General features: G+C 34.2%; 76 protein-coding genes and 1 other annotated feature. Of the genes, 57 read left to right on the top strand and 19 right to left on the bottom strand.

Features of this window, described 5'->3' with window-relative positions; translation table 11 throughout:
- On the top strand, positions 1–640 hold a 640-nt coding region (locus CW357_RS08315), incomplete at its 5' end, for a DUF5011 domain-containing protein (RefSeq protein ID WP_124217783.1).
- A 71-nt stretch (positions 641–711) separates the two neighbouring features.
- Here the strand turns inward: CW357_RS08315 and CW357_RS08310 are convergent.
- On the bottom strand, positions 712–1,005 hold the full coding sequence (locus CW357_RS08310; protein ID WP_119416846.1) for a hypothetical protein: 294 nt from the start codon (positions 1,003–1,005) through the stop codon (positions 712–714).
- A gap of 177 nt (positions 1,006–1,182) precedes the next feature.
- Here CW357_RS08310 and CW357_RS08305 point away from each other — a divergent pair, with 177 nt between their 5' ends.
- From CW357_RS08305 to CW357_RS08270, 8 genes are all read left to right on the top strand, one after another.
- Positions 1,183–1,812: a Bax inhibitor-1/YccA family protein gene (locus CW357_RS08305; RefSeq protein WP_119416847.1), complete on the top strand. Its 630-nt coding sequence runs from the start codon at positions 1,183–1,185 to the stop codon at positions 1,810–1,812.
- Positions 1,813–1,932: 120 nt separating this feature from the next.
- Positions 1,933–2,613, top strand: a complete 681-nt coding sequence (locus CW357_RS08300; RefSeq protein ID WP_124217782.1) for a response regulator transcription factor — start codon at positions 1,933–1,935, stop codon at positions 2,611–2,613.
- Positions 2,603–3,883, top strand: coding sequence for a sensor histidine kinase (locus tag CW357_RS08295; RefSeq protein WP_164489572.1), 1,281 nt, complete (start codon positions 2,603–2,605; stop codon positions 3,881–3,883). Before CW357_RS08300 ends, CW357_RS08295 begins: the two co-directional genes overlap by 11 nt.
- A 206-nt stretch (positions 3,884–4,089) precedes the next feature.
- Positions 4,090–4,755 carry a copper amine oxidase N-terminal domain-containing protein gene (locus tag CW357_RS08290; protein ID WP_233548131.1) on the top strand — a complete coding sequence of 222 codons (666 nt, stop codon included), beginning with the start codon at positions 4,090–4,092 and terminating at the stop codon, positions 4,753–4,755.
- 28 nt (positions 4,756–4,783) lie between these two features.
- On the top strand, positions 4,784–5,071 hold the full coding sequence (locus CW357_RS08285) for a hypothetical protein (protein WP_199670767.1): 288 nt from the start codon (positions 4,784–4,786) through the stop codon (positions 5,069–5,071).
- An 11-nt stretch (positions 5,072–5,082) separates the two neighbouring features.
- The gene (locus tag CW357_RS08280; protein ID WP_124217780.1) at positions 5,083–5,988 is read left to right on the top strand and encodes an FAD:protein FMN transferase; all 906 of its coding nucleotides are present in this window, start codon (positions 5,083–5,085) and stop codon (positions 5,986–5,988) included.
- Positions 5,981–6,541, top strand: coding sequence for a ferric reductase-like transmembrane domain-containing protein (locus CW357_RS08275; protein ID WP_124217779.1), 561 nt, complete (start codon positions 5,981–5,983; stop codon positions 6,539–6,541). Before CW357_RS08280 ends, CW357_RS08275 begins: the two co-directional genes overlap by 8 nt.
- A 275-nt stretch (positions 6,542–6,816) precedes the next feature.
- Positions 6,817–7,314: a DUF2231 domain-containing protein gene (locus CW357_RS08270; protein WP_124217778.1), complete on the top strand. Its 498-nt coding sequence runs from the start codon at positions 6,817–6,819 to the stop codon at positions 7,312–7,314.
- Positions 7,315–7,450: 136 nt separating this feature from the next.
- Here CW357_RS08270 and CW357_RS08265 read toward each other — a convergent pair whose 3' ends face one another.
- Complete coding sequence (locus tag CW357_RS08265; protein WP_124217777.1) at positions 7,451–8,719, bottom strand: BaiN/RdsA family NAD(P)/FAD-dependent oxidoreductase; 1,269 nt, start codon at positions 8,717–8,719, stop codon at positions 7,451–7,453.
- 127 nt (positions 8,720–8,846) lie between these two features.
- Here CW357_RS08265 and CW357_RS08260 point away from each other — a divergent pair, with 127 nt between their 5' ends.
- Both CW357_RS08260 and CW357_RS08255 read left to right on the top strand, forming a co-directional pair.
- Complete coding sequence (locus CW357_RS08260) at positions 8,847–10,457, top strand: putative polysaccharide biosynthesis protein (protein WP_124217776.1); 1,611 nt, start codon at positions 8,847–8,849, stop codon at positions 10,455–10,457.
- Between the two features lie 9 nt (positions 10,458–10,466).
- Positions 10,467–11,171 carry a pseudouridine synthase gene (locus tag CW357_RS08255; RefSeq protein WP_119415053.1) on the top strand — a complete coding sequence of 235 codons (705 nt, stop codon included), beginning with the start codon at positions 10,467–10,469 and terminating at the stop codon, positions 11,169–11,171.
- Positions 11,172–11,672: 501 nt separating this feature from the next.
- On the opposite strand, the gene CW357_RS08250 is transcribed toward CW357_RS08255, so the two are convergent.
- A complete protein-coding gene (locus CW357_RS08250) occupies positions 11,673–11,894 on the bottom strand; it encodes a DeoR family transcriptional regulator (RefSeq protein WP_119415054.1) in 222 nt (73 codons plus the stop codon).
- Positions 11,895–12,219: 325 nt separating this feature from the next.
- Between CW357_RS08250 and pepV the strand changes: the two genes are divergently transcribed.
- The 5 genes from pepV to trmB all read left to right on the top strand — a co-directional run bounded on the left by pepV (position 12,220) and on the right by trmB (position 19,290).
- Positions 12,220–13,617: a dipeptidase PepV gene (gene pepV / locus CW357_RS08245; RefSeq protein WP_119415055.1), complete on the top strand. Its 1,398-nt coding sequence runs from the start codon at positions 12,220–12,222 to the stop codon at positions 13,615–13,617.
- A gap of 303 nt (positions 13,618–13,920) precedes the next feature.
- Positions 13,921–16,236, top strand: coding sequence for a right-handed parallel beta-helix repeat-containing protein (locus CW357_RS08240; RefSeq protein ID WP_119415056.1), 2,316 nt, complete (start codon positions 13,921–13,923; stop codon positions 16,234–16,236).
- 87 nt (positions 16,237–16,323) lie between these two features.
- Positions 16,324–17,169 carry a D-amino-acid transaminase gene (dat, locus tag CW357_RS08235; RefSeq protein ID WP_119415057.1) on the top strand — a complete coding sequence of 282 codons (846 nt, stop codon included), beginning with the start codon at positions 16,324–16,326 and terminating at the stop codon, positions 17,167–17,169.
- Positions 17,170–17,361: 192 nt separating this feature from the next.
- On the top strand, positions 17,362–18,405 hold the full coding sequence (locus CW357_RS08230) for an NERD domain-containing protein (RefSeq protein WP_119415058.1): 1,044 nt from the start codon (positions 17,362–17,364) through the stop codon (positions 18,403–18,405).
- 237 nt (positions 18,406–18,642) lie between these two features.
- A complete protein-coding gene (gene trmB / locus CW357_RS08225) occupies positions 18,643–19,290 on the top strand; it encodes a tRNA (guanosine(46)-N7)-methyltransferase TrmB (RefSeq protein ID WP_119415059.1) in 648 nt (215 codons plus the stop codon).
- An 84-nt stretch (positions 19,291–19,374) separates the two neighbouring features.
- On the opposite strand, the gene CW357_RS18230 is transcribed toward trmB, so the two are convergent.
- Positions 19,375–19,551 carry a hypothetical protein gene (locus CW357_RS18230; protein WP_158582320.1) on the bottom strand — a complete coding sequence of 59 codons (177 nt, stop codon included), beginning with the start codon at positions 19,549–19,551 and terminating at the stop codon, positions 19,375–19,377.
- 218 nt (positions 19,552–19,769) lie between these two features.
- Between CW357_RS18230 and CW357_RS08220 the strand changes: the two genes are divergently transcribed.
- Positions 19,770–20,633: a YtnP family quorum-quenching lactonase gene (locus CW357_RS08220; protein WP_119415060.1), complete on the top strand. Its 864-nt coding sequence runs from the start codon at positions 19,770–19,772 to the stop codon at positions 20,631–20,633.
- A 114-nt stretch (positions 20,634–20,747) separates the two neighbouring features.
- On the opposite strand, the gene CW357_RS08215 is transcribed toward CW357_RS08220, so the two are convergent.
- Positions 20,748–21,062 carry a hypothetical protein gene (locus CW357_RS08215; RefSeq protein WP_124217775.1) on the bottom strand — a complete coding sequence of 105 codons (315 nt, stop codon included), beginning with the start codon at positions 21,060–21,062 and terminating at the stop codon, positions 20,748–20,750.
- 190 nt (positions 21,063–21,252) lie between these two features.
- Between CW357_RS08215 and CW357_RS08210 the strand changes: the two genes are divergently transcribed.
- The 10 genes from CW357_RS08210 (at position 21,253) to CW357_RS08165 (ending at position 32,387) form a co-directional block, all read left to right on the top strand.
- Positions 21,253–22,311 carry a M42 family metallopeptidase gene (locus CW357_RS08210; RefSeq protein WP_369973754.1) on the top strand — a complete coding sequence of 353 codons (1,059 nt, stop codon included), beginning with the start codon at positions 21,253–21,255 and terminating at the stop codon, positions 22,309–22,311.
- A 120-nt stretch (positions 22,312–22,431) separates the two neighbouring features.
- A complete protein-coding gene (locus CW357_RS08205) occupies positions 22,432–22,959 on the top strand; it encodes a DUF84 family protein (protein ID WP_124217774.1) in 528 nt (175 codons plus the stop codon).
- An 80-nt stretch (positions 22,960–23,039) separates the two neighbouring features.
- Complete coding sequence (locus tag CW357_RS08200; RefSeq protein WP_119415064.1) at positions 23,040–23,561, top strand: hypothetical protein; 522 nt, start codon at positions 23,040–23,042, stop codon at positions 23,559–23,561.
- Positions 23,562–23,571: 10 nt separating this feature from the next.
- Positions 23,572–23,883 carry a thioredoxin family protein gene (locus CW357_RS08195; RefSeq protein ID WP_119415065.1) on the top strand — a complete coding sequence of 104 codons (312 nt, stop codon included), beginning with the start codon at positions 23,572–23,574 and terminating at the stop codon, positions 23,881–23,883.
- 27 nt (positions 23,884–23,910) lie between these two features.
- A complete protein-coding gene (locus CW357_RS08190; protein ID WP_124217773.1) occupies positions 23,911–24,726 on the top strand; it encodes a DUF1444 domain-containing protein in 816 nt (271 codons plus the stop codon).
- Positions 24,723–25,331 (top strand): YtpR family tRNA-binding protein, encoded by a 609-nt coding sequence (gene ytpR / locus CW357_RS08185; protein ID WP_119415067.1) that lies wholly within the window; start codon positions 24,723–24,725, stop codon positions 25,329–25,331. Before CW357_RS08190 ends, ytpR begins: the two co-directional genes overlap by 4 nt.
- Before the next feature lie 225 nt (positions 25,332–25,556).
- Entirely contained in the window at positions 25,557–29,402 is a 3,846-nt protein-coding gene (locus tag CW357_RS08180) for a DNA translocase FtsK (RefSeq protein ID WP_241155061.1), read from the top strand.
- A gap of 345 nt (positions 29,403–29,747) precedes the next feature.
- Positions 29,748–31,055, top strand: a complete 1,308-nt coding sequence (gene murC, locus CW357_RS08175) for a UDP-N-acetylmuramate--L-alanine ligase (RefSeq protein WP_124217772.1) — start codon at positions 29,748–29,750, stop codon at positions 31,053–31,055.
- 304 nt (positions 31,056–31,359) lie between these two features.
- Positions 31,360–31,824 carry a DUF948 domain-containing protein gene (locus tag CW357_RS08170; RefSeq protein WP_119415070.1) on the top strand — a complete coding sequence of 155 codons (465 nt, stop codon included), beginning with the start codon at positions 31,360–31,362 and terminating at the stop codon, positions 31,822–31,824.
- 17 nt (positions 31,825–31,841) lie between these two features.
- Positions 31,842–32,387, top strand: coding sequence for a YtxH domain-containing protein (locus tag CW357_RS08165; RefSeq protein WP_241155060.1), 546 nt, complete (start codon positions 31,842–31,844; stop codon positions 32,385–32,387).
- A 140-nt stretch (positions 32,388–32,527) separates the two neighbouring features.
- Here the strand turns inward: CW357_RS08165 and CW357_RS08160 are convergent, their stop codons facing one another.
- On the bottom strand, positions 32,528–34,717 hold the full coding sequence (locus tag CW357_RS08160) for a cell division protein FtsA (protein WP_119415072.1): 2,190 nt from the start codon (positions 34,715–34,717) through the stop codon (positions 32,528–32,530).
- A 177-nt stretch (positions 34,718–34,894) separates the two neighbouring features.
- On the opposite strand from CW357_RS08160, the gene CW357_RS08155 reads away from it, so the two are divergent.
- Positions 34,895–35,977: a bifunctional 3-deoxy-7-phosphoheptulonate synthase/chorismate mutase gene (locus tag CW357_RS08155; RefSeq protein WP_119415073.1), complete on the top strand. Its 1,083-nt coding sequence runs from the start codon at positions 34,895–34,897 to the stop codon at positions 35,975–35,977.
- 116 nt (positions 35,978–36,093) lie between these two features.
- Positions 36,094–37,092: a catabolite control protein A gene (gene ccpA, locus CW357_RS08150; protein ID WP_119415074.1), complete on the top strand. Its 999-nt coding sequence runs from the start codon at positions 36,094–36,096 to the stop codon at positions 37,090–37,092.
- Between the two features lie 116 nt (positions 37,093–37,208).
- On the opposite strand, the gene CW357_RS08145 is transcribed toward ccpA, so the two are convergent.
- From CW357_RS08145 to CW357_RS08130, 4 genes are all read right to left on the bottom strand, one after another.
- Positions 37,209–38,405 (bottom strand): acetoin utilization protein AcuC, encoded by a 1,197-nt coding sequence (locus CW357_RS08145; RefSeq protein WP_199670674.1) that lies wholly within the window; start codon positions 38,403–38,405, stop codon positions 37,209–37,211.
- Positions 38,372–39,022, bottom strand: coding sequence for an acetoin utilization AcuB family protein (locus CW357_RS08140; RefSeq protein ID WP_124217770.1), 651 nt, complete (start codon positions 39,020–39,022; stop codon positions 38,372–38,374). Before CW357_RS08140 ends, CW357_RS08145 begins: the two co-directional genes overlap by 34 nt.
- Positions 39,023–39,049: 27 nt before the next feature.
- Complete coding sequence (locus CW357_RS08135) at positions 39,050–39,682, bottom strand: GNAT family N-acetyltransferase (RefSeq protein ID WP_124217769.1); 633 nt, start codon at positions 39,680–39,682, stop codon at positions 39,050–39,052.
- A gap of 261 nt (positions 39,683–39,943) precedes the next feature.
- Positions 39,944–42,625 (bottom strand): transglycosylase domain-containing protein, encoded by a 2,682-nt coding sequence (locus tag CW357_RS08130; protein WP_124217768.1) that lies wholly within the window; start codon positions 42,623–42,625, stop codon positions 39,944–39,946.
- Positions 42,626–43,111: 486 nt separating this feature from the next.
- Positions 43,112–43,314: a binding site (T-box leader), on the top strand.
- 89 nt (positions 43,315–43,403) lie between these two features.
- Here CW357_RS08130 and tyrS point away from each other — a divergent pair.
- A complete protein-coding gene (gene tyrS / locus CW357_RS08125) occupies positions 43,404–44,672 on the top strand; it encodes a tyrosine--tRNA ligase (RefSeq protein WP_124217767.1) in 1,269 nt (422 codons plus the stop codon).
- A 199-nt stretch (positions 44,673–44,871) separates the two neighbouring features.
- Here tyrS and CW357_RS08120 read toward each other — a convergent pair whose 3' ends face one another.
- On the bottom strand, positions 44,872–45,120 hold the full coding sequence (locus tag CW357_RS08120) for a glutaredoxin family protein (RefSeq protein ID WP_119415078.1): 249 nt from the start codon (positions 45,118–45,120) through the stop codon (positions 44,872–44,874).
- A gap of 177 nt (positions 45,121–45,297) precedes the next feature.
- On the opposite strand from CW357_RS08120, the gene CW357_RS08115 reads away from it, so the two are divergent.
- Entirely contained in the window at positions 45,298–45,561 is a 264-nt protein-coding gene (locus CW357_RS08115; protein WP_119415079.1) for a metal-sensitive transcriptional regulator, read from the top strand.
- A gap of 145 nt (positions 45,562–45,706) precedes the next feature.
- Positions 45,707–46,003 carry a rhodanese-like domain-containing protein gene (locus tag CW357_RS08110; protein ID WP_119415080.1) on the top strand — a complete coding sequence of 99 codons (297 nt, stop codon included), beginning with the start codon at positions 45,707–45,709 and terminating at the stop codon, positions 46,001–46,003.
- A 176-nt stretch (positions 46,004–46,179) separates the two neighbouring features.
- Here the strand turns inward: CW357_RS08110 and CW357_RS08105 are convergent, their stop codons facing one another.
- A complete protein-coding gene (locus CW357_RS08105; RefSeq protein ID WP_369973753.1) occupies positions 46,180–46,533 on the bottom strand; it encodes a CotD family spore coat protein in 354 nt (117 codons plus the stop codon).
- 196 nt (positions 46,534–46,729) lie between these two features.
- The gene (gene rpsD, locus CW357_RS08100; RefSeq protein ID WP_119415081.1) at positions 46,730–47,332 is read right to left on the bottom strand and encodes a 30S ribosomal protein S4; all 603 of its coding nucleotides are present in this window, start codon (positions 47,330–47,332) and stop codon (positions 46,730–46,732) included.
- Between the two features lie 418 nt (positions 47,333–47,750).
- Between rpsD and CW357_RS08095 the strand changes: the two genes are divergently transcribed.
- Positions 47,751–49,760 (top strand): sensor domain-containing diguanylate cyclase, encoded by a 2,010-nt coding sequence (locus CW357_RS08095; RefSeq protein ID WP_124217766.1) that lies wholly within the window; start codon positions 47,751–47,753, stop codon positions 49,758–49,760.
- Positions 49,761–49,922: 162 nt separating this feature from the next.
- Here the strand turns inward: CW357_RS08095 and CW357_RS08090 are convergent, their stop codons facing one another.
- Together CW357_RS08090 and hisJ are read right to left on the bottom strand one after the other, a co-directional pair.
- A complete protein-coding gene (locus tag CW357_RS08090; RefSeq protein WP_119415083.1) occupies positions 49,923–50,396 on the bottom strand; it encodes a GAF domain-containing protein in 474 nt (157 codons plus the stop codon).
- A gap of 31 nt (positions 50,397–50,427) precedes the next feature.
- On the bottom strand, positions 50,428–51,228 hold the full coding sequence (gene hisJ / locus CW357_RS08085; RefSeq protein ID WP_119415084.1) for a histidinol-phosphatase HisJ: 801 nt from the start codon (positions 51,226–51,228) through the stop codon (positions 50,428–50,430).
- Between the two features lie 148 nt (positions 51,229–51,376).
- On the opposite strand from hisJ, the gene ezrA reads away from it, so the two are divergent.
- The 11 genes from ezrA (at position 51,377) to CW357_RS08030 (ending at position 62,439) form a co-directional block, all read left to right on the top strand.
- Entirely contained in the window at positions 51,377–53,068 is a 1,692-nt protein-coding gene (ezrA, locus tag CW357_RS08080) for a septation ring formation regulator EzrA (protein ID WP_124217765.1), read from the top strand.
- Between the two features lie 76 nt (positions 53,069–53,144).
- Entirely contained in the window at positions 53,145–54,281 is a 1,137-nt protein-coding gene (locus CW357_RS08075) for a cysteine desulfurase family protein (RefSeq protein WP_119415086.1), read from the top strand.
- 4 nt (positions 54,282–54,285) lie between these two features.
- Positions 54,286–55,488 carry a tRNA uracil 4-sulfurtransferase ThiI gene (gene thiI / locus CW357_RS08070; RefSeq protein ID WP_119415087.1) on the top strand — a complete coding sequence of 401 codons (1,203 nt, stop codon included), beginning with the start codon at positions 54,286–54,288 and terminating at the stop codon, positions 55,486–55,488.
- A gap of 79 nt (positions 55,489–55,567) precedes the next feature.
- Positions 55,568–55,771, top strand: a complete 204-nt coding sequence (locus CW357_RS08065) for an alpha/beta-type small acid-soluble spore protein (RefSeq protein WP_119415088.1) — start codon at positions 55,568–55,570, stop codon at positions 55,769–55,771.
- Between the two features lie 244 nt (positions 55,772–56,015).
- Complete coding sequence (locus CW357_RS08060) at positions 56,016–56,216, top strand: alpha/beta-type small acid-soluble spore protein (protein WP_119415089.1); 201 nt, start codon at positions 56,016–56,018, stop codon at positions 56,214–56,216.
- Between the two features lie 266 nt (positions 56,217–56,482).
- Positions 56,483–58,063 carry an acyl-CoA synthetase MbcS gene (gene mbcS / locus CW357_RS08055; protein WP_119415090.1) on the top strand — a complete coding sequence of 527 codons (1,581 nt, stop codon included), beginning with the start codon at positions 56,483–56,485 and terminating at the stop codon, positions 58,061–58,063.
- 213 nt (positions 58,064–58,276) lie between these two features.
- Positions 58,277–59,197, top strand: coding sequence for an EamA family transporter RarD (gene rarD, locus CW357_RS08050; protein WP_119415091.1), 921 nt, complete (start codon positions 58,277–58,279; stop codon positions 59,195–59,197).
- 44 nt (positions 59,198–59,241) lie between these two features.
- The gene (gene sppA, locus CW357_RS08045) at positions 59,242–60,252 is read left to right on the top strand and encodes a signal peptide peptidase SppA (RefSeq protein ID WP_119415092.1); all 1,011 of its coding nucleotides are present in this window, start codon (positions 59,242–59,244) and stop codon (positions 60,250–60,252) included.
- Between the two features lie 14 nt (positions 60,253–60,266).
- Positions 60,267–60,815: an RDD family protein gene (locus CW357_RS08040; protein ID WP_233548029.1), complete on the top strand. Its 549-nt coding sequence runs from the start codon at positions 60,267–60,269 to the stop codon at positions 60,813–60,815.
- A gap of 98 nt (positions 60,816–60,913) precedes the next feature.
- Positions 60,914–61,420: a thiol peroxidase gene (gene tpx, locus CW357_RS08035; RefSeq protein ID WP_119415093.1), complete on the top strand. Its 507-nt coding sequence runs from the start codon at positions 60,914–60,916 to the stop codon at positions 61,418–61,420.
- A gap of 77 nt (positions 61,421–61,497) precedes the next feature.
- On the top strand, positions 61,498–62,439 hold the full coding sequence (locus tag CW357_RS08030; protein WP_124217764.1) for a class I SAM-dependent methyltransferase: 942 nt from the start codon (positions 61,498–61,500) through the stop codon (positions 62,437–62,439).
- Positions 62,440–62,580: 141 nt separating this feature from the next.
- Here the strand turns inward: CW357_RS08030 and CW357_RS08025 are convergent, their stop codons facing one another.
- Positions 62,581–63,039 (bottom strand): universal stress protein, encoded by a 459-nt coding sequence (locus CW357_RS08025; RefSeq protein ID WP_119415095.1) that lies wholly within the window; start codon positions 63,037–63,039, stop codon positions 62,581–62,583.
- Between the two features lie 296 nt (positions 63,040–63,335).
- Here CW357_RS08025 and ald point away from each other — a divergent pair, with 296 nt between their 5' ends.
- Entirely contained in the window at positions 63,336–64,448 is a 1,113-nt protein-coding gene (gene ald / locus CW357_RS08020; protein WP_119415096.1) for an alanine dehydrogenase, read from the top strand.
- A gap of 119 nt (positions 64,449–64,567) precedes the next feature.
- Here the strand turns inward: ald and CW357_RS08015 are convergent, their stop codons facing one another.
- Complete coding sequence (locus tag CW357_RS08015; RefSeq protein ID WP_119415097.1) at positions 64,568–65,665, bottom strand: M24 family metallopeptidase; 1,098 nt, start codon at positions 65,663–65,665, stop codon at positions 64,568–64,570.
- 160 nt (positions 65,666–65,825) lie between these two features.
- Here CW357_RS08015 and CW357_RS08010 point away from each other — a divergent pair, with 160 nt between their 5' ends.
- Complete coding sequence (locus tag CW357_RS08010; protein ID WP_124217763.1) at positions 65,826–66,506, top strand: metal-dependent hydrolase; 681 nt, start codon at positions 65,826–65,828, stop codon at positions 66,504–66,506.
- Positions 66,507–66,612: 106 nt separating this feature from the next.
- A complete protein-coding gene (locus CW357_RS08005) occupies positions 66,613–67,923 on the top strand; it encodes a DRTGG domain-containing protein (RefSeq protein WP_119415099.1) in 1,311 nt (436 codons plus the stop codon).
- Positions 67,924–67,967: 44 nt separating this feature from the next.
- Here CW357_RS08005 and CW357_RS08000 read toward each other — a convergent pair whose 3' ends face one another.
- Complete coding sequence (locus tag CW357_RS08000) at positions 67,968–68,285, bottom strand: YtpI family protein (RefSeq protein ID WP_119415100.1); 318 nt, start codon at positions 68,283–68,285, stop codon at positions 67,968–67,970.
- A 116-nt stretch (positions 68,286–68,401) separates the two neighbouring features.
- On the opposite strand from CW357_RS08000, the gene CW357_RS07995 reads away from it, so the two are divergent.
- The 8 genes from CW357_RS07995 (at position 68,402) to CW357_RS07960 (ending at position 78,549) form a co-directional block, all read left to right on the top strand.
- The gene (locus tag CW357_RS07995; protein ID WP_124217762.1) at positions 68,402–69,343 is read left to right on the top strand and encodes a DHH family phosphoesterase; all 942 of its coding nucleotides are present in this window, start codon (positions 68,402–68,404) and stop codon (positions 69,341–69,343) included.
- 21 nt (positions 69,344–69,364) lie between these two features.
- The gene (dnaE, locus tag CW357_RS07990) at positions 69,365–72,454 is read left to right on the top strand and encodes a DNA polymerase III subunit alpha (protein WP_164489570.1); all 3,090 of its coding nucleotides are present in this window, start codon (positions 69,365–69,367) and stop codon (positions 72,452–72,454) included.
- 157 nt (positions 72,455–72,611) lie between these two features.
- A complete protein-coding gene (locus CW357_RS07985; RefSeq protein ID WP_119415103.1) occupies positions 72,612–73,259 on the top strand; it encodes a FadR/GntR family transcriptional regulator in 648 nt (215 codons plus the stop codon).
- Between the two features lie 2 nt (positions 73,260–73,261).
- Complete coding sequence (accD, locus tag CW357_RS07980) at positions 73,262–74,119, top strand: acetyl-CoA carboxylase, carboxyltransferase subunit beta (protein WP_124217760.1); 858 nt, start codon at positions 73,262–73,264, stop codon at positions 74,117–74,119.
- The gene (accA, locus tag CW357_RS07975; RefSeq protein WP_119415105.1) at positions 74,120–75,073 is read left to right on the top strand and encodes an acetyl-CoA carboxylase carboxyl transferase subunit alpha; all 954 of its coding nucleotides are present in this window, start codon (positions 74,120–74,122) and stop codon (positions 75,071–75,073) included.
- Positions 75,074–75,359: 286 nt separating this feature from the next.
- Positions 75,360–76,319, top strand: a complete 960-nt coding sequence (pfkA, locus tag CW357_RS07970) for a 6-phosphofructokinase (protein WP_119415106.1) — start codon at positions 75,360–75,362, stop codon at positions 76,317–76,319.
- A 19-nt stretch (positions 76,320–76,338) separates the two neighbouring features.
- On the top strand, positions 76,339–78,099 hold the full coding sequence (gene pyk, locus CW357_RS07965) for a pyruvate kinase (RefSeq protein ID WP_124217759.1): 1,761 nt from the start codon (positions 76,339–76,341) through the stop codon (positions 78,097–78,099).
- A gap of 60 nt (positions 78,100–78,159) precedes the next feature.
- Entirely contained in the window at positions 78,160–78,549 is a 390-nt protein-coding gene (locus CW357_RS07960; protein WP_124217758.1) for an FxsA family protein, read from the top strand.
- On the opposite strand, the gene CW357_RS07955 is transcribed toward CW357_RS07960, so the two are convergent.
- Positions 78,530–79,438 (bottom strand): AI-2E family transporter, encoded by a 909-nt coding sequence (locus tag CW357_RS07955; protein ID WP_158582322.1) that lies wholly within the window; start codon positions 79,436–79,438, stop codon positions 78,530–78,532. The genes CW357_RS07960 and CW357_RS07955 overlap by 20 nt on opposite strands.
- Before the next feature lie 312 nt (positions 79,439–79,750).
- On the opposite strand from CW357_RS07955, the gene citZ reads away from it, so the two are divergent.
- Both citZ and icd read left to right on the top strand, forming a co-directional pair.
- Positions 79,751–80,866: a citrate synthase gene (gene citZ / locus CW357_RS07950; protein ID WP_119415110.1), complete on the top strand. Its 1,116-nt coding sequence runs from the start codon at positions 79,751–79,753 to the stop codon at positions 80,864–80,866.
- 78 nt (positions 80,867–80,944) lie between these two features.
- Entirely contained in the window at positions 80,945–82,210 is a 1,266-nt protein-coding gene (gene icd, locus CW357_RS07945; protein WP_119415111.1) for an NADP-dependent isocitrate dehydrogenase, read from the top strand.
- Positions 82,211–82,407: the final 197 nt, after the last annotated feature.

The raw sequence follows: 82,407 nt of genomic DNA, 5'->3' as shown, positions 1-82,407 counted from the left end.
AAAAAAGCCTGTTCTATCGGGTGTTTCCAATAAAACAGTCTATTTAAAAAGTAAGTTTAATGCTAGAACAGGCGTAAGGGCAACTGATAATTATGATGGCAATATTACTAAGAAGATTACAGTCAAAGGAAAAGTGAATACTAAAAAAACGGGGAAATATACTTTGACATACTCAGTAAAGGATTCCTCAGGCAATAAAACAGTGAAAAAAAGAATAATAACTGTTAAGAAAAATAATTCCCTTGAAAGTAAATTTAGAAAATATTATGAGGCAGATGTTATACTCTATCTTCATAAGAACTTAGTGGATTCTAAATGGAGAGATAACTATGAAAACATGATTGGTCTGGTACCAGCAACAGATAAACATTTAAAGGTTATGACTTTAGTGGGATCTTCAGGTAATTTAAAAATAGAAAAAGTAGTTATTGCTTCAAATAACAAAAAGAAAACTTTTAAGTTAGAAAAGAATGGTCTAATATTAGAGGACTCTCAGTATGAGTTTTTTAAAAAGAATATATCAATAAAGCGTGAGGTAAAAGTAACTTTTACAACTTCTCAAAAAACGTTTGTAAAAAAGCTTTCCAAAAAAGAGGTACAAGCATTAGTCGACGCTATTAAATTATATGAAAAATGGTAGTAGGTAGGTTATATTAATTCAATTAAAAAGTCAATAACGAAAGAAAAAGGAGCTGTATTTAGCTCCTTTTTTTAAGGCCTTTTCAACAAACCAAATAAGATATCGATAAAATAGAGGATAGTGAGTATTACGTGTATTGTCCAGCCAAGGAAAGGTATCCAAGTTAACAAAGTAAGAAGGATAGCAAGTGTTGGCACAATTTTCGAATGTCCAGTAACAAATCGCATTACAAGAACAATTACATGTATAACGAGAGCAGTGGTTATAGCTGTATAGCCAGAAGCGATGATAATAGTGCCTCCTAGAACAGGAATCATTAGAATCAGCTCATAGAGAAATGCGATAATTGATGGAATAAAGAACATTTAGTTTCCCTCCAAAGTATTATTAAAATATTTACGAATAAGTAAGATGTTTGGTTTCAAATTGTTTGAGTAATTATACTTCATAACCATTTCAAAAACATTTAATGTCTTTTGAAACTTTCAAAGACTTAAATCGTATATAATATATATGAAATATTTGAGAAGAGGTTATGTTAAATGGAATCGCAATTTCCGAAGGTTCTTCGGTTCTTTACGCTGTTATGGGTAGTTACGGCAGTTGGGTTGTTTGTTGGAGTGTTTATACCACCTGCTTTCATCATGCCAATAAGTATTGCAACAGTTGTTTTACTATTAATCGTGATGTTTAGCCGAGCAGCTAGAAAAGCGAGTAAAGGTATTTCTATAGTGTTTGCATTGTTAACAGGGATCACTCTATATAGTTTATTAAACTTCTATATTGGTGCATTAGGTGGAAGTCTTGTCCTAGTTATTTTTGGTACTACAGCAGCAATCTTTATAGTCGCTGGCCTAATTGGTTATAATACAAAACGAAATTTTGGAAACTGGGGTAAATTTCTTTTCATCGTTTTGATCGGTGTAATTATTTTCTCCATTATTACCATTTTTATAGGTTTTAGTGACATTGTCATGGTCATAGCTAGTGGAATTGGTGTATTACTTTTCGTTGGTTACACGTTGTACGATATGAACCAAATCGCACATAATTATATTAGTGATGAAGAAGTGCCACTAGTCGCATTAAATCTTTATCTCGACTTCATCAATTTATTTACAGAGTTACTTAAACTAATTTACCATTTGAAAAATATATTGGATGAAGATTAAATTTGACAAAATAGTGAAAGCTGAAAGTATAGCTTTCACTATTTTTTTGCTTATATTCAGACCTATTTCAGTTAGATACATTAAACTAAAGATAATAATTTCGAAATAGTAGGTGAAATGATGAAAATTCTTGTTGCCGAAGATGATTTACGATTATTGAAAAATATAGCTTTTATGTTAAAGAAGGATCTTTATCAAGTAGATACTGCCAAAAATGGTGAAGAAGCATTAGATTTTGCTCTTGATGAAGATTATGATTTAATCATTTTAGATTGGATGATGCCTGAAAAGGATGGAATCGAAGTATGTAATGAACTACGGAAAAATGGTTATGGGGGTGGCATTTTGATGTTAACGGCTAGAGATGATTCACGAGATGTTATTTTAGGCCTTGATAATGGAGCAGATGACTACCTGATAAAACCTTTTAAAATGGAAGTACTGTTAGCTAGAATTCGTGCTATTTTACGTAGAAAAAATAAACCATTAGAACAAGTCATTCAAATCCAATCTTATTCGCTACACTTAGATGCCAGAACGCTCTATCGGGATAACCAAGAAATAGAATTGACCAAAAATGAATTTTTATTGTTAGAATATCTCTTTATCAATAAGGGGCGCATCTTAACGCGTGAACAAATTTATAATCACATTTGGGGTTATAATGAGGATGTTTCTAATAACGCATTAGATGCTTTAGTAAAATTGGTACGAAAGAAAATTGATGATAGCAATCATCCTTCAATTATTCAGACGGTTAGAGGGATTGGCTATAAGTTGAGAGATGCCCATGTTCAATAAAATTCAACGTAAGCTCACTATACAGTATGCATTCTTTTTCTTGTTATTTGTAGTATTATTAATGGCTGCACTTTATATTTCGATTTCTGCTATTATGCAACAACAACAAGTACAAGAACTAGAGCAATTCTTTGGTAAAGAACGCTACCATTTAGAAAAAGACGATGAAGATGAAGATGATGTTCATGATCATAATAAAGATGATCAAATAACAGATGGCATGAAGATAGAATACGATGCGAATCGATCTAATTTTTATTATGTATTTTCAAAAAATAACGAATTAGTGCATGGTGATGAATCTTTTTATGGACTTTATAAAGATGTTGCACAGTTAATGATGCATGCAAAAGACGAAGACCCCCAAACAGTTGAATGGAAAGATCAAGATTTACTCTTAATCAAATACGATTCACCACATTCCCATAATGGAAGTTATATGATTATTGGACAGTCCGTTACGAAACAGCATCATTTACTAGAACGAATGATGTATGCATTTATCGCATTAACATTAATAGGAACTTTATGTATTGCTTTTCTAAGTCATTATCTTGCAGGCAAGGCAATGGTACCGATTAAAAAGTCCTTTGAGCGACAACGGAAATTTGTATCTGATGCCTCGCATGAATTACGAACACCTTTAAGCGTTTTCTATAGCTCTTTAGAAGTGTTAGAAAATGATGATGAAAATGAATTTGGTGCTTTTGGACAAGAAGTGTTAACAGATTTAAAAAATGAAACTCAGCATATGGAGACGTTGCTAGAAGGTCTATTATTTTTGGCACGTTTTGATCAAAACAAGTTAAAGACCAAAAAAGAGGATATCGAATTATCTAAGTTAGTAAATAGTATAACGAAATCCTTTGAACGAACCTTACCAGATTCTATACAATTGAAAACACAAATAGCTGACGGTATAAAGTTTATAGGTGATGAAACAAGTATAAGGGAACTCCTATATATCTTGCTTGAAAATGCAACAAAATTTACAGAAAAAGGTTCTATTAGAGTATCACTTACAAGTATAAACAACTATATTAAACTAATCGTAGAGGATACAGGAATTGGCATTACACAGCGTGATTTACCGCATGTTTTTGATCGTTTTTATCAAGCAACCAAAAATCGGCAAAAAAAAGGGACTGGTTTAGGTTTATCAATCGCACAAGCCATTGTATCTCATCATCAAGGACATATTTCAGTGGAGAGTGAATTTGGTCAAGGAACTAAATTTATCGTTTCTCTTCCAATTCTTAAAAAGGACTAAATCTTGTTTTAAACAGGATTTAGTCTTTTTTTGTGTTCAGTGTTGTGAAGGTGAAGGATGAGGACGTACCCTTGGAGAGTATCTGCCTGCAAAAAATTCTGATAGAAGTTCACCATTTGTTAAAAACTTTTTCTTATGTTTCTTAAATTTCTTCAGATTCATTTCATAATTGGTAGATACACTATAAATGAAGGGAGAGGATAAAGGTGAAGAAAAGCATATGGATTTTAACACCTATTATGATTTTTAGTTTGTTAGGTGGACAATATATTGCACAGGCTGATGATGATGAAGGTTATGAGCACCACGAGAAATCTGGGGATTTCAATGAATATGAACATGATGATGATGAACACGATGAAGATAAGTATGATGATCATGATGAATATGAACACGATGATGACGACGAAGATAAATATTACGAAGAAAATAATCAGTATGCTGAAAACAATACAGTTACGCAAGGTCAATGGAATATTTGGACACGAACCGCAACTTTAAACACAGACAGTACATTGCCCTTTAAAGATGCAAAGACCGCAACTTTTAAAATAGATAATAATACATTTAAATTATATGTTGTTCCTAAAAAAGGAGAACTATTTGTCCCTGCTGGAGAGTTAACAACGAAATTAGGAGGAAAATCAAAGTATTATAAAAACTCAAAAATTATTAATACGAATGTGAATGGAAGTCAGCTTATTTTCCGAGCAAATACAAATGTAGTATATGAAAACCTTGTGAAAACGCCGATTCCTGCAAAATCATTTAAATACAAAGATGATATCTATGTTCCAGTAAGTGTGATTTTAAATTCTCTTGGTTATTCAATTGATTGGCAAGAGGATACACAGCAATTTATAGTACTTTAAGTGAAAAAAATAGAGAGGAATGTTGAAGATGAAAGATCCCAAAAAAGCAAAATGGTTAGTTGGTTCATCAGCAGTTCTTTTATCAGGTTTATTATTAACTCAAATGAATGGAACTGGAGCTTTAAATACAAATAATAATGCCACAACTAGTCAACAAACAGCAGTTAACCAATCAACTTCACCTAAAACAGAAAAAGAATTATTACAATTAGATTGGACTAATTTTCAAGTAACAAAAGAGCCATCAGAACAAAATTCAACACAGCCATCATATAGCGAAAATCAAGGAACAGACCGTATGACACAAAGATCATAGAGGTGAAAATCATGGAATCTCTAACACTTCACATGATGAATACGGAATTTTATATAGAAGTTCCCTCATCTTCTGATAGTTGGAAAGAGCACGTAACAAATTGGTTAAGCTATGTAGCAAATGAATGGTCACGGTTTATCCCAAATAACGAATTAGACCAGATCAATCAATTGCCTATTGGGAAAACGTTGAAAATAAACCCTTTGTTATATGATTGTTTGAAAAAGGCACATGAGTATTATAAAAAAACAGAAGGGCTGTTTTCTCCCTATTTAAAAAGACAAATTGAAAGCCAAGGATATGTTCAATCTTTTCCTTTTAAAGTGGGGAAACAGATCAAACAAAATTATGAATTTGAAAATCCAATCGATAAAAATCCAATCGACTTTTTGGACAATCATGAAATTTTGAAAATAGCCAATCAGCCAATCGATTTAGGAGGATTTGCGAAGGGATATGCAGTAGAACATATAAAAAAATGGCTGCAAGATCAAGGCTTCCCATATGGAATAGTGGATGGTGGAGGGGATATGACGCTATGGTCTAACGGAGAAAAAGAATGGACAATTGGCATAGCCGATCCCTTTAATGGAGAAAGCATTGGAAGAATAAAAATACAAAACGGTGCAATTGCGACTTCTAGTAGAGTTTATAGAAGCTGGATCTATCAAAATGAAAAGAAACATCATATTCTTAATGGTCAAACAGGAAAAGTAGCGAAAACAAATGTTCTACAAGCAACAGTTGTTACGGATAGCTTGTATCAATGTGAAGTGAGTACCAAGTTATGCTTTTTAATGGATGAACAGCAACTAAATCAATGGTTCGAACAGAGCAGATGGCGCGTAGCTCGTTTTATCGTCAATGAGGATGAAACGACTAAATGGATTAAAACAGGAGATGGAAAGAATGTTTAATACTTGGGAATGGATCCGAATTTGCGGTTTTCTTGCATATTTTTATTTTACCGTTTCGGTTATCTTTGGCTTACTTCGAAAAACGCCATCGATTAAAAAACAGAAAAACTTATTATTTCATTTACATTTAAACGCCGGGTGGATAGGGTTATTGGCATTAATGATACATGTCTTATTACTGTTAATCGACCAATACCAACCTTATCAAATAAAAGAGATTCTAGTACCTTTCAGTGCTCAGTATAAACCACTATTATCAGCACTTGGCTCAATCAGTTTATATGTATTTTTAGTTGTCATATTTACATCTGATATTTTAATTGGTGTGATGAATAGAAAGGTTTGGAAGTCTATTCACTTTTTAGTACTCCCTGCATGGGCGTTGTCCTTCTTACATGGTGTCTTTATTGGAACAGATAGTTCAAACCATTTCGTTCAAATTTTCTATATTGTAACAGGAAGCATTATTATAATAGCAGGTAGTTTCAGAGTTTACGGAGAATACACAAAAAAAGCAACTCAAACAGTAAGAACAAGAAGAAGTAGAGGGTAAATCCCAATTGGGTTTGCCCTTTTTTCTATTCATAAATCTCAGGAAATTGTCAATTTTAAATCCACTTAAATGACAGGAATAATAAATAGAAATCTGGGGAAAATAAAAAAACGTTTGAAAAGATGCTCTTTATCATGGGAACGCTAGTTTACATAAGAATGGTATAGAGTTGGAATACAGACCTCAAACTTTAGGAATTAAATAAAATTTCAGACTTTTTTCAGATTCAATATTTATGATGGAAACAGAAAGAACAAAAAGAGAGGAGTATAAACATGCCATTACATCCATTAGTTGTTCATTTTCCAATTGCTTTGTTAATTTTAGCAGGGGTAATCGAAATTGTGAATGTTTTTATGAAAAAAGAATTATTAAATAAATTCGGTACTCTATTACTTATTTTAGGGTTAATTTCAGGTTTTGTAGCACTTGCTACAGAAGATGGAGCAGAGCATTTTGCAGAAAGTAAATGGGGAGATGCTGTAAAAAGCCAGATAGAACCTCATGAAAATTTTGCTGACATTTCAATGATTATCTTTAGCGTATTAACGGTTATTAAAATTCTTTTCAGACACAATATTTTCAAATTCAGCTTTTTACAAAGTAAAGTACTTAGAGGTGGAATTACTTCTGTACTAATCGTACTTCTAAGTCTTGGCGGCATAGCAGCATTAGCAGTAACTGGCCACTTAGGCGGTAAAATTGTTTACGAAAATAATTCTAATACTTCTGTGGATTATTCAAATTCTTTAGATGAATATTCAGACGAATAATACCCTAACTGGTTTTTGGTGGCAAACTTGTCTATGAACATAATAGTACTAGAAAATGCACTAAATAAGAAAAAAGGTGAATCCAGTATTTAAAACATTTGAATTCACCTTTTTTATATTCTTTTAGCAGCGTTTTCTATATCTCTATTCCAACATATTTAGCTGCACTCATACCTGCAATTCTCCCTGTAACTAATGCAGAGGTGATATTATAGCCTCCAGTATAGCCGTGGATATCTAATATTTCACCACAAAAATAGAGCCCATTTTTCTTTTTGGAAGCCATTGTTTTAGGTTCAATTTCTTTCGTAGATACCCCACCTCCAGTGACAAAAGCTTTTTCTAATGGTTGTGTGCCATTGACAGTCATTTCAAAACCAACAAGATTTTTAGCAAGATGTCTAGCTTGCTCAGCTGAAAGGTCTGCGCCAGTTAATGATTCATCAATATTTGCTTTAGCCATTAAGAATAACAACCAACGTTCAGGGGTAAGTCCCTTCCAGACATTTTTTAAAGCTTTTTTCGGTTCAGCTTTTGCTAATTTAAATAATAGTTGGAATGCGGATTCTGCATTATATTCAGTTAAAGCTTGTATTTGAATAGTAACAGGATTTCCTCCGTTCTTTTTCATTTCTTTTACCACAAATTGACTACAACGCAAAATTGCAGGGCCACTCAATCCAAAGTGTGTAAAAAGCATGTCCATTTTATGGGAGATTATTGGTTTTCCTTTTTTATTTAAAACAGAAATTATTGCATCTCTCAATGCTAATCCTTGCAACTCTTTACTTCGAATAAACGTCTCATTGGAAAGCAAGGGAACTTCTGTTGGGAAAAGTTCTGTTACTAAATGACCCGCCTTTTCAGCCCATGGATAGCCATCACCTGTGGAACCCGTTTTTGGAACTGCTTTTCCACCAACAGCAACGACAACTGCACCAGCTTTAATCTCTTGTCCATCTCTTAAACGAACACCAAGAATTTTCTCATCATCCATTAATAATTTTGCGACAGGAGTATTTTGGCGGATTTCTACCTTTAAACGATCCAACTCTTTTAGCATAGCATCGACGACATCTTGTGCACGATTTGAGACAGGGAACATTCGACCGTGGTCTTCTTCTTTTAGCGCAACACCAAGATTTTCAAAAAAGGCAATTATATCTTCATTGTTATAAACAGTGAATGGACTGTATAAAAAACGTCCATTTCCTGGGATGTTTTTGACGATTTCATCAATTGGTAGGCGATTAGTAACATTACAACGTCCACCACCTGAAATGGCTAATTTACGTCCTAACTTATTACCTTTCTCTAGAAGAAGGACTTTCTTTTTTTCAGTACCGGCGGCAATAGCGGCCATTAGACCAGATGGGCCACCACCCACCACAATTACATCATACATTTGGGGAACTCACTTTCTCTTTTTTAAATTAATTATACACGAAGTAAAGAAAGTATTTGAGTAATTGTATGACGAGTTGTAAACTAAAATTTAGGTTTATTAGAATTGGATAGATTGGAAGGGTATTATGTCATCTTTAATGAAGGGCACTGCCATATTAACTATTGGCATGTTTTTATCAAAGGTACTTGGCCTCGTTTACATATTCCCGTTTTACGCCATTATTGGGCAAAAAAACGTGGCATTATATTCGTATGCCTATGTTCCATATACAATTATGCTATCGATAGCTATTTCTGGCGCACCGATTGCAGTATCAAAATTTGTAGCAAAATATAACAGTCTAGGTGATTATGCTTCCGGTAGAAAGCTTGTCAAATCAGGCTTGATGATTATGACGCTTACTGGTTTTGTAACATTTTTGGCTTTGTTTTTATTAGCAGATCCAATTGCGCATCTAGTCATTAAAGATGAAGAGCAAGTATTTTCTGTATCACAAATTGCAGGAGTTATTCGATGGATTAGCTTTGCGTTAATCGTAGTGCCATTTATGAGCTTGGTTCGTGGATTTTTCCAAGGTTATGATCATATGGAGCCTACAGCTATTTCCCAACTTGTAGAACAAATTATTCGTATTATTGTTCTTTTAGTAGGCGCATTCCTTGTAATGCGAGTTTTCCATGGAACTGCACAAACAGCTATTTCATTTGCTGTATTTTCAGCATTTATCGGAGCACTAGCAGGCTTAATTGCGCTTTGGTATTATTGGCGTAGGTTAAAGCCAGAGTTCGATCTAAAGTTGAAAAGCAGTGTATCATCAGGTCAATTATCATATACAAGTATTTATAAAGAAGTTATCACATATTCTATTCCTTATGTATTTGTGGGGATTGCGAACCCGCTTTTTCAATTAGTAGATATGTTAACATTTAATACCGCAATGTCTAATATTGGTTTAGCAAAAGTTTCGGATGAGTATTTGGGTATGTTAAACTTTACAACACAGAAAATTGTTATCATTCCGGTAATGCTTGCAACTGGTTTTTCGATGGCATTAGTACCGGCAATTACAAACTACTATACAAGAAAACAAAATGGTGCATTGATCAATGCAATGGACAAGACCTATCAAGTCTTATTATTTGTCACATTGCCTGCTGTAGTGGGTATTTCGTTGTTATCTACAGATATATATCATTTATTGTATTCAGAAAGTGCTATGGGTTCTAGCATATTAGCTTTCTATGCACCAGTAGCCATTCTCTTTGCTTTGTTCCAGGTTACTGCTGCATTATTACAAGGAATTGATTATCAAAAATGGATTGTCTTTAGTTTATTAACGGGAATTTTAGTTAAATTAGCGATTAACATTCCTTTAATCCAATCGTTTGAAACAAAAGGTGCTATTATGGCAACAGCGATTGGCTATTTAATCTCAATTTTGATCAATATCATTGTTTTGAAAAAAGCCTTAAATTATAAATCTAAAATGGTTATAAGACGTTCTATACTCATTATTGCATTAACGATTATTATGGCAGCATTTGTCATTGTGACACATAAAGTATTAGTATTGATGTTCGGCGTTGCGCATTCGAAATTACTTGCGCTTTTATATTTGGTTATATGTATTACTATCGCTGTAGTTGTTTATGGCTTTTTATCTTTACGAATTGGACTAGCGCAAAAACTACTTGGTGAAAAAATTACTAAAATTGGTCGTAAATTTGGACTTTAGGAGGTAGCAATGCGTTTAGATAAATTATTATCAAATATGGGTTATGGTTCACGTAAAGAAGTGAAGAAACTGCTAAAGATGAAGGCAGTATCTATTGATGGGGTGGTAGCAAAAGATGTATCACTCCACGTTGATCCAGACAAGCAAAGTGTCACAGTGCTTGGTGAGAGAGTCATCTATCAAGAATATATCTACTTAATGATGAATAAGCCAGCAGGTGTGATTTCTGCTACAGAAGATCTATATGATCAAACTGTAATTGATTTGCTTGATCCAGTTCATGCACATTTCAATCCTTTCCCAGTAGGAAGATTGGATAAGGATACAGAAGGATTCTTATTAATCACGAATGATGGAGTTTTAGCACATAACTTATTGTCTCCGAAAAAGCACGTTCCAAAAGTGTATTATGCAAGAGTGGACGGTAGAGTAGTAAATGAAGATATAGAACAGTTTCGCCAAGGCGTAATTTTAGATGATGGATATCATACGAAACCTGGTAAACTAACAATTATAAATTCTGGTGAGATTTCTGAAATTGAGTTGGAAATTTCAGAAGGGAAATTTCATCAGGTGAAGAGAATGTTCGAAGCAGTAGGTAAAAAGGTGATTTATCTAAAACGATTATCAATGGGGAATTTGTTGTTAGACGATAGATTGAAATTAGGAGAATACCGAGAGCTAACTGCTGAAGAAATTGAGAGTATTCGTTAACAGAACGAGCGCCCTCAGCATTTAAAATATATCCAGCTTCGGGCGCTAGCTGCTCGAGTCACTTCAGTCCCTCGGTCGAAAGCTGAAAAGATGCTTTCGATTCGGGCCTTCCAGTGCTTGTCGCAGCTAGACGAGCGCCCTCAGCATTTAAGATATCCAGCTTCGGGCGCTAGCTGCTCGAGACACTTCAGACCCTCATTCGAAAGCTGAGAAGATGCTTTCGATTCGGGCCTTCCAGTGCTTGTCGCGGGACCACAGGAAGTGGGTCAGATAGCCGTTGCCACAGGACGTGGCGAACTTAGGCTATCTTCCTTAATCGAGCGCCCTCAGCATTTAAAATAAAATAAAAATAAAAAGAATGACCGAGCGACGCAGCAAGGTCATTCTTTTTTTAAACGTTCATAATTTGCGTATTAACATGTTAGACGAATTTGCCACCAGCATATGGCGAGTTGACCGTCCATTCAACGAAAAGCGTGAGATCCAACTCGTTGAACCTTTCTAAGATGTCATTTTCACTTTCTTACGCGTCGTTGTCCATTTGCCACGACTTGGGCTTTCGACCAAATCGTTAAAGGCTAACACATTCAAATCTCTTTGAATGGTGCGAGGAGTGATGCCGAATTCATCGACTAAATCTTGCGTAGTCACAGTACCTTTACTATGAATGTACATATACACATCTTTTATCCGATTAAGCATCCGATCAGTGGTTGGTTTCATTGGTGAACCACTCCTTCATCTTATTTCTCAAGACTAGCGGACGAAAATAATTGTGAGGTATTCAGGCTCCTAATTTAGTTTGCCTTAGACATCCCCTTTTCAATTTTAATGGTCAGACTTTATTGTCTGACAATTTCATTATAGCGAATGTTACTTGACTTTTCCATACTTTTGATTAAGTTTTTATGTTTGTAACAAAGTACAAGTCTTTAAACTCGAATGAAATATCAAAAATTTACTTTAATATACGGATTTTTGATATTCCTATGTGGAAAGAATGAAAGGGTGTAAAATAGTAATTAGTTATTTAAAGGAGGAAATTTTAATGGATTGGTTAAAAAATGCCCAACAACGCCAAGATGAGTTAATTGGCAATTTACAAGAATTAGTACAAATAAACAGTGTGTTAGATGAAAGTACAGTTTCTGCTGATGCTCCATTTGGTAAAGGACCAAAAGAAGCATTGGACTGGATGCTTGAACAAGGTAAAAGCCAAGGGTTAAAAACAAAATTGATCGATAATATGGTTGGTTATATCGAAATGGGTGAAGGTGAAGAATTAGTCGGTATCCTTTGTCATGTCGATGTTGTTCCTGCTGGTAGTGATTGGATACATCCTCCATTTGGTGCTGTTGTAGAAGATGGTAAATTATTTGGTCGTGGGTCTATTGATGATAAAGGACCAACGATGGCAGCATGGTTAGCTATGAAAATGGTCAAAGACGCAGGCATTAAATTAGATCGTAGAGTTCGAATGATCGTTGGCTCAGATGAAGAAACTGGTTTCCGCTGTGTTAAGCGTTATATAGAAAAAGAAGAAATGCCAACATTAGGATTTGCGCCGGATGCTGATTTCCCAATTATTAATGCTGAAAAAGGAATTGCTGAAATTTCATTCCGCCAACAATCTAAATCACAAGAAAAAGAACAACTAGTATCATTCCATGCAGGTCACCGTATTAATATGGTACCAGATTTTGCTGAAGCCATTGTTCGAAATGTACCAGAAGAATTTGAATTGACGTTTAATGCTTATTTGAATTTTGCTGAATTAGAAGGAAACATTGAAGAAACTTCAGATGGGTTTAAATTATCGATAAAAGGTCGTTCCGCACATGCGATGGAACCAAATGCTGGTATTAATGCAGCTGTAAAATTAGCTCAATATTTGAACACCGTATTTACAACACCACAGTCAAAAGAATTTACTCAATTCTTAGTAACCGGTTTTGCAAATGAATCTCGTGGTCGTGCATTAGATCTTGCATTCAAAGATGAGATGTCAGGGGATACGACTTTAAATGCTGGGGTAGTTACTTTTGAAGAAGGTAAAGGCGGTCAAGTTGATGTAAGTATGCGCTATTCTGTATCTTATCCATATGAAGAAAAGATTACAGCTGCAAGCTCTACTGTAGCAAAACTTGGCTTTGCGCTTGATGTAGTTGATGATTCTAAACCACATTATGTAGATCCAAAAGAAGAACTAATTCAAAAACTTTCAAAAGTATATGAACGAAATACAGGAGAAAAAGCTGAACTGCTATCTATCGGTGGTGGTACTTATGCACGGGAATTAGAAACTGGCGTAGCATTCGGTATGTTATTCCCTGGAGAACCTGATTTAGCTCACCAAGCAGACGAATATGTAGTAATCGAAAATCTTGTTAAAGCAGCAGCGATTTATGCTGATGCTATTGTCGAATTAGGCACAAAAAATAACTAGTAGTCTTCCATATATGCCAAATAAATGGTAAAATATAATTACAGTCCTCATGTTTTCTTTAAATGAGGGCTGTTTTAATTTTTAGGATATGTTATGAGTTTAGAGTTCATCCAAGTATAGGGAATGGATAAATTCGTTTTTTAGTAAATTTGATAACAGCAGAATAACAATATTCTTATCGCAAATAATAAGGTTAAACAAGTACAAATAATTATTGATAGAAGGTGATTAGGATAGTTAAATGTCGCATCAATCGATCAAATAGTAAATCAAAACTTATTTTAAAGAAGGAGTGATTTTACCATGAAGAAAATGATTAAAATTAGTATATACATAGCATCTTTATGCATTCTGTTTAGTATTTTATATCTTAAAAATAACGATTTAATCGCATTAGCCAGCCAGAAAACTTACACAATTTCTCCAAGTACGACTCCTATAAATCAAAAGATGAAAAAATATAGAACATATTCATCCAAAACAAAAAATTATTATACACTGAGGTCCTATCTTGAAATGTTAGAAGTTAATGGAGGAGGAACCTTAATATTAAAAAAAGGTACATATAAAATAACAAATACATTATTTGTACCATCAAATGTCACTATACGATTAAATAATGGTGTGGTATTAGAAAAAAGTATGGAAACAGGCAATTCATTGAAACCTTCAAAATCCATGTTTCAGCTAGTAGCCCCTAGTATCCAAAAGAATGGAGATCTTCATGATGGGTATACGGGTTCCAAAAATATTACGATAACAAGTAATGGTAAGGCAACTATCGATTTGAAAGATGAAGAAAAGGTGAATGGTATTATTACAGGGCATAACCAAAACCTTACAATAAGCAATATCAAATTTCAAAATGCAAACGAAGGATATTTTATTCAGTTAGTGGCAACGAAGAATTCGAAAATCATTAATAATACTTTCACAAAGGGAAAATCTAAATCCAAGCCGTCAATTAGTATTGAAGCAGCTGACTTTTCTTATGGAACGTATAAAGTTGGATGGAGTATGTATGATGAAACTCCAAATTCACAAGTATTAATCGAAAAAAATAAATTTGATGGAGTTTATGAAGCAATAAGTTCCAACCAATTTACTGTAGATATTTTTCACTCTAAAGTGAAAATTTTAAATAATACAATTAAAAATACAACTGCTAGCGCAATCGTTATGAAAAATTGGAAGTTGCCTACTATTGAAAATAATAAGATTGATTCTGTAAATGGGGATTATGGGATTTTTGTGAAAGGTACTTATAAACCAATCATACAGCTCAATCAATTTACAAATATGCAAATTGCCGTATTTTTAGCTGCACAAAATGATTTAAATGAACCATCAAATAATAATACGGTCACATTAGGAACGAAAAAAGCTCTTGCATCAAATCAAGGAAGAGATTTAGAAGAATATAATATGCAGATTGAGAATAATTCGACGGAGCCAGTAGAAAAAATTGAAATAACGAATATGAATGATATTGGAAAAAGAGAATATAGAGTAACCCCTGAATCACCAACTCTTAACAAAGAATTTCTTTTGCGCGCTTCCTACACTCCAGAAACGAAACAATACTATGCACTACGTTCTTATATGGAGCAACTTGAAAAACAAGGTGGAGGGAAAATTATTTTCTCAAAGGGCTTATATACAATTTCAAATGTGCTATATGTTCCGTCAAATGTAACATTAGAATTTGAAGATGGCACGGAAATTAGAAAAGGTGATGAAACTGGTACAACAGTTATGAATCCTTCTAGCTCTATTTTCCAACTGATTCGTCCATCTTTATCTAAAAAAGAACGAGTTGTAAGCGGACATAATGGTGAAAAAAACATAAGCTTTATCGGAAAAGGAAAAGTTGTTTTTAATCTGAATTATAAGCTAAGTAGCTTTGCAATTATTATGGGCCATAACAAAAATGTTCATATTTCTAATATTGAATTTCGTAATATGAATGCTGGTCATTTTATCGAAATGGATGCCTCTGAAGATGTCACAATTGAAAATAACCAATTTATCGATTCTAAACCATCAGACCGAAATATTAAAGAAGCGATTAATATTGATACTCCTGATAAAACAACACTAGGTTGGAGTTCGAAATGGAGTAATTTTGATTGTACAGCGAATAATCGTGTGAACATCATTAATAACGTATTTAAAAATTTGGATCGCTCAATAGGAACTCACAAATATTCAGGAGGACATCTTCACACGAATGTAGTTATTAGAGGAAATACGATTGATACGATGAGAAATGATGCAATAAGAGTGATGAATTGGAAAACCCCAACTATTGAAAAGAATGATATTCGAAACGTCGCAGTTGGTAATCCTAAAAAAAGAGGGATTTTATCAAGTGGGGCGATTAATCCTAAAATACGTGATAACACTTTTACCAACGTTGGACGAGCAATTCAATTTATTGCTTGGAAAAATACAGGCCCAGGAGAACAATATGATGAGATTAAGGATGTATTATCAGATGAGGAAAAGGATTTATTGAAAACAAATCAAATCTTCAATACAACAGAAAGCTTTATCCGTATTTCTTCGGTTTATCTAGAATACAGCAAGCCAGAAAAGATAAGCTTGACTTCAAAATAGATAAAAAGATGTGGTGAATTTGTATCTCACCACATCTTTTCTTTGTGTATAATGAAAAGAAATAAAAAAATAAGGAGTGCAAAATGAATGGAAAAAATGTTATTAAATAATGATTTAATTGACAATGACCAGATGAAACTGTCTATTAATGATAGGGGATATCAATTTGGTGACGGGATATATGAAGTCATTAAAGTCTATAATGGGAATTTATTTACCCCAACAGAGCATATCGATAGGTTATACCGAAGTGCAGAAGAAATTCGTCTAGTAATCCCATATACAAAAGATGTTTTACATAAAATGCTTTACGATCTTGTAGAAGAAAATGAGTTAACCGATGGACATATTTATCTACAAATAACAAGGGGAGTTTCGCCAAGAAATCATGCTTTTCCTATTGAGCCTACTGAACCTGTTTTGATCGCTTATACGCAAACGGCAGAAAGACCTGTCAATAATCACCGTAATGGCGTTAGTGCCATTCTTGTTGAAGATATACGTTGGCTACGATGTGATATAAAAAGTTTAAATTTACTTGGCAATGTTCTTGCTAAGCAAAAGGCGCACGAGGCTAACTGTTATGAAGCCATTCAACATCGCGGAGAGATAGTTACAGAGGGATCTTCTTCTAATATTTACGGTATTAAGAACGGTGTATTATATACACATCCAACAAACCAATATATTTTAAATGGGATTACACGCCAGGTTGTGATGAAATGTTGCCAAGAATTAGGCATACAAGTTGTAGAGGAGCCTATGACAAAAGAAGAACTATTACAAATGGATGAGGTCTTCTTATCATCTACCACTTCTGAAATAACACCAATCATAAAAATAGATGATTCTATTATAAATTCAGGTAAACCTGGTGATTTTACACGGAAAATACAACAAGCATTTGAAGAAAAAGTACAACAAGTTATGTGAATTCGGTCCTTTGAACATCGAACATATCATATTTGAATGTTCGATGTTTAATTATTTTTATGATTTTATAATTAGAAACTAATTTATGGAATTGACTCAAGTGGTTCATATATCCCTTTTTTTCTACTGCTATCGTGGTAAAATAGATTTATATAACTTTCTGTTTATTTCAAACTTTGGGGAGAAAATGATATGGCACAATTAGTTAAACTACAAGATTATGTTTCACGCTATCAAAGTGATTTAAAAAGATACCCAACCCAATTTGTTAGATTAAAAAGAATGCAATGGGAACGTATGAAAAGCGAGTGGCAATCTGGTGAGGAAATCCCACAGTGGGAGCATGAAGAAATTGAAGAAAAACCACACAATCGTTTTATTCAACGAATATTATCTTTTAAAAGAAAAAAGAAATTAGATCCTTGGGAAGAAAGTAACGATATCGGTGATAAGGGAGATTTTCTTAATGACTTATCTGAAGAGTTACATACACAACCAGATGAAGATGTTATACCTGAAGAGGAAACTGCTTTTATGTTTCAACCTACAATCATCTATTATCCACAAACAATTGAAGAACTGAAAAAAATGTATATAGATCAACTATTTCAGTTTCAGCTTAAATGGGCAAGTTCAACACTTCGAGAAAAGTCGTATGTAGAACCAAAATATTATCGTGATTCATTACTAAGAGCATTTACACAACGTCTGCCAGATAGTTATTTTCTATTTTACTATCCAATTCTTCAAGTGAAAAAGGCACCTGTTGAATTAGGAATCATTTTACTAACACCAACTGATTGTTATTGTATCCAAGTACTTGAAGAAGAAGTGCAAGCGGTGTTTGTTGGAGACAGTAATAGATTTTGGAAGAAAAAAGTAGGGAAAATCGATAAAAAAGTTCTCAGTCCGCTTATTGGACTAAATCGCATGGAATCCGTTATAAAACAGATTTTCCGTAAGAACGAAATTGACTTACCTATCCGTAAAGTTGTACTTTCTAGAAATGGTTACATTGACTATCCTGGATCTAGTTTTGGTGTCGAATTTGTTGATAAAAGAAAATACACAGATTGGTTTAGTCATTTGAGTAAAAATCCATCACCGATGAAACTTATGCAGTTTAAAGCTGTTCAATTCTTACTAGATAAGGTGCAAACAACTTCTTACCACAGATTAGATTCAGATGATGAACCATTGCTTTCACCTGACCATACTGTTGAAAATCATTCATAACAGCCTCTATAGATTATTTGCAGATAACCAATTATATCTTAAAAATTATGGATGACAATGTCATTGCACATACTGATAGTGAATATGCTTGAAGCAGAATTTACATTTAATGAAATTATTCAAAGTAAAATTATCAGATTCCTGGAAACTAGCTAGAAAGTCTCCTTGACTAAGATATTATTTTCTTGAATAATTAAATGTTGAGTTGTATGAAAAATATAGAAATGAGGAAATACATTGAGAGTTCGACACAAACCATGGGCAGCAGATTTTATAAAAGAACATTCTGAAATTATCATTCCTGATCCAGAGCAATATAAAGGAAATTGGCAGAAGCTATTTGGAAATGATAATCCTTTGCATATTGAGGTAGGTTCAGGAAAAGGACAATTTATAACTGGTATGGCATTGCAAAATCCAGAGATCAATTATCTAGGCATAGAATTATTTGATAGTGTAATTGTGAAAGCTGCAGAAAAAGTGATAGCAGCTGGGACACCAAAAAATGTTCGATTACTTATGGTGAATGGTGCAGATTTACTAAAGTATTTTGCCAAAAATGATGTAGATCGTTTATATTTAAACTTTTCTGATCCTTGGCCAAAAACTCGACATGCTAAAAGACGATTAACACATAAGAACTTTTTAAAATTATATGAATCAGTGTTAATAGACAATGGAGAAGTACATTTCAAAACAGATAACCGCGGATTATTTGAATTCTCTCTAGTGAGCATGTCACACTATGGTATGAAACTTAACTATGTATCTCTTGATTTGCATCAAGAAATGCCAGAAGATAACGTGATGACAGAATATGAAGAAAAATTTTCTTCTAAAGGGCAACCAATCTATCGTTTAGAAGCTCAATTTCAAACAAAATAAGTTTCTGAATAACGACTATGATTGATAGCGTAAATACCATTAAGAGGTGTCTTAAATTGTACAAACATTTAAGACACCTCTTTTTTACTTCATATGTATTTGAGATTGAAGTATTATTTCTTTTTCTAATTGGTGTAATTGTATACACAGTTCTTTTTGCAAGGCTTTTGATGAAAAGTCTTCCGTATTGATTTTTTCGATTTTTGTCAATAATTCTAGGTAGTGCTCACATATCATTTCAAAATCAGTGTGAATTTCCATAAAGCATCCCCCTTTTTTCATGAAAAAGCTTTTGGTATTGAACCTTTATAACTATATTTTACAGAAATAATAGATATAATTATCTATTTTATTATATTATAGAAAATTTTGTCTAATTTTAAAGTAAATAGTACAAGTATTTTATAACATGTTACAATTATATGAAGCATCTCGCATTACTAGCGATGAGTGAAAATACACAAAGGGGGATTCATAGTATGGATACATTTCAATTCCATGATATGAAGTTAACTTGGTTAAATGGAGGAGTTACTTATTTAGATGGAGGGGCTATGTTTGGAGTTGTGCCAAAGCCGTTATGGTCACGGAAATATCCAGGAAATGAAAATAACCAAATCGAATTGCGAACAGACCCAATATTAATAGAATACCAGGGAAAAAATTTGTTAATCGATTCTGGGGTAGGAAATGGGAAATTTACAGAAAAGCAACTGCGTAATTATGGTGTAAAAGAACAATCAAAGATTGATATAAGTTTACAAGAACTAGGGTTATCAACGGATGATATTGATTATGTATTAATGACACATCTACATTTCGACCATGCATGTGGATTAACAAAATGGCAAGATAATAAGTTAATCCCTACATTTGCAAATGCTTCTATATTCGTTTCTCAAATAGAGTGGGATGAGATGCGTGAACCGAATATTCGTTCAGCCAACACATATTGGGCTGAAAATTGGAAGCCAATCGTTGATCAAGTTGTACCATTCGAGGGGCAATTAGAAGTTTTACCAGGTATTTTGATGGTTCATACAGGTGGACATAGTGATGGGCATTGTATTATCCGTTTAGCGCAAAAAGGTGAAACAATCATACACATGGCGGACATTATGCCAACTCACGCACATCAAAATCCTTTATGGGTAATGGCCTATGATGACTATCCTATGAATTCTGTCTTTGCAAAAGAAAAATTAGTAAAAGAAATCTTAGAAAACGGTTATTGGGTTAGTTTCTATCATGATGCTTACAAACGCTTGATCAAATGGGATGCTGCTGGAAAGAATATAATTGATGAACTACCACGAATAAGAGAATCGCATACAGCGAAATAGCTATACTAAAAGTAAGTTTTATATGAAAACAAAAAGTACAATTCAAATTTGTTTTGAATTGTACTTTTTTACTTTTGGGAAAGTCCCATTACATTATTTATAATAATTACTTTTTTATACTCTTACCAAATCAACAACAGAACCTGTTCTTGCATCTGCAGCAAATTCAAAATTGACAGCTTCTCCATCTTCAACTCGAGAGATTCCGCCTTTATATACTGGAATTTCAATACTTTCCTTGTGGAATAACTGAGGCTCCATGAAAATCCATGATCCATCTATTGGCCCCTGAGTTTTAAACGCATCTTTAATATCATCTAAAACTGAATTAGCATTTTTGTATGGACTTACTTTTTCACTGGCTTCTTTAATAACATATGCAGTAGCAATTCCTGTCGCAACTCCTAGCAAGAAATCCTGTAATTTCATTTGATACGCCTCCTTTTGTATATGCCATTAGTTTAACATAACTGTTCAATGTGTGAAAATTAGATGAATGAAAAGTCCTTATTTTTGTAAAAAACTTCGAATTTCGAAATAGAATGAGTAGAATTTTCTTTTTATTTTGTCTACAATAGAAATGAATGCTCTAAGGGAGGCTTTTATAGTGAAACAAGATATGCTTGAAATGTTTAAAACACTTACAGAATTACCAGGTGCTCCAGGAAATGAGCATGCAGTTCGAGCTTATATGCGCCAAGAATTATCAAAGTATGCTGATGAAATTGTCCAAGACAATTTAGGGGGAATCTTTGGACTTAAAAAAGGCGATGAAAATGGTCCGCGTATTTTAGTTGCAGGTCATATGGATGAAGTAGCATTTATGGTCACTCAAATTACAGATAAGGGTATGATTCGTTTCCAAACTCTTGGTGGTTGGTGGAACCAAGTAATGCTAGCACAAAGAGTGGAAGTATATACATCAAATGGTCCAATTCCAGGTGTAATCTCTTCTGTTCCCAAACATTTGCTAACACCAGAAATGCAGTCAAAACCAATGGAAATTAGTAATATGTTGATTGATATTGGTGCTGATGATAAGGAAGATGCAATTAAATTAGGTGTACGTCCAGGTCAATCAATCATCCCTGTATGTCCGTTTACGCCAATGGCAAATCCTAAGAAGATTATGGCAAAAGCATGGGATAACCGATATGGCTGTGGTTTAGCCATCGAATTATTAAAAGAACTAAAAGACGAAAAATTACCAAATACATTGTACTCAGGTGCAAATGTGATGGAAGAAGTTGGTTTAAGGGGAGCAAAGGTTTCTGCTAATCTGATTAAACCAGACTTATTCTTTGCATTAGATGCAAGTCCTGCAAATGATGTGTCAGGGGATAAGAACCAATTTGGTCAACTAGGTAAAGGGCCATTACTTCGAATTTATGACCGTACGATGGTTACTCATAAAGGAATGCGTGAATATGTATTAGATACTGCTGAATCTAATAATATCCCATATCAATTCTTCGTTTCACCTGGTGGTACAGATGCAGGTAGTGTCCACGTTTCAAATGAAGGTGTTCCAAGTACAGTAATCGGAATTTGTTCTCGCTATATCCATTCACATGCTTCTGTTATTCATACAGATGATATTGATGCAGCAAAAGAATTAATCGTAAAACTTGTAAAAAATGCAGACAACTCAACATTAGAAACAATACGCAATAGCTAATTAGTAGTAATTGCATTTAAAAAGCTTGGTAGCTGGATATAACTAACTATAATTTGTTATAGTAAAGGAGATTTCCGATTGGAAGTCTCCTTTAATTTTTTGAAGTTAGGAAGTGTCATGATGAAAGTTGGAATTGGTACAACAAACAAAGCCAAAGTTGGTGCGGTACTTTCCGTAATGACAAAATATTTTCATGATATATTGACATTTGAACATATTTCGGTAGATTCTGGCGTTTCGGCACAACCGATGTCAACTGAAGAGACTAGAAAAGGTTCTATAAATCGCTCGCAAAATGCATTGGCACAAACAGGTGCTAATCTTGCTTTCGGTTTAGAGGGCGGTGTCACAATGATTGACGATATCATGTATTTATGTAATTGGGGATCTTTAGCTTTAGAAAATGGAAAAGTCTTTACCGCTGCAGGTGCTCAAATCCCATTACCTAAAGAAATAGCAGATCAAATATTAGCAGGTCGAGAGTTAGGTCCTGTAATGGATGATTTTATTCATCAACTAGACACACGTCAAAATAGTGGCGCTATTGGTATTCTGACTGATGGAATGATCGATAGAAAAGAAATGTTTGAACATATATTACAACAATTGGTTGGCCAATATTTCTTTTATCAAAAATACTCGAAATAGCAAGAAATGCGCGATAGTTGCATAGGAAAATCTCCCATTTTACAATAAAGATAGTATAAGTACGAATGGAGGAATTACATATGTTCCGTCAATGTACCAAACTATTTGTATCAACGCTTTTTATATTGAATATTGCAGGATGTGGTAATTCAGTGGATTCCCAAATATCGCAAGGACTTTCAGATGCAGACACAATTTTCAATGCGAAACCCAAAAGTAGTACGGCATCAACTGAACATTTACAATTTTATCTACCACAAGGTTATAAAGTTAAAAATTCTTCCGATGAAACGAATGTAATTTTATCGAAAGGTAAAAGAACTTATTCTATTTTTTATAATCCAGATGAATCAAAGAAAAGCCAACACTTCTATAAAGCATTGCAATCGAGCGAAAAAGAAGAAATTGTTAAAGAAAAGACTTATGAAAAAAATGGCCGTTTTGGCTTTGCGACTGTTTTGAAAAAAGATAAAGAATCTTACGAAGTCATTGCAAGCACAGGTGGAGTTAAAGTTACAGGAAATGTAGAGACAGAGGATATGAATAATATAATTCCTGAATTAATGACTATTGCAAACTCCGTACAACTAAAAAAAAAGTGAGGTCTTAAAGATGGAAAAATTACAATCAGTCGAACAATATAATTCTTTAAAAGAACAAGGAAAACACGTTTTCGTATTTGAAGCTGGATGGTGTAAAGACTGTCGTTTTATCGAGCCATTTATGCCTGCAGTTGAAGAAAAATTCAGCGATTTTTCTTTCATCTCTGTTGACCGAGATGAATTTATCGATTTATGTGGAGAAGAAAATGTATTTGGTATTCCAAGTTTTATCGCTTATAACAATGGTAAAGAAACAGGTAGATTTGTTTCTAAAGACCGTAAAACTCAAGAAGAAATCGAAAAATTTATACAAGAACAATAAGTTATTGTTAATGAGGTGAGTAACCAGATGTCAGCACAGGAGTTAATGAATCTTTTAAAAGAGCGTCTAGGTGAAGCTCACTTTGAATGGAAGTTAGATTCAAAAACAAATAAGTTACGATTAGAAGATCTTGAATTAGGAAAAGGGATGGACCTTCTTTTAGGCGATATTCTAACAAAATATGACGAACGAAAAGAAAAAGCAATTGATGAGGTCGTTTATACGATTGAACAAACTTTTGCAGCGATGAAAAAGGAAAAGGAGCGAGGCTTTCACGATTTAACTAATATTTACCCAGTGATTCGTTCTGGATCTTTTCCTAAAAAAACAAAAGAAGGTCACGCATTTATCACAACAGAGCATACTGCTGAAACAAGAATTTACTATGCACTTGACCTTGGTAATACGTATCGCTTAATCGATGAAGATATGGTGAAAAAGCTTGATGTCCCTGTAGAACGAATAAAGGAATCTGCGCGCTTTCAAGTACGTAAATTACCAACTAAAGTTAAAAAGGACGAAGTTGCAGGTAATATCTTTTACTTTTTAAACGAAAATGATGGATATGATGCAAGTCGTATTTTAAATGATGCGTTCTTAAAAGAAATGCGTGGTAAAATTGAAGGAGATATGACCATTTCAGTACCTCATCAAGATGTACTGATTATCGGTGATATTCGCAATAATACAGGGTATGATGTTTTAGCTCAAATGACCATGCATTTCTTCACAATTGGAACAGTGCCTATTACATCATTGTCCTTTGTCTATGAAGAAGGTCACTTAGAGCCAATCTTCATCCTAGCGAAAAACAGAGTGAAAAAGGAGCAAGAAAAAAAATGATCGTATCGTACAACAAAGTGCATGTAGGTGACGTATTACTAGTCCAACTAGCTACAGAAGCAATTGTCAAAACTGAATTAGAAAGACATGGAGACCTAGTCTTACTAAAAGAAGGAGCAACAGGTGAAGTAAAAGGTTTTAACCTTTTTAATGCTAGTCATTATCTCACAATAGAAGAAGTAGGAAATGTGGAAGTGACAAAAGAACTTGTTGCTCAATTAGAAGACATTATTGCCAAAAGTGGTGCGAACGTAAGTCTTGATGTAGACTTAACACCAAAATTTGTAGTTGGTTTTGTGCAAGAAGTAGCAGAACATCCTAACGCTGACAAACTACATATCTGTAAAGTGGATGTTGGTGAAGATGAACTATTACAAATTGTATGTGGCGCTCCAAATGTTGCAGAAGGACAACATGTAGTCGTTGCCAAAGTAGGTGCTGTAATGCCATCTGGAATGGTCATTAAAGAATCTGCATTACGAGGTGTTGATTCATACGGTATGATGTGCTCTGCTCGTGAATTAGGTATTCCAAATGCACCACAAGTAAGAGGCATAATGATATTAGACGATGATACAGAAGTAGGTTCAGCATTTAAGTTTTAATCAAATGAACTAGTTTTGTTCATCGTTGAAATTGAATCGATTAAAAATAAATACTTACAGAAAAGTACCTTACTCAAAATATTGGGCAAGGTACTTTTTATTATTTCTTAAAAAGAAATCTATAAGAAATATAAGTATATATAATAGAATCATTTCAAACGTTGCAATAATGCGTTTTTTATTGATAAAATGAAGGCAATGATTTAGAAAAGAGTGGTGCAAAAAATGAGCTGGTTTAAAAAAATCGTCTCTCGCATTCTAGGTGACGAAGTGGAAGATACATCAACTGAGAATCATGCGAATAAAAACTACAATGATGAAGATCAATATAAAACTTTTGAACAATTTGAAAATGATTATGAAGTAAACAATATAGATGAAGAATATTTAGATGACACATACACACAACAACAAAATCAAAATGGTGAACCTAACTTCATCCGTAAAAGAGAATCGTTTAAATTCCCTTTAATTCCGGATGAAAATGATAAAAATAGTAGGACAAGCACATCTACTTTACATACTCAGCATCAACAATCACAAAATGTAGATGTGCCCGATTGGCTTCAATCGAAAGAATTGGTAAGACCTGTTTCTAAAAGAACAAATAAGCAAGTTAACACCCAAAACCCATTTCTAGCTAAACAAGGTAATAATCAACGGCCAGAAGCATATACACCATTTGCACGTGAACCACGAGGATTAAGAGGTGTTGTGGAAAAGACAAATAGGGAAAATTATAATCCATTTAATCCAAATTGGACTAAAAGCTTAAATCAAAAGAATCCAATTGAAAAACAATCAAATGATTTAAAAACAAAAACGATTAAAAGTGAGTCTGTAACGCCTTCATACGTACCAAAAAAGAAAAAATTTGTACCGACGGATGTCCCATCTCCAATATATGGGTTCCAAAAACGCCCACAACAAGGTCGAGACATTTACGATTTGTTAGATAAAAAAGAGAAAAAAGAACAGAACTCTTCAAATCTAGCAGCACAAAATGAAGTAGCAGCTACAATAGTAACAGAATCGACAGTTTCTTCAATTTCAAAAGATGCTGCAGAGCATTCATCCGATAATTCTGTCGTAAAAGCGAATCTAAGTGAAACTCCTGTAAAAAAAACTAACAGCAATGTATTCGAAAAGAAACAAGATGATATAGAACTTAAAGTACAGGAAGGACAGGTTCAAAATACTGTAAATGAACATATAGTTGTAGAAAAGGTTTTATCTCAAGAACCAATGCAAAGTCCTATAAGTGTACAAGATAAATCAGTAGTAGAAACAAATTCATTGGAAACCAAAAATGAAATTAGTTGCGATGAATCAGTAACTACTAATATAAAATCTGATGAAATAGAAATGATGATGGATGAGTTAGATACGCAAGGTTTAGTTGAACAAACAGAAACAAGCTCAGCTCAAGAACAAGAAGCTGAGAAAGAAGTAGATACAGAAATACCAGGAACAGATTCCACTATCTCTGTTGACGCAGATCAAATGGATACTATAGACAATATTTCTGAAGAATTAAAGCATAACGAATCCAATGATGTGCAAAATGTTCAAGAGCCGATTCAAACTGGAAGTCGCATACCATTTAATGTAGTGATGCTTAAATCTGATAAGAAAAAAATAGAAAAATTAAATAAACAGATCATACCATTACCAAGTAAAAAGTCTTGGGGCGATTTCAAAACAAATCCTATTCAAAGAAAAGAAGAAATCTCTATAGAAAAAAATTTACAAGAAGAAATTTCAGCAATTCTAGAAGAAAAAGTAATTGAAGAAGAAAAAGTAATTGAAGAAGAAAAAGTAATTGAAGATGAAGTAGTAATCGAAGATGAAAAAGTAATTGAAGAAGAAAAAGTAATTGAAGATGAAGTAGTAATCGAAGATGAAAAAGTAATTGAAGAAGAAAAAGTAATTGAAGATGAAGTAGTAATCGAAGATGAAAAAGTAATTGAAGAAGAAAAAGTAATTGAAGATGAAGTAGTAATCGAAGATGAAAAAGTAATTGAAGAAGAAAAAGTAATTGAAGATGAAGTAGTAATCGAAGATGAAAAAGTAATTGAAGAAGAAAAAGTAATTGAAGATGAAGTAGTAATCGAAGATGAAAAAGTAATTGAAGAAGAAAAAGTAATTGAAGATGAAGTAGTAATCGAAGATGAAAAAGTAATTGAAGAAGAAAAAGTAATTGAAGATGAAGTAGTAATCGAAGATGAAAAAGTAATTGAAGAAGAAAAAGTAATTGAAGATGAAGTAGTAATCGAAGATGAAAAAGTAATTGAAGAAGAAAAAGTAATTGAAGATGAAGTAGTAATCGAAGATGAAAAAGTAATTGAAGAAGAAAAAGTAATTGAAGATGAAGTAGTAATCGAAGATGAAAAAGTAATTGAAGAAGAAAAAGTAATCGAAGATGAAGTAGTAATCGAAGACGAAAAAGTAATTGAAGATGAAGAAGTAATTGAAAATGAAAAAGTAATTGAAGCTGAGAAAGTTATAGAAGATGAACCAGTTATAGCTACAGTTGATCATTCAATTACCTTAGATGATGCCCAACAAGAAGAAAAATCAGCAACGATTCCAGTTACTTTCGAACAACAAAGTAATACTATAGTAGAACAAGAGCCTCCACAAGTGAATGATCATCTTGAAAAAGCAATTTCGTATCTTGAACCACCAGAAGAACAAACTGAGGACTTTGAATGGATGGATGCTCAAGGTGCAAAATTAATCGAGGCTTTGTCATATTTCCAAATTGAAGGGGAAATCGTACAAATTGTTCAGGGACCTGCTGTAACACAGTTTGAAATTACTGTTGGTCATGGGGTAAAAGTAAGTAAAATACGTAATTTAGCGGACGATTTAAAACTTGCATTAGCAGCAAAAGACATAAGAATTCAAGCGCCTATTCCTGGGAAAAGTTCAATTGGTATTGAAATCCCAAATCGCACATCTCGCCCTGTCAGACTTTCAGAAGTTGTTACCCATGAATCTTTTGTAGATTCAAAATCTCCACTGGAAGCTGCATTAGGATTGGATTTAACAGGGGAGCCTGTTACTATCGATTTACGAAAAATGCCACATGGAATGATTGCAGGAGCTACTGGTTCAGGGAAATCTGTGTGTATAAACTCACTTTTAATCAGTTTGCTATTGAAAGCTAGTCCGCAAGATGTAAAATTGATGTTAATCGACCCTAAGATGGTAGAGCTTGCACCATTCAATCATATTCCACATCTTGTAAGTCCTGTTATTACAGATGTTAAGGCAGCAACTGCGGCTCTTAAATGGGCAGTTGAAGAGATGGACCGACGTTATCAACTATTTGCTCATTTAGGGGCGCGTGACATTACAAGATATAACAAGATGGTTGAAAAAGAACGGAAATTCTCGTTGAAGATGCCTTATCTTGTAATAGTGATTGATGAATTAGCGGATTTAATGATGATGTCTCCACAAGAAGTAGAAGAGTCTATTTGCCGCATTGCACAAAAAGCACGTGCATGCGGGATTCATCTAGTTTTGGCAACACAAAGACCATCAGTCGATGTTATTACGGGGTTGATCAAATCCAATATTCCAACGCGAATTGCGTTTTCTGTTTCATCACATGTGGACTCTCGTACTATCTTAGATAGCCAAGGTGCTGAAAGACTATTAGGTAGAGGAGATATGCTTTACTTAGGCAATGGCATGTCTGCACCAGTGCGTGTACAAGGTACATATGTCACAGATGAAGAGATTGAAGCAGTGACAAACTATGTTCGCACTCTTGGGGAACCAGATTACTTATTTGAACAAGAAGAATTATTAAAGAAAGTCGATTCTATTGAAGAACAAGATGAACTTTTCGAAGAAGCATGTCGCTATATTTGTAGCGAAGGTTCTGTATCAGCGTCTTCCTTGCAACGTAAATATCGTATTGGCTATAATCGAGCAGCAAGATTAGTGGATATGATGGAGGCACAAGGATTTATCTCAGAATCAAAAGGAACAAAACCAAGAGATGTTTTTTTAACCGAAAGTGATTTAGAAGAAATATTCGGTTCTTATGATGTATAAAATACACCTGTTTCAGCATATTTTTTCTACTTTAAGCTGAAAATAATAAGGAATTAGTGATTAGTTTAGAACTTCGTTAAATCGTGCTATAATGATAGATGTTTTAATTTAAGCAGATAAAAAATAACTTACTATGGAAGTTTAAAAGGTTAGAGTTTCAGCCTATTAATGGACGTATTGTCCAAAGATAAAGTCGAACGACAACTCAAAAACTTGAAGAACAAGAGGGTTTGCTTGAATGGTTGTGCAAATAACTTTACCATCAAGAAGCCACCGTTTTTTACGGCGAGCAGTTCATAGATTTGATTATTCAAGGGTAAGGAAACTTTCCCAGGAGGTTTCAACATGACAGTTTATCATTTTACAGGTATTAAGGGTTCAGGAATGAGTTCACTTGCTCAAATTTTGTTTGATTCAGGAGAACAAGTACAAGGATCAGATATTGAAACATACTTTTTCACTGAAGAACCACTTAGAAAACGTAACATAACAATTTTGCCATTTGATGCAAATAATATTACAGAAGGGATGACTGTTATTGCAGGTAATGCTTTTCCAGACAGCCATCCAGAAATTGTACGTGCCAAAGAATTAGGTGTTGAAGTTATTCGTTATCATAAGTTCTTAGGTAATTACTTAGAAAAGTTCACTTCGGTTGCTATAACAGGTGCACATGGTAAAACTTCTACTACAGGGTTAATGGCTCATGTATTAGAAGGTGCTAATCCAACATCTTATTTAATCGGTGATGGTACTGGAGGCGGGGCTAAAAACGCTCAAAATCTAGTAATGGAAGCTTGTGAATATCGACGTCATTTCCTTGCATATCATCCAGACTATGCGGTTATGACGAACATCGATTTTGACCATCCAGATTATTATAAAGATATTGAGGATGTATTTGATGCATTTCAAACTATGGCCCTTCAAGTGAAAAAGGCAATTGTAGCTTGCGGCGATGACGAGCACTTACAAAAGATTAAAGCAAATGTACCAGTTGTTTATTACGGTTTTGGTTCAGAAAATGATTTTGAAGCTCGTAATGTAGAAAAAACAACTACAGGGTCTTCTTTTGAAGTATATGTACGCAATGAGTTTTATAATAAATTCTTTATCCCTATGTTCGGTGATCATAATGTATTAAATACTTTGGCTGTTATATCACTTTGTCATTATGAAGGACTTCCAGCAGATTTGATTCAAGAACGCCTTCATACGTATCAAGGTGTTAAACGTCGTTTTACTGAAACAAACATCGGTAAACGTACATTAATCGATGATTACGCACATCATCCAACTGAAATAAGTGCAACGATTCAATCTGCTCGTCAAAAATATCCAAATCGTGAACTTGTGGCGATTTTCCAACCACATACTTTTACACGTACAAAAGCATTTCTACAAAACTTTGCAGATAGCTTAAGTAAAGCTGATAGTGTTTACTTATGTGATATTTTTGGTTCAGCACGTGAAAAATCTGGTGCTTTATCAATTCAAGATTTAGCTAATTTAATTGAAGGTAGCAAAGTGCTAACAATGGATGTTATTCCAGATTTACTAACACATGAAGATTCTGTATTCTTATTCATGGGTGCTGGAGATATCCATAAATTCCAAAATGCATTTGAAAATACTATTAAAGAAAATATTTAAATAACAACGTAAAGTAGAAGGCTGAAGGAACATTATTGTTTACTTCAGCTTTTTGCATAATGAAAAAGATGAAGAATGAAACTCGCTAAAAGTTTTATGTTAAATATATGCATATTTTCGATAATAAAACATACATATTACAATTCAAAAAATCTTATAAAAAACAAATTTGAAATAGTCGCCAATAGACTAACATTTCACTGGCAGGATATAGAAAATATTTGTAGAATATAAATTAGATAAGTGATGTTTAAATACACTTATTTTGTGGAAATATCCATATAGAGAGAATGGAGGTACAAAAATGATTGTTATTCTATACATTGCTGCATTGGTAGCCGCAATTGGCTTTTTAGTATTATGTATTGGTTTAGCTATGACATTGAGTTCATTGAAAAAGACAATGGATAATGTTGCCAATATAATGGCAGGCATTGAAGGGCAAATGGAAGGTATTACGAGAGAAACTACAAGTCTATTAGAAAAGACGAATATGCTTGCTGAAGACATTCAAGGAAAGTCTCAACAATTGAATTCAGTAGTAACTGCGGTTAAGGGCTTCGGTGAGTCTGTTAGTGGCTTAAGTGATTCTGTAAAGCATATAACTACATCCATTAATACAAATGTATCAAAAAATAGTGATCAAATCGCTCAAGTAATTCAATGGAGCAATGCCTTTATCGGAATCCGTGATAAGCTGAAAAAGCAAAAGGCAACAGAAACAGAAACAATTTATGAAGAAGTTCCAAAGAAACACAAACGTAAATAATAGGGGGGATTTAATTGGTGGAAAAGAAACCTAATTACAGTGAAGTAAGAAACGTTGGTTTAGAAGAAAGTGGACAAACGTATTTACCCCAAACTTATGAAAGACGTTCTGATTCTCTTTATACAAACGAAGATGGAGTAGTCAATCTCAAAGACTTTATCATAGGTGCATTTGTTGGAGGTATAGTTGGAGCAGCTACAGCATTATTTTTAGCGCCTAAAGCTGGAAAAGAATTACGCAGTGATGTGGCAATTCAAGCTAGCCAATTGAAAGAAAAAAGCGCTGGATTTACATCTACTGCAAAAGAAAAAACAGTAGAATTATCCAAAAAAGTACAAGAACAGTCTGGTCAGTTGGTTGGAAAAGTGAAAAATTTAAAATCTACTTCTACACCTCCATTTGATGATGGAACAGTTTCCTATGAAGGAGAAGAACCATTAGATATTATGGAAACGATGGAAAAGACTATTGCTGAATTTGAAGCTGAAAACAATGAACATACAGCTGTTACTGAAGCAATTGAAGAAGCTATATCAGAACCAGCAAAAAAAGAAACTAAATAAGATAAAAAAGTTAACGAAAAACAACTTTTTACAAAAAGCCACGAAAATTTTACGATCTGTAAATTTTTCGTGGCTTTGTTTTGGTTTAGTTCGTGGTCAAATAATTTTACAACGGACACTTTCAATGTAAAATAGGTCAATTAGTTATTCTCTTGTGATGTGAGAACCTCATTAGTATGAGTAGCAGTTGTAGGTATAAGATTAATCAAAAGTTGATCGCCCCCGAAAATTTCAGCATCAAACTGTGATGGCTCGCCATTTCTTAAGATTTCAAAGGTTCCTTTGAAATTAGTAGGTAATTGCCAATCAGAGTATCGGAATACATCTTGGTATGTAAAACGAGAAGATTCTAATTCGGAAAATTGAAGTTGATCCCCACTTTTAATTTCAGTTGTGCTATTCGCTATTTCTCCATTGACCAATATGCTAAAGGATGGTTTTTTTAACTCTAACTTTTCATCTTGAAAAGAAACTAAAATACGATTTTCTAAATTTATATTGAAGTGGTTAGCAATATCATAAATAGTTGGACGTTTTGCTGCCTGTATATTAATATGGTCGCCATTCTTTACTTGAAAGTATGGTTTTGCGGGTTGATTATTAACAAAAATTTGGTTATTAAATTCTGGAAACTGTACAGTTGTACGATCTTTTATAATAAAGAATGGTTGAGTCTCATTCAATAGATGTTCTTTACCTGTCCATGATAATATTTGTTGAACATTTTGGGCTTTGTCGATAGTTAATATGTCTCCATCTTTTAGAAGAGTAGTAATTTCTGCTGGTTGATCGTTTAATCTAATTTTAGGTTGAATTACAAACGGCTCCTCATTAATATAAACTGTCCAATCATCTTCACATTCAATCATGTCTTGTATGGTTGCTTTTGCTGGTTCCCCATCAGCACCTTCAATAAGTTCAATGACATCCCCATTTTGGATAGGATGTTTTGTAGATGCTTTTTCGCCATTTACAAGTATTTCTGTAGGGCTACCATGACCACCAGGTACAAAAATATCTTGTCCATTCACTGTTACGCCTATTGCTAGCCCAGGTTTCCCATATAAACGGTTGATGCTAACATTTGCAGCTAAAAGGGCATCAGCCACTGTCATCTCTTTAACTTCGAATAATCGAACAACTTGCTGATTCACTATTACTGACATGTATTTAATTGGAGAGTTTTTTGCCGCAATAGCAATTCCAATAGGTGTAACAAGTTCTGGTGATACTGGTACATGATCTTCATGAGTAAGTTTTTGAATAGCATCTATTCCTCGTACTGCTGCACGATTTTTAGGGATTTCGAGAAACTTACACAATTCATCAGTAATTTCAGGTGTTAAACTTCCACCACCGACAAGCAAGACGGCTTTCGGTGCTACTTGACTATTAAGTCGAAGAATCTCATTTCCTATTGATGATGCAAGGGATGCTACGGCTGGTCTTAGAACATCCATTATTTCTTCTTTTTGATAGATTTGTTCAAATCCTAAAATATCTGAGATGGAAATTTCATCATGTTTTGACATGTCACGTTTTACTTTTTCAGCAACTGGGAAGTCTAATAGGTAATGATCACTTAAAGCTTCTGTAATTTCATCTCCAGCTGTTGGTACCATCCCATATGCTACAACTGTCCCTTTATTTGTAATCGCAATATCAGAGGTACCAGCACCAATATCAACGAGTGCGACATTTAAACGACGCATAGTTGTTGGGATTAAAGCATTAATGGCTGCAATAGGTTCTAATGTCAAACCTTCCATTTCTAAACCTGCACGTTTTAAGGCAGCTAGCAGGGATTCTACGACGACTCTCGGAAGAAATGTAGCAATTACTTCAACTTCTGCTTCTTCACCTTGTTGATCCATTAAGCTACCGATTTCTTGATTGTCTAATCGATAGTATAAAACGGAATAGCCAACACAATAATAATGATTACTATGTCCCTTTTCATTATGCGCTAGTAATTGTTGTTGTGCCTTCTGAACAGCCGCCAATTCCAATCGATTAATATCATCCTCTGTTATTGCTGGACGATTTTTTATATCCAATGAAGCAGAGCCTTGTTCTGTTTTTAAAGCACGTCCAGCTGCAGCAACGCTTACTGAACGAAGTGGACCGTGTTTTTCTTCTAATTGTTCTTTTACATGTTGAATTACAGACGCAACATGTATAACATTATGTATTTGACCATCGACCATTGCGCGTTCTTTGTGTTCTTCTGCTATTAAATCAACTACGTGAAATTTTTCATCTTGTTCTTCTAAAATGATACCGACTACAGAACGAGTTCCTATATCTAATGCAAAGAGTTTTGAAGCCACATTTACCCAACCTTTCTAAGAAATTAGAAAACTTTTAGCTTTATCGCGTTGAAGCGCTAAAGAAAAAGCGTGACATTCTTGTTTGAATTGATTATAATGTTCCTAATATCATAAAATGTATCATAGTTTTCAGACTTCTGAAAGTACCTGATACGAAGGAAGAGAGGAGAAACGGCAATGAGTCATCAAAATTTAGATCAACTTCGCGATCGAGTTGATGCATTAAACCTTGAAATTTTACGTTTGATTAATGAACGTGCAGAAGTGGTAGAAGAAATCGGTAAAGTAAAAGAGAAACAAGGTGTTAACCGTTATGATCCTCTTCGTGAGAGACATATGTTGAATCTATTGAAAGAGCATCATCAAGGTCCATTAAGTCAGGGTACAGTTGAACACATTTTTAAAGAGATTTTCAAATCAGCATTAAAATTACAAGAAACAAATCAGAAAAAAGAATTATTAGTATCACGAAAACGTAAACCAGAAGATACAATTGTCAATGTTAATGGTGAACCTATAGGAAAGGGTAAACCTACATTTGTATTTGGACCATGTGCTGTTGAATCATATGAACAAACAGCAGCAGTAGCTGAATCTATTCAATCTAAAGGTCTAAAATTAATGCGTGGTGGAGCATATAAGCCTCGTACTTCACCATATGACTTCCAAGGTTTAGGAGTAGAAGGATTAAAGATTTTAAAAGAAGTTGGTCAAAAATTCGGTTTAGGCATTGTTACTGAAATTGTTACACCATCTCATTTAGAAGAAGCATTAGACTACATCGATGTCATTCAAATCGGTGCAAGAAATATGCAAAACTTCGAATTATTAAAAGCTGCGGGCTCTGTTAATAAGCCAGTATTATTAAAACGTGGTATAGCTGCAACAATCGACGAATTTATAAATGCAGCAGAATACATTATTTCAAAAGGTAATGATCAAATTATCCTTTGCGAACGTGGTATCCGTACTTATGAAAGAGCAACTCGAAATACATTAGATATTTCAGCTGTTCCAATTTTAAAACAAGAAACACATTTACCAGTCTTTGTCGATGTAACACACTCAACTGGTCGTCGTGATTTACTCCTACCATGTGCAAAAGCTGCAATCGCAATTGGGGCAGATGGCGTTATGGCGGAAGTTCACCCAGATCCAGCTGTTGCATTGTCTGATTCTCAACAACAAATGAGTATTCCACAATTTGACGATTTCTATGAAAAAATCCAAAGTTTTATGAAAAATTATCAAGTTCAATAATTACTATGTAAAGTAAGTGGCGAATCGTTACTAGATTCGTCACTTTTATTTTGTTGAAAATCGCTTCCAATTTATCGTATCATTGAAATAAGATATGAAAAGAGAGGTGTCATCAAGTGACCGTAACAATTTATGATGTTGCTAGAGAGGCAAATGTTTCAATGGCAACTGTGTCTCGTGTTGTAAATGGTAATCCAAATGTTAAACCGACCACAAGAAAAAAAGTACTCGATGTTATTGCAAAATTAGAATATAGACCAAATGCGGTTGCTCGTGGCTTGGCAAGTAAGAAGACTACTACAGTAGGCGTTATCATTCCAGATATTTCTAATATTTTTTATGCTGAATTAGCACGCGGAATTGAAGATATCGCTACAATGTATCGCTACAATATTATTCTTTCCAACTCTGACCAACGTGAAGAGAAAGAATTACAATTATTAGATAATATGTACGGCAAACAAGTTGATGGTATTGTCATGATGAGCGATCAAGTGAATGATGAATTATTAAAGAAAATGAGTCATTCGCCAGTTCCGATTGTATTAGCAGGTTCTATCGATGAAACTCATCAAACACCATCTGTTAATATTGATTATTTGCAAGCTGCTTATGAAGCAGTTAAACATTTTATCGATAATGGACATAAACGAATCGCATATGTTTCTGGTCCATTTACATCTACTATTAACAAAAAATACAAATTTGAAGGTTATAAAAAGGCCTTAGATGAAGCTGGTATTGAACTTGATGAAAATCTAGTAGTAGCTGCTGAGGATTCCTATGATAGTGGTCTGGAGGACTTCAAAACATTAAATAGTTTACAAAACCCACCAACTGCATTTTTTGCAGGAAGTGATGAATTAGCAATTGGAATTATCCATGGTGCATTAGATTCAGGGAAAAAAGTTCCGGATGATTATGAAGTGATCAGTTTTGAAAACTCAAAACTTGCGCGGATGGTTCGTCCACAACTTACAAGTGTTGTTCTACCGCTTTATGATATAGGTGCAGTATCAATGCGTTTACTAACAAAATATATGAATAAAGAACAAGTAGAAGAAGAAAACTTTATATTACCGCATCGTATTGAGGATCGAAGTTCTACAAAATAACTGAAAAACTGTTTCGTTTTCCATCTTAGAATGGGAAAGAAACAGTTTTTTTTATGTGAACGCTAGTATTCTCATTATAGTTTTATAATATAATCAATGTATTATTTGGGCGATATCTATATAAGTTCACTATTCTTTGAACGAATAGGAAGTAATGCTTTTTCTAATATTTGTTGGTTCTTTTCAGTTATTTCTGTTTTACGTGGAATGGGATCATATAGGTTCTCAGGATCCGTCCAAGTTGGTATTAACGTTACTGGTGATTCTTTTTGCCATTTATCAAGCCAAGCTTTTGGGAGATTTCCGGTGGGTAAAGCCTGATCGGTCATTTCCATCCAGATGAATGACCATGCGCGTGGAACCACTCTCCATATATCATATCCACCACCGCCAACAGCAACCCACTTACCGTCACAATATTTGTGAGCAAGTTCATGTGCAAGTTTTGGAATCTCCTTATAGATATTCATAGTCCCATATAAGTGTGTTAAAGGATCTAAGTAGTGCGCATCTGCCCCATTTTGAGAAAGAATAACATCAGGCTTAAAATGATCTGTGATTTCCCGAAGTGCTGTTGTATATACTTCTAAGAAGGATTCATCTTCCGTGAAGGCATCTATAGGGAAGTTAAAGGATGTCCCATATCCTTTTCCACTGCCTCTTTCAGTGATTGTCCCGGTCCCTGGAAATAGATAGCGACCAGTTTCATGAATAGATACAGTACAAACATTTGGTTCATCGTAAAAACTCCATTGAACCCCATCACCGTGATGTGCATCTGTATCAATATATAAGACACGTGCATTGTATTTTTTTTGCATGTATTTGATAGCAACCGTACTATCATTATATATACAAAATCCTGAAGCTCGTCCTTTAAAACCGTGATGGAGCCCACCTCCAAGATTTAATGCATGTTCTGATAGTCCTTGCATGACATAATCGCATGCAGTAAGTGTGGCTCCTACAATTTTTGCACTTGCTTCATGCATATTCGGAAAAATGGGCGTATCTTCTGTTCCAATTCCAAAAGGTTCTCCTTGTTTTTCGGTAAGTTTTCCATGACCAGCCATTTTAACAGCATTTATATACCGAATATCATGTCCTAGAAGAAGCTCTTCTTCTGTAGTATTACGCGGTTTAACAATATTTGATGGATTAAGCGCATTTATACTAGTCAGAAGGTCAATCGTTAGTTCCAAACGTTTTTGATTAAATGGGTGTGTATCTGAAAATTTATAGTCTAGTTGTTCTGGTGAATATATAAAAACAGCTTTATTTATAGACGATTGATACCCGGCATATTTGGCCATAACACATCAAATCCTTCCTTGCGTAAATCATCGATTATTGGAAGTGGATTCATGACTTTTACTCGAATTGAGAGAATCCTTTTTTCTTCATGTTGAGAGTCAGGATAGACGAGTACACTCAAAATGCTTGCATGATGTTTTGTAAAAACTTTTGTAACATCATGTAGTGTACCGGCTTGATCATTAACGCGAATTTCAATTTGAGAGCTGGGCCTAGTGGCGCCGGTTATTTCGATATATGTGTACAATAAGTCATTAGTAGTTACAATACCTACTAATTTTCCTCCGCTTACAACGGGTAGGCATCCTATTCGATTTTCATAAAAAATTAATGCTGTTTCTTCTACAAAATCAAGTGGATGACAAACTATAGGATTTGTAATCATCAATTTTTCTAAATTTTGTTCGTATATATTTTCTACAGTTTTTTTTACTAGGGGAGAGGGAAGTGCATTTTTTAAATCTCTTTCAGTTAATAACCCAACTAAATTATTTTCGTCATTAACAATTGGTAAATGGCGAATTTTATTTGCTCTCATAATTCTTACGGCATCTTTAATCGTATTATCTGATTTCAATGTAAAAATCTTTGTTTTCATTATTTCCTCGATTAACATTAGATCCACCCCTTCATTGAAGATCAATCAATTCATATAACGATTCATAATACGTAATTGGTCGAATTTTTTGATAGACTTTTGATCAACACGTTTCCCAATCCTAACCATTAAGCAATTAGCGGGATGGGAGGAAATCTCAGGATCATCTGTTGCCGCGACTTCCAATCCTCCTGCCTGCATCATTTTTTCCATAACTTTTCGGTATTGCCAGACATTCAATCCAGTTCTTTTTAAGTCCCAATGCCAATAATATTCTGTTGTAATGACAATATAATCCTCCATAGCATCATCCATCATTGCTACTTGTAAAATGCTTTTTCCTACACCTGTTCCACGAAATTCGGGGGCAACCTCTATAGCACCTAATTCTAATAGATTCTCCATATTGCCTTCTGACCAACGTTCGAGAGGATCAGGATAAAGAAAAGTTGCATATGCAATGATTGTGTCATTTAATCTTGCAATAATCATTCGTCCCTCTGGAAGCTTCGAAATTTCTATAATGGCAGCAAATTGTTGCTCAGGTATTCTAAAAGCGGTCAAACCTTCATGGAATTTGAGTCTTTGAAGCTCGTTGGTTGGTACTGGGCCTTCCACTAAAATCGTTCCGTTGGGGATTTCAATTTTTTTTGAATTATATTTTCGCAGATGCTCCATATATCCACATCCTTATTTTACTGTTTTAATTCATTATACATGAGTGAAGTAGAAAAAAACTTCATAAATGAGAAAATTTTGTGTACTTATACTATTTCAATAATCTTGTGAATGAGTAGAGTACCTATTCATTTTTTATCGAGTTATATCCATTAGTTGATTTATTATTGCTAAAATTTATAAACAAAAAAGGACATTACATATTAGTCATTTAAATATGTAATGTCCTTTATATTATTCTTGATTACTTACATTCTATAATTATTGACCGTCTTCTTCATTTTTAGGATTTTCGCTATTGTTACCGCCATTGGATCCTGTGCCACCTGAGTTATTTGAATTCCCCGACCCGTTTGAATTACCGTCTCCATTTGAATTATTTGATCCGTTTGAGTTATTATTACCGGAATTATTATTAGAATTGCCAGCATTATTATTAGATTGGTTTGAGTTATTTGAGTTATTCGAATTTCCAGGTCTATTTGAATTGCTACTATTGTTAGAGTTAGTTGAGTTAGTTCTATCTTTCTCTTTTTGTTTTTCTTTCTCTTTCTCTTTTTCTTTCTTCTCTTTTTCTTCTTTTTCTTTTGCACCAAATAGTTTTGAATAGTCTCCACCAAATGGACTTAACATTTTTTGTTTAAAGGCATTCGATAAAACGCCTCCAGAAAATGCTGTTTCAGCACCAGGTAGCATTACATTCGCGTTGAATAAATCTGTTCTTGCATTTCCTGAGCATGCATTTGTAAGAACATTACCTGTTATGCCACAGAACGTTTGGCTAACAACGCCAGCAGGTTGTGTGAATGTTTTACCATTAGCAGTAGCTAATTTTGGATTTGTATCGTAAACTGCATTCATCAATCTTGCCCATAGAAGGTTTATGCGTGTACTTGGTTGACCGTATACACCGTTAGCTTGATATAAAGTTTTAGGTTGGTCATACCCCATCCAAACACCTAAAGAAATATCAGGGTTATAACCGACTAACCATACGTCTTTATATTCTTGAGATGTACCGGTTTTTGCGGCGAAATCTGCTCGGAATTTTAAATTGCTATTCGCGGTTGTACCTGTACCTTGTTTTAATACATCACGTAGCATATCTGTTGTGATATAAGATGTTTGTTTACTATAAACAGTTTTAGATTTCACTTTATGTTTATAGACTGTCTTACCGTTGCTATCTACAATTTTAGAAATCATATAAGCATCAACAAATTTGCCTCCATTTGCAAATGTTGCATATGCATTTGTGTTTTCTTCAATTGTGACACCATTTCTTAAAGCACCGATAGAAGTTGCATAGTTTGTGTAATCACTATCATCTAAACTTGTAAAGCCATTTCTTCTTAATAATCCAGCGGGTCTGTGGTTAATGATTTGTGCATACAACCGAATAGCTGGTAAGTTTTGAGAATCTTTTAAAGCCTCGCGAGCTGATATTAAGCCACGTTCATCTGTTTCAGTATAGTTAGAAGGTGACCATCCATTTATGCTGAATTTAACGTCTGCTACAGGGCTACCCGCACCGATGACACCATATTGAATGGCAGGTGCATAGACAAGTAAAGGTTTCATAGTAGAGCCGTTTGAGCGTTTTGCTTGTGTAGCGTGATTCGTAGCTTCTAATTTATGGTCTCTACCACCGACAAAACTTAAAATTTTACCTGTCTTATTTTCGATGACGATACTACCGACTTGAACTGGATCAGGAACATTCGTTACTTTACCCGTTTCAGAATCTGTTACTTGTTTAGTGAAAGTTGCACCATAATATGGGAAATTATCTTTTACCTTTTGCATCGTATCATACATTTTTTTATCAATAGTTGAGTATATCTTATATCCTTTTGAACGTAATTCACGATCTGCAAGGATTTTATATTTTTCTTTCAGTTTAGCTTCATGGGATAAACGATCAACATCAATGCCATCTTTTTTAGCTAGAATCTTAGCCATAATCTCTTTTGCACGATTTTCAATTTCATATGTTACATATGGATATTTTTCTTCAGGACGAACTTCTGGTTTACGGAAATCCTTTTTAATGTTGTATTTTAAAGCTTTCTTATATTGTTTTTCCGTAATATAACCTGTTTCATGCATACGATATAAAACCGTCTTCATTCTGTTAATGCCAAGTTTTAAATTATCTGCGTCTTTCAGTTTTCCGCTTTGTGTAAAAGGTGTATAGGCATAAGGAGATTGTGGAATCCCCGCGATATAAGAAGATTGTGCAAGATTTAGGTCTTTCGCACTTTTATTAAAAAGTCCTTCAGCAGCTGTCTCAACACCAGCAATATTACGCCCACTTGCATTTCTACCATAAGGAATAACGTTTAAATAGGCTTCCAAAATCTCGTCTTTGGTCATAAAGTGTTCTAAACGCATAGCTAAGAGTAATTCTTTTGCTTTTCGTTCATAAGAAACTTCATTGGTCAAAACTTGGTTTTTTATTAATTGTTGTGTCAATGTGGAACCACCAGTTTGAGTATTGGAGTTACTCACATCTTGCAAAATCCCACGTACGACTGCTTTAGGTACAATTCCGTTATGTTGATAAAAGTACTCATCTTCAGTGGCTAATACTGCATTGATGACATTAGGTGATACTTTTTTTAATGTTGTCTCCTGTCTTTCTAAGTCTGTCCTCATTTTCCCTAGATACTTATTACTAGCGAAATAGAGGGTACTCGTTTCTTCGTAGTTAAAAATTGTGTTACGCATTTCAGTCTTGGGACGTAATGGTTCGTCTTTTACAAGCGAAGCGAAGTAACCAGCACCGATTGAACCAACAAAAACAAATCCCATTGAAACAAATAGTATAAAGATTAAAACTAAATTCCAAACGACACTCGAAGTAATGCGGAAATATTTCATCCATGTGGTTTTTGATAATTCATCAATTTTTTGATTTATATTGGCTATCCATTCTTTCATCTTTTTGATCACTCGACCAATGTCAAAACTCTAAATCTCTATATAAATATATAAATATATAAAGATTGATGATGCATTTTTGACAGAAGCCTACCTCCTTTAAATGTTTTCAATGAAATAACCATTGTTGCATCCATCAATGATTTTTCTATACAGTTATTATTGTTTTAGAAGAATGCTAATTCTATGATGTTTTGTCATATGATTAATAGCTAAGCCATTAATCATCATGAAGCTAATTGAATGTAAAATAGAAATATAGCAATATTGATATATTTGTTATATGTTCAGATTTTACATATCCTGTTGCAATTATTCCTTTCTACAACAGCGTTATTTAAGCACTTTTTTCTGAAGATAACTATACTTTCAAAATTTTTTTGAATAACCTTCTAAAATATTGTCTATTATACCATAATACGAAATGACAATAATAATACTTATTGACAACTACTTAAAATGAAGTACAATAGTCATTAATATAGTTTTCTTGCGTTGAACGATGCGCAGTAGTGATCCTATTCCCTGTATAGAGAGCTAGCGGTTGGTGAAAGCTAGTCAAAGTATGGACGCGAATTACACATCTGGAGCGAGAACGTAGCCGCTGCGATAAAGCGATTGAAGCGGAAGAAAAGTATTTTCTTCAAGCTGGGTGGTACCGCGTTAAATTTGACATTAACGTCCCTGCACATAGTTGTGTAGGGGCGTTTTTATTTTCATTTATAAGTTCTAGGAGACCTAGCTGCAGAAATCAAAAAAATTTGAGGAGGAAATTTAAATGACAAACGCACTAATTGAAGATTTAAAATGGCGTGGTTTGTTGTACCAACAAACAGATGCTGAAGGAATGGAAAAATTATTAAACGAGGAAAAGGTTTCTCTTTATGTGGGAGTTGATCCGACTGCAGATTCTATGCATATTGGTCATATTGTCCCTATGTTGACTTTACGTCGTTTCCAAAAAGCTGGTCATCGTCCTATTCTTCTAGTAGGTGGTGCAACAGGTATGATTGGGGATCCATCTGGTCGCTCAACTGAACGTAATCTCCTTACAGCAGAACAAATTGACCATAATGTAGCAGGTATTAAAAAACAACTTGAACGCATTTTTGATTTTTCTGGTGATGAAAATGGTGCACAATTAGTGAATAACTATGGTTGGGTAGGAAAGTTAAGTGCAATTGAATTTTTACGCGACTACGGTAAATTGATTAATATTAACTACATGTTAAACAAAGATACAATTTCTTCACGTTTAGAAACAGGATTATCTTTTACTGAATTTACTTACACAATCATCCAAGGTATTGATTTCAATCATTTATACGATCATTATGGCGTGCGTATTCAAGTTGGAGGCTCCGATCAATGGGGGAATATCACAACAGGTCTTGAAGTCATCCGAAAAACACATGATGAAGATGCAAAAGCATATGGAATTACAATTCCGTTAGTAACAAAATCTGATGGTACAAAATTCGGGAAAACAGCTGGTGGCGCCATCTGGTTAGATCCTGAAAAAACATCTCCATATGAATTCTACCAATTCTGGTTAAATACAGCGGATGCTGATGTCGTGAAATACTTGAAAATTTTCACCTTCTTAACTCGCGAAGAAATAGAAGGGCTAGCACAAAAAGTGGAAACTGAACCGCATTTACGTGAAGCTCAAAAAACACTTGCATCTGAAATGACAAAACTCATTCACGGAGAAGAAGGACTTGAACAAGCTCTTCGTATTACAGCAGCATTATTCTCTGGAAACTTAAAATCACTTTCAGTAGAAGAAATGAAAGTTGCATTTTCTGGCGTTCCTTCAGTTGATCTTGTGAAAGAAGATAAAAATATTGTTGAACTATTAGTAGAAGCTAAAATTTCATCTTCTAAACGCCAAGCTCGTGAAGATGTCACAAACGGTGCTATTTCTGTAAATGGTGAAAAAGTTAAAGATTTAGATTATGTAATCGATGCGGAAGATCGTATGGAAGATTCATTTGCGATTATCCGACGCGGTAAAAAGAAATATCATATGGTTAAATTCAACTAAGTCGTTATAGAATTTATGCCTTATAGATAGTTGTCCGTTTTTTTTAAGGTGGCTTAAAGGGAGTTTTTATTACCTTTAAGTCACTTTTTATATTTAAAAATTAAAACGAAGGATCAAAATTCAAGCAAAACAAAATGTGGGATGTCAGTGGAGGAGTATTAGATAAAGAAAGTATGCATATTGTCTAGGTTAACGGATATTATAAGCTTTTTAGTCTTTCAATGATCTTCATTGCATTATTAGGGTCATATCCAAGTACCCATGCATCATTAATGCATGTTTGTGGGGCACCCAGGCGCCCTGTCTTTTCCATCAAAAATTGAGCTATATTAGGATCGTTGTGAATATTGACCACTTTAAAGTCTATATTTTGTTCTTTTAAGAAATTTTTCATTAATTCGCAATAGCCACAGTTCGTTGTTGAATATACTGTTACATTTAATTCCATAAAAATATTCCCCTTTCCTTGAAATAAATAATGCATATACATTTCATTTTAAGAACAATATACTATTAGGGGTATTGAAATGCAAAGTATTTATTTCCTATCTCAATTCTTGACATAATACTATAAGGGGGATAATATCGGTACGAGTTATACATAAAGTTTGTAAGGGGTGAACATATGGAATACAACAATCAAATTCGAAATCGTTTAAAACGATTAGAAGGTCAATTAAAAGGCGTTATCCGAATGATTGATGAGGGAAAGGATTGTAAAGATGTAGTTACTCAATTATCTGCTTCACGTTCTGCAATTGATCGTACGATTGGCTTAATCGTAAGTACCAATTTAGTACATTGCATGTCAGATGAAGAACGATTACATGAAAAGGATAAAGAAGTACTGATTAAGGAAGCTGTCGATTTACTAGTAAAAAGTCGATGATAACATAAGGGTAAGCCAAACATCATTAGTAGGAAGAATCGAAATGATATATATAATTTCAATTCAGGAGTTACAATAACCGTGTGATTGTACTTTTATAATTGGATAAAGTAAATAAGAAACTTTTAAAAGGGGAAAAGATAAAATGAAAACTATTACACCAGATGAAGTATTAAAAAAAATAGACGAAGGACAAGAAATTAACATTATCGATGTTCGTGAACCTGAAGAAACAGCTACAGGAAAAATTAATATTGCGCAAACAATTCCATTGGGAACACTTGAATTCCATTTAGAAGAATTAGATAAGAATCTTGAATATATTATTGTTTGCCGCTCTGGACGCAGAAGTGCACAAGCAACATCGTTTTTAGAGGAAAACGGATATAATGCTACTAACATGGAAGGTGGAATGTTAGCTTGGGAAGGACCAATTGAATAATTGGTAAATACCTAAAAATAGTGTGAGTTGCAGATTAAATACTGGTCTGCAGCTCTTTTTTGTATAGGTAGTAATATAGATTTTATGTAGTATACACTTAACAGGCCAGGCAATAAATAACCTGGCCGATGCATTGTTGAAGAATATAATATTACAAAGAAATCAGCACCGAGTTATTATCTTCTTCCCCAATGACGTGGATGACAGCAACCTTTTTGAGGCATACCACAAATAGTATTTGTTTCATAACATTCATTTACTACGGACTCTGTGTGAGGGAAATAATGTTGGTTGTGAATAACGTGCTTATTGACTGTTGTAGTATGACTTGGATGAATATGTGGAACTACTGTGTTCATAACGTTTGTTCTTACCATTTCTCTTGTTGGCGAAACTCGTGCTGGATCATACTGTGTTGGTAAAGTTTGCGTTGGTCCCATATGAGCTGGAAACATTTGATTTGGAGAGTAATTAGGCATCATTCCTTGATGACAACTTTCACCAAATTGACCGCAATTTCTGTTGTGCATTTTATGACCTCCTTTGTTTTAAGGTATTTGTCATTTATAACATATGAAAGCCCTGATAATAGAAGTAGTTGTATGCCTACTTGTATTATAAATAAACAAAATTTTAGATTGATACGTTTTAAGAACATAAAAAAACCTTGTAACCGTATAAAACGGAAACAAGGTTTTGAAATATATCTTTTGAAATACTCGAAGACTAACGAGAGTAGTATTCGACGATGAATGATTCGTTGATTTCAGCAGATAATTCGCTGCGTTCTGGAAGACGTACAAAAGTACCTTCTTTTTTGTCAGCGTCTAATGAAAGATATTCTGGTACAAAGTTGTTAACTTCGATAGCTTCAGTTACAACATCAAGGTTTTGAGATTTTTCACGAAGAGAAATAACTTGACCTGGTTTTACGCTGTATGAAGGGATGTCAACGCGTTTGCCATCAACTAAGATGTGACCATGGTTTACTAATTGGCGAGCAGCACGACGAGTGCGAGCTAAACCAAGACGGTAAACAAGGTTGTCTAAGCGAGTTTCAAGAAGGATCATGAAGTTTTCACCATGAACACCATTCATTTTACCAGCTTTAACGAATAAGTTGTGGAATTGACGTTCGTTCATACCATACATATGACGAAGTTTTTGTTTTTCTTGTAATTGTAAGCCGTACTCAGACAATTTTTTACGTTGAGTTGGGCCGTGTTGTCCTGGAGCGTATGGACGTTTTTCGATTTCTTTACCAGTACCGCTTAAAGAAATGCCTAAACGACGAGATAGTTTCCAAGATGGACCTGTATAACGAGACATTTAGAGTCCCTCCTATTGGTTTTTTATTTGGCATAAAATAAAAACCAGATGTATTTAGCTCCACTGTCATTTTATTTTCATGTATCTTCGCTCTTGCAGCCGAAGAGTTACGCAATACACCGTCTACATAAGTAGAGGAATAAAATGAAGCAATAAAACCATACAACCGCTGCGTTTATTTTACACAAATTACATTCTATCTTCTATGAATGCAAGTGTCAAGGAAAATTACTTTTTTCATTAATAACTAGAGTTCCTACTTTTTGAAAGCAGGAATATAGATTGATTTTTTCTAATCATAAGTTGAATTCAAAATGTTTAACGGGTAGTTTGGATAAATCTATAAAATATCTAGTAAATTTTCACGTGGTATAGATGTTGATAAACATCACAGATATAAAACTAATAGTCATTTATAATGGCATTTATGCTATTATGTAAAAAAATACAGATTGTTTATAGTTTAAAAGACTCATTTGATGTATACTGGAATAGTAAAAAATATTTACATACTGTATCAAAGAAAAAAGGTGATGGAAAGTTGCGAAGTCTACAAATAATGCAAAGTATTAAAAGTCAGATGCTTGATTTGTGGATAGAAAATGCTAAGAAACCACTTACTGCAGTTGAGTATTTAGAATTGTTTAAAGGAATCATGAGTAAAGAATTTAATATTAATAAAGTTGAATATTTAAGCATTGAAAATGACGTATTATATCCGCTATCCACTTCTAGTGATGGCTATTATATTTCCAATGGCATTCCATTTCTATTGGTTGAACCTTATTTAAATCATAGACATCATTTTCCTAATCGACTAGTTAACACATTAAAGCATTATTTTGATTATGCTGGTGATGTTCTTATATTAAAAGATAACTGTGATAAGGAAAACTGTGACAAGATAGGGATGATTATTTTAGAAGAATCATCATTATGGAATTCTTTTGCACAAACTCCTTTCGTTGATGAACTAGAGAACCTATTACGCGATACAGTTAAAATGATAAAAATTACACAAAATATTATTTATGAGAAAAAGTTAAGTCAAGAACTATTTGAAATGACTGAAGTATTCCATTCAACAATGGATGTTGATCATATTTTAGAAGCAATGATTCATGGTGTAAAAAGAATTTTCCCGAAATTCCCTTCGAAATTGATATTATCAAATGATCAAGACCGCATTAAAATAGAAGATGTATATGTCTTTGATTATTTATTGGAACGTCCATCAACAATAGAAGCGTTTGTATCAGGAGAAATGACGATTGAACATGCTACCGATATTAATAATCGTCTTTTAAATGCACCTATTAAAGGAAAGCAGGGAATATATGGTGTTCTGCAAATTTTTGCTCCAACTGAATATCGTTATAGTTCGAGAGAAAAAAGATTTATACAACATTTAACTAAAACTTCAGGAAACGCACTCGAAAACGCCAAACTTTACCATCAATCTCATCGTTTAGTTTCTGATTTGCAAATGATTAATGAAACATCCCAACGATTGAATATGAAGTTAAACAAGGAAGAAATATTATCTTTTCTGACTAAACAATTGAAAAGGTCATTTGAACCTTCTGAAATTTGTTTTGCTTTACTAAATGAAGATGAATTTCAAAATGCTAATGGAACTACAGCGTTCTTTTATCGAAAAGAGTCAAAAATTTACTGCGATTATATTTCAAATCATTTTAGTAATTCAGTAGATCCTTTGTTTGTCGCAGAATTTGATAGTCTAGTCGAAGAAAAAATACCGTATAATTCCATGATGGTAGTTCCAATTATTGTTAGAGAAAAAGTACAGGGATATTGTGCAATTTTACACCAAGATTCCTACTATTTTTCATTTGATAGTTTTAAATTAATGCAATCGCTCATCAGACACTCATCTTTAGCCATTTCAAATATTCTTTTACGTGAACAATTACAAGAAATGGTAGACCGCGATCATTTGACGAAGTTGTATGCACGAGAATATTTAGAACGCTATATTGAAAGTTCAATGAGCGAAGATAATTGTGGGACGTTCGTATTGTTAGATATTGATAATTTTAAAATGGTTAATGATACATTTGGACATCAAATGGGTGATTTAATCTTACAGTCAATTGGAGAACAATTACAACTTTGTATACAAGATGAAGGAATTTGTGCTCGTTGGGGTGGAGAGGAAATGGCCATTTATCTACCGAGTAAGAAAGCAAATGAAACGGTTGAAATTGTCAATCACATTATTAATCTAATTCCAAGTGTAACAGAACCATCGGTTACGTTATCCTCAGGTATTTCAGAATGGCATAATGATTTCAAACTTTCATATAAAAGGTTATTTCAGAATGCAGATGTCGCATTGTATAAGGCAAAAAATTCAGGCAAAAACAGATATTGCTTATTTAATAGTGAATATTCAAAAGAAAAATAATATCATTTACGTGACTTATTAAAATTATTATAAAGATTAATTTTCTCAAAATTCAAATATAGATGATTTGCGTTATATAGTAAAAAACCATAGAAACCCAAAATAATGTGGATTCTATGGTTTTTACTTTTTAGTATGGTGCACAACTGAGAAAAAATTCTTTTACAAATAGAGATGCTTTGTCAAGATAGTAACAAATTGTTCCAGACCATCCTGATCTTCTGTTGAAAATCGATTCTTAATAGGACTATCAATATCAAGTACGCCGAAAAGTGTTTGCTCTTTAACAATAGGAACGACAATTTCAGATTGAGAGGCACTATCGCAGGCGATATGTCCAGGAAATGCATGAACATCCTCTACAACAATTGTTTTTTGTGATTCGGCAGCAGTACCACAAACCCCTTTTCCAAATGGAATGTGAACGCAAGCAGGAAGCCCTTGGAATGGCCCTAAAAGTAACTCATCATTTTTTGATAAATAAAATCCGCACCAATTAATATTGTCTAGGAATTGGTTAAGAAGAGCAGAGGCATTACTTAAATTAGCAACGTTATCAAATTCACCTTCTAGTAAGGCATCTAATTGTTTGGCTAATAAATTGTATTTTGCTTTTAAATCGTTACTATAGTTCATAATATCTTTCCTCCGAATTAGTCTTTTAAAATTAGTTGTTTAATGGAAATATTTCATCATAAAATTGATGCAAATCAGCAACTTGGTGAGCATCTGAACCAAAAACCAATGGTATATTTAATGATTTTGCATATTGAATATACGGTAGTGGAGGGTAGGATTCTTTGCAAAATTCCTTTGCAAGTCCAGCACTATTTACATCTAGTTCACAGTGATTGTCAGCCATAAGCTGTAGAACTTGTTTAATATGTTCATCATCATTAATAGATTCTCCGTGCGCAAGTTGGAATTTGTGGATTAAAGTAGGATGTCCGATTCGTTTTGGCTTATATTTTCCAAGATCCGCAGAGATTGATTGTTTTAATGTTTCATAGTATAAATCATATACTGCTTGAACAGAACCTAATTTGTTTGCAAATTCTAAAAAAGTATCTTCTGAATAATCAATACATGTATATTCATCATTATATTTTAGGAAATGTACTGATAATATTGCATCATCAATTTGAGGGCCTACTATGTTTAAAAAACTAGTCGTCTCTGTTTCATATCCTACGATATAGTCAACCTCGAAACCAATGCGGATATGTATGTTTTCTTTGTATTGTTCTTTTAATGTATTAAGTTCATCTAAATATGAAATTAGTTTATGAGGGTCCATACCGCTATCTTTTTCAGGTGTAGGATCAACAAAATTAGTAGGTAACGGTGCATGTTCTGTAAAAGTTATATCTTTGAATCCCAATTTTATAGCTTTTTTGATATAATTTTCTATAGTATCATTAGTTCCGTGTGGACAATATTGGGTGTGAATATGTGCATCTCTTTTCAAAAAAAATCCCTCCATTTAAAAAAAATAGTCGAATTACTGAGAAATTTGTAAGAAATCTCTTTAAAGGGTAAACAAAATACCCAAAAACATGGTACTATTAAGCATAATTAGAAGCTGAAAAATTGATTTTGGGACAAGGGGGCTTACGATGAAGTATATCATTCCTACCATCATCGTACTATGTGTAATTTTAGCAATTGTCTTTATTTTTCGTCGGAAACATAGAAATGAAATTGAAAGACTTGACCAAAAGAAACTACAGATACAAAATAAGCCAGTGCTAGAAGAGCTAACAAAAGTTAAAGCGTTGAACATGAATGGGCAAACTGAAGAAATGTTCGAGCGTTGGCGCAATAAATGGACAGAGCTTATGGATGTAGAAATGCCAAAAATTGATGTCCTTTTATTTGATGCTGAAGAACAAGTAGATAAATTTCATTTTGGTAAAGCTACAGAGATTGAAAAGGAAATTGAATCTCGCATCACAGAGTATGACCAAGAAATGGTGAAAATTTTAAAAGAATTAGATGAGTTAATCGGTAGTGAAGAAAGAAATAGAATCGAAATTGAGCAAATAAAAGAACAATATCGATCTGCACGTAAGACATTACTAGCGCATCAATATTCTTATGGACCAGCAGCAAATCCAATTGAAAAAAGATTAGAGAAGTTCAATCCTCAATTCGAAGAATATGATCAGTTAACAGCTTCTGGAAATTATTTAAACGCACGTGAAATCGTTGTGAAACTTAATGAGGAAGGACAGGTACTCTTTAAACTAATCAACGAAATCCCTGCATTATTGACGGAGATTCAACATAAAATCCCATCTGATATTCACGAAATCCGTAATGGTCACCGGGAGATGGAAGAACAATCTTATTTCCTAGCGCACCTAGAAATTTTGGAGAAATTAGATCGTATCGAAGAGAATCTAGTTGAGTTTAAACAAAAAATTGCAGAACTTGATATTGCATCTGTTCAACATAGAGTTGTTGAGATTAAAGACGAAATTGAATCTTTTTATGATGCACTTGAAAAAGAAGTTATCGGTAAAAGATTCGTTGAAAACAATTTTGCAGAAATTGGAGAGTTGCTAGAATCAGCTATTGAAGCTACAGAAAAAACAGCAAAAGAAGCTGATACTGTTCAAAAAAGTTATCGAATATCTCAAAAAGAAGCAGATGTTCCTGTCAATTGTAAACAACAGTTACTATCTTTACGACAAAATTATGAATTATTGTCTATAGAAGTACAAGAAGAACAATCAGCTTATTCAAGCATGGAAGAAGTTTTAAAAGAACTAAAAACATCTATTGAGCAATTATTTGAAGAGCAAGAGCAATTTGCTGACCGTATGAAGAGCTTGCGAATAGATGAGAATAAAGCAAGAGCAACATTAAATAATCAAAAAAAATTGCTGCACGAAACAGAACGTATGCTACATAAAGCAAATTTACCTGGGATACCAGAAGAAATGGATGCAAGATTAGAAGAAGCAGCTGAAAGAATTTTTGTTGTTGTCAATAATCTTCAAGAGATTCCACTTAATATGGAAACAGTAAACAAAAATCTTGAAATTGCAGAGAAATGCATTGTTGATGTACATAGTTCAGCAATTGAAATGCTTGAAAATGTACAATTGATTGAACGAATTATACAATATGGCAATCGTTATAGAAATTCGAATCCTGCTATGCACCAACAACTTTTAGAGGCAGAAGATGCATTTAGAGAAATGCGTTATACAAAAGCTTTAGAGTATGCTGCAACTGCAGTAGAAGCTGTTGAACCAGGTTCTATGAAAAAAATTCAGGTACTTGCCAAAAGCGAGGTATGATGTTCATAATAAGAAAAGCATTAAGCCACCGCACGGTTCTGTGCTGGTGGTTTTCTTTTGGAAGGAAGGGAATACAATGATTTATCTAGATCATAGCGCTACAACCAAACCAGACCCAGCTGTTTTGCAAACATTTATCCAAGCAAATGAACGTTTTTATGCAAATCCAGCATCTCTTCATCAAATGGGGGTTGAAGCAAATACATTATTATCTCGTTCAAGAGAACAAATTGCAGATATTATAAAAACATCACCACTACAAATTATTTTCACATCTGGAGGATCTGAGTCCAATAATTTCGCGATTAAAGGATTAGCAAGAGCGAACAAACATCGTGGTAAAAAGATACTTGTGTCAGCTATTGAGCATGCTTCTGTTTTAGAAAGTGCAAAAGCATTAGAAAATGAAGGATTTATCGTTGAATATGTTAATGTAGATGAAAATGGTGTTATTTTAATAGATGATTTAAAGAAAAAGCTAACAAAGGATACGGTTGTTGTTAGTATTATGCATGTAAATAATGAGATGGGTGCTGTTCAACCAGTATCAGAAATAGCCAAAATTGTGCATCAAAATAGCCGTGCATTTTATCATATGGATGCTGTCCAAAGTTTTGGCAAAATTCCTGTACAATTTAATGGAGAAGATGGTCCAGATGCAATTACTGTATCAGGTCATAAAATAAATTGTTTAAAAGGAACTGGCTTTTTAGCATTACGTAAACAGGTGAAAATCCAACCTATTATTCATGGTGGTGGACAAGAGATGGGATTTCGTAGTGGCACTGTAGCAGTACCACAAGATGTTGCATTAGCCAAAGCCGTGCGCTTAGCAACTGAAAAACAACCCCAAAAAGCAGCTCAATATAGTAAATGGAGAGATGAGTTGCACGAATTCTTTAAACAGTTCCCATATGTAAGAGTCCTTTCTAGTAGTCAGGGTGCTCCACATATTATTAGTTGTGCAGTACAAGGATTAAAAGGGGAAATACTAGTTAATGCGATGCAACATGAAGGGATTATTATCTCAACATCAAGTGCATGTTCATCAAAAGACCATACTATTAGTCATGTAGTAAAAGCAATTCAAGTTGAACCATCTTATGAAAAAGGTGTTATTCGTATGAGTCTAGGTGAAGGAATTTCTGATGAAGATATTGCATCATTTAAAACAGCTTTTTCTAAAGTAATGCACCAAGTAAAGGAGTTTTAACCAAATGAAATGGCATGAAATTTTAATTCGTTACGGAGAAATAACAACAAAAGGTCGTAACCGTAAATTATTCATCAATCGATTAAAAGAAAATTTACGCTATACGTTCGCTGATATTCCAAATTTGCGAATCCGTTCAGAACGTGACCGCATGTATTTGAGCAGTAATGTAGATACTGAAATGGAAGAACTAATTGAACGATTACCCCATATTTTCGGTATTCACTCGTTTAGTCCAGTTGCACAATGTGAACCTACAATTGAAGCAATGAAAGAATTAGCAGTCGAAATTGTAAAAGGAATGGATTATAAAGGAAAAACATTTAAAGTAAATGCAAAAAGATCTTTTAAAAAATTCCCTATGGACACATATGAACTTCAACAAGCTATTGGTAGCCACGTATTAGGAACGCTCCCTGGCATGACAGTTCAAATGAAAAAACCTGATATTGAACTTCGTGTAGAAGTTCGTGAAAAAGCTGTATATATGATGGTAGATGTCATACATGGTGCAGGTGGCTTGCCAATCGGTTCAAATGGTAAAGCATTATTATTACTTTCCGGAGGCATTGATAGTCCTGTTGCAGCTTATTATATGATGAAACGCGGAGTAAGAGTAGAAGCAATCCATTTCTTTAGCCCACCTTTTACAAGCGATCAATCTTTAGGCAAGGTTAAAGAATTATGTGAAAAAATCAGTCGATTTGGTGGTAATATCCGCTTACATGTTATACCTTTTACTGAAATTCAACAAACCATTCAAAGTAGTGTACCTGAAAATGTTACAATGACATCTACTCGAAGAATGATGATGAAAGTTGCGGATATCGTTCGAAAAGAAATAGATGCGAAAGCAATTGTTACAGGAGAAAATCTTGGACAAGTGGCTAGCCAAACATTAGAAAGCTTAGCTGCGATTAATGATGTGACTACTACACCTATTTTACGTCCATTAATCACATTTGATAAATTAGAAATAATTGAAGTAGCCCAAAAAATTGGTACGTATGAAACTTCAATTCGTCCATTTGAAGATTGTTGTACAGTATTTACACCAGCAAATCCAAAAACAAAGCCTAGAGTAGAAAAGATGAATTATTATGAGAGCTTCACAAATTTCGATGAAATGATTGAAAAGGCAGTTAAAAATCGTGAAATTCATACATTCCCTAAAAAGAAAACAGATGAATTTCTAGACCTACTCTAAATAAGAATATATTTCCTAAATATTTGTTGTATGTTTTTTTACCTCCAGCACATTCTATATGCACAAGGAGGTGATTCACATGTCAAACAACTCAAGTTCAAATCAATTAGAAGTTCGTGGCGCAAAACAAGCCATTGACCAAATGAAGTACGAAATCGCACAAGAATTTGGTGTACAGCTAGGCGCAGATGCATCAGCGCGTGCTAACGGATCCGTTGGCGGAGAAATCACAAAGCGCTTAGTTGCAATGGCTGAACAACAGCTGAACGGTTATTCTAAATAACTAAAGTAAAAAAAGAGCCGAGGAAGAATTCAAAAGAATTTTTCCTCGGCTTTTCACTTTAGCAGAGGATAATTTTATTTTAAATCTGAATTAGGGTTTTTTAATTGTACGCACTTATTATTTCTTATAACTAACAAAAAATGCTTTTTAACTTTCATTTATATCCATATCTCAAATTTTTAAAACATCAGTGTATGATATTTTTTAAATCGCACATTCTATATTTACAAAGGAGGTGATTCACATGTCAAACAATTCAAGAAGCTCAAATCAATTAGTAGTTCGTGGTGCACAACAAGCTGTTGATCAAATGAAGTACGAAATCGCACAAGAATTTGGAGTGAGTCTTGGAGCAGATGCATCGGCGCGTGCTAACGGATCCGTTGGCGGAGAAATTACGAAGCGTCTAGTTGCAATGGCTCAACAACAAATGAGCGGAAAATAATTAAAAATTAAATAACTAACACCTATAAATAGAAAGCCAAGGGAGAAATTAAAAAATTCTCCCTTGGCTTTTAATGTTTTGTCTGTTCCCTGAATATATTAAATTTGAGTGAAATCCTTTTATCTTGAAAATAAAAAAATTACTATTGTTCAATTTATTAGTTAAGACCAACTACTAATATTTAGTACTGGTAATTGGTTGTAATGATTCAACACTTTGGATATAATTAATGTGAAATGCCAAACGTTATTCAGGGGGGATTTTTTATGAAACGAGAAGATTTAATTGCACCTGAAGAGTACAATTTAGTAGAAGAGATTGAAAAATTTGCAGTAAATCCAGAGAAAATTGCTATTAAGTTTGAAAATGAGCTTGGCAGTAAAGACTACATTACTTATGACGCTTTAATAAGAAGAGCCAATCAAGTGGCGAATGTTTTTGTAAAACATGGTTTGCAAAAAGGGGATGTAGTACTAATTATGGTGCCGCGCTTAATTGATGCCTATATTACATATGTGGCTGCATTAAAAGCGGGGTTGGTAGTAATTCCAAGTTCTGAAATGTTAAGAGCAAAGGAAATAGATTATCGTTTAGTGCATAGTAATGCAAAGGCAGTAATTGCTTATGAACCATTTTTAGAACAATTTGATCAAGTGAAAAATTTACAAAATGTTCAACAGTACGTTATTGGACAGGGACATGCCTCATGGATTGAAATGATTCAAGAAGCAGAAAAAGAGTCAGAACAGTTTGTAAACGCTAAAACCAAAAGTGAAGATATGGCTTTTTTATCATATACAAGTGGAACAACAGGAAATCCAAAAGGAGTTGTCCATACTCATGGATGGGCATACGCTCATCTAAAAACCGCTGCGGCTCATTGGCTAGATATCCATGAAGGTGATTTAGTATGGGCAACTGCTAGTCCGGGATGGCAAAAATGGATTTGGAGTCCATTTTTATCGGTATTGGGAAGTGGAGCAACTGGATTTGTTTACAATGGAAGATTCCATGCAGACAAATATTTATCATTACTTCAAGAATATCAAATTCAAGTATTATGCTGTACACCTACTGAGTATCGTATAATGGCAAAAGTTGATAATCTATCAGATTATAATTTATCTTCTTTACAAAGTGCGGTTTCAGCAGGTGAACCATTAAATGAAGAGGTAATAAAAACTTTCAAAAAGTATTTCAATCTAGATGTTCGTGATGGATATGGTCAAACGGAAAATACGTTATTAATTGGAAATTTAAAAGGAGCCCCAACAAAACTTGGAGCAATGGGGAAACCAACACCAGGAAATGTTGTGGATGTAGTAGACGAAGATGGACAACCTTGCCCTCCAGGAGTAGTTGGGGATATAGCAGTACATCGATCAACCCCTGCACTATTTAAAGAATATTTGAATGATCCTGAACGTACAGCAAGACAATTCAGAGGGGATTATTATATAACTGGAGATCGTGCAAAAAAAGATGAAGATGGTTATTTCTTCTTCGAGGGGAGAAATGATGATATTATCATAAGTTCAGGTTATACTATCGGACCATTTGAAGTAGAGGATGCATTAGTTAAGCATCCAGAAGTTCAAGAATGCGCAGTTGTTGCTAGTCCACATGAAGTTCGAGGAAATATCGTAAAAGCATTTATTGTCTTAAAAGATGCTTCGAAAGCTTCCAAACAATTAATAAAAGAATTACAGGAACACGCGAAGAATCTAACTGCACCATATAAATATCCTAGAGCGATAGAGTTTGTAAATAGCTTACCAAAAACGTCATCAGGTAAAATACGTAGAATGGAATTACGTGAAAAGGAAAAAAATAAGATCAATATTTAATTGGCTACTAGGAAAAACTCTTATATGAATAAGATTAATACAGATAGGTCACCAATTTGGGTGGCCTTTTTATATGAATCAAAATAATAATGTACGAGATAGTGAGGGGAGTTTGCTTAACATAAAATGTTAGAACAATTTCTTTCATATTTACATTCATTAGTTGAAAAATTATAATTTGGGGATAGGTGTATTAGAAATTGAGGTGGGAATGTGCAAGATGAGAAAAAAGGAATACTTGCATCAATAGGAGCATATTTTTTATGGGGTCTTTTCCCTATTTATTGGAAAGTGATTGAACATGTTTCTAGTGAAGAAATTTTAGCAAGCAGAGTAATTTGGTCATTTGTTTTAACGTTAATATTTGTAGTGTTATTGAAGCAACGAAAAGTATTAGTATCAGATTTTAAAGCATTATGGCATAATCAAAGATCGTTTTGGTTACTCTTTATTGCTGCCTATTTAGTTTCGATTAACTGGTTTATCTATATTTGGGCAGTGAACCATAACCATATAGTACAAACAAGTTTAGGATATTATATGAATCCTATAATTTCGATTCTTTTAGGTATTATTTTCTTAAAAGAAAGATTATCAAAATATCAAATTGTTGCGTTTTTGTTTGCAATAATTGGAGTTCTAATCTTATTTGTTTCATATGGACAAATCCCTTGGGTTGCTATTGGATTAGCATTGAGTTTTGGTATATACGGTTTATTGAAAAAACAAATTGTTTTAGATGCAACTCGGGGCTTAGTCATTGAAACGATGTTTATATTGCCTGTTGCGTTAATGTATTATATTTATCTTTATTTCCAGGGAAATATGTCGTTTTTACATGTCGATTTAAAGACGAATTTGTTTTTAATTGGCACTGGAATTGTGACGGCTATCCCTCTTATTTTATTTGCAACAGGGGCTCAAAATATTCCTTTATACTTAGTGGGCTTTATACAATATATTTCACCGACAATGACGTTAATCTTAGGTGTTGTCGTTTATCATGAATCATTTGGAGGAACTGAGTTAGTTTCATTTTCATTTATATGGTTAGCTTTAATGATTTTTTCAATTTCTACTATAGTAGAAGTGAAAAAATCACACAGAATTCATGAAAAGCATGAAACGTTTTGAAATCTTAATCGTATAAATAAATGGAACAAAAAGGAGGAAGATTAATGACAGCAAAACGATGGATTGCTTTGGCAATCGCAGCAATATTAATAGTCGTTTCTACATTTACAACAATATTTTGGTCATTTGTTAAATCAGATATTAAGAAAGAGATTAATTCTGCGTTTAATATGGATGCTACATATAATACAAAGGTTATAAAACAAGGAGATATGGGGAAAAAGGTAGCCGTTTTAACAGTAAACGGGACTATTCAGGATACTGGAGAAACGACTTCTTTATTTAATTCCGAAACGTACAATCACCAATTTTTCATAAAGCAGTTAGATGAAATTTTAGATGACTCTAATGTAAAAGGTGTACTTTTGAAAGTCAATTCTCCTGGTGGAGGTACGAACGAATCAAAACAAATTTATGAAAAACTAGAGCAAATAAAAAAGGAACGGAATATACCTATATATGTTTCGATGGGATCTATGGCCGCTTCTGGAGGATACTACATTTCTGCCCCTGCAGATCAAATATTTGCTGATGAAGAAACAATTACAGGATCTATTGGTGTAATCATGCAAGGAATGGATTATAGTAAACTAGCTAAAAAATATGGTATTGAATTTAATACTATCAAAACTGGACCGTATAAAGATATTTTAAATGGTTCAAGAGAAATGACTGCAGCAGAACGTAAATTATTGCAAGACATGGTGAATGATTCGTATGAACGATTTGTTAATGTGGTAGCTGATGGACGTGGCATGTCTAAAAAAGAAGTAAGAGAAATTGCGGATGGTCGCATTATGAATGGCTCACAAGCTGTGGATGCGGGACTGGTCGATAAACTAGGGTATAGCGAAGACGCGCTTCAAGCTCTTTTGAAAGACAATGATCTTGAAGGGGCAGAAGTTTATGAATATAAAGAGCAAGGTGATTGGTCATCACTTTTATCTTCTAAGGTAAATACATTAGTTGGTAGTTCAGCCGAAAAAGAGGCTATAACCAAATTGTTAACCAAAAATAGTGCACCTCGTATGATGTATTTGTATGGTGAAGAATAAGGAGGGCTAGAAAGATGGCAGAAACAGTTAATGTTAGAGCACTAAGCCCAGAACCAATGCAAATAAAAAAAGTAAAAGATTACCGATTGAAGACAGCAGGATTTTGGACTAGATTTTGGGCATATTTGATTGATTTAATCGTTATCTCTTCTCTAACGTCAATATTAGTAAAACCTTTATTTTTGTTAATCGGTTGGGAGGATTTAGAAATTCTTCATCTTTCCCTTTATGGATCAGTTACTAGTTTTATATTTTATATCTATTTTGTTTTAATGACGAAACTCTGGGGACAGACTATAGGGAAAATGGCGCTTGGTATTCGAGTTGTTTCTGAAAACCAAAAGCCTTTAACTTGGGGAACTGTGCTCTTCCGTGAATGTATTGGTCGAATTATATCGGTTACAGTTAAAATTCTTTATATAATTGTTGCGTTCACCCCATGTAATAAGGCAATTCATGACTATATTGCAGATACAATAGTTGTGCATGAAAATACATTTGAGGAAAGAGAAAAAGAAATCGCGGTAGAAATTAAACAGGAACAAAAAGAAACGGAATTTTAAGAAAATTAATCAGAAAATACAATTCAAAACAAACATAAGGCGTGAAAGTTGCAAGGGCGAGAAAGATTCAAGTAATATTGTTTAGAGGAGGCGTTGAAATGGTACAAGTAACATTTATTAACAACCCAGTAACATTAGTCGGACCAGAAATTAAAGTAGGTGACAAAGCACCTGATTTTACTGTATTATCTACAGACTTAACAGAAAAACATTTATCTGATTTTGAAGGTAAAACTGTTTTAATTAGTGTTGTTCCATCATTAGACACAGGTGTATGTGATGCACAAACACGTCGTTTTAATGAGGAAGCTACTGCATTAGGAGAAGATGTTGTAATCTTAACAATTTCATGTGATCTTCCTTTTGCGCAAAAACGTTGGTGCGGTGCAAATGGCATCGAAAACGTCCACACTTTATCAGATCATCGTGACTTATCATTTGGAGATGCATATGGTGTCCATATGAAAGAATTACGTTTACTTGCTCGTTCTGTCTTTGTTATTGATAAAGATGGCAAAGTTTCTTATGTTGAGTATGTATCTGAAGGTACAAACCATCCGGATTATGATAGCGCATTAGCTGCTGTTAAATCACTTACTAAATAAGTTAACTTGATGTCAGGAAATAATATGAAACCCACTCGAGTAGGATTGAGTGGGTTTCAGTTTTGAGGGAGAAAAAAATGGAAACTATTGAAAAATTATTTTCTTTTATCGATGAATATTCAGAAGAAGTGGCAAAAGAACATAATATTACTTACTTAGAAGGTGTTCTTGAAACATTAAATACATGGTTAGATGGAGATAGAAAACCTAGTATTAACGAACTTTCTAAAGAGGAAATTCGTAAGGCCATCCAGTTGGCAATTTTAAAGGGAATGCGTAAAAGTGCACAGCCTAATCACCAAATGACGCCAGATTCACTTGGGCTATTATTAGGCTATTTTGTTGAACAATTTTACGAAAAGGAATTCAAATCTGATGAGAAAATTACTGTGCTAGACCCAGCAATTGGTACAGGGAATTTATTATTAACAGTTATGAATTTAGTAGGAGATAAAATTGAAGGAACCGGCGTAGAAATTGATGACTTGTTAATTCAACTTGCAGCTGCATCAGGCGAATTAGAAAAGCAACCTATTTCTTTGTATTGCCAAGATGCATTAGAAAATTTATTGATTGATCCAGTTGATGCCGTAATTTGTGATTTGCCGGTTGGATATTATCCGAATGATGAAGTTGCAAAGCAATATGAGGTCAAATCATCTGAAGGGATGACATATGCTCATCATTTATTTATTGAACAATCATTAAAATATGTAAAAGATGGCGGTTACCTTTTCTTTTTAGTACCAGACCATATATTTGAGTCTGAACAATCTTCTATTTTAAACAAATTAATCACTTCAAAAGCTTGGATACAAGCAGTCGTACAATTACCTGAAGAGCTATTTTCAAACAAAGCACATGCAAAAAGCTTATTTATATTGCAAAAGAAAAATGATACAGGTGAAGCAGTAAAAGAAGTATTGCTTGCAAAAGTTCCTAATATGAAAAACATAAAAGCATTAGAACTTTTCTTTGCAAAAGTTAGAAAATGGAAAAAAGAACAAAAGAAATTTTAACAGAAGAATGTTTCCGTTTATTGTTAAATACCGACGTAATAAAAGCTTACAGACAATGTAACATGATCTGTAAGCTTTTATTATGTTCGAAATATAAAATGTAAAGAAAACCCACTCCAATTATGAAGTGGGTTATCAAACTTATTTTTCTTCAATAACTGAATCTGTACGAACAACAAGCACATCGCATTTAGCAGAACGTACAATACTTTCAGAAACACTACCGATTAAGAATCTTTCTACAGCATTAAGTCCAGTAGCACCACAGATGATTAAATCTGCTTCTACTTTTTTAGACACTTCTCTTGTAATAATTGTTTTAGGTGATCCGTATTCAATTAATACGTTTACATTTTTAACGCCTGCAGCTTCTGCTTCTTTTTTGTAGCCTTCTAGCAATTCTTCAGCGAACTCTTGTGCACGTTCTTGGATGGAACGATCATAAGCTTCAATAGCGGCAAATGAACGAGTGTCAATAATATTAACTAAGTTAAGAGTTGATTTGTTACGATTTGCTACGGCAATTGCTTTCTTAAATGCATATTCCGCTTCTTTTGAGCCATCTACTGCAACAACAATATTATTATAAGTTAATGCCATAATAAATTCCTCCTTTATATAAATCCATTATAACATTTTTGTTTAATAAATACTTCCTCATTTTCCAAGTTCGAAAATTCGTAATATCTTATAATGCTATGAAAACAGAGGGGTTATGAAGGATTTAAGAGATTTATAATTTCCAATATGTTCATAGTGTTATCCTAAAAAAAGAAATTTTCTAAATTATTAACAAATTGATTTTGAAATCTGATACAATGAACTTGTTTTTATGTTGTCACAAGATTATACATAAAAAACAATCAATTACTTTTTTACACTTGAGGAGGATGGGTATGAAAATTGGTGTTCCAAAGGAGATTAAAAACAACGAAAACCGTGTGGCAATGACGCCCGCTGGTGTGGTGAACTTAGCAATGTTTGGACACGAGGTATTTATTGAAACAGGTGCCGGTCTAGGTTCTGGCTTTACAGATGAAGATTACAAACTAGCAGGGGCAAAAATAGTCTCTACAGCAAGTGAAGCTTGGAAGCAAGAAATGGTTATGAAGGTGAAAGAACCGATTACTTCAGAATACGATTATTTTTTTGAAGGTCAAATTCTTTTCACTTATTTACATTTAGCGCCTGAGCCTGAACTAACTCAAGCTCTGCTAGATAAAAAAGTAGTTGCAATTGCATATGAAACTGTACAATTACCAAATCGTACTTTACCATTATTGACTCCTATGAGTGAAGTGGCAGGAAGAATGGCCACACAAATTGGTGCTCAATATTTAGAGAAGCAAGAAGGCGGTAAAGGTATTTTACTTGGTGGCGTGTCAGGGGTGCCGCGTGCAAAAGTAACAATTATTGGTGGGGGTATGGCAGGAGCTAATGCTGCAAAAGTTGCAATTGGTATGGGCGCTGAAGTAACGATTATAGATTTAAGTCCAGAGAGATTGCGTCAATTAGATGACCAATTTGGCAATGATGTCCAAACATTAATGTCTAACCCATACAATATCGCTGAATCTGTAAAAAATTCTGATTTAGTTATTGGTGCTGTACTAATTCCGGGAGCAAAAGCACCAAAATTAGTAACAGAAGAAATGATAAAATCTATGTCTCCAGGTTCTGTAGTTGTCGATATTGCGATTGACCAAGGTGGTATTTTTGAGACATCTGACCGCATAACTACGCATGATAATCCAACATATATAAAACATGGTGTTGTTCATTATGCAGTAGCGAATATGCCTGGTGCTGTTCCAAGAACTTCAACAATCGCACTTACAAATAACACTGTTCCTTATGCCTTAGAAATTGCCAATAAGGGCTATAGACGGGCTTGCTTAACAAACGAGGCATTGAAAAAAGGTATTAACACTTTAGAGGGTAATGTTACATTTAAAGCAGTTGCAGAAGCTTTAAATTATCCATATGTTCCTGCTGATTCGTTATTATAAATTATGACTGAAAAAAATTAATAGATTCAAAGCATATATAAAGCGCCGGATAAGATTTCGATAGAGATCTTATCCGGCGCTTTTAATATTCATAACGTATTGAATTTTAATGATACAAATTATTTAGGTTGAATAATTTGTAGTTCTTTAGGGAAACTTGTTAAAACCTCAACACCATTAGCAGTTACATATACATCATCTTCAATTCGAACACCTGCTGTATCACCTTTATAGATACCTGGCTCAATAGTGAAGACCATACCTTCTTTCATAGCAACTTCGTTTGCACCATGTACTGATGGGAATTCGTGCACTGAAATTCCTAAACCGTGACCAAGACGGTGAGTGAAGTATTCACCGTAACCAGCTTCAGTGATGACATCGCGAGCGATTTTATCTAAATCCATTGCTCTTACTCCTGGTTTTACTGCAGCAATTGCAGACTCGTTTGCATTTTTGACAGCTTCATAAACCGCTTTTTGTGCTTCAGAAGGTTCACCAAATGCTACTGTACGAGTAATATCTGAGCAGTATCCTTTATAAACAACACCAAGATCAAATAAGACTAAATCACCTTTTTGGATTTTTTGGGTACCTGGAGTTCCGTGAGGAGAAGCGGCATTTAATCCAGTAAGGACCATAGTGTCAAATGACATATAAACGCCTTTTTCTTTCATAGCAGATTCTATTGCAGATAGAACTTCAATTTCAGTTTTACCTTCCGCTAATTCGTTACAACCTACTTCAATTGCATAATCAGCTAATTTAGCAGCTTCACGTAGTTTTTCTAACTCGTCTTCTGATTTAACTAAACGCATATTAATAAGTTGTTCGTCAATGCCAACAAATGTAGATGTTGGGTAGACAGTTTGTAAAGCTTCTAAACGCTCAACTGTTACATGTGTTTTTTCAATCGCAATTGTATTTAATGTAACTTTACGAGTTTCAGCAGTGTTATGGAAGATATCCCATGCGTTATCTGTATCGTCATGACCTACAGCTTCATATGCCCATCCTGAAGCCTTCGCATCAGGAACTTCCATTTTAGGACAAATCATAAATGGTTCAGCATCTTTAAATACCATTACGCCAAGAAGACGCTCATGAGGATCACTTTTAAAGCCTGAAAGATAGAAAACATTATCAGGTGTTGTGATAAATGCTGCATCGATATTTTTTTCTTGTAAATACTTTTGAATCAATTGAACCTTGTTCATAAGAATCCTCCTTAGAATTGTTAGAGCTCTTGAAATAATGATATAAGTACATTTTAGTTTAAGTAACTCTTCGCAATTATAGTTTACCAAAAAAAGAGGAAAATAAGTACCTATAACGAATAGAAGTCAATGATACAAAATATTGAAAGGATGATTCTAAATGCAAATTTCTTATCATGGTCATTCCATAGTAAAGATTAAAACGAAAGGTTATACCATTTTAATAGATCCTTTTATTACAGGTAATCATCTTACAGATTTATCCGTGAAAGAAGAGCACCCAGATGTAATTTTGTTAACGCACGGTCATAACGATCATGTAGGTGATACTGTTGAAATTGCAAAGCAGTCAGGAGCTTTGGTTGTTGCTCCAAATGAACTTGCTGAATATCTCTCTTGGCAAGGTATCAAAACACATCCTATGCATATAGGGGGAGCACATCAATTTGACTTTGGTAAAGTAAAACTGACTCAAGCCTTTCATGGGTCTTCATATATCACGAACGACCAACAAATAATTTACACTGGTATGCCTGCAGGTATTTTATTATTTATAGAAGGGAAAGTAATTTATCATGCAGGTGATACAGCATTATTCTCAGATATGAAATTACTCGGTGATATCCATCCGATTGATGTTGCATTATTACCAATTGGGGATAATTTTACTATGGGACCAGAAGATGCAGCTAGGGCTGTTGACTTTTTAAAACCAAAAGAAGTAATACCAATCCATTACAATACATTCCCTGTTATTGAGCAGGATCCTCAAGAATTTGCCAAAATGGTTTCATTTACAAGTGTTCGTGTGATGAAATCAGGAGATGAATTTGACATTTAATTGAAATATATACAATAAAATCGACTTCTAATGCTAAATTACTAAAGAAAATGAGCGAGATATGTTACACTTAAGCCAAGAATGATGTTAGAAAATAGGTGATTTTTTGGCTACAAAACATGAAAAGATACTTCAATATATTGAATCCTTACCAGTCGGAGACAAAATTTCAGTTCGACAAATTGCTAAAGAAATGTCAGTAAGTGAAGGGACAGCTTATCGTGCGATTAAAGAGGCTGAAACGAGAAGACTAGTTAGTACGATTGAACGTGTCGGTACGATTCGTATTGAAAAGAAGAAAAAAGAGAATATTGAAAGGCTAACATTTGCAGAGATTGTTAATATTGTTGAGGGGCAAGTACTAGGTGGCAAAAATGGTCTGCATAAAACGTTAACAAAATTTGTTATTGGTGCGATGAAATTAGAAGATATGATGCGCTATACAGATGCAGGTAGTCTATTGATTGTCGGAAATCGTGATCGCTCACATGAGTATGCGCTAAAAGCAGGTGCAGCTGTACTTATTACGGGTGGTTTTGATACTAACGAGGAAATAAAAAAATTAGCAGACCAGTTAGAGCTTCCTATTATTTCAACAAGTTATGATACGTTTACTGTTGCAACAATGATTAACCGTGCTATTTATGACCAATTGATAAAAAAAGAAATCTTATTAATTGAAGATATTGTTGTACCTATCACGCACACATCTTATTTAAAAACGACAGACACTGTAAAAGACTATAATCTCCTTAATTCTGAAACGAATCATGGTGGTTATCCTGTCGTTGATAAGCATGGTAAAATTGTTGGGATTGTAACATCTAGAGATTTGATAGGTAAACAAGAAGATGACCAAATTGACCGTTTGATGACTCGTAATCCAATTACTGTAACGATGAAAACAAGTGTTGCTACCGCAGGACATCGAATGATTTGGGAAGGTATTGACCTTTTACCTGTTGCTGATGAACATGGAATATTGCAAGGAGTTGTTAGTCGTCAAGACGTATTAAAGGCTTTGCAAATGGCACAAAGACAACCGCAACATGGGGAAACGATTGATGATTTAGTGAAAAATGAAATCATGATCAATTCTTCAGAAGAAGATAATATTGTGAAATTCTCAGTAACACCACAAATGACAAATCAATTTGGTGCTATTTCTTATGGGGCATTTACGACGTTAATCGTTGAGTCTGGTTCTATTACATTGAAAAAAGTAAAACGTGGAGAAAGCGTATTAGAGAATATGTCTATTTACTTTATCAAACCAATTCAAATGGAAACAATGGTAATTGTAAAACCAAGAATACTTGATATGAGTCGTAAATTTGCTAAGATGGATTTTGAAGTGTTTAGTGAAGAGATGTTAGTAGGTAAAGCAATGGCTACATTCCAAATACTAGAACGTTAATCTATTTTTACAAATATACAAAAAGTGATGCACAAATAAGTGCATCACTTTTTGTTCAATTCCTCTTCTTCCGCAATATATTGAGCATAATGGCGTACACGTTTGTTATAATTAACTGTTGCGTATAAGCCAAATAAAATCAAAATAGCACAAACTACATATGTAAGAATCGTATGATATATAATAATTTGGTTTATCCCAAATAGGATTAATAGCATACCAAGTGCAATGCCTGCTCTATTTGCATACCATTTTTTACGAATAGGTAAGTTTGTGCGGAATTGTTTTGTTTTAAAATATAAGTAAAAGACAAATGTAATAATGATTAATAATGCTAAAATAATATTTAAGATATTACTCATGGTGTTCCTCCTAAAAAGCAAATCTGTCTTTATTTTAACTATAATAACTTAAAAAAGATAGTAGAAAGTAAGGAGGTAACCTTTTAGAGATTATATATTTGTAGGAGGTATTTTTCTTGAAAAAAGAAATTATTGAAACGATTAAATCGTATGATACCATTATTGTACATCGACATGTACGTCCAGATCCCGATGCGTACGGATCACAACTTGGATTACAAGCAATTTTACAAACTACTTACCCAGAAAAAAAGGTATATGCTGTTGGTGAACATGATTTAGCATTCGATTATCTAGGTAAGCCTGAAGTAATAGCAGATGATGTATACCGTAATGCACTAGTCATTTGTACAGATACTGCTAATACTGATCGAGTGGATGACCAACGTTACAACACTGGTAAATTTCTCATTAAAATAGACCACCATCCAAATGATGATGCTTATGGAGATTTGTTATGGGTGAATACATCTGCAAGTTCATGCAGTGAAATGATTTATGAATTATTTAAAGAAGGTCAAGAAGTTGATGGTTGGAAAATGGATAAGAAAGGAGCACGTCTGTTATTTGCAGGTATTGTAGGTGATACAGGACGTTTTATCTATCCAAGTACAACAGAAAAGACATTTAATGTAGTGGGTGAGCTTATTCAATATGATTTTGATCGTACAGAATTATTCAATAGTATGTATGAGCTAGACCGATCATTATTACATTTACAAGGTTATATTTATCAAAACTTTACAATAGATGAAAACGGATCAGCCTACATTAAGTTACCTATTAGTACTTTAAAAGAATTTGGGGTAACTGCAAGTGATACTTCAGCTTTAGTAGGTTCTCTGGGAGATGTCAAAGGTATTAAAGCTTGGGTTATGTTTGTAGAAGAAGAGGATCAGATTCGTGTTCGCTTACGCTCAAAAGGACCAATTATAAATAATTTAGCAAAACAATATCGTGGTGGAGGTCATCCGATGGCTTCAGGGGCTAAAATTTTTAAATGGGCAGAGGCGGATGAAATCATTAGCAAATTACAAATGCTATGTAAAGAAGCTTAAAACGGAAAGGAAGAGATGAAGTTGCAACCTGTTTACTCCCAAATAGTTACAGCTGCGGACATGTTAAAAAGTACAATTCGCACAAGTGAGCTCATTTCCTTCCTTCAACAAGAAAATGCTAAGGCTGCAGCCATTACTAATTCCAAATTATATGGGCTGTTGCCTTTTTGGCGTGCTCTAAAAGAAACGTCTATTCATCCGGTAATTGGCTTAACAGTTCGAGTTGAGTTTTCTACTGAAGATATTCGACCTATTGTGTTATATGCACAGAATATTACTGGGTATCAGAATCTATTAAAGATAACTTCTTCTACTTCTTTAAGGGAAAATGAAACATTACCATTACGATGGTTAGAAGGCTATCACAGAGGTTGTATAGCATTAGTTCCGATTACAAATGATTTGTGGCAACAAGAACAACCTTATGGCGCTGTCGAGAAACTTATCGAGATTTTTGAGAAAGAATATTTATATATAGGAATTGATCGACCGAATGGTATCAAATATCCAACAGAAGAAAATATAATTTCTTACTGTAAAATGAATGGACTTCAAGTATGCGCAACCCATTTAAGTACTTTTATAAAAGAAGAAGATGCATTTACATTTGAAGTGGCAAAGGCTATCTCAACAGGTGCCAAAATGGCTGATCAAGAACAACTTACATCCCGAGAACGTAAGCAATTTTTACCTACTGGGGACAATTTTTACGATTGGTTTGAAGACCATCCAGAGTGGCTACAAACATTAGAAGAAATGCTTATGTCATGTAAAGTGGATATTGAATATAACCATTTTTATATGCCGAAGTTTCCAGTTCCCGATGGTAAGACAGCCGAGGGGATATTACGAGAAAATTGCTTAGTAGGTTTACAAGAGCGTGTACCTGATGCAGGAAAAGAATATTATGACAGATTATCTTATGAATTAGATATCATTATAAAAATGGGATATGCGGATTATTTTTTGATCGTCGCAGATTACATTCAATTTGCAAGAAGTAAGAATATCTTAACAGGACCTGGACGGGGATCTTCAGCAAGTTCTTTAGTCGCTTATAGTTTGCGAATAACAGATGTAGATCCTTTAAAATACGGTCTATTATTCGAACGGTTTTTAAATCCAGAACGAATCACATTACCGGATATAGATGTGGATTTTGCAGATTATCGGAGACAAGAAGTCATCCAGTATGTAGCAGAAAAATATGGTACTAACTATACATCTCAAATTATCACATTTGGCACATTATCAGCTAAGGCTGTCGCTCGTGACGTTGCAAGAGTTTTTGGATTTAGCAATGAAGAATTGACACAAATCTCCTCTCTTATACCTGGAAAAACAGGTATAACATTAAAAGAAGCATTGCAACAATCTGATTCTTTGAGAAAATACGTGAACTCAAGTGAAATTCGCCAAAAGTGGATGCAAGTAGCTCTGAATTTAGAAGGATTGCCACGTAATGCATCAACACATGCGGCAGGGGTTGTTTTATGTCCTGAGCCAATCGTTAATATAGCGCCAATTGAAAAAGGTAGTGAAGGTCTATACTTAACACAATGGCCAATGCAAGAAGTTGAATCAGTAGGTCTATTAAAGATGGATTTTTTAGGTTTACGTAATTTAACTATATTAGAACGAATCCGTTCAATGATTTACTATGATCAACAAAGATATTTGCGATTCGACAAAATCTCTATGTTTGACCAAAAAACTTTTGAACTACTGCAAAATGGTGATACGACAGGAGTCTTTCAATTAGAATCGGACGGAATGAGACAAGCTTTACGTGAAATCCAACCAACTTCATTTCAAGATATCGTTGCTGTAAATGCACTATATCGTCCAGGCCCAATGGATTTTATACCCGTATATAGCAGACGAAAGCATGGATACGAACAAGTTAATATGCCTCATCCTGTACTAGAACCTATTTTAAGAGAAACGTACGGTGTTATTGTTTACCAAGAGCAAATTATGCTTATTGCTTCACGTATGGCAGGGTTTACAATGGGAGAAGCAGATATTCTTCGTAGAGCCGTAAGTAAAAAGAAAAAGGAAGTACTTGATAGTGAAAGAGCCCATTTTGTAGAGAATTCTAAAGCCAATGGGTTTTCTGAGAAAATAGCAGAGGAAGTCTATAACTTAATCGTTCGTTTTGCAAATTACGGTTTTCCTAAAAGCCATGCAGTTGCATATAGTATGATTTCTTATCAAATGGCGTACTTAAAAGCTCATTTTCCAGCTTATTTTTATGCTGCAATGTTAAGCTCTTCGATGGGAAATCGTGAAAAATTCAATAAAATACTGAACGAGGCAAAGCAAAAAGGAATTGTGATACTAGGTCCATCTATCAATGAGAGTGGAGGATCCTTCCGTGTACAAAATGGTGCAATTCGTCTAGCTTTGTCAGCGATTAAGGGTGTTCCTCATACCTTTATAAACAAAGTTATGGAAATTAGAAAAGCTGCTGGGCATAAAAAGTGGCGCGATATATTTGATATGGCGATTGATTTGACAGCCATACATTTTACTCGGAAAACAATTGAGCCCTTAGTTAAAGCAGGTGCACTAGATGAATTTGGAAAAGATCGTGCAGTACTCTTAGCAACTATTGATGCGGCTGTAAGACATGCTGAGTTATATCGACCTGATGAAGAGGAACAACTTTTAGATGATGAATCATTTTTCTTTGGTAAACCTAAGTACGCTGAAGCTAGCCCAATACCAGAGAAAATAAAATTGCAATTTGAAAAGGATGTACTTGGTTTATATATATCTATACACCCAGTCCAAAAAGTAAAAAGAGAACAACATATTCATTCTAATACGGCTGATGAAGTACGGCATATGAATAATCGAGAGTATGTTAAAATCGTTGGCCTTATTGTAGCTATTAAACAAATAAGGACAAAAAAGGGCGAATTAATGGGCTTTGTAGAAGTGGAAGATGAAACAGGAAGTATTTCGATTACTATTTTTCCAAAAGAATATTTAAAATTACTAGAATGGATTAAAGAAGAACAAATATTATATGTAGAAGGAGTTCTTGAGATAAGAAAAGGATATCCACAAATAATATTAAAAAAATGTAAGCCTATATCACCATAAAATGAATATGAAAAAATAGGGAATTTGTCTAAACTGTGCGACTATCGCACAGTTTTTTTGTTTTGCGCTTTACTTGTGTTAGCAATTTTTGTATGATTATATTGTTCAAAAGTGGTCATACCACTTTAATAATACTTAAATAATGGGGAGACTAATAATGAGCGTAGATAAGCCTGCTTCTAAAATGTTTTTACAAATAGTACGTGAATTGCGTGAAATTATTCATGATGAGAATATTCCTCCAGGAGGTAAAATTCCATCTGAAAGAGTTTTAGCAGAGCGTTTGAATGTTGGAAGATCATCTATTAGAGAAGCACTACGTAGCCTTGAATTATTAGGCTTGATCGAAACCCGCAGAGGTGGGGGGACCTTTGTTGCGGATTTTCGTAATCATCAATTAGTAGAAGTGTTATCGACATTTATATTACAAGAGGAAAAGACTTTAAGAAATGTTCACAAAACAAGGAAAATTTTAGAACGAGATGCAATCCGTATCGTAACTGAAGACGAGATGCTTCGAAATCTTCCTGTGTGGGAAAGTTTGTTAAAAAACGTGATTATAGAAGGGCGTATTGTACGAGAAGACTTGATGAGAGAAATTGTTATTACATCAAATAATCGACTTGTACTGAAGATTTGGATACTTTTAAAACAATATGGTAAGGAACCTTATAGTGGTATGTCAACAGAAGAAGAACAGCCAGTTTTAAAAACATTCATCAGTGAACTGATGCTTGGCCATACAAATAAAGCAATTCAGGCTTTTGAAGATTGGACAACACTTTTACATAAGGAGCGAGAGTGATTATGAGTATTCGAGATTTATTTAAAAAAAATAAACCTAATAAAAGTATTACGATTACAAGAGAAAATCATGATATTCCAGAAGGAATCATGACAAAATGTCCAGAATGTAATCATGTGATGTTAACCAAAGATCTACAAAAAAACAAAAAGGTTTGTCCGAACTGTCAATATCATCATAAAATGACGGCAAAAGAACGAATTGATGATTTTTTGGATGAAGGTTCATTTCAATCATTAGATGATCATTTACAAACAGTAAATCCACTAAATTTCCCAGGATATATTGAAAAAGTAAATTCAGATATGAAAAAAACTAGTTTAAATGAAGCGGTTTTAACTGGAATTGGAAAATTAGATGGACAACAAGTTGTTGTTGCTGTAATGGATTCATTTTTCCGTATGGGGTCTATGGGGTCAGTAGTTGGTGAAAAGATTACTAGAGCAATAGAAAAAGCAACAGAACTTTCGGTTCCATTTATTATTTTCACTGCAAGTGGTGGAGCAAGAATGCAAGAGGGTGTGATTTCCCTTATGCAAATGGCCAAAACTAGTGTGGCATTAGAACGTCATGGCGCAAAAGGGAACTTATTTATTTCTATTATGACTCATCCAACAACGGGGGGAGTTTCCGCAAGTTTTGCTTCACTTGGTGATATCAACCTAGCAGAACCACAAGCATTAATCGGTTTTGCTGGTAGACGTGTCATTGAACAAACTGTACGAGAAAAACTACCAAATGATTTTCAAACAGCTGAGTTTTTATTAGAACATGGTCAGTTAGATGCAGTTGTACCACGACATGAAATGCGAAAAACTGTTAGTACAATTGTAAAATTGCATGTAAAGGAGGCAATTTAATTGGTCAAAACATTACCTTTTGAAGAGCCGCTAGTTCAATTACGTTCAAAGATTACAGAGTTAAAAGAATTTACATCGAATGCAGATGTGGATTTATCAAAAGAGATTGAACAGTTAGAGCAACGTTTTATAAATCTTGAAAAAGATATTTATCACCATTTAAAACCGTGGGATCGAGTTCAAATTGCGCGTCATCCTGAACGACCATCTACTCTCGACTATATTAAGGAACTTTTTAATGATTTTATCGAACTACATGGCGATCGTAACTTTGGTGATGATGCAGCAATTGTAGGAGGGATTGCTTCTTTTGAAGGAATGCCAATTACAATTATCGGTCATCAACGTGGGAAAGACACAAAGGAAAATATTCGTCGGAATTTTGGTATGCCACATCCTGAAGGGTATCGAAAAGCTTTACGTCTAATGAAGCAAGCAGAGAAATTTAGTCGTCCTATAATTTGCTTTATCGATACAAAGGGAGCTTATCCTGGTAAAGCGGCAGAAGAAAGAGGACAAAGTGAAGCAATCGCTAGAAACTTGTTAGAAATGGCAGGTTTAAAAGTGCCGATTATTAGTGTTGTAATTGGCGAAGGGGGTAGCGGTGGTGCATTAGCTTTGGGTGTAGCGAATCATGTTCACATGCTAGAAAACTCTACTTATTCTGTAATTTCACCAGAGGGAGCTGCTTCCATCCTTTGGAAGAATGCAGCACTTGCACAAAAGGCTGCAGAAGCTATGCGAATTACAGCACCGAATTTAAAGGAAGCAGAAATAATAGAAGAAATTATTCCAGAAGTGTTAGGCGGAGCCCACAAAAATGTTCATAAACAAGCTGAATTCTTAAAAGATGTTTTATTAAATTCTTTAAATGAGTTAAAGAGCTTATCCGAAGAGGAATTAATCGAACAACGTTACGATAAATTTAGAAAAATCGGAGTCTTTTCTGAATAAAGATTTCAATATAGACGTCTGACAAATTAAAATAATGGTATATTTATATAAAAGGCTGCTTTAAACGAATATTATAATCGTTTGAACCAGCCTCTTATTTCTTTTGGAGAAATTAGCATGTTGGAAGTTATACATAAAACTTCTAATAATAAATACTGATATATAATAAGGTTTAGTCATAATTCAAAGGAAATGAGCAATATTTACTTATATGTTCATCACTTTATACGTTATTTGTTATGGGAAAACCAATTTTTCCTATAAGAAGAACAGGAGGTTGAGACAAATGAAAAAAATAGGTGTATTAACGAGTGGCGGAGATTCTCCTGGTATGAACGCTGCAGTTCGAGCAGTTGTGAGAAAGGCACTTTATCATGGAATTGAAGTTGCGGGTATATATCATGGATATCAAGGTTTAGTCGAAGGGAAAATAAAAAATTTAGATGTTGGTGATGTTGGAGATATTATTCAAAGAGGCGGAACAATGCTTTATTCAGCCAGATGCCCAGAATTCAAGACAGATCAAGTGCAAGAAGAAGCAATTGGGCAATTAAAAGAACACGGAATTGAAGGTCTTGTTGTCATAGGTGGAGATGGTTCTTATAGAGGAGCTTTGGCATTATCAGAAAAAGGATTCCCGTGTATTGGCGTACCTGGAACTATTGATAATGATATACCTGGTACAGATTATACAATCGGGTTTGATACAGCTTTAAATACAGTCATAGAATGTATCGATAAAATTCGTGATACAGCTACTTCACATGAAAGAACATTTATCATTGAAGTAATGGGTCGTGATGCTGGAGACTTAGCTTTATGGGCAGGATTAGCTGGTGGAGCTGAAACAATTGTAATTCCAGAAGTTACTACAGATATTGAAGGTTTAGTACAACGTTTAAAACAAGGTCATGAACGTGGAAAAAAACATAGTATTATTATTGTAGCTGAAGGTGTAATGTCTGGTGGAGACTTAGCTAAAGTTATAAAAGAAAAAGCGGACATCGAAACTCGTGTATCTGTCTTAGGTCATATCCAACGAGGAGGATCCCCAACTGCTAGAGATCGCGTACTTGCTAGTCAACTTGGTGCAAAAGCGGTAGAAGTTTTGATGGAAAACCGTGGAGGAGTAGCGATTGGCATTCGCAATCATGAGGTGGTAGACTATGAGTTGAAAGATGCATTTAATAAAGAACGGAAAGATGAACTATCTATGTATACACTATCTAAAGAATTGTCTATCTAATAAATTGGAGTGGTAAACAATGAGAAAAACGAAAATAGTCTGTACTATTGGACCAGCAAGTGAATCACAAGAAACATTAGTTTCATTAATAGAAGCAGGTATGAATGTTGCTCGATTGAACTTCTCTCATGGTAGTCATGAAGAACATGCAGTTCGTATTCAAGCAATCCGTGAAGCAGCTAAAAAGACAGGGAAAGTTGTATCTATCTTACTTGATACAAAAGGACCTGAGATAAGAACTCATAATATGGAAAATGGAGCAATCGAACTTGTAACAGGTCAAACTATTGATATCTCTATGAAAGAAGTTCTGGGTAATAGTAAAGTATTTTCCATTACTTATGAAAGATTGATCGAAGATGTTCAAGTCGGTTCAGTTATCTTACTTGATGACGGCTTAGTCGAATTACATGTAACAGGTATTGATCAACAAGCTGGAATTATTCATACAACAGTTGAAAATGCAGGCGTATTAAAAAACAAAAAAGGTGTAAATGTACCAGGAGTTTCAGTTCAACTTCCAGGAATTACAGAAAAAGATGCTCAAGATATATTATTTGGTATTGAACAAAAAGTAGATTTTATCGCAGCTTCTTTTGTAAGACGTCCTTCAGATGTAATGGAAATACGTGAATTACTCGAAAAAAATGGTGGATCTCATATTCATATCATTCCGAAAATCGAAAACCAAGAAGGCGTAGATAACATTGATGGAATTATCCAAGTATCTGATGGGTTAATGGTGGCACGTGGAGATCTGGGTGTAGAAATTCCAGCCGAAGAAGTTCCAATCGTGCAAAAAAATCTAATTCATAAATGTAATAGAGCAGGAAAACCAGTAATAACAGCTACCCAAATGTTGGACTCCATGCAACATAATCCTCGTCCAACTCGTGCAGAAGCAAGTGATGTTGCAAATGCTATTCTTGATGGTACTGATGCAATCATGCTTTCCGGTGAGACTGCTGCAGGACTTTATCCATTAGAATCGGTCCAAACAATGGATAAAATCGCCAGCCGCATTGAACAAACTTTAGACCATAAACGTATTGTCAATGAAAGAAGCAAAGAAAAAGGCGCTAACATGACTGAAGCGATTAGCCAAGCTGTCGTTCATACATCTCTTAACCTTCAAGTTTCTGCTATTTTAGCACCAACTGAAAGTGGAAATACAGCGAAAATGATCGCTAAATACCGACCAGGTGTACCAATCATAGCTATGACTTCTTCAGAGGAAGTGTGCCGAAATCTAACTCTTGTTTGGGGTGTACAACCTATAGTAGCACCACAAGTTACATCAACAGATGAAGTATTAGAAAAAGTGGTTCAACAAAGTATAGATAGAGGATATGTAAAACACGGTGATTTAGTAGTTATTACAGCTGGAGTTCCAGTAGGTGAGGCAGGTACAACTAACTTGATGAAATTACATGTTATTGGCGATGTGTTAACAAAAGGTCAAGGAATTGGTAAATCTACTGCTATTGGTAAAGCTTTAGTAGTTCGTAATGCAGAAGAAGCACTTGCACAAGACACTTCGGAACGTATTATTGTTACGATTGGATCAGATCGTGAAATGATGCCTGCTATTTCAAATTGTGCTGGATTGATCACCGAAGAGGGGGGACTAACTAGTCATGCTGCCGTTGTAGGGCTTAGTCTAGGGATTCCGGTTATTGTAGGTGTAAAAGATGCCACAAAACTTATTAAAAATGAGCAAGAAGTTTCAATGGATGCTGTTTCAGGTGTAATTTACTATGGATCATCTAGAATTTTATAATGATAAGCCGCAATCATAAAATTTTACTTCTGTTTTAACGCTAAAAAAGAGGTGCAGACAATGCGGAAGTTTCTTTTGTTTTTAATTGCAGTTCCAATTGTTGAATTAACTGTTGTCTTACTATCGGGAAAGCTAATAGGTATGATTCCTACTATGTTTTTAATTGTAGTTACTGGGTTATTAGGAATATATATTGCTAAATCCAAAGGGTTAAATGCCTTTCAACAATTGAAAGCTGCGATTGAAAATGGACAAGCACCTGGTGATGCAATTATTGATGGAGTATTAACTTTTATTGGCTCTATCATACTTGTTCTTCCAGGGCTTATCTCTGATATAATAGGGATTTTATTGATCATACCAATAACTAGAAAGTTATTTAAACCAGCCATCTATTATTGGTTAAGAAAAAAGATGAAAAAAGGGCAAATTATTTTGATGCAAAAATAGGTAGCTTTTTTAACTTTACAGCGATTAATAATATGAATGGGCTAAGAATAATACCTGCTACTCCAAAAAGTAGTAAACTTATGGCACTTAAGATGAAGGCGTGTACCGAGCGAATTTGCATGGTAGACGCCCACATCATTGATTCCGCAAATTGTCGTGTAAGTTGTACTATAATATACAGAACAATAATTTGAATTCCAATGGCCATTTTCCCAGTTACCATAAACAAAATACTTATCGGGATTAAGAATATACCAATCCCTAAAAAAGGTAAGAAATCACATACGGAGACAAGTAATGCTTTTCCTATAGGTTCGGAAAAACCGAGCATATAAAATCCGATAGATAAAAGGCCGAAAGTAATAAATGCTAAACGAATTTCCACCGAAATAAAATAACTAAATAATGTTGTAGCCTCTTCAAAAATTTTTCTTATATGTTTTCTGAAATTTGAAGGAATATATACAAAAAACCAATGCTTATTACGGCTTGTTTCATATAATGCAAAATAAAATGCTACGATAAAAATCGTAACCTCAACTAGATGTTGCATAATGTCTTGTATAGATTGAAATATTTTGGATATCATTATATCGAATAACTCAAATAACTGATCTCTAATCTGAGTTGTTATGGCATCAGGAATATGAATAAATGATGAAGCGTCTAACAAATTGTCCTTTAAAACTGGAAGAGTATCCATTAATGCTGTGGCAAGAAATAATAGTCCTACTGATAAACTAAGTACAATTATAATTTCTGTTAATAGTGCAGTAATAAATGAAGGGATTTTTAGTTTTTTATGGAATAATTGTAATAGAGGTGAGAAAAGATAGGCTAATACGATTGCTAATGTTACTGGTAGTATAAGCCATGCAACAAAAACCAAAAATATTATAAAACTCCAAAGCTTTATGTTATTCTTCGTATTTTTATCAAGAGAATTAATAATATAGTCACCTTCTTCCTCTTCCACCAATTTATGTATCTTGATAATGATGATATTTTCTACAAAACGTCTGAATATTCTCTTTAGCATTGTTTTTAGAAAAAATGAAGGTTTTTCATTCACAAAGCCGTCAAAATTTATTATAATATCAATGTAAGCGATTTACTTATAGGTTCATATGGATTTTGACGATTTATTTAAAAGTTAGAACTTGTTTTTAACTAACGTTAACCCAAAAAGGAGCGAGAAATAATGGCAACAACTAAAGGTTTAGAAGGCGTTGTAGCAGCAGAAACTAAGATTAGCTCAATCATTGATGATACTCTTACATATGTAGGCTATAACATCGATGATTTAGCAGAAAACGCATCTTTTGAAGAGGTAGTATACTTACTATGGCACACTAGATTACCAAAAGCTGACGAATTAGCTGAGTTAAAACAACAACTAGCAGAAAATATGGTAGTGCCACAAGCGGTATTAGATCACTTCAAAACTTACGATCTAAAATCAGTACACCCAATGGCTGCTTTACGTACAGCTGTTTCTTTATTAGGTTTATATGATGAAGATGCAGAAGATATGTCAGCTGAAGCTAACTATCGCAAAGCTATCAAATTGCAAGCTCGTATGGCAACTGTAGTTACAGCATTTGGTCGTATCCGTGCTGGTAAAGAACCAGTTGCACCTAGAAAAGACTTATCATATGCAGCAAACTTCTTGTATATGCTACATGATAAAGAACCACAACCAATTGAAGTGGAAGCTTTCAACAAAGCATTAGTTCTTCATGCTGACCACGAATTAAACGCTTCAACATTCACTGCTCGTGTATGTGTTGCTACATTATCAGATATTTACTCTGGTGTAACTGCAGCAATTGGAGCTTTAAAAGGACCACTTCATGGCGGTGCAAATGAACAAGTTATGAAGATGTTATCTGAAATTGGATCAATTGATAATGTTGAATCATACATCCAAAACAAATTAGATAACAAAGAAAAAATCATGGGATTCGGACACCGTGTTTACCGTAAAGGTGACCCACGTGCAAAACATTTACGTTTAATGTCTGAAAAATTGACTAAACTAAATGGTAAACCTGAACTTTATGAAATGTCAGTTAAAATTCATGACATGATTCAAGAACAAAAACACCTACCTGCAAACGTAGACTTCTTCTCAGCATCAGTTTACGATTCTCTAGGTATTGAACATGATCTATTCACTCCAGTATTTGCTGTTTCACGTGTATCTGGTTGGGTTGCTCATATCTTAGAACAATATGCTAACAACCGTTTAATCCGTCCACGTGCAGAATATGTTGGACCTGGTATGCAAAAATATGTACCAGTTGAAGAGAGATAATTGGTATAATGGTAATAATCGTAGGGCAGACTAATCTAGTTCCTGCCCTACGTGTATGAATATAGGAGGCAAGAAATAATGTCTAACGAGAAAATCATAGTAGAAAACGGTGTACTAAACGTACCAAACAACCCTGTTATTCCATTCATCGAAGGTGACGGAATTGGTCCTGATATCTGGGCAGCCGCTTCACGTGTTATCGATGCAGCAGTAGAAAAAGCTTACAATGGTGAAAAGAAAATTGAATGGTTAGAAGTTCTAGCTGGTCAAAAAGCATTCGACAAAACTGGCGAATGGTTACCACAAGAAACTCTAGATAAAATCAATGAATATTTAATCGCTATTAAAGGTCCTCTTACAACACCAATCGGCGGAGGTATTCGTTCACTTAACGTTGCATTACGTCAACAACTTGACTTATACGTTTGCTTACGTCCTGTACGTCACTTCGAAGGTGTTCCATCTCCAGTTAAAAATCCAGAAAATGTTGATATGGTAATTTTCCGTGAAAACACTGAAGATATCTATGCTGGTATCGAATATAAAGAAGGCTCAGAAGAAGTTAAAAAAGTTCTTAACTTCCTTCAAAATGAAATGGGAGTTAGCAAAATCCGCTTCCCAGAAACTTCTGGTATCGGTATTAAACCAGTTTCTAAAGAAGGTACTGAACGTCTAGTTCGCGCTGCTATTAACTACGCTATTAAAGAAGGACGTAAATCAGTAACTTTAGTACACAAAGGTAACATTATGAAATTCACTGAAGGTGCATTCAAAGCTTGGGGCTATGCTGTAGCTGAAAATGAATTCGCTGATCAAACTTTCACTTGGAACCAATATGATGCTATTAAAGCTGAAAAAGGTCAAGAAGCTGCTGATAAAGCACAAAAAGAAGCTTTAGCTTCAGGTAAAATCTTAGTTAAAGATTCTATCGCTGATATCTTCTTACAACAAATTTTAACTCGTCCAAAAGAATTCGATGTTGTTGCAACAATGAACTTAAACGGCGATTATATCTCTGATGCACTTGCTGCACAAGTTGGTGGTATCGGTATTGCTCCAGGAGCAAACATTAACTACGTTACTGGACATGCTATTTTCGAAGCTACTCATGGTACAGCTCCTAAATACACTGGCATGGATAAAGTAAACCCATCTTCTGTACTTCTTTCAGGCGTACTTATGCTTGAACACTTAGGATGGAATGAAGCTGCTGACTTAATCACTGCTTCAGTTGAAAAAACAATTGCTTCTAAAGTTGTAACTTACGACTTTGCTCGTCTAATGGATGGTGCAAAAGAAGTTAAATGTTCTGAGTTCGCTAACGAACTTATCAAAAACCTATAATTTATAAAATTTAGTTTAAAGGGAATCGAGTGTAATCTCGATTCCCTTTTTTAGTGCGCCCAGCATGAAAGTAATCTATAGGGTGTAAGTCCCGAACCACGAAGACAGAAGTAGTGGCTAGCCAAACATAAGGGTGTCCATGGCGACATGGAATCTGAAGGAAGTGGGCGGCAAACCTCCGGTCTGAGGAACACGAA

The organism is Rummeliibacillus sp. TYF005 (genome assembly GCF_003844195.1).
GTDB lineage: Bacteria > Bacillota > Bacilli > Bacillales_A > Planococcaceae > Rummeliibacillus.
The sequence above is the reverse complement of the archived record's forward strand: the minus strand, read 5'-3'. Positions and strand labels throughout refer to the sequence as shown.

Excerpts from the sequence above, each read along its gene's own strand:
- CW357_RS08310 (WP_119416846.1), bottom strand. The coding sequence starts at position 1,005 with ATGTTCTTTATTCCATCAATTATCGCATTTCTCTATGAGCTGATTCTA.
- CW357_RS08305 (WP_119416847.1), top strand. The coding sequence starts at position 1,183 with ATGGAATCGCAATTTCCGAAGGTTCTTCGGTTCTTTACGCTGTTATGG.
- CW357_RS08300 (WP_124217782.1), top strand. The coding sequence starts at position 1,933 with ATGAAAATTCTTGTTGCCGAAGATGATTTACGATTATTGAAAAATATA.
- CW357_RS08295 (WP_164489572.1), top strand. The coding sequence starts at position 2,603 with ATGTTCAATAAAATTCAACGTAAGCTCACTATACAGTATGCATTCTTT.
- CW357_RS08285 (WP_199670767.1), top strand. The coding sequence starts at position 4,784 with ATGAAAGATCCCAAAAAAGCAAAATGGTTAGTTGGTTCATCAGCAGTT.
- CW357_RS08280 (WP_124217780.1), top strand. The coding sequence starts at position 5,083 with ATGGAATCTCTAACACTTCACATGATGAATACGGAATTTTATATAGAA.
- CW357_RS08275 (WP_124217779.1), top strand. The coding sequence starts at position 5,981 with ATGTTTAATACTTGGGAATGGATCCGAATTTGCGGTTTTCTTGCATAT.
- CW357_RS08270 (WP_124217778.1), top strand. The coding sequence starts at position 6,817 with ATGCCATTACATCCATTAGTTGTTCATTTTCCAATTGCTTTGTTAATT.
- CW357_RS08265 (WP_124217777.1), bottom strand. The coding sequence starts at position 8,719 with ATGTATGATGTAATTGTGGTGGGTGGTGGCCCATCTGGTCTAATGGCC.
- CW357_RS08260 (WP_124217776.1), top strand. The coding sequence starts at position 8,847 with ATGTCATCTTTAATGAAGGGCACTGCCATATTAACTATTGGCATGTTT.
- CW357_RS08255 (WP_119415053.1), top strand. The coding sequence starts at position 10,467 with ATGCGTTTAGATAAATTATTATCAAATATGGGTTATGGTTCACGTAAA.
- CW357_RS08250 (WP_119415054.1), bottom strand. The coding sequence starts at position 11,894 with ATGAAACCAACCACTGATCGGATGCTTAATCGGATAAAAGATGTGTAT.
- pepV (WP_119415055.1), top strand. The coding sequence starts at position 12,220 with ATGGATTGGTTAAAAAATGCCCAACAACGCCAAGATGAGTTAATTGGC.
- CW357_RS08240 (WP_119415056.1), top strand. The coding sequence starts at position 13,921 with ATGAAGAAAATGATTAAAATTAGTATATACATAGCATCTTTATGCATT.
- dat (WP_119415057.1), top strand. The coding sequence starts at position 16,324 with ATGGAAAAAATGTTATTAAATAATGATTTAATTGACAATGACCAGATG.
- CW357_RS08230 (WP_119415058.1), top strand. The coding sequence starts at position 17,362 with ATGGCACAATTAGTTAAACTACAAGATTATGTTTCACGCTATCAAAGT.
- CW357_RS18230 (WP_158582320.1), bottom strand. The coding sequence starts at position 19,551 with ATGGAAATTCACACTGATTTTGAAATGATATGTGAGCACTACCTAGAA.
- CW357_RS08220 (WP_119415060.1), top strand. The coding sequence starts at position 19,770 with ATGGATACATTTCAATTCCATGATATGAAGTTAACTTGGTTAAATGGA.
- CW357_RS08215 (WP_124217775.1), bottom strand. The coding sequence starts at position 21,062 with ATGAAATTACAGGATTTCTTGCTAGGAGTTGCGACAGGAATTGCTACT.
- CW357_RS08210 (WP_369973754.1), top strand. The coding sequence starts at position 21,253 with ATGCTTGAAATGTTTAAAACACTTACAGAATTACCAGGTGCTCCAGGA.
- CW357_RS08205 (WP_124217774.1), top strand. The coding sequence starts at position 22,432 with ATGAAAGTTGGAATTGGTACAACAAACAAAGCCAAAGTTGGTGCGGTA.
- CW357_RS08200 (WP_119415064.1), top strand. The coding sequence starts at position 23,040 with ATGTTCCGTCAATGTACCAAACTATTTGTATCAACGCTTTTTATATTG.
- CW357_RS08195 (WP_119415065.1), top strand. The coding sequence starts at position 23,572 with ATGGAAAAATTACAATCAGTCGAACAATATAATTCTTTAAAAGAACAA.
- CW357_RS08190 (WP_124217773.1), top strand. The coding sequence starts at position 23,911 with ATGTCAGCACAGGAGTTAATGAATCTTTTAAAAGAGCGTCTAGGTGAA.
- ytpR (WP_119415067.1), top strand. The coding sequence starts at position 24,723 with ATGATCGTATCGTACAACAAAGTGCATGTAGGTGACGTATTACTAGTC.
- CW357_RS08180 (WP_241155061.1), top strand. The coding sequence starts at position 25,557 with ATGAGCTGGTTTAAAAAAATCGTCTCTCGCATTCTAGGTGACGAAGTG.
- murC (WP_124217772.1), top strand. The coding sequence starts at position 29,748 with ATGACAGTTTATCATTTTACAGGTATTAAGGGTTCAGGAATGAGTTCA.
- CW357_RS08170 (WP_119415070.1), top strand. The coding sequence starts at position 31,360 with ATGATTGTTATTCTATACATTGCTGCATTGGTAGCCGCAATTGGCTTT.
- CW357_RS08155 (WP_119415073.1), top strand. The coding sequence starts at position 34,895 with ATGAGTCATCAAAATTTAGATCAACTTCGCGATCGAGTTGATGCATTA.
- CW357_RS08145 (WP_199670674.1), bottom strand. The coding sequence starts at position 38,405 with ATGGCCAAATATGCCGGGTATCAATCGTCTATAAATAAAGCTGTTTTT.
- CW357_RS08140 (WP_124217770.1), bottom strand. The coding sequence starts at position 39,022 with ATGTTAATCGAGGAAATAATGAAAACAAAGATTTTTACATTGAAATCA.
- CW357_RS08135 (WP_124217769.1), bottom strand. The coding sequence starts at position 39,682 with ATGGAGCATCTGCGAAAATATAATTCAAAAAAAATTGAAATCCCCAAC.
- CW357_RS08130 (WP_124217768.1), bottom strand. The coding sequence starts at position 42,625 with ATGAAAGAATGGATAGCCAATATAAATCAAAAAATTGATGAATTATCA.
- tyrS (WP_124217767.1), top strand. The coding sequence starts at position 43,404 with ATGACAAACGCACTAATTGAAGATTTAAAATGGCGTGGTTTGTTGTAC.
- CW357_RS08120 (WP_119415078.1), bottom strand. The coding sequence starts at position 45,120 with ATGGAATTAAATGTAACAGTATATTCAACAACGAACTGTGGCTATTGC.
- CW357_RS08115 (WP_119415079.1), top strand. The coding sequence starts at position 45,298 with ATGGAATACAACAATCAAATTCGAAATCGTTTAAAACGATTAGAAGGT.
- CW357_RS08110 (WP_119415080.1), top strand. The coding sequence starts at position 45,707 with ATGAAAACTATTACACCAGATGAAGTATTAAAAAAAATAGACGAAGGA.
- CW357_RS08105 (WP_369973753.1), bottom strand. The coding sequence starts at position 46,533 with ATGCACAACAGAAATTGCGGTCAATTTGGTGAAAGTTGTCATCAAGGA.
- rpsD (WP_119415081.1), bottom strand. The coding sequence starts at position 47,332 with ATGTCTCGTTATACAGGTCCATCTTGGAAACTATCTCGTCGTTTAGGC.
- CW357_RS08095 (WP_124217766.1), top strand. The coding sequence starts at position 47,751 with ATGGCATTTATGCTATTATGTAAAAAAATACAGATTGTTTATAGTTTA.
- CW357_RS08090 (WP_119415083.1), bottom strand. The coding sequence starts at position 50,396 with ATGAACTATAGTAACGATTTAAAAGCAAAATACAATTTATTAGCCAAA.
- ezrA (WP_124217765.1), top strand. The coding sequence starts at position 51,377 with ATGAAGTATATCATTCCTACCATCATCGTACTATGTGTAATTTTAGCA.
- CW357_RS08075 (WP_119415086.1), top strand. The coding sequence starts at position 53,145 with ATGATTTATCTAGATCATAGCGCTACAACCAAACCAGACCCAGCTGTT.
- thiI (WP_119415087.1), top strand. The coding sequence starts at position 54,286 with ATGAAATGGCATGAAATTTTAATTCGTTACGGAGAAATAACAACAAAA.
- CW357_RS08065 (WP_119415088.1), top strand. The coding sequence starts at position 55,568 with ATGTCAAACAACTCAAGTTCAAATCAATTAGAAGTTCGTGGCGCAAAA.
- CW357_RS08060 (WP_119415089.1), top strand. The coding sequence starts at position 56,016 with ATGTCAAACAATTCAAGAAGCTCAAATCAATTAGTAGTTCGTGGTGCA.
- mbcS (WP_119415090.1), top strand. The coding sequence starts at position 56,483 with ATGAAACGAGAAGATTTAATTGCACCTGAAGAGTACAATTTAGTAGAA.
- sppA (WP_119415092.1), top strand. The coding sequence starts at position 59,242 with ATGACAGCAAAACGATGGATTGCTTTGGCAATCGCAGCAATATTAATA.
- CW357_RS08040 (WP_233548029.1), top strand. The coding sequence starts at position 60,267 with ATGGCAGAAACAGTTAATGTTAGAGCACTAAGCCCAGAACCAATGCAA.
- tpx (WP_119415093.1), top strand. The coding sequence starts at position 60,914 with ATGGTACAAGTAACATTTATTAACAACCCAGTAACATTAGTCGGACCA.
- CW357_RS08030 (WP_124217764.1), top strand. The coding sequence starts at position 61,498 with ATGGAAACTATTGAAAAATTATTTTCTTTTATCGATGAATATTCAGAA.
- CW357_RS08025 (WP_119415095.1), bottom strand. The coding sequence starts at position 63,039 with ATGGCATTAACTTATAATAATATTGTTGTTGCAGTAGATGGCTCAAAA.
- ald (WP_119415096.1), top strand. The coding sequence starts at position 63,336 with ATGAAAATTGGTGTTCCAAAGGAGATTAAAAACAACGAAAACCGTGTG.
- CW357_RS08015 (WP_119415097.1), bottom strand. The coding sequence starts at position 65,665 with ATGAACAAGGTTCAATTGATTCAAAAGTATTTACAAGAAAAAAATATC.
- CW357_RS08010 (WP_124217763.1), top strand. The coding sequence starts at position 65,826 with ATGCAAATTTCTTATCATGGTCATTCCATAGTAAAGATTAAAACGAAA.
- CW357_RS08000 (WP_119415100.1), bottom strand. The coding sequence starts at position 68,285 with ATGAGTAATATCTTAAATATTATTTTAGCATTATTAATCATTATTACA.
- CW357_RS07985 (WP_119415103.1), top strand. The coding sequence starts at position 72,612 with ATGAGCGTAGATAAGCCTGCTTCTAAAATGTTTTTACAAATAGTACGT.
- accD (WP_124217760.1), top strand. The coding sequence starts at position 73,262 with ATGAGTATTCGAGATTTATTTAAAAAAAATAAACCTAATAAAAGTATT.
- pfkA (WP_119415106.1), top strand. The coding sequence starts at position 75,360 with ATGAAAAAAATAGGTGTATTAACGAGTGGCGGAGATTCTCCTGGTATG.
- pyk (WP_124217759.1), top strand. The coding sequence starts at position 76,339 with ATGAGAAAAACGAAAATAGTCTGTACTATTGGACCAGCAAGTGAATCA.
- CW357_RS07960 (WP_124217758.1), top strand. The coding sequence starts at position 78,160 with ATGCGGAAGTTTCTTTTGTTTTTAATTGCAGTTCCAATTGTTGAATTA.
- citZ (WP_119415110.1), top strand. The coding sequence starts at position 79,751 with ATGGCAACAACTAAAGGTTTAGAAGGCGTTGTAGCAGCAGAAACTAAG.
- icd (WP_119415111.1), top strand. The coding sequence starts at position 80,945 with ATGTCTAACGAGAAAATCATAGTAGAAAACGGTGTACTAAACGTACCA.